At 71.7% G+C, this 115343-nt stretch carries 75 protein-coding genes (2 of these 75 running past the window's edge); 59 read left to right on the top strand and 16 right to left on the bottom strand.

All coding sequences use genetic code 11. The features are described from left to right. The 5 genes from AC067M_RS21125 to AC067M_RS21105 all read left to right on the top strand — a co-directional run. On the top strand, positions 1 to 1524 hold the 3' portion of the coding sequence (locus tag AC067M_RS21125; protein ID WP_478698541.1) for a hypothetical protein. Its footprint begins 366 nt before the window's first position; 1524 of the gene's 1890 nt are visible here — the last part of the coding sequence; the start codon falls outside the window, past its left edge; its stop codon occupies positions 1522 to 1524. A gap of 217 nt (positions 1525 to 1741) precedes the next feature. Then, positions 1742 to 3088, top strand: a complete 1347-nt coding sequence (locus tag AC067M_RS21120; protein WP_478698540.1) for a hypothetical protein — start codon at positions 1742 to 1744, stop codon at positions 3086 to 3088. Next, positions 3085 to 3738, top strand: a complete 654-nt coding sequence (locus AC067M_RS21115) for a hypothetical protein (RefSeq protein ID WP_478698539.1) — start codon at positions 3085 to 3087, stop codon at positions 3736 to 3738. The genes AC067M_RS21120 and AC067M_RS21115 overlap by 4 nt, the downstream gene beginning before the upstream one ends. Before the next feature lie 14 nt (positions 3739 to 3752). Next, a complete protein-coding gene (locus tag AC067M_RS21110) occupies positions 3753 to 3920 on the top strand; it encodes a hypothetical protein (protein ID WP_478698538.1) in 168 nt (55 codons plus the stop codon). Continuing rightward, positions 3917 to 4588 (top strand): hypothetical protein, encoded by a 672-nt coding sequence (locus AC067M_RS21105; RefSeq protein ID WP_478698537.1) that lies wholly within the window; start codon positions 3917 to 3919, stop codon positions 4586 to 4588. The genes AC067M_RS21110 and AC067M_RS21105 overlap by 4 nt, the downstream gene beginning before the upstream one ends. 17 nt (positions 4589 to 4605) lie before the next feature. Here AC067M_RS21105 and AC067M_RS21100 read toward each other — a convergent pair whose 3' ends face one another. Next, positions 4606 to 5163, bottom strand: a complete 558-nt coding sequence (locus AC067M_RS21100; RefSeq protein ID WP_478698536.1) for a glycoside hydrolase family 25 protein — start codon at positions 5161 to 5163, stop codon at positions 4606 to 4608. A gap of 251 nt (positions 5164 to 5414) precedes the next feature. Between AC067M_RS21100 and AC067M_RS21095 the strand changes: the two genes are divergently transcribed. Then, entirely contained in the window at positions 5415 to 6443 is a 1029-nt protein-coding gene (locus AC067M_RS21095) for a polyprenyl synthetase family protein (protein ID WP_478698535.1), read from the top strand. A 29-nt stretch (positions 6444 to 6472) separates the two neighbouring features. On the opposite strand, the gene AC067M_RS21090 is transcribed toward AC067M_RS21095, so the two are convergent. Continuing rightward, complete coding sequence (locus AC067M_RS21090; protein WP_478698534.1) at positions 6473 to 7144, bottom strand: FMN-dependent NADH-azoreductase; 672 nt, start codon at positions 7142 to 7144, stop codon at positions 6473 to 6475. Positions 7145 to 7273: 129 nt separating this feature from the next. Here AC067M_RS21090 and AC067M_RS21085 point away from each other — a divergent pair, with 129 nt between their 5' ends. Continuing rightward, positions 7274 to 8203 carry a LysR family transcriptional regulator gene (locus tag AC067M_RS21085; RefSeq protein WP_478698533.1) on the top strand — a complete coding sequence of 310 codons (930 nt, stop codon included), beginning with the start codon at positions 7274 to 7276 and terminating at the stop codon, positions 8201 to 8203. 3 nt (positions 8204 to 8206) lie between these two features. Here AC067M_RS21085 and AC067M_RS21080 read toward each other — a convergent pair whose 3' ends face one another. From AC067M_RS21080 to AC067M_RS21070, 3 genes are read right to left on the bottom strand one after another with little or no spacing between them, the layout of a single operon-like run. Continuing rightward, complete coding sequence (locus AC067M_RS21080; protein WP_478698532.1) at positions 8207 to 8614, bottom strand: nuclear transport factor 2 family protein; 408 nt, start codon at positions 8612 to 8614, stop codon at positions 8207 to 8209. Between the two features lie 10 nt (positions 8615 to 8624). Continuing rightward, a complete protein-coding gene (locus AC067M_RS21075) occupies positions 8625 to 9563 on the bottom strand; it encodes an NAD-dependent epimerase/dehydratase family protein (protein WP_478698531.1) in 939 nt (312 codons plus the stop codon). Then, on the bottom strand, positions 9557 to 12394 hold the full coding sequence (locus tag AC067M_RS21070) for an alpha/beta fold hydrolase (protein WP_478698530.1): 2838 nt from the start codon (positions 12392 to 12394) through the stop codon (positions 9557 to 9559). Before AC067M_RS21070 ends, AC067M_RS21075 begins: the two co-directional genes overlap by 7 nt. Before the next feature lie 630 nt (positions 12395 to 13024). Between AC067M_RS21070 and AC067M_RS21065 the strand changes: the two genes are divergently transcribed. The 6 genes from AC067M_RS21065 to AC067M_RS21040 all read left to right on the top strand — a co-directional run bounded on the left by AC067M_RS21065 (position 13025) and on the right by AC067M_RS21040 (position 18282). After that, positions 13025 to 13804: a helix-turn-helix transcriptional regulator gene (locus tag AC067M_RS21065; RefSeq protein WP_478698529.1), complete on the top strand. Its 780-nt coding sequence runs from the start codon at positions 13025 to 13027 to the stop codon at positions 13802 to 13804. 100 nt (positions 13805 to 13904) lie between these two features. Beyond that, on the top strand, positions 13905 to 14696 hold the full coding sequence (locus tag AC067M_RS21060; protein ID WP_478698528.1) for a LuxR family transcriptional regulator: 792 nt from the start codon (positions 13905 to 13907) through the stop codon (positions 14694 to 14696). A 191-nt stretch (positions 14697 to 14887) separates the two neighbouring features. Then, positions 14888 to 15832: an ACP S-malonyltransferase gene (locus tag AC067M_RS21055; protein ID WP_478698527.1), complete on the top strand. Its 945-nt coding sequence runs from the start codon at positions 14888 to 14890 to the stop codon at positions 15830 to 15832. After that, complete coding sequence (locus AC067M_RS21050) at positions 15829 to 16590, top strand: IclR family transcriptional regulator (protein ID WP_478698526.1); 762 nt, start codon at positions 15829 to 15831, stop codon at positions 16588 to 16590. The genes AC067M_RS21055 and AC067M_RS21050 overlap by 4 nt, the downstream gene beginning before the upstream one ends. A gap of 122 nt (positions 16591 to 16712) precedes the next feature. Beyond that, a complete protein-coding gene (locus AC067M_RS21045; RefSeq protein ID WP_478698525.1) occupies positions 16713 to 17873 on the top strand; it encodes a beta-ketoacyl synthase N-terminal-like domain-containing protein in 1161 nt (386 codons plus the stop codon). Positions 17874 to 17928: 55 nt separating this feature from the next. Further along, positions 17929 to 18282 carry a hypothetical protein gene (locus tag AC067M_RS21040; RefSeq protein WP_478698524.1) on the top strand — a complete coding sequence of 118 codons (354 nt, stop codon included), beginning with the start codon at positions 17929 to 17931 and terminating at the stop codon, positions 18280 to 18282. Positions 18283 to 18306: 24 nt separating this feature from the next. On the opposite strand, the gene AC067M_RS21035 is transcribed toward AC067M_RS21040, so the two are convergent. Continuing rightward, positions 18307 to 18984 (bottom strand): hypothetical protein, encoded by a 678-nt coding sequence (locus AC067M_RS21035; protein WP_478698523.1) that lies wholly within the window; start codon positions 18982 to 18984, stop codon positions 18307 to 18309. Positions 18985 to 19168: 184 nt separating this feature from the next. On the opposite strand from AC067M_RS21035, the gene AC067M_RS21030 reads away from it, so the two are divergent. From AC067M_RS21030 to AC067M_RS21015, 4 genes are all read left to right on the top strand, one after another. Continuing rightward, the gene (locus AC067M_RS21030; protein ID WP_478698522.1) at positions 19169 to 20155 is read left to right on the top strand and encodes a polyprenyl synthetase family protein; all 987 of its coding nucleotides are present in this window, start codon (positions 19169 to 19171) and stop codon (positions 20153 to 20155) included. 10 nt (positions 20156 to 20165) lie between these two features. Beyond that, complete coding sequence (locus AC067M_RS21025; RefSeq protein ID WP_478698521.1) at positions 20166 to 21713, top strand: acyl-CoA carboxylase subunit beta; 1548 nt, start codon at positions 20166 to 20168, stop codon at positions 21711 to 21713. A gap of 11 nt (positions 21714 to 21724) precedes the next feature. Next, complete coding sequence (locus AC067M_RS21020) at positions 21725 to 21961, top strand: acyl-CoA carboxylase subunit epsilon (protein WP_478698520.1); 237 nt, start codon at positions 21725 to 21727, stop codon at positions 21959 to 21961. A gap of 100 nt (positions 21962 to 22061) precedes the next feature. Continuing rightward, positions 22062 to 25064, top strand: a complete 3003-nt coding sequence (locus AC067M_RS21015) for an AfsR/SARP family transcriptional regulator (protein WP_478698519.1) — start codon at positions 22062 to 22064, stop codon at positions 25062 to 25064. A gap of 43 nt (positions 25065 to 25107) precedes the next feature. Here the strand turns inward: AC067M_RS21015 and AC067M_RS21010 are convergent, their stop codons facing one another. Further along, on the bottom strand, positions 25108 to 25338 hold the full coding sequence (locus tag AC067M_RS21010) for a hypothetical protein (RefSeq protein ID WP_478698518.1): 231 nt from the start codon (positions 25336 to 25338) through the stop codon (positions 25108 to 25110). 216 nt (positions 25339 to 25554) lie between these two features. Between AC067M_RS21010 and AC067M_RS21005 the strand changes: the two genes are divergently transcribed. After that, positions 25555 to 27489 (top strand): AfsR/SARP family transcriptional regulator, encoded by a 1935-nt coding sequence (locus AC067M_RS21005; protein WP_478698517.1) that lies wholly within the window; start codon positions 25555 to 25557, stop codon positions 27487 to 27489. A gap of 83 nt (positions 27490 to 27572) precedes the next feature. Here the strand turns inward: AC067M_RS21005 and AC067M_RS21000 are convergent, their stop codons facing one another. Beyond that, positions 27573 to 27812: a DUF6269 family protein gene (locus AC067M_RS21000; protein ID WP_478698516.1), complete on the bottom strand. Its 240-nt coding sequence runs from the start codon at positions 27810 to 27812 to the stop codon at positions 27573 to 27575. Positions 27813 to 27970: 158 nt separating this feature from the next. Here AC067M_RS21000 and AC067M_RS20995 point away from each other — a divergent pair, with 158 nt between their 5' ends. Next, entirely contained in the window at positions 27971 to 29524 is a 1554-nt protein-coding gene (locus tag AC067M_RS20995) for a tryptophan 7-halogenase (protein ID WP_478698515.1), read from the top strand. A gap of 72 nt (positions 29525 to 29596) precedes the next feature. Continuing rightward, on the top strand, positions 29597 to 31687 hold the full coding sequence (locus AC067M_RS20990; RefSeq protein WP_478698514.1) for an ABC1 kinase family protein: 2091 nt from the start codon (positions 29597 to 29599) through the stop codon (positions 31685 to 31687). 297 nt (positions 31688 to 31984) lie between these two features. Here AC067M_RS20990 and AC067M_RS20985 read toward each other — a convergent pair whose 3' ends face one another. Continuing rightward, positions 31985 to 33208 (bottom strand): cytochrome P450 family protein, encoded by a 1224-nt coding sequence (locus AC067M_RS20985; protein WP_478698513.1) that lies wholly within the window; start codon positions 33206 to 33208, stop codon positions 31985 to 31987. A gap of 257 nt (positions 33209 to 33465) precedes the next feature. On the opposite strand from AC067M_RS20985, the gene AC067M_RS20980 reads away from it, so the two are divergent. The 3 genes from AC067M_RS20980 to AC067M_RS20970 all read left to right on the top strand — a co-directional run bounded on the left by AC067M_RS20980 (position 33466) and on the right by AC067M_RS20970 (position 37260). Next, a complete protein-coding gene (locus tag AC067M_RS20980) occupies positions 33466 to 34236 on the top strand; it encodes an ABC transporter ATP-binding protein (RefSeq protein WP_393626787.1) in 771 nt (256 codons plus the stop codon). Beyond that, positions 34236 to 36779, top strand: a complete 2544-nt coding sequence (locus AC067M_RS20975; protein WP_478698512.1) for an ABC transporter permease — start codon at positions 34236 to 34238, stop codon at positions 36777 to 36779. Before AC067M_RS20980 ends, AC067M_RS20975 begins: the two co-directional genes overlap by 1 nt. Before the next feature lie 223 nt (positions 36780 to 37002). Next, on the top strand, positions 37003 to 37260 hold the full coding sequence (locus AC067M_RS20970; RefSeq protein WP_478698511.1) for a LysR family transcriptional regulator: 258 nt from the start codon (positions 37003 to 37005) through the stop codon (positions 37258 to 37260). A gap of 64 nt (positions 37261 to 37324) precedes the next feature. On the opposite strand, the gene AC067M_RS20965 is transcribed toward AC067M_RS20970, so the two are convergent. Continuing rightward, on the bottom strand, positions 37325 to 37975 hold the full coding sequence (locus AC067M_RS20965; RefSeq protein ID WP_478698510.1) for a response regulator: 651 nt from the start codon (positions 37973 to 37975) through the stop codon (positions 37325 to 37327). A 167-nt stretch (positions 37976 to 38142) separates the two neighbouring features. On the opposite strand from AC067M_RS20965, the gene AC067M_RS20960 reads away from it, so the two are divergent. From AC067M_RS20960 to AC067M_RS20925, 8 genes are all read left to right on the top strand, one after another. Beyond that, positions 38143 to 42165: a PA14 domain-containing protein gene (locus AC067M_RS20960; RefSeq protein ID WP_478698509.1), complete on the top strand. Its 4023-nt coding sequence runs from the start codon at positions 38143 to 38145 to the stop codon at positions 42163 to 42165. Further along, positions 42165 to 43139 carry a TauD/TfdA family dioxygenase gene (locus tag AC067M_RS20955; protein ID WP_478698508.1) on the top strand — a complete coding sequence of 325 codons (975 nt, stop codon included), beginning with the start codon at positions 42165 to 42167 and terminating at the stop codon, positions 43137 to 43139. The genes AC067M_RS20960 and AC067M_RS20955 overlap by 1 nt, the downstream gene beginning before the upstream one ends. Then, entirely contained in the window at positions 43136 to 44362 is a 1227-nt protein-coding gene (locus AC067M_RS20950; RefSeq protein WP_478698507.1) for a cytochrome P450, read from the top strand. The genes AC067M_RS20955 and AC067M_RS20950 overlap by 4 nt, the downstream gene beginning before the upstream one ends. A gap of 233 nt (positions 44363 to 44595) precedes the next feature. After that, the gene (locus AC067M_RS20945) at positions 44596 to 50880 is read left to right on the top strand and encodes an amino acid adenylation domain-containing protein (RefSeq protein WP_478698506.1); all 6285 of its coding nucleotides are present in this window, start codon (positions 44596 to 44598) and stop codon (positions 50878 to 50880) included. Beyond that, on the top strand, positions 50880 to 66464 hold the full coding sequence (locus AC067M_RS20940; protein ID WP_478698505.1) for an amino acid adenylation domain-containing protein: 15585 nt from the start codon (positions 50880 to 50882) through the stop codon (positions 66462 to 66464). Before AC067M_RS20945 ends, AC067M_RS20940 begins: the two co-directional genes overlap by 1 nt. Then, the gene (locus AC067M_RS20935; RefSeq protein ID WP_478698504.1) at positions 66464 to 81295 is read left to right on the top strand and encodes an amino acid adenylation domain-containing protein; all 14832 of its coding nucleotides are present in this window, start codon (positions 66464 to 66466) and stop codon (positions 81293 to 81295) included. Before AC067M_RS20940 ends, AC067M_RS20935 begins: the two co-directional genes overlap by 1 nt. 169 nt (positions 81296 to 81464) lie before the next feature. Next, positions 81465 to 82535, top strand: a complete 1071-nt coding sequence (locus AC067M_RS20930) for a hypothetical protein (RefSeq protein WP_478698503.1) — start codon at positions 81465 to 81467, stop codon at positions 82533 to 82535. Between the two features lie 150 nt (positions 82536 to 82685). Further along, positions 82686 to 82994 (top strand): hypothetical protein, encoded by a 309-nt coding sequence (locus tag AC067M_RS20925; protein ID WP_478698502.1) that lies wholly within the window; start codon positions 82686 to 82688, stop codon positions 82992 to 82994. Positions 82995 to 83070: 76 nt separating this feature from the next. Here the strand turns inward: AC067M_RS20925 and AC067M_RS20920 are convergent, their stop codons facing one another. The 3 genes from AC067M_RS20920 to AC067M_RS20910 all read right to left on the bottom strand — a co-directional run bounded on the left by AC067M_RS20920 (position 83071) and on the right by AC067M_RS20910 (position 86342). Further along, positions 83071 to 83910, bottom strand: a complete 840-nt coding sequence (locus AC067M_RS20920) for an ABC transporter permease (protein WP_478698501.1) — start codon at positions 83908 to 83910, stop codon at positions 83071 to 83073. Between the two features lie 49 nt (positions 83911 to 83959). Beyond that, on the bottom strand, positions 83960 to 84898 hold the full coding sequence (locus AC067M_RS20915) for an ATP-binding cassette domain-containing protein (protein WP_478698500.1): 939 nt from the start codon (positions 84896 to 84898) through the stop codon (positions 83960 to 83962). Between the two features lie 202 nt (positions 84899 to 85100). Next, on the bottom strand, positions 85101 to 86342 hold the full coding sequence (locus AC067M_RS20910; protein ID WP_478698499.1) for a sensor histidine kinase: 1242 nt from the start codon (positions 86340 to 86342) through the stop codon (positions 85101 to 85103). Positions 86343 to 86542: 200 nt separating this feature from the next. Between AC067M_RS20910 and AC067M_RS20905 the strand changes: the two genes are divergently transcribed. Further along, positions 86543 to 87079, top strand: a complete 537-nt coding sequence (locus AC067M_RS20905; protein WP_478698498.1) for a hypothetical protein — start codon at positions 86543 to 86545, stop codon at positions 87077 to 87079. On the opposite strand, the gene AC067M_RS20900 is transcribed toward AC067M_RS20905, so the two are convergent. Then, positions 87068 to 87847: a thioesterase II family protein gene (locus tag AC067M_RS20900; protein ID WP_478698497.1), complete on the bottom strand. Its 780-nt coding sequence runs from the start codon at positions 87845 to 87847 to the stop codon at positions 87068 to 87070. The two genes, AC067M_RS20905 and AC067M_RS20900, sit on opposite strands and share 12 nt — an antisense overlap. A 358-nt stretch (positions 87848 to 88205) precedes the next feature. On the opposite strand from AC067M_RS20900, the gene AC067M_RS20895 reads away from it, so the two are divergent. The 23 genes from AC067M_RS20895 (at position 88206) to AC067M_RS20785 (ending at position 110399) form a co-directional block, all read left to right on the top strand. Further along, positions 88206 to 88424 (top strand): MbtH family protein, encoded by a 219-nt coding sequence (locus AC067M_RS20895; RefSeq protein ID WP_478698496.1) that lies wholly within the window; start codon positions 88206 to 88208, stop codon positions 88422 to 88424. 49 nt (positions 88425 to 88473) lie between these two features. Further along, on the top strand, positions 88474 to 88725 hold the full coding sequence (locus AC067M_RS20890) for an acyl carrier protein (protein WP_393626755.1): 252 nt from the start codon (positions 88474 to 88476) through the stop codon (positions 88723 to 88725). Between the two features lie 55 nt (positions 88726 to 88780). Beyond that, positions 88781 to 90037: a beta-ketoacyl-[acyl-carrier-protein] synthase family protein gene (locus AC067M_RS20885; protein ID WP_478698495.1), complete on the top strand. Its 1257-nt coding sequence runs from the start codon at positions 88781 to 88783 to the stop codon at positions 90035 to 90037. Further along, on the top strand, positions 90034 to 91164 hold the full coding sequence (locus AC067M_RS20880) for a beta-ketoacyl-[acyl-carrier-protein] synthase family protein (RefSeq protein ID WP_478698494.1): 1131 nt from the start codon (positions 90034 to 90036) through the stop codon (positions 91162 to 91164). Before AC067M_RS20885 ends, AC067M_RS20880 begins: the two co-directional genes overlap by 4 nt. Continuing rightward, complete coding sequence (locus AC067M_RS20875; protein ID WP_478698493.1) at positions 91161 to 92057, top strand: beta-ketoacyl synthase N-terminal-like domain-containing protein; 897 nt, start codon at positions 91161 to 91163, stop codon at positions 92055 to 92057. Before AC067M_RS20880 ends, AC067M_RS20875 begins: the two co-directional genes overlap by 4 nt. Continuing rightward, complete coding sequence (locus AC067M_RS20870; RefSeq protein WP_478698492.1) at positions 92054 to 92809, top strand: alpha/beta fold hydrolase; 756 nt, start codon at positions 92054 to 92056, stop codon at positions 92807 to 92809. Before AC067M_RS20875 ends, AC067M_RS20870 begins: the two co-directional genes overlap by 4 nt. A gap of 60 nt (positions 92810 to 92869) precedes the next feature. Then, positions 92870 to 93877 (top strand): acyl-CoA thioesterase family protein, encoded by a 1008-nt coding sequence (locus tag AC067M_RS20865; protein WP_478698491.1) that lies wholly within the window; start codon positions 92870 to 92872, stop codon positions 93875 to 93877. Continuing rightward, the gene (locus AC067M_RS20860) at positions 93874 to 94980 is read left to right on the top strand and encodes a beta-ketoacyl synthase N-terminal-like domain-containing protein (RefSeq protein ID WP_478698490.1); all 1107 of its coding nucleotides are present in this window, start codon (positions 93874 to 93876) and stop codon (positions 94978 to 94980) included. The genes AC067M_RS20865 and AC067M_RS20860 overlap by 4 nt, the downstream gene beginning before the upstream one ends. Continuing rightward, a complete protein-coding gene (locus AC067M_RS20855) occupies positions 94977 to 95381 on the top strand; it encodes a 3-hydroxyacyl-ACP dehydratase FabZ family protein (RefSeq protein ID WP_478698489.1) in 405 nt (134 codons plus the stop codon). The genes AC067M_RS20860 and AC067M_RS20855 overlap by 4 nt, the downstream gene beginning before the upstream one ends. Beyond that, entirely contained in the window at positions 95378 to 95914 is a 537-nt protein-coding gene (locus AC067M_RS20850; protein WP_478698488.1) for a 3-hydroxyacyl-ACP dehydratase FabZ family protein, read from the top strand. The genes AC067M_RS20855 and AC067M_RS20850 overlap by 4 nt, the downstream gene beginning before the upstream one ends. Continuing rightward, a complete protein-coding gene (gene fabG, locus AC067M_RS20845; RefSeq protein ID WP_478698487.1) occupies positions 95911 to 96654 on the top strand; it encodes a 3-oxoacyl-[acyl-carrier-protein] reductase in 744 nt (247 codons plus the stop codon). The genes AC067M_RS20850 and fabG overlap by 4 nt, the downstream gene beginning before the upstream one ends. Then, positions 96651 to 97352: a DsbA family protein gene (locus AC067M_RS20840; protein WP_478698486.1), complete on the top strand. Its 702-nt coding sequence runs from the start codon at positions 96651 to 96653 to the stop codon at positions 97350 to 97352. Before fabG ends, AC067M_RS20840 begins: the two co-directional genes overlap by 4 nt. Before the next feature lie 12 nt (positions 97353 to 97364). Next, positions 97365 to 100838, top strand: coding sequence for an amino acid adenylation domain-containing protein (locus AC067M_RS20835; protein ID WP_478698485.1), 3474 nt, complete (start codon positions 97365 to 97367; stop codon positions 100836 to 100838). Positions 100839 to 100874: 36 nt separating this feature from the next. Next, positions 100875 to 101939: a 2,3-diaminopropionate biosynthesis protein SbnB gene (gene sbnB / locus AC067M_RS20830; RefSeq protein WP_478698484.1), complete on the top strand. Its 1065-nt coding sequence runs from the start codon at positions 100875 to 100877 to the stop codon at positions 101937 to 101939. A 4-nt stretch (positions 101940 to 101943) separates the two neighbouring features. Next, positions 101944 to 102957 carry a 2,3-diaminopropionate biosynthesis protein SbnA gene (gene sbnA / locus AC067M_RS20825; protein WP_478698483.1) on the top strand — a complete coding sequence of 338 codons (1014 nt, stop codon included), beginning with the start codon at positions 101944 to 101946 and terminating at the stop codon, positions 102955 to 102957. Between the two features lie 59 nt (positions 102958 to 103016). Next, complete coding sequence (gene serA, locus AC067M_RS20820) at positions 103017 to 104609, top strand: phosphoglycerate dehydrogenase (RefSeq protein WP_478698482.1); 1593 nt, start codon at positions 103017 to 103019, stop codon at positions 104607 to 104609. After that, positions 104606 to 105124, top strand: coding sequence for a YbaK/EbsC family protein (locus AC067M_RS20815; protein ID WP_478698481.1), 519 nt, complete (start codon positions 104606 to 104608; stop codon positions 105122 to 105124). Before serA ends, AC067M_RS20815 begins: the two co-directional genes overlap by 4 nt. Beyond that, positions 105121 to 105948: a thioesterase II family protein gene (locus AC067M_RS20810; RefSeq protein ID WP_478698480.1), complete on the top strand. Its 828-nt coding sequence runs from the start codon at positions 105121 to 105123 to the stop codon at positions 105946 to 105948. The genes AC067M_RS20815 and AC067M_RS20810 overlap by 4 nt, the downstream gene beginning before the upstream one ends. Before the next feature lie 697 nt (positions 105949 to 106645). Next, entirely contained in the window at positions 106646 to 106828 is a 183-nt protein-coding gene (locus AC067M_RS20805) for a hypothetical protein (RefSeq protein WP_478698479.1), read from the top strand. A gap of 247 nt (positions 106829 to 107075) precedes the next feature. Next, the gene (locus AC067M_RS20800) at positions 107076 to 108464 is read left to right on the top strand and encodes a tyrosinase family protein (RefSeq protein WP_478698478.1); all 1389 of its coding nucleotides are present in this window, start codon (positions 107076 to 107078) and stop codon (positions 108462 to 108464) included. An 18-nt stretch (positions 108465 to 108482) separates the two neighbouring features. Next, on the top strand, positions 108483 to 108917 hold the full coding sequence (locus tag AC067M_RS20795) for a hypothetical protein (RefSeq protein WP_478698477.1): 435 nt from the start codon (positions 108483 to 108485) through the stop codon (positions 108915 to 108917). Positions 108918 to 109080: 163 nt separating this feature from the next. Beyond that, positions 109081 to 110112 (top strand): M4 family metallopeptidase, encoded by a 1032-nt coding sequence (locus tag AC067M_RS20790; RefSeq protein WP_478698476.1) that lies wholly within the window; start codon positions 109081 to 109083, stop codon positions 110110 to 110112. 11 nt (positions 110113 to 110123) lie between these two features. Further along, a complete protein-coding gene (locus tag AC067M_RS20785) occupies positions 110124 to 110399 on the top strand; it encodes a protealysin inhibitor emfourin (RefSeq protein ID WP_478698475.1) in 276 nt (91 codons plus the stop codon). A 164-nt stretch (positions 110400 to 110563) separates the two neighbouring features. Here AC067M_RS20785 and AC067M_RS20780 read toward each other — a convergent pair whose 3' ends face one another. Then, positions 110564 to 110944, bottom strand: a complete 381-nt coding sequence (locus AC067M_RS20780; protein ID WP_478698581.1) for a LamG domain-containing protein — start codon at positions 110942 to 110944, stop codon at positions 110564 to 110566. 307 nt (positions 110945 to 111251) lie between these two features. Here AC067M_RS20780 and AC067M_RS20775 point away from each other — a divergent pair, with 307 nt between their 5' ends. The 4 genes from AC067M_RS20775 to AC067M_RS20760 all read left to right on the top strand — a co-directional run bounded on the left by AC067M_RS20775 (position 111252) and on the right by AC067M_RS20760 (position 115143). Next, positions 111252 to 111671 carry an acyltransferase family protein gene (locus AC067M_RS20775; RefSeq protein ID WP_478698474.1) on the top strand — a complete coding sequence of 140 codons (420 nt, stop codon included), beginning with the start codon at positions 111252 to 111254 and terminating at the stop codon, positions 111669 to 111671. After that, the gene (locus AC067M_RS20770; protein WP_478698473.1) at positions 111668 to 114322 is read left to right on the top strand and encodes a polymorphic toxin-type HINT domain-containing protein; all 2655 of its coding nucleotides are present in this window, start codon (positions 111668 to 111670) and stop codon (positions 114320 to 114322) included. Before AC067M_RS20775 ends, AC067M_RS20770 begins: the two co-directional genes overlap by 4 nt. A 2-nt stretch (positions 114323 to 114324) precedes the next feature. Then, on the top strand, positions 114325 to 114603 hold the full coding sequence (locus AC067M_RS20765; RefSeq protein WP_478698472.1) for a DUF6959 family protein: 279 nt from the start codon (positions 114325 to 114327) through the stop codon (positions 114601 to 114603). Positions 114604 to 114999: 396 nt separating this feature from the next. After that, on the top strand, positions 115000 to 115143 hold the full coding sequence (locus tag AC067M_RS20760) for a hypothetical protein (RefSeq protein ID WP_478698471.1): 144 nt from the start codon (positions 115000 to 115002) through the stop codon (positions 115141 to 115143). 17 nt (positions 115144 to 115160) lie between these two features. Here AC067M_RS20760 and AC067M_RS20755 read toward each other — a convergent pair whose 3' ends face one another. Then, positions 115161 to 115343, bottom strand: the 3' portion of a protein-coding gene (locus AC067M_RS20755) for an L-serine ammonia-lyase (RefSeq protein WP_478698470.1). It continues 1185 nt past the right edge of the window; only the last 183 of its 1368 coding nucleotides appear in the window; its start codon lies off the right edge, out of view — the gene reads right to left on this strand; its stop codon occupies positions 115161 to 115163.

Raw genomic sequence — 115343 nt, 5'->3', positions numbered from 1 at the left:
GGGGGCCTCGACGGGACGCAGAGTCACCTGCCGCCGGTGCCGCTGAACCGGCTGCGGCCCCATCTCGAGCCCGACGGCGCCGCGTTGGAGAAGGCGGCGGCCGAGGTGCCGGAGGCGCTGCTCGCCCCCGTCGCGGCCGCGGTGCTGTCCGCTCCCACCGATCCCGTGACGATCGTCGGGTCGCGGGTCCCGGGGGAGGTGGTGATCCAGGCGCTGAGCGGGGTGCTCGGCCTGCTGACGGCGGGCGAGTGGACCTTCGCTACCAGCGAGGAGAGCGACTCGGCCCCGGGGCTGCCGCGGTTCGTCTTCCTCGACCGGGAGCGCGGCCCCCTGCACCAGGGGAACTCCCGGCTGCTGGTGCGCGCCGACGTGGTGGAGGACATGGGCGGGGCGGACGCCTCGGTCGAGCGTGCCGCCCGGCTCGTGCGCTTGCACCGCAGGCGCGGCCCCGAGGCCATCGCCCGGCTGAGACCGAGAGAGCCGCTGCGCAGCGGGCAGGAGGCACGCGCCTGGCAGGACGAGCACCAGACCTCCACCGGCATGGTCAAGGACGTCGCCGGCATGCTGCTCGACGCGGTGCAGGGCCGTCTGGAGCCCGACGAGGTCGCCTTCCTGAGCCGACGGGCGAGCGCCCCCCAGGTGGAGACGCACCTGCGGCGGGTGAAGCCGCAGGAACTGGAGACGCTGGTACGGGACTGGTCGCCGCACCGCCAGGACCTGCGGGAACTGTCCATCGTCCGGGACACCCTGCACACCGAGGTACTGCGCCGTGTGCTGCGGGCCAGGACCGACCCGGGCTCCCACACGGCCGCCGAGACCAGCTCCGGCCTGGTGTCCGCCCTGAGGTCGGCGCTTCCCCGCGGGGATCTGCTGCGCGAGCGGCTCGACTTCGAGCTGGAGCTGGCCCGCCGCCGAGGCCTGCGGGTCGACATCCTCGGCGTCCTGCTGGTCGCCCGCAGTGCCGGGCTGCCCGAGACCGCCCTGGTCGAGGAGGTGCGCCGGTTCGCCCAGGCCGACCTGCCCGTCGAGGTCCTGCTGGCGCAGGTGGACCGCATCACGGCGACGGACCCTTCGCTGGGCCGGGAGCTCCTCCAGATCTGCTACCGGCGACGGGCCCGCCGCGCCGACAAGTACCGGATCGCGTCCGTCCTCGGCGACCACCGCTTCCTGGCGAGCGCCGTGCAGACCATGTCCGACGGACAGCCCGGCCTGGCCGTCAAGTACTACAAGTGGCTCCTGTACTGCCTCACCGGCGCTCAGACCGTCCAGCGCAGGGACGTCCAGGACGTCCTGGTCCTCGCCGGCCATCCGCCGCCGGCGGCGCTGCTCAAGGCGCTGCGGGAGAACGGGACCAAGTACGCCGTCCAGGCCGTCGACGCCATCGCGGCCAGCGAGTACTTCCGGCAGAACCTGTCTCCGCGACAGCGCCCCTCCGAACCACCGGACCACTCGACTCCCGCATTCCGGCCCGGCGAGCCGCGGGGCTCGTCGCACCATGACGAACCCGACCGGCGCCACGACTGACCGACGGCGTCACCACGCCGACCCGAGTCCCGAACCGGAACCACGACCAGACGCACGAACCGGAACCACGACCGGGCTCACGAATCCGGAACCACGACCGGGCTCACGAACCGGAATCACGACCGGGCTCACGAAACCGGACCCACGAACGGGCTCACGAAACCGGACTCGGGAAACCGGACTCAGGAACCGGAGTCACGAAAACGAAAGGCACACGGTGACCACGAACACAGTCCCGCCGCAGCCGCCCGGGGCGGCGGCCCCGCCGAGCGCGACACCGGAACTGCGCGCGGCGGGAGCGCAGTTGGCGAAGCTCGCCCTGCGATCCCCCAGCGTCACCGGTCGCGTGGTGCTGAAACGGGTGGCCGACGACGCCGTCGCCGGCGGCCGCGCCCTCATCGGCCTCGACCTCATCCGCGTCTACCCGCCGCACCTGCTGGTGCCCGACGCCCCGCAACCGGGCCGACAGATCCTGGGCTGGCTGGGCGTGATCCGGGACGTGTGCGTCTTCGCGCCGATCGTCGTGACCTGGCTCTCGCTGTACTCCGCGCTCAAGCAGTACAAGGAGGGCGCCAACTTCCTCACGCTGTGGGCCGACGACTTCGGCGGGACCGCCGTGCTGTTGGTCGTGGCGCTCATATTGGTGGTGGTGACCCTCACCGTCGCCCTGCACTGGCTGCGCCTGCAGGCCCAGCAGCGTTCCTCCCGCGCCGAGTTACGCCGGTCGGTGGGCGAACAACTGGCACTGATCACCTTCGAGCTGTCGACGACGACCGGCGCCCAGGCGGCGGCCGTACCCACCGGTCGACTCGTCCGCGCCGCCGGAGAGATCAGCGGCGCCACCGACCGGCTCACCCTGATCCTGCACGAGGCCACCGAGCGGTTGGGCAAGATCTTCGACCCCGGCCCGGAATCCGGCTTCACCAAGGCGCTGGAGGGCTGGACGTCGTCGGCCGGCGCCCTGGAACGGATGGGCAGGTCCCTGACCGTTCCGCACCAGCTCATCCAGGAGTTCGCCGCGATGCGCAAGTCCCTCAGCGCGGACGAGGAGGCCACCCGCCGTGCCCTCGCGGAGCTGCTCGCCGAACTGAACGAGGCGACCGAGACCTCCCGGGACTCCGACCAGGCGCATGTGCGGGTGGCCGAGGTGGTCCTGGAGGGGACCCGACAGGTCCGCGAGGCCATGCTGGTGTTCGTCGAGCGCACCCAGAAGCTGGACATGTACCTGGCCGCCATGGAGAACACGATCTACCGGCTCGACCCCAACTGGACGCCCCCACCGTCGGCGGGACCCACCTCGGGGCCCTCCGGGTTCTACGACCCGATGGGCGACGACGCCTTCGACCACCTGCACGAACACGACGAGGGCAGGACCGCGCCCGCGGCGGGCCGGGACCCCGCCGACGCCCGCATGACGGCCGAGGAGCCCGACCCGGAGCCCACGGAGTGGCCGGAGCGGGACCCGGCCCAGGACCCTGCCCCCGACCCCACGACAGGCGTCGGCCGAGGCGAACGGGGCTCCTCGGACACCGACCAGTGGTACGGCGACGGGAGCGGCCAGTGAGCGCTCCGGCCGGGCGCGCCTGGGAGGAGTCGTACGAGGACCACGAAGGCGGTCAGGGGGAGGGCGACGCGTGGCCGGAGCCCGAGGAACGCTCGGCGACCGCCCCCCGCCACCTCGCCGGCTGGCTCTTCGCGGACCTCTTCCTCGTGCTGTTCGTCCTGGTCCTGGGGCTGCTGCCGCCCGCACCCCCCGAGAAGAAGGAACCGCCGACGCGCCCCACCGGCTCCGCGCCCGCGTCGGACGCGCCGGGCGGGAAGGCGGTGGCCGGCGGCATCGATCCGAAGTACCACACGGTCGGTGTCGCCCTCTCCTCGCAGTCCACCGCCCGCGCCGGGCAGCGCAAGGCACTCACGTCCGCCGACGCCGCCAAGGTCACCGCCGCCGTGGCGAAGGAGGTCGCCCGCAGTGGCAAGGGCCGCAAGGTCGGCATGCTGATCACCTTCGGCGGCGCCCCCCACTTCGAGGAGAACGCCCGCATCCTGGCCCGCCACACCAACGCGGCCCTGCTGAAGAAGGCGCCGACGCTGTTCTGCGGCGGGAACGTCGGCACCCGCCCCTTCTGGGACGGCGACCCCCTGGGCGACAACAGCCGCCACTACGACGCGGTGCGAGTCGACGTGTACTACACCAACTCCTGCACAGAGGACTGAAGGGAAGGTCGCGCATGGCACCCGAGGAACAGCCGGAGGCGGGCAGCATCAGGCTCAACGCCGACAACGAGGTGGAGCGGTACGACGGCACCCGCTGGCAGCGGTACGAGCAACTCCCCGACGACGGCTCGGACCACCTGTTCCGGGGTGAGGACCCGGACGCGGAGCCGGAACGGACGTGAGCTCACCCGTCGCCGGTGAGCAGCCCCTCGACCAGCCCTACGACCAGCCGGTCTCCGGTGCCGCGCAGGCTGCCGTCGCCGACATGCGGGCCACGGCCCGCTGGTCCGTCGCGACCACCGGCGCCGTCGGCGGACTGCTCCTGGGCGGCTTCCCGCTGACGGCCGTCGGGAAGATCCACGGCACGGCCGACGTCCTGCTCGCCGTCGGCGGGCTCGTCGTGGCGGTGGCCGGGGTGGCCTGGGCGCTGTGGTCGACCGGCGAGGTCCTGACGCCCCGGTTCGCCACGCTGCGGTCGCTCGCCGGCCCCGCGCTGGCCGACCTCCGGGCGGAGATCGACGCGGCGCCCGAGACCTTCTTCGGCCCCTTCGGCCGTACCGTCGGCCAACTGGAGGCCGCCTGCCGCGAGCACACCGATGTCGCGGTGAGGCTCGCGGCCCTGCTCGCCCGGGAACGCGACGAGGAGCGACGCGCCGGACTCTCCCGGGGCCTGGCCGACGCCCGCGCCAACGCCGCCCACGCGACCGCGCGCCGCCGGGCCCTGCTGGAACTCGTCCACGCCTGGCAGGTGCGCCGGGCCCTGCGCAGGGCCCGGATCCACACCCTGCTCGCCTCGGTCGTCGTCGTCACGGGCGCGGTGCTCTTCCTCCTGGCGACGGACGGCGGCTGACGGACCCCGTACGACGGTCAGCTCACCTTTGCCCACGCACGCAGCGCCTCCTCGCTCGCGAAGTCGGCCACGTTCTTGTCGTGCGGCTCGTCGGTGTACTGGTGGAAGCGCCACTTCGCCTTGATACGGGGCTTGCCCGCGCCGACGTAGTCGGCGATCCACAGGCCGTCGCCCGCGTACGAGGTGTCGTCGACGTTCAGCCAGTAGTGCCGGTTGCAGTAGAGCACCACCCGGTTCCTCGGCCGCAGTTGCTTCAGCTTCCGGATGAAGCGGTCCTTCTCCGCGTTGCTCGCGTGCGTCCCCTCGCCGGTCGTCTCCCAGTCGACGGCGAGGATGTCGCCCGCACGCTCGGGGGCCTTGCCGACGAAGTACTCCGCCTGGGCCGTGATGTCGCCCGGCCACAGGAAGTGGTAGAAGCCGACGACCAGACCGGCGTCCCGGCCCGTCTTCGTCTGGGCGGCGAGTCTGGGGTTCACGTACGACCGCCCCTCCGTCGCCTTGATGAAGACGAAGGAGAGGCCGTCGGTGCCGTAGTGGGAGGACTGGTACGAACTGACGTCTATACCGCGCAACATGGGGGGCTCCCAAGCGTGAGGGGAGGGTCGGGAGTTGAAGCGGCTGCCCACCATCGCACGATCCCAGTGGTGGGCGGCTAGTACACGGCGACCGTCTGCGGGACCTCTCCTGCAGGTTGCTGCCACAGATGCGCTGCCCGTGTCCGATTGCGGACAAACGTGCGGGAATGCCTGTCGCCGTACGGGGACACGTTCCTACGCTCCGGTGTGGAAAGCCGTCGGCCGAGGGCCACGACTCGAAGGGGAAGTGGATGTCCGCGCTGACTGCGAGGGTGCGAGGCCGGTCGATCATCACGCGGCTCGCCGTACGGGACCGAGCCTGGGAACGTCGCATGCAGCGGGGTCTGGAGGAAGTGGAGACCCGGCTCCATGAGTGCGTGCGTGAGGCGGACGACCCGCGCCTGTCCGAGGTCGTCGGCCATCTGATCGCGGCCGGCGGCAAGCGTTTGCGGCCGCTGCTCACCCTGCTCGGCGCGGAGTTCGGCACTCCGAGGGCCGTGGGCGTCGTCGAGGCGGCCGTGGTCGCCGAACTCATCCACACCGCCTCGCTCCACCACGACGACGTCATGGACGAGGCCCTCATCCGCCACGGTGTGACCAGTGTCAACGCCCGCTGGGGCAACACCGTCGCGGTCAGGTCGGGCAACTGGCTGCTCGCCAAGGCCGCCCAGCTGTCGGCCGGACTGACCTCCGAGGCGGTCCCGGTCCAGGCAGAGGCCTCGGAACGTCTCGTCCAGGGCCAGTTGCGGGAACTCGTCGGCCCGGCTCTCCCCGAGGAGCGCCTGCCCCACTACTTCGATGTGATCGCCGACAAGTCGGCGTCCCTGCTCTCCCTCTCCCTGCGGCTCGGCGCGGCCCAGGCCGGCGCACCCGCCCACGTGGGTGAGGCGCTCGCGGAGTACGGCGAGCACCTCGGCGTGGCCTTCCAGATATCCGACGACCTGATCGACATCGCCTCGCCGTCCGCGGACCTCGGCAAGGAGCAGGGCAAAGACCTCGCGGTCGGAGTGGCCGGCCTTCCTGTCCTGCTGGTGCTCGACGACGCGTGGCCCGGCGACGACGAACTGCGCGCCCTGCTGTCCGACCCCGGTGGGTTACGGGGTGAGCGGCACCTCAGGGCGCTCGCCCTGCTCCAGCGGTCCGAAGCCATGGGACGGGCCGGCAGCATCATGGACGAGCGGCTCGCCAGGGCGCGTTCCGCGCTGGCCACGCTGCCGTCGGGCCCGCCGCGGCGGGCTCTCGACGCGCTCTGCGACTTCGTGGCCACCCGGACCGCATAGCTCCAGGGGCGGCCCAGGACGTCGACGGGTCAGCCGCGCGCGATCTCGCGGGCGCGCTCCACCGCCAGCTTGAGGGAGCCGACAGCGGTCTTCCGGTAGGAGGCCAGCTCGGGAACGAAGCCGGACTTCGTCATCTCGGCGTGCAGGAAGTGCAGTTCGTCGGCGAGTCCCACCATGCGGAACGCGGCCCGCAGATAGGGCTCCTGGAAATCGTCCCCGTGGCGCGGCGAACCCGGTCCGTAGCTCCCCCCGCGCGCCGTCGCCACCACGGTCCGCCGCCCGGACAGGGGGCCCTTGCCGGTCTGCGAGTCCACGATCAGCGGCGGGACGGCGACCCGGTCGAACCACGCCTTGAAGGTGGAGGGGACGGAGAAGTTGTACATCGGCAGCGAGATCAGCAGCACGTCACAGGCGAGGAGTTCGTCGATCAGCTCCCAGCTGTGCCGCCAGCTCTCGCGCTCCTTGGCGGTCCGAGCCGCCTGGCGCGCCTCGTCCAGATCGACCGTGCCCGCCGTCTCGAGCCGGGTGACCACCTCGATCTGCGCCGCGTCGACATGGCGTACGGGCGTGGCGGCCAGGTCACGATGGATGTGCCTGCCTTCCGGGTGGGCCGAGCGCCAGGCCACCGCGAACTCCGCCGAAATCTGCCGGGAGACGGATTCGGGGCGGGCACTGCAGTCGAGGTGGAGCAAAGTGGGCATGCCGGGCGACCTCTCTTCGACGGGACGGAGGTGTGCGGGTAGCTCATTCAATCGGTCAACTCGCCCAAGAGTCCCCTCGCTTGGCGTAAAAGTCGGTGACGGCCGACGTTAAGGGAACAGACGGTACGAATGGTGCTTGGCATACGGAAACTGGTGCTGCTGCGGGAGGTGCAGGCGCGCGGGTCGATCGCCGCGGCGGCCGAGGCCCTCAACTACACGCGCTCGGCGGTGTCGCAGCAGCTGTCCGCGCTGGAGGCGGAGACCGGTACCGCGTTGCTGGACCGGCGCAGCAGGCGAGCCGCTCTGACCGCGGCCGGGCGGCTCCTCGTCGAGCACACCGAGCGCATCCTCGCCGGTCTGGAGACGGCGGAGGCCGACCTGATCGCCGCGACCGGCCGGGTCCGCGGAGAGCTCCGGGTGGGCGTGCCGTTCCACGACGGCCCCGCCCTGCTGATCCCCGCGCTGACCCGGGTCCGCGAGGCACATCCCGAGCTCAGGATCACTCTGCGGGGTCTCCCCGCGGGCAACTGCCGGGAGGCGGTCCGGCTCGGACAGGTCGACCTGGTCCTCGCGGTCGGCTATGACCGGGTACCCGAACCACCGATCCCGGGGCTGTACGAGGAGCAGGTGATCGAGGACCAGGTACGTCTCGTCATCGCTCCCGAGGGAGCGGCCCCCGGCGACTGGAGCCGCGGGCCGCTGCCGGACACCCTCGCCGGCTACGCCGACTGCCCCTGGGCCCTCGATCCGGACTCCGGGCTCGGCAGACTCACCCTGCACGCCTGTGCCGCGGCGGGCTTCGCCCCCGACGTGGTGGCCCGGACTCCCGACCTGCAGGCCACCCTGGGCCTGGTCTCCCTGGGCTGGGGGGTCTCCCTGATGCCTGATCTGGTCCCCGACCGGCCCGGCTACCCGGTGCGCAGGGTCACCCTCGACGGCCCCCCGCTGACCCGGCACGTGTCCCTCGTCGTGCGCCGGGGCGCCCTGTCGAGTCCCGCCGTCTCGGCCGTCCTCTCGGAGGTCGGCCGACAGTCGAAGGACTCGCTCAGGCCGTCGTGACGGTCAGCTCTCGATGAGCCGGTGGAAGAGGACGGTGTCGAAGATGTCCTCCATGACGGCGGCCTTCCCCTCGCGCAGCGTCCATGAGTGGACGAACTTCAACCGCTCGGTGTGGCCGCGCACCGACGTCACGTGGCGTACGCCGAACACCACGACACGGTCGCCCGACTCGACGAACTCGTGCGGTTCGAGCCGCATCCCGTTCAGGACGGTGGGCACCCGGGCCAGGAACCCCCTGACACCGGCGTGGCCGTGCGCGGTCCCGCCCAGGTCGTAGGTGGACATGCCGTCGGGGTGGACCCAGCGCACGTCCGGCGCGAGGACGTCGAGGAGGGCGTCCGGGTCCCGGCGGTGGAAGGCGTCGTAAGCGGCCCGGACGAGTTCGAGGTTGGGCGAGTCGGACACGGACATCGGGGTCTCCTCAGGGGTGGGCGGGCCGGCGGACGTGCTGGGGGAAGTGGGTTTCGAGGGTGCGGCTGATGCCGTCCTGCCAGGAGACGGCGCAGGGGCCGGTCAGCGTACGGCGTCGCGTCGGGTCGAAGTGGTAGGTCTCCCGGGTGATCCCGCTCGGGAGCAACGTGGCTTCCACGCCCGTCAGCTCGGACATGAACCGCACGCAGTCGGTGATCCCGACCGCTTCGTCGCCGCCCCAGTTGACCAGCGTCGCCGGGGTCGCCGCCGCTCGCCACAAATGAGGAACCTGGGCGACGAGGTCGTCGGTGTACAGCAACGAGCACCAGTTCTGGCCGGTCAGCGGCACGGGAATCGCCTCGCCCGCGAGCATCCGCCTGAAGTACAGCGTCGGCACACCGCCGTAACCGCCGGGACCGTACGCGATGTTGAGCCGGGCGATCGTCGTGGGCAGGCCGAGCACCTGGCTGAAGGCGCGCACCGCACCCTCGGTCGCGATCTTTCCGACGGGGTAGGCGGGCAGCCAGTCGGCGACCCCGTCCACCGGGTCGTCCTCGGTGTACGCGTGGTCGAGGGACTGCCGCGCGTACAGGGCGCCGGTGGAGACGTACAGGAACGCCTCGGCGGTGCGGCAGTGTGTCATGAGGCGGCCGGTCGCCACCGCGTTGACCTCGGTGGTCGTGTTGAAGTCCCCGTCTTCGCCCCGGCGCACGGCTGAGTGGATGACGTGGGTGAAGTCCTCGGGCAGGCCCTTGAGCGTGTCGGGGGAGAGGTCCTCCATGTCCCAGTGCCATGTGGTGATGGACTTCTCGTTGAGCTCCTGTTCGACGCCGGGGGTGCCGAACCTGCCGAGACACCAGACGTCGTTGTGCTCGGCGAGTGCTTCCGCCACCGGCCGGGCGACCTGTCCGGTACCGCCGGTGACCAGGATCTTCTTTCCGGTCAGCATGATCTCTCCGTCGCTGTCGTGGTGTCGGCGGTGCGGCCGGCGGTGCGGTCGGCGTCGGCCAGGGCGCGGTCGAGCTCGCGGCGCAGGATCGCTTGGAAGGACGGCACGTGCTGGGGGCTCATCAGCGTGTAGTGCTCGCCGGGCACCTCGATGTAGCGGTTGGGCCCGGTGGTGTGCTCGTCCCAGCGGCGCAGCTCGTTGTTGAGCCAGTCCTCCTTGGTTCCGCGCAGGGGGATCGCGTAGAAGACGTTCATCGACGGCACCGTTCCGCTCGGCCGGTAGGAGCGACCCAGGTCGGTCAGTGAGTTGGCGAGCTCCGCCCAGTTCCCGAACTTCTCGTGGTCCAGGTCGAGTTCGGCCAGCCGTTCGCGCGGGGCGAGATCCATGAGGCGGGCGACCTGCTCCTCCGCGGGCAGATGGCGGAGCCGGCCGGGCAGTTCCAGGGCCTGCTCGCGGTCGATGAGGGCCAGGAAGAACGCCAGGTTGACCGCGGTCTCGGCGAAGTCGAGTTCGTCCATGCGGTACTTGATGTTCGGCGGCAGGTTGAAACTGCCGACGAAGTCGACGCGCTCGCCCTGGGCGCGCAGCGCCTTGGCCATTTCGAAGGCCACGGCGCCACCGTAGGAGTAGCCGGCGAGTGCGTAGGGGCCGTGCGGTTGCCGTGCGCGGACGGCGTCCACATAGCAGTCGACCATCTGCTCGAAGGTGACGAAGGGCTTCTCGCCCTCGTTGAATCCGCGAGCGCGCAGGGCGTAGAACGGCCGGTCGCCCACGAAGTACTTGGCCAGGTTGACGAAGACGAGGACCTCGCCGACGCCGGGGTGGACGCAGAACAGGGGAGTCTTGGTGCCGCTGGTCTGCATCGGCACGATCGGGTCGTAGGGGCGGGTGCCGGGCGCGGCCTGTTCGGTGAGCCGCGTGGCGAGTGCGCGAACCGTGGGAGCCCTGAGCACGGTGATGATCTCCAGGCCGGTGACGCCGAGACGCCCGGCCACCTTGCTGCGCAGGCGGAGGATGTCGAGCGAGGTACCGCCGAGATCGAAGAAGTTGGCGCGGGCGCTGACCGAGCCGGGATCGGTGTCGAGGATCTCGGCGAAGATCTCGCACAGCACCCGCTCGGTGTCGCTCTCGGGCGCGATGTAACCGCCCAGCATGCGCACCGTGAGGTCGGCGACGGCACGCTTCTGGGTGTCGTACGCGCCCGCTTCGAGGCGTCGGCGCATCAGAGCGCGCTGGATCTTGCCGAGGCTGGTCTTGGGGAAGGCGTCCTTCGGCAGGGGCAGGATGAGGGAGGGCCGGAAGCCCCAGTGCATCACGACGCTGCTGCGTACGGCGGAGAGCACCTGGTGCAGCGCGACCTCGTCGTCATCGGGGACCTCCGGGTGAAAGGCGATCACCAGTTCCTCGGTGTCGGCGCCCGCCGAGCGGGTCGGGAAGGCGGCCACGTAGGACCCGGTGACGCCGGGCAGTTGTTCTATGGAGGTCTCGATCTCATGGCTGAAGTAGTTGACGCCGTTGACGATGATGCTGTCCTTGCTGCGGCCGACCAGAGAGAGCCGTCCGGCGTCGATCCGGCCCAGGTCCCCGCTGCGGAACCAGCCGTCGGCGGTGAACGCGTCCGCGGTGGCCGTGGGGTTGTTGTAATAGCCGCGGGTGACCATGGGGCCGCTGAGCTGGAGTTCGCCCACCTCGCCCGCGGGCAGCTCACGGTCGTCGCTGTCGGCGACCCGGATGCGCAGGCCGCGCACCGGGGTGCCCAGGGAGGCGAACTCGCTGCCCCGGTCCACCTCCGGGAAGGCCTTGCGGGAGTACACGCTGCCGGCGCAGGTCTCGGTCATCCCGAAGGCGGGCCACAGCGCGTCGGGGGCCAGTCCGTAGGGTGCGAAGTGGTCGAGGAAGGCCTCGCCGGTGGTGCGGACCACGGCCTCGCCGCCGCTGATGATGTGCCGCAGCCGGGTCAGGTCGAGGTGCTCCCCGCTGTCGCGCAGCTGCTCCGCCGCCGAACTCAGCTGGCTCAGAAGGAAGTTGGGTGTGAAGGTCATGGTCACGCCGTGCCGGGAGGCGAGCCGTAGGAACTCCAGCGGCTCACCCAGGACCACCGGGGGTTCCACATGCAGCTGGCGGCTGCCGGTCGACAGTGGGAGCAGATGGCATTCGAGGAGGGCGGCCACATGGTCGAAGGAGACCCAGTTCAGGGTGGTGTCCTCGGCGGTGAGCCGGTGGTGGCCGTTCTTCCCCGCCATGGAGGCCAGCAGATTGGCGTGGCTGAGCACAACGGCCTTGGAGTTCCCGGTCGAGCCCGAGGTCAGCACGAGCAGCGCGGTGTCCGCGGGCGCGGCGGTGTACGGCTCGGCGCGTTCCTCGGTGTACAGACGGTCGAGCGGGGCGACCGCGAGCCCGTCCACCGGCGGCAGTTCCCTGCTCAGGGATTCGCTGGTGATCACCAGGGGGCGGTCGAGCAGGGTGTTGACGTGGGTCAGCTGGGCAGCCCATCGCTCGGGGTCGCCGCGCAGCGGCACCATGGGGCACGGCACGAAGCCGCCGAGCACCGAGGCCCAGAACGCGGTGAGGAACTCCCTGGGCCGCTCCAGGATCAGGACGACCTTGTCCTGTGGGCGCAGGCCCTGGGCGCGCAGTCCGGACAGCACCCGCAGGGCGTCGTCGAGGAGCTCCGGGTGGCTCTGGTCCTGGAATGCGGCGGCGGCGCCTCCGAGGCAGTAGCGGATGCCGGAGTCGGAGTGGTGCTGTGCGGCGTGCAGGAGAAGGTCGGTGATGCTCTGCTGAGGTGGGGTGTTCACGTTGGTCTCCATTCCTGATGGCGCGTCGGGCATGGGGGCCCGCGCGTCGACGAGGTGCGAACTGGGACGTGCCGTGAGCGGGGCGTGCGTGACGCGCCCCCGGGGAGCGCGACTGCGGGTACACGGGGATGGCCTGAGGCGACCGAAATTGCCCGGCTGTTCGACAGTAATTCCCACAGGCATTACGAAAAGGCCGGAATTTCGGGTGCTATGTGACGCGCGGCGCCGACCTGGGCAGGAATACGTTGTCTGCCCGGTATTTTCTGGTCGGTGGTGTGTGTGCACGAAGCGTGGTCACGCCGGAAACATAGGGGGGACTATGCCCGCCCTGTGGGACGACTGGCCGCTAGCGGCCAGTCGCATCACGTACAGTGAAAGTTACGCTGCGGTAACATCATGAAAAGGGAAGATGAGCTGCCGCTTCCGGGGTATGCGGGCAGTTTGCTGACAAGGCCCCTAACGGGAGTAACTGATGAGGCCCGGTTGACTGAATGTGATCACTCGAACTACTGTCGGAGAGAATCCGGTCGGCTCCTTATGGCTGTAAAGTTAATTGACCGATAAACAGTTGTAGCCATCAGATTTATGGGGCGAGCCTGTGACGCTCGTGACCGGCAAGAGCCGTGCGGGAGTGGGACCCGGTGCCGCTATAGGGGGAGCTTGATGTCGGATGGATTAGTTGCACCAGGGGGCACCGGCGGGGCCGAGGAGTCGCCCACAGCCGATTACTCCGCCGGGCTGGAAGAAGCGCTGCTGCAGGCGGGTGCGTTGATCGATTCCACCGTCCTGCTGCACCGGCAGCGCTCGGGGTTGCCGACTCCGGTGGCGCGAACGGGCGGGGTGCCGATCGGCCGCGCGCTCGAGTCGCTCATCGGCCGGACCCGGCACACGGTGTGCGTCGCGCTGACCGAGACCGGCGAATTCGCCGACGTCGTGGTGCGGTCGCTGACCAGGATCTCGGACCGGGCGGCCGTGCGGATCCTGTGCACGGCGGAGGCGACGCACTCCTCGCTGGCCCGACTGGCCCAGCTCGCCGACAGCCGGCTCGAGGTGCGGGTGTCGGAGAGCGAGCTGCGCGAGACGCTGGTGGTCGACGGCGTGGCCGCACTGGTGCGGGGAGCGGAGGGAGCTGGAGGCCAGGCCGCCATCGTGAACGACGCCGCCGCGGTGCGCGCCCTCGAACTGCTCTTCGCCGGTGCCTGGTCCCGCGGCCGGAGGCTCGCCGACCATCTCCAGCTGAGCCCCCGGCTCCGCACCGAACTCGCCAGGAACATCCTGGAGCGGCTGCGCGCGGGCAACACCGACGAGACGGCAGCGCGCGAACTCAATGTGTCCCTTCGGACGTATCGGCGTTACGTCGCGGAGATCATGCGCGAACTCGACGCGCACTCCCGCTTCCAGGCCGGAGTCCGGGCCGTGGAGTTCGGACTGCTTTCGGAGTAACGAGCGAGACCGACCAGGAGAGCCGTAGGAGCGGAGCCGTCCCGTACGAGGGCCCGCCCGTCGGCGCTCAACGCCAAGAGCCAAGGTGGTGGAACACTACGTGTCCAACGGGGGAGGCGACGAGCTGGAGCATGCCCTGCTCCAGGTCAGGGCGCTGATCGAGTCGACGGTCGCCCTGCACAGGGACCGAAGTCTCCAGGAAGGTCTGATCACCGGCATCGAGAGCGGCTACGACGCCGTGCTCGACGAGGCGGAGAAGCTCATTTCGGGCGCCTCCCGGAGCATCGACATCGTGCACGCACGCCGGCTCGGCGCCGACGAACGGTCCGCACGCACGGAGCGGGAACTGATCTACGGTGCGCGTGAGGGCGTGGGCGTTCGGCTGCTGTCCAGTCCCGCCCTCCTCGACGAGGACTACGTGCGCGAACAACTGGACAGGGAACGGCCCGTGGCCATCCGGATCGCTCGGGTCCCCCCGCTGCAGGCGATGATCGTGGACGGCAGTTCCGCGCTGGTGACGGCCGATTCGGCGGTCGGCCGCCGGGCGTCGGTGATCCGGGTGCCGGAAGTCCTCAACACGCTGCAGACGCTCTTCGAGAGCGTGTGGGTGCGTGCCGTGCCCGCAGGCGAGCGCACGGTCTTCGGGGACCACTACCGGGCGGAGCTCGCCCGGCAGATACTCGGTGCGCTCCAGGCCGGAGTCACGGACGAGGTGGCGGCACGTGAACTGACCGTCTCCGTCCGTACCTACCGGCGCCATGTCGCGGAGATCATGACCCTGCTCGGTGCGAATTCCCGCTTCCAGGCGGGGGTCCGCGCAGCCGAGCTGGGATTGCTGCCACCCGCGGCCGGACCGGGTACGGAACGCGGAGGCCCGCTGGCAATTTCCTGAAAGGTCCGTTGCCGCCCGCTCGCACGGCCCACTTGTATGAGGCGTCAGGAACGGGGGATCCGTCCGGATGGCGGGCCCCTTCCCCGACGGCCGGTACCCCCGTTGAGCCGTCGGTGCACGAGGCCGGTCACCTGAGCCCAGGTGGCCGGCCGCGCGTGCCCCTCGATGAGCGTCGTGCGGAAGGCGGGTTCATGAATCACGTACCGGTCGGCCTGGTGTTTCCCGGGCAGGGAACACAGAAACAGGGAATGGGCGAGCCCTGGCGAGACACCCCGTCCTGGGAGCTCACCGCGGAAGTCTCCGCCGCCACGGGGGAGGACCTCTCCGAACTGCTCCTGCACACTCCCGGCGAGTACCTTCGACGCACCGATCTCGCCCAGCTCAGTGTGTTCACCGTCTCGTTGATCGCCCACGCCGAAGCCGTGCGCGGCGACGCACTCGGCGGTCCCGTCGTGGCCTGCGCGGGACACAGCCTCGGCGAGTACGCGGCCCTCGTCGTGGCCGGCGCCCTCACGGTCGGCGGCGCCGCGGCCCTGGTCGCCGCCCGGGGACGTGCCATGCGCGAGGCGGCGCTGGCCCGCGAGGGCACGATGGGCGTGGTGGTGGCGGCGCCCCTGGCAGAGGTGGAGGCCCTCGTGCGCGAGATTCGTGCCGAGGGCGGCCAGGTGTGGGTCGCCAATGTCAACGCCCCTGGGCAGACGGTGGTTTCCGGGGCGCCCGACGCGCTCGCGGAGGTGGCGGGACGAGCCGCGTCGATCGGGGGAAGGATGCTCGACCTCCGGGTCGGTGGAGCCTTCCACAGCCCGTACATGGCCCCCGCCGCCGACGCGCTGACCCGTGCGCTGGGGGAGGCGTCCTTCGCCCCCGCGCATCTGCCGGTGGTGGCCAACGTCGACGCGGTGGCGTACTCGGCCGACGGCGACTGGCCGACGCTCTGCGTCCGGCAGCTCACCTCCCCGGTGCTGTGGGAGGAGAGCGTGCACACCCTGACCCGTCGGCTCGGCTGCCGCCGGCTCGTCGAACTGGGCCCGGGGCGGACCCTGGCCGGGCTGATCCGCCGCATCGACCGGGACGTCGAGGTCGTCTCCGTGGACAGCCCCGAAGCTGTTCCCGCCCGACCGGTGAGTGAACGGTGACAGTCGCGACCCGGCAGCCGAAAAGGGTCAGCGGGATCGGAGTGCTCGACAAGGCCTCGACCCTCCTCGACCTCGTGGAGAAGGGCCCGGCGTCTCTGGCGGAGCTGGTCGCCGGCAGCGGGTTCGCCCGTCCGACCGTGCACCGGATCGCACTCGGGATGGAGAGCCTCGGGCTGCTCGCCCGGGACTTCCGGGGACGTTTCGTCCTCGGCCCGAGGCTGGGGAACATGGCCGTCGAGGTGCAGCGCGACCACCTGGTCAAGGCGGCCTCGCCGGTACTGGCCGACCTGCAGACGCTGACCGGCCTCGACGCTCGGCTCTTCCGGCGCCGTGGTGCCCAGCAGATCTGTGTCGCCACCGCCGCCGACGCCACCGGGGGCAGAGAGGATGTGCCGGTCGGCACGGCACGCTCGCTCAAGGCCGGCCCGGTCGCCCAGATCCTGCTCGCCTGGGAGGAGCCCGAGGAACTCTACGAGGGGCTCCGCAGCGCCCGTTTCACCGCCGCGCAGCTCTCCCTCGTGCGGCGCCGCGGCTGGTCGCACGGCCCCGACGCGATGGTGCCCGGGGCCGTGTCGATCGCGGTGCCGGTACGCGCCAAGGGGAAACGGGTGGTGGCCGCCCTGGCCCTCACCGGAGCGCAGCCCCGTATGCCCGCGACACCGGGCCGGCTGCTGCTCGGCGCGGTGGTCGACGCGGCGGGCGAACTCGGGGACACGCTGGTGGAATCCGGCACCGCTCCATGGGCGCGAACGCGGTAGTTCCTGCCGTGGCTGGCAGCAACGTGTCCGCTTCGTTGTGGGGGTGCCGAGCCCCCCACAGCATGGAGTCCGAGCCGTCCGCCGGTCCGTCGGGGCCGACCGATCCGCAAAGGGGAACAGGCGTGTCCACTGCTGTGCGTGCCGAGCCGGTGAGCCGTCCCATCGTCGGGATGGGTGCTGTGGCGGCCACCGGGTCAGACGTCGACGAACTCTTCGAGAGCCTCTGTATGGGAGGGGGCGGCCAGGCGGAACTCCGGGGCTTCGACCGGTCCCCGTTCCCTGCCCCGTACGGCCACGCGGTGTACGACCGGCCGGCCCCGGGCGCGGACGTGGCGGGCCGTGCCACCCGGCTGCTGCTCGACGCGGTCGGCCAGGCCGCGGCGGACGCCGACCTCGGAGAGGATCTGAGCGGCGTTCCGGTCCTGGTCGGCACCGGAGTGCGGGAGCCGCGCCCCCTGGAGCTGTGGTGGCGGGACGGATCCCCCTTCGCCGACTCCGGCCTCGACTTCGGCACCGCGCTGCGCGAGCGCTTCGGCGTCGAGGTCACCCACACCTTCGCGAACGCCTGCTCGGCGTCGCTGTACGCGCTGGCGCTCGCCTTCGACCTGCTGGGCCAGGAGGGCGACGACGCTCTGGACACGGTGATCGTCGCCGGTGTCGACGTGGCGACCGAGTCCCTGCCGGACTCGCCGCTCGAACGGGCCCGCCCCTTGGGCGGGGACGGCCGGTGCGTCTCCCTGGGGGACGGCGCCGCCGCGATCGTGTTGCGCCGGGCAGACTGCCCGGCGGCCCGGGTCCACGGCCGTCTGCGGGGCGTGGCGTTCGACTGTGACGACCACGGGCCCACCGCGCTCTCGGCGGACGGAATCGCCGCGGTCATGCGCTCCGCACACCGACTCGCCGGAGTGAAGGCGTCCGATGTCGACCTCGTGATGCTGGACGGCAGGGGGCCCTCGGAGACGACGACGGCGGAGGCCTTCGCGCTCGCCACCGTCCTCGGCGACGCCGCGTCGGCCCCGCTGATGACCGCCGTGAAGTCGACGACCGGACAGCCCTCCGGAGCCTCCGGTCTGCTCAGCCTGATCGTGGGGATCCGCGCCCTGAACCAGGGACGGGTGCCGCCGACCGCCGTTGCGGGCGACCGGGCGGGCCAGGCCGTGCCGTTCCGCTTCGTCACCGGCCGGGCGAGCGACGGGCAGCGGCTGAACGTGGCGCAGCTCAACGCTTTCGGGCTCGGCGGTATCAACGCCGTCGCCATAGTGGAAGGAACCGAGCGCTCATGAACGCTTCCGGCATGGCGACGGGTGTGCCCCTCATCGAGGGCAAGGCCGTGGGGACGTGACGGCGGAACGGGAGCAGCCCCGAGGGGACGTTCCGTGGCTGCTCCTCGTCGAGAGCCGGGGGCACGACGGCGAGCCGGACGGTTTCCGGCAGGATGCCGTCACTCAGGTGCTCATGGGGAACCCGGTGGTGTTCCTCCTGGTGGAGGAGGGCGTGGTGCTGGCCGTCCCGGAGAGCGACGCCGATCTCGACCGGTTCCAGAAGGAGGGCGGGACCCTGGCCGCCGACCGTTTCTCGTTGGCGCAACGAGGCATGGACAAGGCCCCGCTGCGCGCGGGAACGCGGGTCACCGGCATGGACGAGGTGGCGGGCTGGATCCTCGACCCTTCCGTGCGCGTCGTCTGGCACTGACCCCGCCGGGCGTCCTCGGTCCGGTCACTCGCAGCCTCGCTGCCAGTTCCATCCGACGAAGGTGTGCTTGAGCTCGACGTCGAAGGTGCAGGTGGCGGTCGCGTCCGCGTTGAGCTTCACATGCGAGTGGTGGGCGTTGGCGTACCAGTCGCCGGTGGGGTCGAAGACGCCCTTGTACGTGAAGTCCGCGGCGGCCTCGTGGTTGACGACGGAACAGCCGGTGGCGCAGTCCTGCTTGTCGGTGGCGGACTTCAGCGACCAGCCGGCGTCCCAGGGCTCACGGTTCCACTCCTGGGTCGCGGTGGTGGTGGCCGTGCTGATCCGGCCGTTGGCGGCGCTCCAGTCGGCGGTCGAGTACAGGCCGGTCATCCGGATGTTGCAGCAGTCGTACATCTCGTTCCAGCTGCGGATCCGACGACTGGTCGAGGCGGCCGCGACGGCCGGCGCACCGGACTTGGCGGTGGCGGAGACCGGAACGTAGCGAACGGGCCCCGGTTGCGGCTCGCAGTCCTCACCGATGGTGACCGTCTGCTGTACGGACATTCCGGCCGGGGGCACCGGGAGCGACCCGGAGAGCTTGACGGTGCCGCACGACTGTGCGGTGTCCTGTCCGGTCGCGGGCGCGGCGGTCGCCGAACCGCCGAGGACGGAAACGAGACCGACTGCGGCGAGCGTGGCGGAGGCGAATCGCATGTATCGCATTTCTGAATTCTCTTTCTCGGGACGCGGTTCTTCGATCTGGAGAGTAATGGCCGCAATTTGACGGCGAGTCGAGGTGGCGAAGGGTTGGCACCTTCATGTCACCCCTGTTGGAGGAAAGTCGGGCGGGCTGCCAGAGTCGCCATGGATCGCCCCTATTCGGGCGAGGAAAAGGAGGCTCATTCACATGCGCGCGACCGCGATGTCCGGGCCGACCCGGCATCATTCCGGCCTCCTGGGACTGCTCGGCCTGGAATCACCCGAGTTCGAGTCGCGTGTGGGTGAGTCTTTGGACGTGGCCGAGGAACGACTGCGGGACTGCGTGCTCGGTGCTCCCGAGCCGGGCGTCGCCGCCGAACTGTCGGACCGTCTCGCCGGGGCGGACGAAGGGCGGCTGCGTCCCCTTCTCGTCCTGCTCGGCGCCGAGTTCGGTGAGTCGTGGCGGGAAGGGGTGACCGAGGCGGCCGTCATGGTCGAGCTGCTGCACCTCTCCTCGGCCGCCGACGCGCACCGCAGCGCGACGCCCGGCACCGACTGGCTGCTGGCCCGCTCCGCCCAGCTCGCCGCCGCTCTCGGCACGCACGCCCTGCAACTCAGCGCGCAGACCGTTGGCCGCCTCGCGGCGGGACAGCTGCGTCAACTCGCCGGGCCGGCCCCCGGGGAGGATCCCGTCGCCCACTACTTCGAGGTGACCGCGGGCCGGACCGCCGCGCTGCTCGCCCTGTCCCTGGGCATGGGAGCGCTGCAGGCCGGTGCCCCCGACCGGTGTGCCCGGGCCCTGATCGACTACGGGGAACACCTCGGTGTCGCCCTCCGGATCGCCGACGACCTGCTCGTTTCGACCCCGCCGGCCCCGGACACCGGCGACGCGCCCGACCACGACCCGTTCTCCGGGGCCCCCGGCCTGCCCGTGCTGATCGCCCGGTCCGACACCACCGCGCGCGGCGCGGAACTGCGCCGCCTGCTCACGGGCGGCGCGCCGGCCGGAGCGGACCGGAGGCGGGCCCGGGAGCTGTTGCGCACCGCCCCCGCCACCCGGCGGGCAGAGGCGGCCCTGCACGGGTGGCTGGCCGCGGCCGTCGCCGCGGTCGGCGTCCTGCCCTCGCTGCCCGCGCGCCGCGCGCTCTACGCGCTGTGCGACTTCGTCGCCGCACGAACCAGCCGGACCACATGAGGAGTTGGCCATGACGATGCACGACCGGGTGGGCGAGCTCGCGCTGATCCGCGACGAGGTACTCGAAGGCGTCGCCCGGGCCACGCAGGCCCAGCACGCCAAAGGGAAACTGACCGCGCGCGAGCGACTCGCGCTCCTCTTCGACGAGGGGTCCTTCACCGAGATCGAGCAGCTGCGCAGACACCGGGCCACGGGTTTCGGCCTGGAGGCCAAGAGGCCGCACACCGACGGGGTGGTGACCGGCTGGGGCACGGTCGAGGGGCGTACGGTCTTCGCCTTCGCCCACGACTTCCGGATCTTCGGCGGCGCGCTCGGCGAGGCCCACGCCACGAAGATCCACAAGGTGATGGACCTCGCGATCGCCGCCGGAGCCCCCCTGGTCTCCCTCAACGACGGCGCCGGCGCCCGTATCCAGGAAGGCGTCTCGGCCCTGGCGGGCTACGGCGGCATCTTCCAGCGCAACACCAGGGCCTCGGGCGTGATTCCGCAGATCAGCGTGATGCTCGGCCCGTGCGCGGGCGGCGCGGCCTACAGTCCGGCGCTGACCGACTTCGTGTTCATGGTCCGGGACACCTCGCAGATGTTCATCACCGGCCCCGACGTGGTGCGCGCGGTCACCGGGGAGGAGATCACCCAGAACGGCCTCGGTGGAGCCGACGTGCACGCCGAGACCTCTGGAGTGGCGCACTTCGCCTACGACGACGAGGAGACCTGCCTCGCCGAGGTCCGCTACCTGCTCTCCCTGCTGCCGGCCAACAACCGTGAGACGCCACCGGCCGCACGAGCGCAGGACCCGGCCGACCGGCGGTGCGAACGGCTGCTGGAGCTGGTGCCGCTCGACGGCAGCCGCCCGTACGACATGCACGAGGTGATCGCCGAACTCGTCGACGACGGCGAGTACATGGAGGTGCACGAGCGCTGGGCCACCAGTGTCATCACGGTCCTCGCCCGGCTCGACGGCCAGGTGGTCGGTGTCGTCGCCAACCAGCCGCAGTCCTTCGCGGGGGTGCTCGACATCCACTCCTCGGAGAAGGCCGCGCGCTTCGTCCAGATGTGCGACGCCTTCAACATCCCGCTGGTCACCCTGGTCGACGTGCCCGGCTTCCTCCCCGGGGTCGACCAGGAGCACGGCGGGATCATCCGGCACGGTGCCAAACTCCTGTACGCGTACTGCAACGCCACGGTCCCGCGGGTGCAGGTGATCCTGCGCAAGGCGTACGGCGGCGCGTACATCGTGATGGACTCCCGCTCCATCGGCACGGACATATCGCTGGCCTGGCCGACCAACGAGATCGCCGTGATGGGCGCCGAGGGCGCGGCCAACGTGGTCTTCCGGCGGCAGATCCAGGCGGCCGACGATCCGGAGGCCACCCGGGCGCAACTGGTCAAGGAGTACAAGTCCGAGCTGATGCACCCCTACTACGCGGCGGAACGCGGCCTCGTCGACGATGTGATCGACCCCGCCGACACCCGCTCCGCGCTGGTCCGCGCCCTGGCCATGCTCCGCGCCAAGCACGCCTCGCTGCCCTCCCGTAAGCACGGCAACCCCCCCATATAGAGGAGACCGCCATGCCGGCGTCAGCGTTCGACGGGCCGCTGGGCCCCACCCTGTTCAAGGTCATCAACGGCGCGCCCTCCGCGGAGGAGCTCGCCGCCGTCACCGCGGTCCTCACCGCTTTGGCGGTCACCGCCGGAGCCGAGACCGAAGCCGGCTCGCTCCCGGCGTCGGACATCGCGGAATGGAATCGTCCCGAACTCCTCCCACCGGCCTCCTGGATGGCGGCCCGGCGCTCGGCTGGCAGCTAGCTGCCAGCTTCGTTGAAGGCCCTGATCCTCTCTGTTAGTCAGTGCAAAAGCGGTACGAACGGGTCATTCAGAGACCGGCCGCAATATCGGGAGGCAGCTCGTGCTTCAGGTCGTGTTCCGGATCCTGGGGCCATTGGACATCAGTGCCGACGGACAGCCGGTGGTCCTCACCGGCGCCCGCCAGCGCACCATCATGTCGATGCTGCTGCTCGCCCCCGACCGGGTCGTCTCCGTCGACGCACTCGCCGACGCGGTCTGGCACGGTACCCCGCCCCCGACCGCCCGCAACCAGATCGCGATCTGCGTCTCGGCCCTGCGCAAGACGCTCAAGGCGGCGGCCGGGGCCGACGACATGCTCGTCACCAGCCACCCCGGCTACATGCTGTTCACCGGTGAACACCGCATCGACGCCGTCGAGTTCGACGAGTGCACCGCTCTGGGCCGGGAGGCCGCCCGCAGCGGCCGGCCCGAGGAGGCCTGCGCCCACTTCTCGGACGCCCTCGCCATGTGGCGCGGCCCCGCCCTGGACGGGATCCCGGCCGAACGCGTCGAGGCCGAGGCGGCCCGGCTGACCGAGATGCGGCTCGACGTGTACGAGGAGTACATGGGGCTGCGGCTGGAACTGGGCCAGCACCGCGAGGTGATCGGCGAACTCGCCGCCTTCGTGCGCGAACACCCGCTGCGGGAGCAGGCCACGGCCCACCTGATGCTCGCCCAGTACCGCTCGGGCCGGCGCGCCGAGGCGATGGAGACCTACCGCGAGGGCCGCAAGGTGCTCGCCGACGACCTCGGCATCGACCCCGGGCCCGCGCTCCGGGAACTGCACGAGCAGATCCTCGCCGACTCCCCGCGGCTCAGCCTCCCCGCGGAGCTGGTGATGCCGGTCCCGTCGGCGACCGTGCCCGCTCATCTGCCCTCCAGCGTCGCCTCGTTCACCGGACGCAACCCCGAACTCGCCACTCTGGACCGGCTGCTGGACCTTCTGGACGGACCGGCTCTGCCTGTCGGATCGATCACCGGCATCGGAGGCGTGGGCAAGACCGCCCTCGCCGTGCGCTGGGCGCACCAGGTCGCCGGCCGGTTCCCCGACGGCCAGCTCTTCGCCGACATGCGCGGCTACGACGAGGAGGCACCGCGCCTCCCCGGTGCCGTACTCGACCGGTTCCTGCGCGCCCTCGGTGTGCCCGGACCCCAGATCCCCTCCGACCCCAACGAGCGCACCGCGCTCTTCCGCAGCGTCCTCGACGGCCGACGTGTCCTGATCGTCCTCGACAACGCCCGCTCCTTCCGGCAGATACGCCCGCTGCTGCCCGGCTCCGGACGCTGCTGCGTCCTGGTCACCAGCCGTGACCCGATGGGCGGCGCGCTCGCCGGTGACTACGCCTTCGTACCGCTGAACCTCGAGGCGCTCGGACAGGACGAGTCGATCGCGCTGCTGTCCAAGGTCGCCGCGGACGGCAGGCTGAGCGCCGACCCGGTGGCCGCCGCCCGGCTCAGCGCCCTGTGCGACCGGCTGCCGCTCGCGCTGCGGATCGCGGCCGCCCGTCTCGCCGCCAAGCCCCACTGGTCGGTCCGGACCCTGGTCTCGCGACTGGAGGACCAGCACCGCAGGCTCGACGAACTCAGCCCGGACGAGCGCGGTGTGCGGGCCGGTCTCCGGCTCAGCTACCGCGACCTGCCGCCCGCCACCGCCCGCATGTTCCGGCTGCTCGGCCATCTGAACGTGCCCGACTTCGCCTCCTGGGCCGGGGCCGCGCTCCTCGACATCGATCCGCTCGACGCGGAGGACCTCATCGAGGAACTGGTCGACGCCCAGATGCTGGTGCCGCTCTCCTCCGCCACCGGCCATGTCCGCTACCGCTTCCAGGACCTTCCCCGGCTGTTCGCCCGTGAGCTGGCGCTCGCCGAGGACACGGAGGACGAGCGGCGCGCCGCCCTGCGGCGCGCCTGCGGGGCGTGGCTGGGGCTCGCCGCCGAAGCCCACCGCAAGGTGTACGGCGGCGACTACACCATCATCCACGGGCAGGCCCCTCTGCGGCCGCTGCCCGGCCATCTGACGGAGAGCCTGCTCGAGGACCCGATGGAGTGGTTCGAGAGCGAGCGCGCCTCGATCACCGGCCTGGTGGACCAGTCCGCCCGGGAGGGCGAGGCCGCGTACGCCTGGGACCTGGCGATCACCAGCGTCACGCTCTTCCAGAACCGCAACTACCTGGAGGACTGGCGTTTCTGCGGCGACCGGGCGTTGGCCGCCGCACGGGCGGTCGGCGACCGGCTCGGCGAGGCCGTGATGCTGCACTCGCTCGGCACGCTGGAGATCGTGCGCTGGGAGTACGAGGCAGCCTACGGTCATCTCGACGTGGCGCTGCGCCTGTTCGAGGCGCTGGAGGAGGAACAAGGGGAGAAACGGGCGAAGGGGCGGGCCCTGGTGCTCCGCAACCTGGTGCTGTGCGAACGCCATCGCGGGGACCTGGACGCGGCGCGGGAGCTGGGACACCGCTCGCTGGAGATCTTCCGCACGGTCGGAGACCACTACGCGGAGGCTCATGTGCTCGGTCTGCTGGCCCAGATCGAGCTGGAGCGCGGCCGGCCGCAGGCGAGCCTGGTGCTGTCCTCCGAGGCGGTCGCCAGAAGCCGCGGCCTGGGAAGCGTACGCGGGGAGGCACAGAGCACGGTCCGTCTCGCCGAGGCGCTGATCCACCAGGGGGAGGGCGAACGGGCGGAGGACGCCTGCCGTCGGGCGCTGGAACTCGTACGCAGCAGTGGTGACCGGCGCGGTGAGGCGCATGCCCTGCGGGCCCTGGGCGAGGCGTTGTGGCGCCAGGACAAGAACGAGGAGGCCGAAGCCGTGCTCGATCTGGCGCTGTCGGTCGCCGGCAAGGTGCCGGACCGTTTCCTGGAGGCACGGGCCGGGGTGCTCCTCGGCTGTGTGCGTGCCCTGCTCGGGGAACGGGCCGGGGCCGCGGCCTGCTTCAAGACGGCGGGTGACCTCTTCTCCGAGGTCGGGGCGCCGTCCTGGCGGGAGAGGACGACCCGGCTGCTGACGGCGCTCGGTGAGGAGGAGCGGGTCGAGCCGGCGGGGCTGTTCGAGTTGGTGCGGCCCTGAGGGGCCGGGAGCTCAGGATCGGGTCACGCCGGGGCAGGTCGGGTCACGTCCACGGGTCGTCGATGTCGGCTCCGGCCGGAGCGGCGGTCCAGGGGTCGTCGATGCCGGCTCCGGCCGGAGCGGCGGTCCACGGGTCGTCGATGGCGACTCCGGCGACCGTCCGGTCCGTCTGCGGGCCGGTGAGCTGAGCGGCACCGGCACCGGCCGCCGAGAGGAGCAGGACCAGGCCGGTGGTGACGACTGCCTTGGCCGAGGTGATGACGAAGCGCTGCATGACACTCTCCTGAGGGTTGCTCCACGATGCGGGCCCGCTCTGAGCGGTTGCCCTGCGGTATGCAGAAAAAGCTACGAGGACGGCTTTTTCCGGCGGTTTCGTCTCGCTTTCGCGGGCACGAAATCGCTCCGACATCGGTGAAAAAGACCAGCTCAGTAGCTTTTCGCGGCAGATGGCCCCGGGCGTGGAGCGGGCCCGCGCAGCGAGGAGGACGCCATGGACTTCAAGATCCTCGGCTCGGTGTCGGCCGAGTCCGGGGGACGCGCGGTCCCCCTCGACGGCAGCAAGCAGCGCACCGTGCTCGCCGCCCTGCTGCTGGCCCACGGCAAGGTCATGACGGACGAGCGGCTCACCACGCTGGTGTGGGGCTTCGACCCGCCGGCGACGAGCACCAACCAGCTCTACACCTATGTGTCGAGACTGCGCACCCGCCTGGCCCCCGGGATCGGCCTGCGACGCAGCGGTCCCGGCTATCGGATGGACATCGGCGACGCCACGTTCGACTGGGAGACCTTCCGGGCGCTGGCCGAGTCGGGCGGCGCGGACCTGCGGGCCGGGCGGTACGCCGACGCCGAGCGCCGGCTGGCGAGGGCCCTCGCCCTCTGGAACGGCCCCGCCCTCACGGGCGTCACCGAGCAGCTCGCCGAGGCCGAGGGCACCCGGATGGAAGAGGCCCGGCTCTCCGCCGTGGAGCACCACACGGAGGCCGCGCTCGCCCTGGGCCGCCACACCGAGACCGTGCCCGGCCTGACGCGCCAAGTGGCCCTGCACCCGGTGCGGGAGCGGCTGCGGGGCCAGCTGATGACCGCGCTGTACCGCTGCGGCCGACAGGCCGACGCGCTCGCGCTGTACGAGGAGGGACGCCGCGTCCTCGCCGAGGAGCTGGGCATCGACCCGGGCCCGGCACTGCGCACGCTGTACGAGGAGATCCTCAGGGGCACACTCGCCGCACCGGCCGCACCGGAGCGCGTGGCCGGCACTCCGGCCGGCCCGCCGCCGGGCGCGGACCACGGGGGTGGCTCCCACGAGAGCGAAGCCGCACGCGCCGACTGTGGCCCTCGCGGGAGCGGGAACCCCGGGGCCGTCCATGACGGGGCCGCCGCGCCGGCACGGCTCGGCGCCTCCACTGCGGACGGCGGACGGCAGGGCCTCGTGCCGACGCTTCTCCCCGCCGCCCCCCGCGACTTCACCGGCCGCGACGCCGAGGTGCAGTGGCTGCTCGACGCGCTGCGCGAAGGGCAGGACGTCGTGGTCACCGGCGCGCCGGGAACCGGTACATCGGCCCTGGCCCTGCACTGCGCCGAACGCTGCCGCGACGCCTTCCCCGAGGGCCAGCTCTATGCCGACCTGCGCACCGAGGGCGGCGCGCGCGAACCCGGCGAGGTCCTCGGCTGGTTCCTGCGCGCCCTGGGAGCCGACCCCGACCGGCTGCCCGCGACCCTCGACGAGCGCGCCCAGCTCTACCGGACGTTGCTGACCGGACGGCGGATGCTGATCGTCCTCGACAACGCGACCGACGACGCCCAGGTGCGCCCGCTGCTCCCGGGCTGCGGGGAGAGCCGCATCGTCGTCACGGGCGTGCGCGCCCCGCTGGCCTCGCTCGAAGGGACCCGCCTGATGCGGCTCGGTCCGCTGGAGCCGGGCGACGCCGTGCGGCTGCTCGCCGCTGTCGCCGGTCCCGGCCGCATCGGGGAGGACGCCGAGGCCGTCGTCCGCATCGCCGAGTGCTGTGACCGGCTGCCGCTCGCGCTGCGGATCGCCGGGGCCCGGCTCGCCGCCCGCCCGCAGTTGACCGCCACCCGGCTCGCCGCGCGCCTGGAGCGTCAGGAAAGACGGCTGGGCGAACTGCGGCTCGGCAGCCTGGACGTCGCGGCGGGACTGCGCCGCGTCCTCGACGAGCTGCCGCCCCGCGTCGCCGGCGCCTTCGTCGCCCTGGCCGCGTCCGGCCCGCCGCAGCTCAGCGCCCCCGACGCGGCCGCCGTCCTCGGGACCGCGACCGACGACGCCGAGGACCTCCTGGAACAGCTCGCCGACGCCCGTCTGATGGAGGGCTGGAGCGCCGAAGGGGACACCTGGCCGCGCTATCGCGTCCCGCCGCTCGTCCGGCTCTTCGCCCGCGAGCGGAGCGAGACGGCCCTCGTCGGCGTCTGACGTCGCGCGACTTCTCCCCGCTCCGGTCCTTCGGGGCCTTCCCCCGGCCTGGGGGGAGGCCCCGAAGTGGCGTCCGTGCGGGATCAGCCGCAGCCGCCCGCGTGACCCTCGTCCAGGGTGTATATCTCGGGAGGGCTGTTGAACTTGTGTCCCTGTGCGATGAGTTCGCTCAGTGCGTCGACGTATTCCGCGAGCAGTTCGGCCCACGGCTTGGGGCTGTCACGCAGCAGCTCCTCCCGCTCCCTTGCCGCCTGGTTCTCGATGTACTCGAGGAATTCCAGCGGATGCTGAACCTGGGCAGGGGCGTTCTGGTCTTCACGCATGCTTCCTCCTCTGTTGATGACCGGGCCCCTCGAGGTCCCGCACAAACAGAGTCGGCCGGTTCCCTACGGGAATCCCTGCCTCGTTCTCCACGCCCCTGTACAGGTTTTCGCGCGGCTCGATACAGGTTCCGTACAGACCGTCCGGAAAGCATTTCCATATGGAGAGCAGCATCAGGAGAATCGTCGTCGTCGGCGGCTCGGTCGTCGGCTGGACCGTCGCGGTCCGGCTGGCGCACGCCTTCGGTGGGACGGTCTCCGTCACCGTCCTTCAGACGCCGGCGGAGCTCGCGGACGGGATGGAGACAGAGCAGGTCACGGCTGTCCCGCCGGAGGTTCAGCGGGTGCTGTTCGACCAGTTGGGCGTCGCCGAGAGCGCCTGGATGAGGGCCTGTCAGGCCTCGTTCAGAACGGCCGTTCGCCATGTCAACTGGCGCACCACGGGCGCGGCGGAAGCGGTGGCGCACACTCTTCCGAACGGCGGTGTGGACCATTTCTACCGCCCCTACGCCGATATGCCGGAGTGCGAGAAAAACCCGCTCTCCGACTACTGGCAGACCCGGCGCTTTCACGGGGAGACCGTGGAGCCGTACGATTACGCGTGTTTTCGTGAGCCGCCGCTCATGGATGCGAGGAAATCACCGCGCTGGCTGGACGGACGGGCGGCCCTTCCCTATGGATGGCATGCCGACACCCGTCTGTTCGCCGAGTTCCTACGAGATCTCGCCGTACGGCGTCTCGGAGTGCGCGTCCTTTGTGATCGCCTGCGTGACACCTCGCGCGACGCGAACGGAATGCTCACCGCACTGCACACGGAACAGGGACGGACGGTCACCGGCGATTTCTTTCTGGACTGCACCGGAAAGCAAGCGTTGTTACTGACCGAGGCACTCGGGGAGCCGTTCGAGGACGCGCACGACCGGCTGCTGTGCGACAGCGCCGTCACCGTCACCGTCCCGCACGACGACGACACCCACGGCATCGAGCCGTTCGCCACCGCGACGGCGTCGCCGCACGGCTGGTCCTGGAAGCTGCCGCTGCCCGGCCGCTTCGTCGCCGGACACGTGTACGCCCGACACCTGACGGCCCCGGACGAGGCGGCCCGGGCGCTGTGCGAACTGTGGGGGATCGACCCGGACCGCGCCGAGGTCCGTCAGGTGCGCCACCGCTTCGGACGCAGCCGCCGCTCCTGGGTGGGCAACTGCGTCGCGGCGGGGGCGTCCGCCTTCTCCGTGGAACCGCTGGGGGGCGACGCGCTGACCGAAGCCCTGGACACCGTGGACCGGCTGATCCGTGACTTTCCCTCCCGGGACGCCAGGGACGTCCCCGCGGCCCGCTTCAACCGGGCCGTCGCGGCCCGACAGGCGCGCGCCCTCGACATGGCGCAGCTGCACTACGCGGCCGCGCCCCGCACCGACCCGGGCTTCTGGCGGGCCCAGCGCGAACTGCCCCTCTCCCGCGCGCTGGAGGAGTGCGTGCAGGCCTATCGCGCCGGACTGTCCTCGGACACCGGTGAGGCCGAGCACTACGGTCTGCTCGCGGCTCTGCAGGCGGGGTGTCCCGCGCCGCGTGCCTCGATCGGCCACCGCCTCGACGCACGGCGCGCGGCCGGCGAGTACTTCACCCGGGTGCGGCGCCAGCAGCGCATCCTGCTGGAGACGCTGCCGAGCGCACACGCCTACCTGCGCCGGCTGCACCGACGTGCGGTTGCATGAAGCTGCCACTTCTGTCCGAGTTCGGCCGAGCTGCGCCTAGGGTGGCCCGCGACCTACCGAGGGAGCGGTTTCATGGCATTACAGGCCAACGGAGTCATCGACGGCGTCCCCCTCACTCTCCTCATCGCCCTGACCGCGACCGTCCTGCTCGGCCTCCTCGCCCTGGGCGTCTCGACAGCCTCCCGCCGGCTCCTGGGCATCAGGGTCGGCCCGCTGCGCGCGCTCGGCGCCGGCCTGGTGGGGGTGGCCGCCGTGGCCGTCTACGGGCAGGCGATGCAGCACAGCGAAGAGGACCTGGGCGCGCTCTCCACCATGCAGATCCCTCTCGCGCTGTTCGCCGCGATGGTCACCCTGGCGATCGCGGAGGTCTTTCTCCCGTACGGCAGTTGGGCCAGGCCGCTGCAGGCGGTGCGAGGTCTCGGCGACCGGCTGCGCCGGGCCCGCCGCTACTCCCGGATCAGCAGGATCCTGGTACGGCACGGACTGGGCCGGCTGCTCAGGGGACGGACCGGCTGGCAGCGGGCGATGCGGCCCGGGCCGTACGGCGAGCAGTGCGCCAGGTCGGCGCGGCTGGCCCTGGAGGAGTGCGGGGGCGCGCTCATCAAGCTCGGCCAGGTGCTCTCCACCCGACGTGATCTGCTGCCGGCGCATTTCATCGACGAACTGAGCCGACTGCAGAGCGACGTACCACCGGCGCCCTGGCCGGAGGTGGAGGCGGTGCTCCACAAGGAGCTGGGCAAACCGGTCTCCGAGGTCTTCGAGTGGATCGAGCACGTGCCGCTGGCCGCCGCGTCCATCGCCCAGGTGCACCGGGCCCGGCTGCGCGGCGGCCCCACCGTGGTCGTGAAGGTCCAGCGCCCCGGCATCCGTGACACCGTCGAGCGGGACCTGGACATTGTGCTCACCGTCAGCCGCAGCCTGCAGAGCAGGCTCCGCTCCGCCCAGGCGCTCGGTCTGCGTGAACTGGGCGACGGGTTCGCCGAGTCCGTGCGGGAGGAACTCGACTTCCGTATCGAGGCGCGCAATGCGAGCGCCGTGGCGAAGGCCACCGGCGGGCTCGACTCCGACGCGCCCGTGCGCATTCCGCGGGTGTACTACGAGTTCACCTCGGCGCGGGTCCTGGTGCAGGAGTGGATGGAGGGCGTCACCTTCGACCGGGCCGGCGCGGCCGCCGACGGAGCCGGCCTGGACCGGGAGGCGCTGGCCCGCACTGCCGTCGGCGCGATGCTCCACCAGATCCTGCGGGTGGGCGTCTTCCACGCCGATCCCCACCCGGGCAACATGCTGCTCCTGGACGACGGGCGGATCGGCCTCATCGACTTCGGCTCGGTCGGCCGCATCGACCCGTCGGTGCAGATCGCCATCCAGGAACTGCTGGTGGCGGTGGACCGCGGTGACCCGGCCGGGCTGCACGACGCCCTGATCAGCCTGCTCGGCACCCGGGCCACCACGCACGAGGAGCTGGTGCCCGACCAACTGCTGCTGGAGCGGGAGTTGGGCCGCTTCATGGCCCGGCACCTGGGGATGGCCGCGCAGCCCGACACGGAGACGTTCACCGCGCTGTTCCGTATGTTCGCCCGGTTCGGCCTCGCCGTACCGCCCGAGGTCGCCGCGGTGTTCCGGGCCCTGGCCACCATCGAGGGGACCCTCACCCAGCTCGCCCCGGGCTTCAACCTGCTGGAGGAGGCGCGGGAGTTCGCCGTCGGCCTGCTCGCTGACCGGTTCGGGTACCGCAGGTCGAAGGGGCACGGCGAGAAGAACGCCCCCTCCGCCGGAGGTCTCGTCCCCCCGGCCTTCTCGGCCGTGACGCACGCGGCGGCCCAGGAACTGCTGTCGGTGCTGCCGATGCTGCGCAGGCTGCCCCGGCGGGCCGAGCGCATCAGCGCCTCGCTGGAGGAGGGCCGGCTGGGCGTACGGGTCAGATGGCTCGCGGACGAGCGGGAGCGGCGGTTCGTCTCCGGCCTGATCCACCAGGTGACGGTCACCCTGATGGCCGCGTGCAGCGGGCTGATGGGCGTCATGCTGGTGGTGTTCGGCACGGGCAAGGGCCCCAGGGTGTCGCGGCAGCTGGAGCTGTACCCGCTGCTCGGCTACCACGTGCTCGCGCTCAGTGCGATCCTCATGCTGAGGGCCCTCTACACCGCGATGCGCCGGACCACATGACCGCGGGGTGCACGGCGTCGCCCCGCAGGGACTGTGGGCCGGTCCGGCGGATCATGCCGGAGACGCGGGGGCCGGCACGCACATCTACGGCGTAGTCGTCGGTTGCCGGCTCCCCCACGCTCGGCCTCGCTCGCGCGGGAAGGGCCCCATCGCGTCGACGCCCTCCTTTGTCGTGCAACTGCACACTCCGCCACGCTCGGCTTCGCTCGCGCCGGCGGCTCCATGACCCCGCTCACCCGCGCCGATGAGGCGCCGTCGGCCTTCCACCGACGTGATCCGCCGGACCGGCCCCGGCCCTCACCGGCGCAGCAGAACCGGCAGGGCCTCCAGCGGCCGTACGACCACGCTGCGCTGGTAACGCAGCTCCGCCGGATCCACCGCCAGGCGGGCGGCGGGGTAGCGCTCGAAGAGCCGGCGCGCCGCGACCTCCGTGATGACCTTCGCCAGGTGCGCGCCCGAGCAGTAGTGGATGCCGAACCCGAAGCTGAGGTGGGCCGGCTTGTGCCGGTTCAGGTCCAGCACGTCGGGGTGGGCGGGGAACTGGTCCGTGTCCCGGTTGGTCGACATCACGCAGACGACGACGACCTCGCCTGCCGGGATGGTCACTCCGCCCAGCTCGACCGGCTCGGTGGTGACGCGCTGCAGCGCGTTGCTGATCGGGCTCACGTAACGGATCAGCTCGTCCATCGACTTGCCCCAGCGGCCGGGCTCCGCCAGGAGCTGCGCCCGCTCCGCGGGATGGGTCAGCAGAGCGGCGATCACCCCGCCGACCAGGCTCGCGGTGGTGTCGTTGCCGCCGGTCATCAGGGCGAAGCCGGTGGAGAGGATCTCGGTGCTGGTGAGCCGGTTCTCCGGGGCGGCGTGGATCAGCGCGGAGAGCAGGTCCTCGCCGGGCTCGCGTTCCTTGCGCGCGATCAGGTCGGCCATGTAGGCGGACAGTTCCTGGATGTTGCGGTCGAGGACCCCGGAGCCGTCCGTGGGGGAGTAGGTGCGCAGCGCGGTCGACCAGCGCAGGAAGTCGGGCCAGGCCTCGGCCGGTACGCCCATCAGCTCGGCGATGGTGATGACGGGCAGCGGGTCGGCGTACCCGGCGATCAGCTCGGCCTCGGACCGCTCGCCGAGGCCGTCGAGGAGATCGTCGGCTATCTGCTCCACCTTCGGACGCAGCGCCTCGGCCCGGCGCGGGGTGAAGGCGAAGCTGATGGCCCTGCGCAGCGGGGTGTGCCGCGGCGGCTCCAGGTTGGCGAGGTGGTTCGCCTCCTCCGGCGGGGGCGTCATGGCGCGTCCGGTGCGCTCGGACATCAGGCGGTAGTGGACGTGGATGTCACGGCTGAGACGCGGGTCGGCGAGCGCGGCCTTGGCGTCCTCGTAGCGGGTCACCACCCAGGCCCGTCCGCCGTCCGGGAACGACAGTTCGCGCACCGGGCTCTCGCGCCGTACGTGTTCGAGCACCGGATAGGGGTTCTGGGTGAATTCGTTGGTGAGCATCCAGTACTTGGAGAGAGTCCGTGTGCCGGTCATGTCCGTCCTCCGTGCTGTCACGCCGGGAGAGCCCCATTCGGTCGGCACGTTAGGCGCGCTCTGCCGTTCGGCGCAGGCCTGGTTTCAAGAGTTCTATCTGCGCTCGGATCCCGGGGCCAGGGGGGAGGAACATCTATGCCGTTTGGGAGATGTGGCCGCCCACGGTCGGCTTTTAGGCTCCATTGCATCCGCCGGACACGGTGCACAGTGCTCCGGTCATGGACTGTTCGAACCAACCCGTGTGGGGAGTGTGAGTCATGACCGCGACCATTCCGACGTCGACAAAGCGTCAGGTCGTTGCCCGTGCTGTCGGTGTGACAAAGCTGTACGGCAAGGGGGAGGCGCAAGTTGCGGCACTGCGGGGCGTGGACGTGGAATTCACCGCCGGTGAGTTCACCGCCATCATGGGGCCGTCCGGCTCGGGGAAGTCGACGCTCATGCACACGCTGGCCGGCCTGGACACCCTCACGGACGGTGAGGTGTTCATCGGCGACGCCCGTGTGAGCGACATGTCCGACAAGGAGCTGACCCAGCTGCGCCGCGACCGGATCGGGTTCATCTTCCAGCAGTTCAACCTGCTCCCGACGCTGACGGCGGAGGAGAACATCCTGCTGCCGCTGTCGATCGCGGGACGCAAGCCGTCCAAGGACTGGTTCGACCGCGTGGTCGACACCGTGGGCCTGGCGCAGCGGCTGGGGCACCGGCCCACCGAGCTCTCCGGCGGTCAGCAGCAGCGGGTGGCCTGCGCCCGCGCGCTGGTCTCCCAGCCGGAGGTCATCTTCGCCGACGAGCCGACCGGCAACCTGGACTCCGTCTCCGGGACCGAAGTGCTGGAGTTCCTGCGGGACTCGGTGCGCACCCTCGGGCAGACGATCGTCATGGTCACGCACGACCCGCGTGCAGCGTCCTACGCCGACCGCGTCATCTTCCTGGCCGACGGCCGGATCGTGACCGAGCTGAGGGAGCCGACCGCGGACGCCGTCATCGACACGATGCGCTCCCTCGACAGCAGTGCGCGGGTGTCGTGATGCTGAAGTTCACCCTCAAGAGTCTGCTGTCCCGCAAGCTCCGACTGGTCCTGTCGGGCCTCGCGGTCGTCCTCGCGGTGATGTTCGTCTCCGGTGCCATGGTCATCAAGGACACCCTGAACCGGTCCATCGACGCCCAGTTCGCCGGTGCCTACGCCGACATCGACCTGCATGTGGCGCTCAAGCCCAAGGTGAAGTCCGCAGCCGACGGCGACGCGGCGGTGGTCCCCCCGGTGGACCGGGCGGCCGTCGACCGGGCGGCCCAGGTCGCCGGTGTCGCCGAGGCGAGCGGGATGGTCCTCGCTGAGGGCGCCCGGGCCATCGGCAAGGACGGCAAGGTGGTGCCCGGCACCGGCGGCCCCCGCTACGGCGAGAGCTGGCGCGAGGAGAGCGAGCTGATCTCGCTGCGGTCGGGCCACGAGCCGCGCCGGGACAACGAGGTGGTCATCAACGCCGGCCTCGCCGAGAAGGCCGGGCTCAAGGTGGGCGACCCGGTCGGTGTGCTGACGAACGAGCCCAGGCAGGACTTCGTCGTGGCCGGCGTCTTCGGCTACTCGGAAGACCGGGACTCCATCGGCGGCGAGCAGACGGTGGCCTTCACCGAACCGGTCGCGCAGCGGCTGATGCTCGGTCGGGCCGACGGCTGGTCCGGGATCAGGGTCACCCTCGCCGACGGCGCCTCCGCCGACACCGTCCGCTCCGCGCTCACCAAGGAACTCGGCCCCGGCTACGACGTACTGACGGGCGAGGAGCTGGCCCGCAAGGCCTCCGACAAGTCGCGCGGCATCCTGGACATGATGGGCACGCTGCTCCTCGGCTTCGCGGGGGTCGCGGTGTTCGTCGGCGTCTTCCTGATCATCAACACGTTCTCGATCATCATCGCCCAGCGGATGCGTGAACTCGCCCTGCTGCGGGCCCTGGGCGCCAGTCGCAAGCAGATGATCGGCTCCGTGCTCGTGGAGTCGTTCGTGGTGGGCCTTGTCTCCTCGACCCTGGGCCTGGCTGCCGGGTGCGGCATCGGGGCGCTCGGCGCCGACATGCTGGCCTCGTCGACCGACGGGCTCCAGGTCGCCGCGCTCCACGTGCCGGCGGGCGCGGTGGTCACCTCGTTCGCGGTGGGCATCCTGGTGACGATGCTGGCCGCCCTCGTCCCTGCCGTACGGGCCTCCAAGGTGGCCCCCGTCGCGGTGATCCGTGCGACCGCCACCCAGCAGGGCCGGCACCGGGGGCAGACCTGGACCGGAACCGCCCTGCTCGGCCTGGGCGTCGTGCTCCTCGGCCTCGGGCTCTTCGGGTCCGGCGGCGCCTCGACGATCATCAGCGGCGTCCTGCTGGCGTTCGTCGGCGTCTCCCTGCTCACCCCGCTGATCAGCAAGCCGTCGGTGGAGGTGCTCGGGGCGGTGTTCGCCCGGTCGACGCCCGGAGCCCTCGGCCGCCGCAACTCGGCCCGCAACCCCCGTCGTACGGCCATCACCGCCTCGGCGATGATGATCGGGGTGGCGCTGGTCACCGCCATCAGCACGGTGGCCGCCTCCGCCGAGGACAGCGTCAGCCGGGACATCAGGCGCGACCTGAAGGCCGACCTGGTGGCCATGGGGGAGGCGGGATCGGCGTCGTCCGCGGCCATCGACCCGGCCGCGCTGGCCAGGATCGCCGAGGTGCCGGGAGTCGAGCGGGTCGCGGCCGCCACCATGGACGTGGCCACGGTCGGCAAGGCGGACCAGTCGGTCGCCTCCTGGCAGGACTGGACGAAGGCCCGCGAGGTGCTCGGTCTCAAGGCGGCGAAGGGGAGCATCGACACGCTGGCCCCGGGGACCGTGATCATGAACGAGGGCACCGCCAAGAGCCGTGGGGTGAAGGTCGGCGACCGGATCGCCCTCCAGTTCCAGCGCGGCGACGCGCACACCTACCGGGTGTCCGGCGTCTTCGCGGACTCCACCCTCTCGAACGGCATCGTCGTGCCCTGGACCGACGCCGAGGCCGGCTTCCGTTCCAAGCAGCCCTCGCAGGCCTACTTCCAGCTGGCGTCGGGCGCGGACGAGTCCCGGGCCCGGGCGCAGATCGAGACGCTGCTCAAGAGCAGCCCCGAGGTGACCGTGCAGACCCGCGACGACGTGATCGAGATGTTCAGCGGCGGGTTCGCCATGATGCTCATGGTCGTCCAGGCGCTCCTCGCCGTGGCGATGCTCATCGCGGTCCTCGGCATCGTGAACACCCTCGCCCTGTCGATCCTGGAACGGACCAGGGAGATGGGCACGCTGCGGGCGATCGGCCTCAGCCGGGGCCAGACCGTGCGCATGATCATGACCGAGTCGGTGGTGATCTCGCTCTTCGGCGCGGTGCTCGGGATCGTGGTCGGCGGTGCGCTCGGCCTCGCGGTCGCACGGGCGATGGAGGACCAGGGCGTCAGCCAACTCTCGCTCCCCTGGGGGCAGATGCTCGCCTATCTGATGGGCGCCGCGGTCGTCGGGGTCATCGCCTCGATCGCCCCCGCCCGGCGCGGGTCCCGTCTCAACGTCCTCGCGGCCATCAGCCACGGCTGACCCGGCATCGCCGCACAACGGCCGAAAGGCGCCTTCGAGAGCTTCTCGAAGGCGCCTTCGGCGTGTCCGGGCGGCGACAGCACCGCGGGTGTGCAGGTTCCTGCACCTTCCATTGCCGTCCCAGTCCAGGTGAGTTGCTATGGAGTGGAATTCAAACGGTTGCGGCGGTAGGGAGCCGGAATCGTCTGAACTCGTTGGTGTTCCACCGAGGACAGGGGGAGTGATGCACGAGCGTGAGTTCCGGGCATTTGTGTCCGTGGCCGAGATCGGGCGCATGGATCAGGCCGCGAAAGAACTCGGATATTCGCAGCCCGCCATCAGCTATCAGATCAAGTGTCTGGAACAGATGCTGGGCGCCAAACTCTTCACCCGCGACTCCACCGGGGCGAGACTCACCCGGGAGGGACGCATGATATTGCCGTCCGCCCGTGCCGTACTCGCCCTGATCGACAGTATGAAAGGTGTCTGCACACCGGTGTGACCCGACTGGCTCCGGGCCCGAGTCCCACCCGGTCCGGAGCCGGGGCCCGGTACCGGTCCCCTGCTCACCGTGCCAGGCCGCTGCCCCACACCCACGCCGCGATGCCGACCCTGTTGCGGACGTCCAGCTTGCGTTGGACGTTGGCGACGTGCGTCTTGGCGGTGCCGGCCGAGATGAAGAGTTCGGCCCCGATCTCCGCGTTGGTCAGCCCCCTGGCGACCAGTTGGGCGATCTCCGTCTCACGCTCCGTCAGCGCTTCCACGGGCTGCGCGGCCTTGGGTTTGTCGGCGTCGCGCAGGTGCTGCAGCAGGCTGACGGTGAGCGAGGGGCTGATCAGGGTGTCGCCGGCCATCGCGGCACGCACGGCCTCCACCAGCAACGTGGGGCCCGAGCGCTTCAGCAGGAAGCCGCAGGCCCCGTTGTGCAGCGCCGTATGGACGTACTCGTCGAGTCCGAACGTCGTCACGACCACCACCCGCACCGGATTCTCGGCCTCGGGTCCGGCGAGCCGCCGGGTGACTTCGAGGCCGTCCATGCGCGGCATGCGGATGTCGGCGAGAACGACGTCCGGCTCGAGTCGCGCGGCCAGTTCGACGGCCTGAAGACCGTCGGTGGCCTCACCGACGACTTCCATGTCCGGCTGGGAATCCAGGATGAGGCGGAATCCGACGCGCACGGATTCCTGGTCGTCGGCGAGAAGTATACGAGTGGTCACGTCAGCACCGTAGTTGGCGGCCGTCTCCTTCAGCCACCGGATCCGTATTCAAAGATTCTCTGCGGACTTCGGTCGGGATTCGGCCGCTGGCAGCATCTAGCCCGTCGGACCTTCGGCGCCGCCGGGCGGTGCGTTCTCCCCAATTCCCTTTGGAGCGGTGACTGGGCATGGCTCACACCAGAAGACTCAGAGCGCTGGCCGCGGTCGCGGCCACGGCGGCGCTGTCCTTCACGCTGCTCGGAGCGCAGGCGCCGACGGCGGCCCGGGCCGCGGCGCGGGGTGATGCCACGCATGTGCCGCTGCTGCCCACCGCGGCCGGGGCCGCGAACCGGCCGACCTGGCCGGTCGGGGAGTTCGGCCAGGCCACGACCCCTGCCGGGGGCGCCGCGAACGCGCCGTCCGTATCCCGGCCCGCCGACGGCGCGACCCTGACCGGCACTCGGCCGGAACTGGTCGCGGAGCGCCAACGGGGCGCGGTCGCCCATGAGTTCGTGATCGCCTCCGGCGACACCCCGCGGACGGGGCAGGTCACTTCCTCGGGCTGGGTCAAGTCGCCCCGCTGGCAGGTTCCTGCGGGACTTCTGAAGGACGGCGGTCGGTACACCTGGACCGTGCGGACCAAGGACCGCTCCGGCCGGGTCGGCAAGGACGCCGCCGCCCGCACCTTCACGGTGGGCCAGCGGCTGGGAGCGCAGCAGGACGGCGGCCCGGTCCCCACGGACACCCTGGGCCCCGTCACCGTCAACCTGGCGACCGGCAACGCGACCGCCTCCGTCAACACCGCCCAGGTGCAGACCGGTTCGGGTCCCCTGGGTGCCACGTTCACCTACAACTCCCAGGCCGTGGGCACGGAGGCCGGGCTGACCGGCTCGTACTACGCCGGTGACGCCGACTCCGGGATCGCCGCGGCCGAGAAGGCCAAGACCGTACGGACCGACGCACGCGTCGACTTCCGCTGGGCCGGGCAGCCCTACCCGGACGCGAAGCCCGACGCGGCCTTCCGTGTCGCATGGACCGGGCAGCTGGCCGTGCCCGCCGACGGGACCTACCGCCTCGGCGGCAGCTATGACGGCGGGCTGCGGATCCTGATCGACGGCAAACCGGTCCTCGACGACTGGCAGGGCACCGACGCCACCGGCGACCGCCCGGTGTACGGCGGCGGACTCAAGCTGAAGGCAGGCCGCGCCTACGCCATCGAGGTCCAGTACCGCCGACAGGCGGGGGACGGGCAGGTCGCGCTGTGGGCCGCGGGCGCCGGGCACGCCACGCCCGTTCCGGCGTCCTGGCTGCGGCCGACCGGCGCGGTGCTCCCGCCCGGCTGGACGGTCACCCCCGCCGCCGTCGGACCTGACACCGTCGGCGCGGCCAACGCGGCACCGAAGCAGGGCTCGACGCCGTCCTCCCTGGCCGCCGTGGGCTCCTCGAAGACGTCCGCCTCCGAGGCACTCACGGGTACGGGAGCGGTCGCATCCGGCGCCGAGGCGCGGCGGAAGGGCGCGGCCGCGGCGGGCCCGGGCGAGCGCGAGGCCGCCGCCACCCCCGAGGACCCGGCCGCCGGCATCGAGGCCGCCGAGGACGAAGGACTCAGGTTCTTCTACGCCGGCAGTGAGGAGTGCGCCGACAGCGCGGCACCGGCGGGCCATGTATGCGCCGTCCGCGTGCCCGGCGCCGGCGTCACCCAACTGCTCTACCGCAACGGCAAGCTCAGCCGCGTCGTCAACCCCGGCGCGGAGACGACCGACTTCGGCTACACGGCCGACCACCGCCTCACCACCGTACGGCCGCCCCTCGTCATGGACTGGATCGCCGCGGGCGCCGGGCGCGACACCGAGGCCGCCCAGTACCGCGTCGACTACCGGCCGGACTCCGCCTCCGTGGCCCGGGTGACCGGACCGGACCCGGCCGGCTCCCCGTCCCGGACCGACCGGCGGCCGCAGCGCACCTACACCCGCGGTTCGGGAGCGACGCAGGTCGAGGTCGCCGGGGTGAGCACCGGGCAGGGCTGGACGCGCAGGGTCACCTACGACACCGCGGGCCGCCTGGAAACCGACACCGACGGCACCCGACGCACCACCCGGTTCACCTGGACGGCGGCCGACCAGCCGCTCACAAGCACGGACCCGGCGGGCCGGATGACCACGACGGTCTACGACACGTCCGGGATGACCTCCGGTGCGTACGGACCGGGCCCCCGCGAGTGCTTCGGCACGGATCTGCGGCCGCTCACTCCCGCCCCCGAAGGCTGCGCCAGGATCCCGGCCCGGACGACCGTGCTCGGTCCGGCCGGCATGACGACCGAGCGCGCGGACTCCGACGGAGTGCCGCCGCTGTCCACCCAGACCCGCTTCGACGAACTGGGGCTTCCGGCCGCACTGGTGACCGACCCCGAGGGCCTCGCCCTGACCACGCGTTACGAGTTCGACGAGTTCTTCCGCCCGGCCGCCGAGATCCTCGCGAACGGCACCCGCAAGACCTACCGGTACTACGGGGCGACGGAGAGCGCCGACAACCCGTGCACCGAGGGGAACGACCCGGCCCCCCAGCGCGGACTGCTCAAGGCCATCGCGCTGCCCGCCTCGGCCGACGGGTCCGCACGGGTCGAGAAGTACGTCTTCAACGCACGCGGACTGCCGGTCGCGGTGAACTTCGGCGGGCCCGACTGGACCTGCGTCGCCTACGACGCACGGGGCCGGATCAGCCGGATGTCCATGCCGGGCAACTCCACCCTTCCCGCGTGGAGCGTCGCCTACGACAGCGCCTACGGCGGCGACCCGCTCACCATGAAGGCCACCCAGCACGACCACTCCATGACCAACACCGTCGATCTGCTGGGCCGCACCGTGAGCTACACCGACGGCCAGGGCACCCGCACGCAGACCGGCTACGACCGGGCGGGCCGGGCCGTGCTCCAGCGGGTCACACCGCCGTCCGCCGCCGACGCCCCGCAGGTCGAGCGGACGCGGTACGACGCCGCGGGCCGGGTCCTGTCGGTCGTCCTCGACGGCAGGCAGCTGGCCACGGCCGACCACGACGCCGCCGGAGCCGTGCGGACCGTGCGCTACGCCAACGGCATCCGGCTCTCCGTACACCGCGACGCGGCCGGGCGGATCGCCGCCAAGAACTGGGTCCTCGCCGACGGGACCGAGCGGCCCACCCGGGTCACCCGGTCGCAGTCGGGAACCATCGTGGACGAGTCGGTGGCCGGCCAGGACGCCCGGCCCGACGGACCGAACTTCCGCTACGACGCGGCGGGCCGGCTCGTGCGGGCCTGGGTCACCGGCCACGAGTACGGCCGTGACTTCACCGCACAGGCACCGGCCGACTGCCCGAGCGGCGCCCGGGCCGACGCCGGCGCCAACGGCAACCTCGTCCGCCTGACCGACCGCACGGCCCGGGGAACCACCGTCACCGGCTACTGCTACGACGACGCCGACCGGCTGCTCGCGACCACCGGCGAGAACGCCGTCACCGGAGCGAGGTACGCCCTCAACGGCCACCTGCTCGGATACGACGTCGGCGCCACCCGGCAGACGCAGCGTCAGGACGCCGTCGAACGCCACCTCGGCTCCGCCGTGACCGGCCCCGACGCGGCGGACGTCACGTACACCAAGGACATCGCCGACCACCTCATGGCGCGCGACGCCACCACAGCGCGGGGCACCGAGCAGCTCCGCTACAGCCACACCGACATGGCGGACTCGGTCCCCGACCTGGTGATGGGCGCGGACAAGCGGCTGCTGTCCCGGGTGATCGGACTGCCGGGCGGTGTCGTCCTGTCCGTCAAGGCCGAGGCGTACCACGGCGGGCGGACGACGTGGAGCCTTCCGACGGTCCGCGGCGACCTGTTCCTCGTCGCCGGGGACACCGGCCGGCAACAGGGTGACCTCTACCAGTACGGCCTGTACGGCGAGTCGCTGAGGTCGGACGGCACGGTCGACGCCCGCCACCTGCCGGACAACATGCCCGGCGACTTCGACTACGGATGGCTCGGCCAGTACCAGGTGGGCACCGAGCACCAGGGACCGCTGTACAGCGTGGTGCTCGACACCCGCGTGCTGAACCCCGCCCTCGGCCGGTTCTCCGCCCCGGTCGCGGCCGGTCCCTTCCTCAACCCCTACGAATACGCGGCCGGTGACCCGATCAACCACACAAGCATCAACGGCTACGACCTGGACGTGGAGAAGGAATGATGAAGACGCCCTTTACCGACGCCGACACCGAGATCCTGGAACACCACGGAACCCGTCTGGTGCGGGTGCGGCCCTCCGCGGGCGGCGACCACCGCGCCTGGTTCTCGGTCAACCGGGAGGCGCTGCGCTCGGCGATGTACGAGCACGCGGCGGTCATGGTCGAGGAGAGCGGCATCGTCCAGCACGCCGAACTCGCCGAACTCGCCGAGGAGATCGGCGGCCGCACCCTGGAGTACAACGAGCGCTCCACACCGCGCAGCCGCGTCACCGGCAAGGTCTACACCTCCACCGAGTACCCGCAGGACCAGAGCATCCCGCAGCACAACGAGAGCGCCTACTCCGAGAACTGGCCGCACAACGTCTTCTTCTTCTGCGCACTCGCCGCGCGAAGCGGCGGAGAGACCCCGGTCGCCGACAGCACCGCCGTGCTCGGCCGGCTCCCGGGCGACCTGGTCCGCCGGTTCGAGGAGAAGGGCGTGCTCTACACCCGTACGTACCGCACCGGGATGGGCCTGTCCTGGCAGGAGGGCTTCCAGAGCGACGACAAGGGCCACGTCGAGAGCTACTGCGCCGACCACGGCATCGAGACGGACTGGGACGGCGACGTACTGCGCACCCGGCAGCGCCGTCCCGCGGTGGCGACGCACCCGGTCACCGGGCAGAAGGTCTGGTTCAACCAGGCGCACCTGTTCCACGTGAACGCGTTGCCGGAGGCGGTCCGCGAGGGCCTGCTGGAGATCTGCGGCGAGGACGGGCTGCCGCGCAACGCCTACTACGGCGACGGCACGCCCATCACCGCCGACGAGATCGCGACCATCCTCGGTGTGTACGACGAGACCACGCTGGCCCATCCCTGGCGCACCGGTGACCTGTTGATGATCGACAACCTGCTCACCTCCCACGGCCGCCGTCCCTTCACCGGCGACCGCAAGGTCCTGGTGGCCATGACCACGCGCGAGGCGGACGGGGCATGACCACGGCCACGACGACGCTGAGCGCCATCGACCTCACCGAACCACGGACCTTCCTGGACCGCGGGGACGAACTGATCGCCATGTGGCGGCGGTTCAGATCCGAGAGCCCGGTCCACTGGCATCCGGTCGAGGGCCGTCAGGTGCCCGGCTTCTGGGTCCTCTCGCGCTACCAGGACGTCATGGAGGTCTACCGGGACAACAAGCGGTTCACCTCCGAGCGGGGCAACGTCCTCGCCACCCTCCTGGAGGGCGGCGACTCGGCCGCCGGGCAGATGCTCGCCGTCACGGACGGCCGGCGCCACCGGGAGCTGCGCAACCTGCTGCTCAAGGCCTTCGCGCCGCGCGTCCTCGAATCCGTCGTCGACGGGGTGCGCCGCAGGGCCGACCGACTGGTACGGGAGGCCGTCGCCCGCGGCGCGTGCGACTTCGCGCAGGACGTCGCCGAGCACATCCCGATGGCGACCATCGCCGACCTGCTCGGCGTCCCCGCCGCGGACCGGGACTATCTGCTCTCCCTGACCAAGCAGGCCCTCAGCGCCGAGGAGGCCGAGCAGTCGGACGAGGAGGCCCTGGTCGCCCGCAACGAACTCCTCCTCTACTTCTCCGACTTGGCGGAGGAACGCCGGGGGGATCCGCGCGACGACGTGGTGAGCGTGCTGGCCACGGCCACCATCGACGGCGAACCGCTCACCGAGCAGGAGATCGTCTTCAACTGCTACAGCGTCATCATCGGCGGCGACGAGACCAGCCGACTCTCGATGATCAGCGCGGTGAACGAGCTGATCGCGCACCCCGAGCAGTGGCGCCGGCTCAAGTCGGGCGAGGTCGCGGTCGAGAGCGCGGTCGAGGAGGTGCTGCGCTGGGTCACCCCGGCCATGCACTTCGGCCGCAGGGCGGTGACCGACGTGGAGATCGGCGGCCGGACGCTCCGCGGGGGAGACGTGGTCACCCTCTGGAACAGCTCGGCCAATTACGACGAAGAGGTGTTCCACCGGCCCGAGGTCTTCGATCTGGCCAGGACGCCCAACAAACACGTGTCGTTCGGCTACGGCCCGCACTTCTGCCTCGGCGCCCATCTGGGCCGGGCGGAGATCCACGCCCTGCTGACGGCACTGCGCACCCATGTGGCGGAGGTGGTGCCGACCGCCCCGGCCCGCCCCATCCACTCCAACTTCCTGCACGGGTACAGCAGTCTGCCCGTCTCCCTGCGTCCGGCTCCGTAGGAAACCCCCGTCCTGCGAGCCGTGCGAAACGAGTGCCCCGCTCTCCCCTGGAGCGGGGCACTCGTCATGTTCCCGCGGATCGCCGGGACCCGCCAAAAGTCCCTTCCGTAAAGGGCGATGAGCATTCTTCGATACACGGATCACGGTGCATCGAAGTTTTCCATGAGTCGATGGCCCACCTGCTTTTGATTCATAGGGTGGGCCGGGTCGACGCGTCTACTCAATCGGAGTGAATGGCAATGGCCGATCGGAATGGACTCCAATTGCCGCTGACGGCCGCTCAGTACGGAATGTGGCTGGCGCAGCAGGTGAATCCGGAAAACCCGATGTACAGCATCGCCGAGTGCGTCGAGATATCGGGCGAGGTCGACGTCGCCTCCTTCGAGGCCGCGCTGCGCCGGGTGGTCCACGAGGTCGAGGCCCTGCGCGTCCGGTTCCGGCGCGGCCCCGAAGGGCCCGCGCAGACGGTGGTGCCGGACCTGGAATGGCGGTTGCACACCGTCGATGTCAGCGACGCCGTCGACCCGTTCGCCGCCGCCGAGGAGTGGATGCTCGCCCGGGTGAGGACTCCGGTGGACCCCGACACCGGAGAGCTGTTCACCTTCGGGCTGCTCAAGCTGGCCACCGACCGGTACACCTGGTTCAGCCGGGTTCACCACACCATCGTCGACGGATACAGCTGGTCCCTGATCGTCTCCCGGGTCGCCGCCGTCTACTCGGCCCTGGTGGCCGGCGAGGAACCGAAGCCGACCCCGTTCGGGACACTCAAGGAACTCGTCGAACTGGACGCCGACTACCGGCGGTCCGAGCAGTTCACCGCCGATGCCGCGCACTGGTCCGAGCGCCTCGCCGGAGCCGCCGAACCGGTCACCCTGGCCGGGCGCCCGACCCGTGTGCCCACCGACCACGTCCGCCAGGCGAGCCGGGTCACACCGCAGTACGCCGAAGCACTGCGCGACCTCGCCCGGGAGGCCCGGGTCGGCTGGCCCGCCGTGGTCTTCGCGGGCATCGCCGCCTATCTGCACCGTCTGACCGGCGCCGACGACCTCGTGCTCGGTCTGGCCGTGGCAGCCCGGCCGACCACCGCCGCCAAGCGCACCCCGGGCATGGTCTCCAACGCCCTCCCCGTCCGCGTCCGTCCCCGGCCGGCCGACACCGTGGCGGACTTCCTGCGTTCGGTCAGCGACGAACTCCACCACGCGCTGCGCCACCAGCGCTACCGCTACGAGGACATCCACCGCGACCTCGGCCGCGTCGGCGACCGGAAACGGCTGTGGGGCCCCGAGATCAACCTCATCATGTACGGCGAACAGCTCACCTTCGCGGGGCACGGCGCGGCCGTACGCGGGTTCTCCGTCGGCCCCGAGGAAGACCTCTCACTGATCGTCGACAACCGGACGCCGGACGCCGGTTTCCTCATCGACTTCCACGCCAACGCCGACCTCTACACCGAGGAGACGCTGACCGGCCACCGCACGGCGCTCACCGGCTTCCTCGCCGCGCTGGCCGCCGCGGGACCTAACGCCCGCCTCGACTCCCTCGAACTCGCCGTGCCCGCCGGCTGGGTCCCGCCGGCGGTCCTGGACGCCCAGGACACCGGAGCCCCGGCTGCCTACCGCGCCCCGGCCACGCCGAGGGAGGAAGCGCTGTGCGCCCTGGTCGCCCAGGTCCTCAAGGTCGACCGGGTGGGCGTCGACGACGACTTCTTCCAGCTCGGCGGACACTCGCTGGCCGTGATCCGGCTCCTCGGCCGGATCCGTGAGACCTTCGGGGCGGAACTCTCCATCCGGACCGTCTTCGAGACGCCGACCGTCGCCGCCCTCGCCGGCCACCTCGACGGCGCCGTCGGCCACCGCCGCGCCCTGGAGCCGATGGCCCGCCCCGCCGAACTCCCGCTCTCCCTCACCCAGCAGCGGCTCTGGCTGGTGAACCGGCTCCAGGGCCCCAGCGGCGCGTACAACATGGGCCTCGCCCTCAGACTCACCGGCAGGCTGGACCGCAGCGCGCTCGCCGAGGCCTTCCACGACGTCCTGGCCCGCCACGAGAGCCTGCGCACCACCTTCCCGGAGACGGACGGAAAGCCGCGCCAGCGCGTCCTGTCCCCGGCCGAGGCCGCCCTGGAGGTGACGCTCACCGAGCGGACGGCCGACGCCGCCACCGTGGACGCGACCGTCGCCGAGGTGGTCGCCGAGGGCTTCGACCTCACCGAGGGACTCGCCGTACGGCCCCGGCTGCTCCTTCTCGGGCCCGAGGACCACGTGCTGCTCGTCGTGCTGCACCACATCGTCGCCGACGGCCTCTCGCTCGCGCCCCTCGCCCGTGACCTGGGCCTCGCCTACACCGCCCGCACAGCCGCCGAACCCCCGGCCTTCGCACCGCTGCCGGTGCAGTACGCCGACTACACCCTGTGGCAGCATTCGGTGCTCGGCGACGAGAACGACCCGGACAGCCCGCTGGCCCGGCAGCTCGCCCACTGGACGAAGACCCTGGCCGGGCTCCCCGAGGAACTGGACCTGCCCACCGACCGGCCGCGGCCCGGCGAGCTGAGCCAGCGCGGCGACATCGTGCGCTTCGAGGTCGAGGCGGCCCTGCACCGGCGCCTGATCGAACTGGGCAGGACCCACCGGGCCAGCCTTTTCATGGTGCTGCAGAGCGCGGTCGCGGTGCTCCTGAGCAAACTCGGCGCGGGAGAGGACATCCCGCTGGGCAGCGCCGTGGCCGGGCGCGGCGACGCCCGGCTCGACGACCTCGTGGGCTGCTTCGTGAACACCCTGGTGTTCCGCAACGACGTCTCCGGCAACCCGAGCGTCAGTCAGCTCATCGAGCGCACACGGGAGATGTCGCTGTCCGCCCACGCCCACCAGGACGTGCCCTTCGAGCGCCTGGTCGAGGCGCTCAACCCGGAGCGCTCGCTCGCCAGGAACCCGCTGTTCCAGGTGATGATGGACGTGCAGACACCCGTCGAGTCGAACCTCGAGCTGCCGGGCCTGCTCACCACCCCGCAGCAGGTCGATCCCGGGGTCACCAAGATCGACCTGCTCTTCGGGCTCGACGAGCGCTCGGCGGGCCACGAGGCCGCCGCCGGGATCAGCGGCCGGCTCGAATACAGCACCGACCTGTTCGACCGCGCCACCGTCGAGGCCATGAGCGTCCGCCTCCTGCGGGTCCTCGACGCCTTCACGGCCGACCCCGGGCAGCGCATCGCCGATATCGACATCCTCACCGAGCGCGAACGGCACCTGGTCCTGGGCGAGTTCGGCCAGTCGCCGGTGGTCGAGCCGGAGCTGCTGCTGCCCGCGCTCTTCGAGCGCCAGGCCGCCCGCACCCCGGAGGCGCCGGCCCTGACCGAGCACGACCGCACCTACACGTACGCCGAACTCAACGCCCGGGCCAACCGGCTGGCGAGCACCCTGATCGCCGCCGGCGCCGGTCCCGAGCAGCGGATCGCGGTACTACTCCCCCGCTCGGCGGAGTTGGTGATCGCGCTCCTCGCGGTCCTCAAGTCCGGTGCCGCCTACGTCCCGGTCGACCCGGAGTACCCCGACGAGCGGATCGCCTACATGCTCCAGGACGCGGCCCCCGCCCTCGTCCTGGCCGGCCCGCAGACCCGGGACGCGCTGCCGCCCACCGATGTGCCGGTCCTCGACGTCACCGAGGAGCACCACGGGCCGTCGGCGGACCCGGGCGACCCGACCGACGCCGACCGCGCGCGGCCGCTGGACCCCGCCCACCCCGCCTACGTCATCTACACCTCCGGCTCCACCGGCCGCCCCAAGGGCGTCGCCGTGACCCACCGGTCCGTGGCGGTCTACCTGGAGTACGCACGTGAGTACTACCCCTCCGTCGCCGACGGCACCCTGCTGCACTCGCCGGTCTCCTTCGACCTGACCGTCACCTCGCTGTACGCCCCGCTGATCTCCGGTGGTCCGGTGCGCGTCACCGCCCTCGAAGGCCCCGGCGACGGCTCCCCGCGCCCGGCCTTCCTGAAGGCGACCCCCGCCCATCTGGCCCTGCTCGGTGTGCTGCCCGAGGAGTTCTCGCCCACCCGCGAACTGGTCGTGGGCGGCGAGATGCTGCTCGGTGAGACCGTCGACGAACTGCGCCGCCACCGGCCGGGGATCACGGTCGTCAACGAGTACGGGCCGACCGAGGCCACCGTCGGCTGTGTGGGGTTCAGGATCGGCCCGGACGACAGCGTTCCCGGTGGCCCCGTGCCGATCGGCCGGCCGATGTGGAACTCGGTGATCCGCGTCCTCGACCCCGTCCTCAACCCCGTACCGCCCGGCGCCTCGGGCGAGATCTACATCGGCGGCGGACAGCTCGCCCGCGGCTACCTGAACCGGCCGGGTCTGACCGCGGAGCGGTTCGTCGCCGACCCGTACGGACCGGCGGGCGCCCGCATGTACCGCACCGGCGACGTGGGCCGCTGGCGTGCCGACGGCCACCTCGACTACCTCGGGCGCGTCGACGACCAGATCAAGCTGAACGGCTTCCGCATCGAACTGGGCGAGATCGAGGCCGCGCTGGCCCGGCACCCGCGGGTCGCGCGGTCCGCCGCCACGGTGCGCGAGGACACCCCGGGGCACCGTCAGCTCGTCGGCTACGTCGTCCCCGCGGCGGACGAGACCGTGGACCCTGCCGAGATCCTCAACTGGGCGGCGGGGCCGCTGCCCGCCTACATGGTGCCGGCCGCCGTCGTCGTCCTCGACACCCTGCCCCTCACCCCGAACGGCAAGCTCGACCGCAAGGCCCTGCCCGCACCGCGGCCGGCCGTCGACAGCGGCACCGACGTGCCGCGCACCCCGCGGGAGGAGACCCTCGCCGGGCTCTTCGCCGAGGTGCTCGGCCGCGAGAGCGTCGGGCTGCACCAGAGCTTCTTCGAGCTGGGCGGCGACAGCATCGTCTCCATCCAGCTGGTGGCCCGCGCCCGCCGCAAGGGCCTCATGTTCTCCCCGAAGGAGGTGTTCGAGCTCAAGACGGTGGCGGCGCTCGCCGCCCAGACCACCCAGGCGGCCGCCCCCGCGGAGGCCGACGAGAACGCCGGTGTCGGCGCGCTCCCCGCGACCCCGATCATGCGATGGCTGGAGGAGCGCGGCGGTCCCGTCGACGCCTTCCACCAGAGCGCTCTCGTCCAGGTGCCGGCCGGGCTCGGCGAGAGCGAACTGGCCACCGCGCTGCAGGCGGTGATCGACCGGCACGACGCCCTGCGCACCCGGCAGGACCGGACCGGCTCCGACGGCCGCTGGACGTACGAGATCACCGGGCGCGGCAGCGTCGCGGCGGCCGGACTGGTCCGCCGGGTCGACACCGCCGGGCTCCTGGGTGAGGCGTTGCGCACGACGATCGGGCGGGAGGCGCGCGCGGCCTGGGACCGACTGGCCCCCCAGTCCGGCGTGATGGTCCAGCTGGTCTGGTTCGACGCCGGGCCCGACGAGCCGGGACGGTTGCTCTTCGCCGCACACCACCTGGTGGTGGACGGCGTCTCCTGGGCCGTCCTGCTGCCCGATCTGCGGGCCGCGTGGGAGGCCGTGGCCGTCGGTAAGAAGCCCGAACTCGCCCCGGTGGGAACGCCGTTGCGCCGCTGGGCCGAGCTGCTCGGAGCGCAGACCGCCGCCCGGGCCGCCGAGGAGGACCACTGGGCGCGCACGCTCGCGCTGCCCGCGCCCGCTCTGACCGACCGGCCGCTCGACCCGGCAAGGGACACCGCGGGAGCCGCCCGGAAGCTCACCCGGACACTCGCCGCCGACACCACCACCGCCCTGCTCGACCGGGTGCCCGGGGCGCTGAACGCGAGCGTGCACGAGGTGCTGATCACCGCGCTCACCGTGGCGGTGGAGCACTGGCGCCGCCACCGAGACCTCGGCGGGGGCACCGGGGCCCTCATCGACGTGGAGGGCCACGGCCGGCAGGAGATCGCCGACGGGCTCGACCTGTCCCGTACGGTCGGCTGGTTCACGACCATCCGCCCGGCCCGCCTCGACCCCGGCGTCGAGGACTGGGACGACCTGTGGGCGGGCGGCCCCGAGGCGGGCCGCGTGCTGCGCACGGTCAAGGAACAGCTCAGGGACGTACCCGGCGAAGGCATCGGATACGGGCTGCTGCGCCACCTCGACCCGGACGCGGGGCCCCGGCTCGCCGGGCTGGCCACCGCACCCCTGCTCTTCAACTACCTGGGGCGTGCCGAGGCCCCCGGCGGCGACTGGAGCCCGGCGGCCGAGTCCGACGTGGTCCTGGCCGAAGGCGCCGACCTGCCGCTGTCCCATCAGCTGGAGGTCGACGCGGTCGTCCGGCAGGAGCCGGACGGGCCTCGCCTGACGGCTGTCTGGACCTGGCCGGGCCGGCTGCTGTCCGACGCCGACGTCCGTGAACTCACGGACACCTGGTTCCGCGCGGTGCGCGCGCTGACGGAGTACGCCGAGCGCCCCGACGCGGGCGGCCACACCCCATCGGACCTGGCGCTGGTGGAGCTATCCCAAGACGAGATCGACGGGCTCGAAGCCGAGTGGAGGACGCTGTAATGAAGAAGTCGGGTCCTGAGGACATCCTTCCGCTGTCCCCGCTTCAGGAGGGGCTTCTCTTCCACGCGCTGTACGACGAGTCGGGGAACGACGTCTACACCGTGCAGGTGGTGCTCGACCTGGGCGGCTCCCTGGACGCCGCGACGCTCAGGGCCGCCGCGCAGGCGCTGCTGGACCGGCACGCCAACCTGCGGGTGGGCTTCCTCCACCCCAAGCAGAGCCGTCCGGTGCAGGTCGTCTCGCGCACCGTCGAGGTCCCCTGGTCCGAGAGCGACCTCAGACACCTCGGCGAGACGGAGAAGGCCGCGCAGCTGCGGCGGATCCAGGCCGAGGAGAAGGCCCACTCCTTCGACCTCGCCCGGCCGCCGCTGATGCGGTACCGCCTGGTGCGGCTCGCCGACGACGCGTACCGCCTGCTGTGCACCTTCCACCACATCCTGCTCGACGGCTGGTCGACGTCCGTGCTCCTCGGTGAGCTGCTCGCGGTGTATGCCAGTGGGGGTGACGCCTCCGCACTGCCGCGGGTCACTCCGTTCCGCGACCACCTCGCCCACCTGGCCCGGCAGGACCAGCAGGCCTCCGAGGAGGCCTGGCGCCGGGCGCTCGCCGGCATCGACGCACCCACCCGCCTCGTCCCCTCGGACCCGGCCCGCGAGGTCGTCCACCCCGAGCAGTTGGTCCTCGAACTGTCGGCCGACGCCACCGAGGCCCTCTCGGCCCGGCTGCGCGCGAACGGCCTCACCTTCTCCAGTGCCGTGCACGGTTCCTGGGCGCTGCTGCTGTCGGTGCTCACCGGCCGCCAGGACGTGGTGTTCGGCACGGTCGTCTCCGGCCGGCCGCCCGAGGTGCCCGGCGTCGAGCGCATGGTCGGCATGCTCATCAACACCCTGCCGGTCCGGGTCCGCCTGGGCGGCGGCGACTCACTCGGCACCGTCCTCGCCGGGCTCCAGGGCGAGCACCTGGAGATGATGGCCCACCAGTACACCGGGATGCGGGACATCCACCGGCTCTCCGGGCACGCCGAACTCTTCGACACCTACGTGGCGTTCGAGAACTTCCCCTTCGACCTGCAGGCCCTGCGCGACCTCGTCGACGACCTGACCATCGACGGCTTCGACGTCCTGGACGCCAACCACTACCCGCTCTGCCTGGTCTCGCACGTGTACGAGGGCAAGCTGCGGCTGCTGCTCAACTACCGGCCCGACCTCTTCCGACCCGAGCAGGTCGAGGTCATCGGCGGGCGGCTGGTGCGGATCCTTCAGGCCCTGACCGACGACCTCGCCCAGACCGTGGCCGGGCTCGACCTGCTGGCCGACGGTGAGCGGGAGCGGCTGGTCGGGGCCGAGAGCGCCGCCGGGCACACGGTCGCGCAGGCCACCTTCCCCGAGTTGTTCGCGGCCCAGGCCGCGCGCACCCCGGACGCCGTCGCCGTGGAGTCCGCGGCGCTCTCCCTGACCTACGCCGAACTGGACGCGCGTACCGACGCGCTCGCCGAGCGCCTCGCGGCCGACGGCGTCGGGCCCGAACAGGTCGTGGCCCTCGTCCTCGGCCGCTCCGTGGAGTCCGTGGTCGGGTCCCTCGCCGTGATGAAGGCGGGAGCCGCCTATCTTCCGGTGGATCCCGACTACCCGGCCGAGCGCATCACCTTCATGTTCGACGACGCGCGACCGGCGGCGGTGCTCACCAGCACGGTGTACGAGAACGCGGTGCCCCGCTCTGGCCGGACCCCCGTCGTCGTCCTCGACGCGCTCCAAGAGGCAGACCTGCACCGGGACGGTGCCGGCCGCCGGTCCGCGGGACCCGTCCCGGTCGCCTCGCCCGCGTACGTGATCTACACCTCGGGCTCGACCGGCACGCCCAAGGGCGTCGTCGTCAGCCATGCCGGTCTCGCCGCCTTCGCCGCGACCGAGCGGGAACGGTTCGCGGTGGACGGCACCAGCCGCGTCCTGCAGTTCTCCTCGCCCAGCTTCGACGCCTCGGTGCTGGAACTGTGCATGACGCTGACGTCCGGCGCCGCCCTCGTGGTACCCGACCCGGGCCCGCTCGCCGGCGAGCCGCTGGCCGAGGTGATCGCCGGACGGCGGGTCACCCACGCCCTGATCCCGCCGGCCGCGCTGGCCAGCGTCCCCGCCGTGGACCTCCCCGGCTTCGCCTGCCTGGTCGTCGGCGGAGACGCCTGCTCGCCCGAGCTCGTGGCGCGCTGGGCACCCGGCCGGCGCATGGTCAACGCCTACGGCCCCACCGAGTCGACCGTGGCGGTGTCGATGAGCGCTCCCCTGGAGGCCACCGGCGCCGTCCCGCCGATCGGCACACCGGTGCGCGACACCCGCGCCTACGTCCTCGACGCCGCCCTGCGCCGGGTGCCCCAGGGCACCGAGGGCGAGCTGTACGTGGCGGGCGCCGGTCTCGCCCGCGGCTACCTGCGGCGTCCCGGGCTGACCTCGGAGCGCTTCGTCGCCGACCCCTTCGGCGCCCCCGGTGAGCGGATGTACCGCACCGGCGACGTCGTACGACTGAGCGAGGACGGCCAGTTGGAGTTCGTGGGGCGCGCGGACGACCAGGTGAAGGTGCGCGGGTTCCGCATCGAGCTCGGCGAGATCGAGAGCGTCCTGTCCCGCCACGAGAGCGTGGACCGGGCCGCCGTAGTGGTGCACGAGGCCCAGCCGGGGGTGAAGCAGCTCGTCGCCCATGTGGTCCCGGCCGGTCCGGACCCCGTCGACGCCGAGGCCCTGCGGACCCATGTCGCGGGGCTGCTGCCGGAGTACATGGTGCCCGCGCTCGTCGTCGCCCTCGACACCCTGCCGCTGATGGTCAACGGCAAGCTGGACCGCAAGGCCCTGCCCGCCCCGGCGTTCACCCCCGCCGAGGGCCGCGCCCCCGCCACCGCACGCGAGGAGCTGCTCTGCACGCTCTACGCCGAGGTGCTCGGCGTGGAGAAGGTGGGGGTGGACCAGAGCTTCTTCGAGCTCGGCGGCGACAGCATCGGCTCCATCCAGCTGATCAGCCGCGCCCGCAAGGCCGGGCTGCGCTTCACTCCGCGCGACGTGTTCACCCACAAGACCGTCGAGGCGCTCGCCGCCGTGGCCACCGAGGGCACCGCGCCCGCGCGCCGCCGCGCCGCGTCCGACGGCGTGGGCGGCGTCCCGTTGACCCCGATCATCCACTGGTTCAGCGAACACAGCGGTCCCGTCGACCCGTTCAACCAGGCGATGCCGCTGCCGGTGCCCGCCGGACTGAACACCGACCGGTTCACCGGAGTGCTGCAGACCTTCCTCGACCACCACGACGCGCTGCGGCTCAAGCTCACCCGTATCGAGGACATCGGCGAGTGGACCCTGGAGGTCACCCCGCCCGGCACCGTCGCGGCCTCCGAGTCGCTGTACCGGGTCGATGTCGCGGGCCTCGACGCGGACGCTCTGCGCGCCGCCACCGAGCGGGAGTTCGCCGCCGCCCAGGCCCGTCTCGCCCCCGAGCGGGGACGCATGGTCCAGGCCGTCTGGTTCGACGCCGGAGCCGACCGGCCCGGCCGGCTGCTGCTGGTGATCCACCACCTCTCGGTGGACGGGGTGTCCTGGCGCATCCTGCTGCCCGAGATCTCCGCCGCACTCGAGGCGGCCGCCCAGGGCACCGCCTTCACCCCCGAACCGGTGGGTACCTCCTTCCGCCGCTGGGCCCAGCAGCTGACCGCGGCAGCCGGCGAACCCGACCGCATCCGCGAACTCCCCCTGTGGCGCTCGATCCTCTCCGGACCCGACCCGCTGCTCACCGACCGCCCGCTCGACCCGACGACGGACACCCTCGCCACCGCGGGGCACCTCACCCTGCGGCTGCCCGCCGACCTCACCGAGCCGTTGCTCGGCCGGGTACCGGCCGCCTTCAACGCACAGATCAACGACGTACTCCTCACCGCGCTCTCCGTCGCCGTGGCCGACTGGCGCCGCCGCCAGGGCCGCGGCGACACCTCCTCCGTCCTGGTGGGCCTGGAGGGCCACGGCCGCGAGGAGATCGTCGAAGGGGCCGATCTCTCCCGCACGGTCGGCTGGTTCACCAGCCTCTACCCCGTACGGCTCGACCCGGGCGCGGCCGGGACCGACGCGCTCGCCTCGGGCGGCACGGCCCTCGTCACCGCGCTCAAGGCCGTCAAGGAACAACTGAGGGCCATCCCCGACAACGGCATCGGCTTCGGGCTGCTGCGCTACCTCAACCCACGGACCGCCGTGACCCTGGCCAGGTTCGCCGAGCCGCAGATCGGCTTCAACTACCTGGGACGCATCGGTGGTTCGTCCGACACCGATGCCGCCGGGGGAGGGGAGACGGACGGCCTGGGTGGCGGCGCGGACGCCGCCACCCCGCTGCCGTACACCCTCACCGCCAACGCGGTCACCGAGACCCACAGCGACGGGCCGCGCCTCACCGCGACCTGGACCTGGCCGGGCGAACTGTTCGCGGAGGACGACGTACGGTTGCTTGCCGAGGCGTGGTTCGACGCCCTGCGCGCCCTGGTGGAGTGCGCCGACCGGCCCGAGGGCGCCGGCGGGCTCGTCCCGTCCGACCTGACCCTCGTCGACCTGACCCAGGACGAGATCGCCCGTCTGGAACAGGCCCAGCCCCGCCTCACCGACGTGCTGCCGCTCTCACCCCTCCAGGAGGGGCTGCTCTTCCACACCGAGTACGACCAGCAGGCCGAGGACGTCTACATCACCCGGCTCGCCCTGGACGTGCGCGGGGAGCTCGACACCCAGGCGCTGCGCGCCGCCGTCGCCGGACTGCTCGCCCGGCACGCCAGCCTGCGCGCCTCCTTCCACCGCACCGCGCAGGGCGTGCCCGTTCAGCTGATCCCGGGTGAGGTCGAACCGCCCTGGAACGAGATCGACCTGAGTGCCCTCGGCGAGCCGGAGCAGCGTGCCGAACTGGACCGGCTGCTGGTCCAGGAGCGGTCCCGGCGCTTCGACCCGGAGCGTCCGCCCCTGCTGCGCTTCACCCTGATCAGGCTCGGACCGGACCTCCACCGGCTGCTGTTCGCCGCCCACCACCTGCTGCTCGACGGCTGGTCGGCGCCGGTCCTCGCCGGTGAGCTCTTCGCGCTGTACGGGCAGCGCGGCGACGCCTCGGCGCTGCCGCCCGTCGTCCCGTACAAGGAGTACCTGACCTGGCTCGCCGCCCAGGACCGCGACTCGGCCGAGGCCGCCTGGCGCACGGCGCTCGCCGGGATCGACGAGCCGACGCTGGTCGCCCCGGGGGCGGCCGGTCACGCCGCCGCCCTGCCGGGCCGGATCGTGGACGAGCTCCCGGCCGACCTGACCGCCGCGCTCACCGCGGCGGCCCGGGCCCACGGCCTCACCATGAACGCCGTGGTGCAGGGCGCCTGGGGCCTGGTGCTCGCCGGTCTCACCGGCCGCGACGACGTGCTGTTCGGTGAGACGGTCTCCGGCCGGCCGCCGGAGCTGCCGGGCGTCGAGTCGATGGTCGGCCTGTTCAGCAACACCGTGCCGGTACGCGTCCGGGTCGACCCGGACGTCTCCCTCATCGACACGCTCTCCCGGGTCCAGGCGCGGCGCGTCGAACTCCTCGCCCACCACTACCTGGGCCTCGCCGACCTCCAACGACTGACCGGCCTGGGCACGTTGTTCGACACCGCCGTCGTCTTCGAGAACTTCCCCGCGGACCCCGGCGCCCAGGAGACCGTGCACGGCCTCACGCTGAGCGAGGTCGACACCAAGGGCGACAACCACTACCCCCTCGGCATGGTCGTGATGCAGGACGACCGCCGGATGGTGCTCAACTGGTACTACCGCTCCGACCTCCTCGACGAGGGGCTGGTGACGTCCGCGACCCGGCAGCTGCGCAGGGTTCTCGAAGCCGTCGCGTCGGCACCCGACACCCCCGTGGGCCGGCTCGGACTCCTCGACGAGGAGGAGACCCGGCAGCTGACCACGGGCGCCGCCGGCCCCGCAGTACCGCTGTCCGAGGCCGTGGTCGGTGAGCTGATCGAGGCTCAGGCCGCCCGCACCCCGGACGCGATCGCGCTGATCGACGGCGGTACGGAGCTCACGTACACCGAGCTCGACGAGCGGGCCAACCGCCTCGCACACGCCCTGATCGCCCGGGGCGCCGGTCCCGAGCAGCTGGTCGCGGTCGCCATGGAACGCTCGGCCGAACTGGTCGTGGCGCTGCTCGCGGTACTCAAGTCCGGTGCCGCGTACGTGCCGGTCGACCCGGCCCACCCGGCCGGACGCATCACCCACCTGCTCGACGACGCCCGACCGCGGATCCTCCTCACCACCCGGGCCACGGCCACCGCGCTGCCCGAGCACGCCGTCGAGGCCGTGGTCGTCGACGACGCGGAGACGGCCGCCGAGATCGCCGGACACCCGTCCCACGACCCGTCGGACGCCGACCGGACGGCGCCGCTGACCCCCGGCCACCCGGCGTACGTGATCTACACCTCCGGCTCCACGGGACGTCCCAAGGGCGTGGTGGTCGAGCACCGCTCGGTCGTCGACTACCTCGGCTGGACCGGACTCGCCTACCCGGGCGCCACGGGGCTCGCGCTGCTGCACTCGCCGGTCTCCTTCGACCTGACGGTCACGGCACTGTTCACCCCGCTGACCGTCGGCGGCACCGTGCTGATCACCGCCCTGGCGGAGAACCCCGAGGTCTCCGCACGGCTGGCCGCGACCCCGGTCACCTTCATGAAGGCGACCCCCAGCCACCTTCCGCTCCTCGGCGCCCTGCCCGCCGCGTACTCACCCGCCACCGAACTCCTCCTCGGCGGCGAGGCCCTGCTCGGCGAGGCGCTCACCGCGTGGCGGGAGCGCCACCCGGATGCCGTCGTCCGCAACGTGTACGGACCCACCGAGGCGACCGTGAACGTCACCGAGTTCCAAATCGAGCCGGGTGCCGAACTCCCCGCCGGACCGGTCCCGATGGGCCGACCGCAGGCCAACGTCCGGGCGTACGTCCTGGACTCGGCGCTGCGTCCGGTCCCGGCCGGCGTGGCGGGCGAGCTGTACCTGGCGGGCCCCTGCCTCGCCCGCGGCTACCTCGGCCGGCCCGCGCTGACCTCGGAGCGGTTCACCGCCGACCCGTACGGCCCGGTCGGCTCCCGGATGTACCGCACCGGCGACGTGGCGCGCCGGCTCGCCGACGGGAACCTGGTGTTCGTCGGCCGCGCGGACGACCAGGTGAAGATCCGCGGTCACCGCGTCGAACTGGGCGAGGTCTCCGCGGCGGTCGCCGCCCTGACCGGCGTGGCGGCCCAGGCAGTGGTGGTCAGGGACGGCGCGGACGGCGGCCGACTGGTCGCGTACGCCGTGCCCGCGGCCGCGCACGCCCTCACGGGCCCGGACCTGCGCGAGCGGCTCGCGGCCGCCCTGCCCGACTACATGGTCCCGGAGGCCGTCGTCGTCCTCGACGAGCTGCCGGTCACCATCAACGGCAAGCTGGACCGCAAGGCGCTGCCCGAGCCCGAGTTCACCGCGGTTGCCACCGTACGGGCCCCGCGCACCCCGCAGGAGGAGATCCTGTGCGGTCTCTTCGGCCAGGTGCTCGACCTGCCCGAGGTGGGCGTGGACGACGACTTCTTCGAGCTCGGCGGCAACTCGCTGAGCGCGGTCCGCCTGCTCAGCCGGGTCCGCTCGGCCTTCGGGGCCGAGGTCGACGTCCGGGCGGTCTTCGAGGCACGCACTCCGGCACGGCTCGCCACCCGGGTCGCCCCCGGCGGCTCCGCGCGCCCCGAGCTCGCGGTACGCCGGCGACCCGAGGAGATCCCGCTGTCGTTCGCGCAGCGCCGGCTGTGGTTCCTCAACCGGCTCGAGGGCCCGTCGGGGGCGTACAACATCCCGATCGGTGTCCGGCTCCGGGGCGCCCTCGACATGGACGCCCTGCGCGCGGCCGTCGCCGACGTCGTGGCCCGCCACGAGAGTCTGCGGACCGTGTTCCCGGACACCGGAGGCAGGCCCCGGCAGGCCGTTCTCGCTCCCGCCGACGCCCACGTGCCCATCGAGATCGTCGAGGCCGCACCGGAGACGATCGGGCGGGCACTGCGCGACGCCGCCGCCCACGGCTTCGACCTGGCGGCCGAACTCCCGCTGCGCGTCAACCTGTTCCGCATCTCCGACACCGAGCACGTCCTGCTCCTGAACGTCCATCACATCGCCTCCGACGGCTGGTCCAACGCCCCGCTGGCCGGCGATCTGTCCACCGCCTACGCGGCCCGGCACAGTGGGCGGGCGCCCGACTTCGCGCCGCTGCCCGTGCAGTACACCGACTACACCCTCTGGCAGCGGGAGCTCCTCGGCGACGAGAACGACCCGGCCGGCCTGGCCGCGCGCCAGCTGGCCTTCTGGGAGAAGACCCTGGCCGGTGCCCCGGCGGAGCTCGCGCTGCCCACCGACCGGCCCCGCCCGGCCGAGATGACCGGTGACGGCGCCACCGTCGAGTTCTCCTGCGACGCCGAGTTGCACACCCGCCTCATCGCCCTCGCCCGCGCCCACCAGGTGAGCCTCTTCATGGTGGCCCAGGCGGGGCTCGCGGCCCTGCTCACCCGGCTCGGCTCCGGTACCGACATCCCCCTCGGCACCGCGACCGCCGGCCGCCCGGACGAAGCCCTCGAAGACCTCGTCGGCTTCTTCGTCAACACCCTGGTGCTGCGCACCGACACCTCGGGCGACCCGTCCTTCGGCGAACTGCTGAGCCGGGTCCGGGCCGCGGACCTGGCCGCCTACGCCCATCAGGACCTGCCCTTCGAACGGCTGGTCGACCACCTCGGCCCCGACGCGCGGTCGCTGGCCCACACCCCGCTGTTCCAGGTGTTCCTCGCCTTCCAGAACAACGCGGCGGCACGCCTGGAACTGCCCGGCCTCACGGTCGAGCCCGAGGACATCGAGCTGACGTCGGCCAAGACCGACCTGGGCATGGAGCTGCGGGAGACCTTCGGTGGCGATGGCAGCCCCACCGGCCTGCGGGGCCTGATCAGCTACCGCACCGATCTGTTCGACCGGGCCACGGCCGAGTCGGTCGCGGCCCGGTTCACCGCCCTGCTCGACGCGGTCGCCGACGACCCGCGGCTGCCGGTCAGCCGGATCGGCCTGCTGTCCGGGACGGAGCGCGAGCAGGTCCTCACCACCTGGAACGACACCGCCCGCGCGGTGGCGGCGGCGACCTTCCCCACCCTGTTCGAGCAGCGGGCGGCGGCCACTCCCGGCCACCCGGCGGTGATCGCCGGCCCCACACGGCTGACCTACGGCGAACTGAACGCCCGGGCCAACCAGTGGGCGCACTACCTCATCGGACAGGGAGTCGGCCCCGAGCAGCGCGTGGCGGTCGTCGTGCCACGCTCGACGGACTGGCTCGCGATCACCCTCGGCGTCCTCAAGGCGGGCGCCGCCCATCTGCCGGTCGACCCCGGCTATCCGGCCGAGCGCATCGCCTACATCGTCGAGGACGCGCGCCCCGCGCTGGTGGTCGCCACCGGCGAGACGGCCGGGAGCCCGGCCCTGTCCGGCGCCGCCGTGCACCGCGCCGACGCCGAGGACGTGCGGGCCGCCGTGGCCGCCGCCCCCGCCACCGACCCCACCGACACCGACCGTGTTCACCCGCTCGGCCTGCACCACCCCGCGTACGTCATCTACACCTCGGGGTCGACCGGCCGGCCCAAGGGCGTCCTGGTCACCCACCGGGGCATCGCGGGCATGGCGGGAGCGCACGCGGAGAACTTCGCGATCGACGCGGACAGCCGCGTCCTGCAAGCCGTGTCGCCGAGCTTCGACGTCTCGATGGCGGACCTGTCGATGACGCTGCTCAGCGGCGCCACGCTGGTGCTGCCGGAGGGACACCAGTCGCCGGCCGGCCAGGAACTGGCCACGCTCGTCGACGACCACGGCGTCACCCACCTGCAGGTCACCGCCGGTGTGCTCGCCACCGTGCCGCACATCCCGCTGCCCAGCCTGCGCACCCTCGCGGTCGGCGGCGAGGCCTGCCCGCCCGACCAGGTGGCGTACTGGTCCGCGGGCCGGCGCCTGCTCAACGTGTACGGACCCAGCGAGGCGACCGTCTGCTCCACCATGAGCCGCCCGCAGTCCGGCGCGGTGCACCCGCCGATCGGCGCCCCGCTGTGGAACACCCGGGTGTACGTGCTCGACGCCTCCCTGATGCCGGTGCCCGTCGGCGGCACCGGGGAGCTCTACATCGCCGGCGACGGCCTCGCCCGCGGCTACCTGGGCCGGCCCGCGCTGACCTCGGAGCGTTTCGTCGCCAACCCCTTCGGGGCGCCGGGCGAGCGGTTCTACCGCACGGGTGACCTGGTGCGCTGGAACGCCGACGGGCAGCTGGAGTTCGCAGGACGTGCCGACGACCAGGTGAAGATACGCGGCTTCCGCGTCGAACTCGGCGAGATCGAAGCGGCGCTCACGGCCCACCCCGGCATCGCCCGCGCGGCCGTGCTGCTCCACCAGGGGCACGACGACCGCCGGCAGTTGGTCGCCTACACGGTTCCGGCCGCCGGAGCCGAGGTCACCGCCGAGGCGCTGCGCCGGCATCTCGCCGAGCTGCTGCCGGAGTACATGGTGCCCGCCGCGTACACCGCGGTGGACGCGCTGCCGCTGAACGCCAACGGCAAGGTCGACCGCAAGGCGCTGCCGGAACCGGACTTCGGCTCGCAGGACGGGGGCCGGGCTCCGCGCGACGCCAAGGAGACACTGCTCTGCGAGCTGATCCGCGACCTCCTCGGAGTCGAGCGGGTGAGCATCGACGACAGCTTCTTCGCCCTCGGCGGGGACAGCATCGTCTCGATCCAACTGGTCAGCCGGGCCCTCGAAGCGGGCCTGGAGTTCACCGCCGCGGACGTGCTGCGCCACGCCACGGTCGAGGAGCTGGCCGCCGCGGCCACGGGAGCCGACGAGCCGGACAGCGCGTCCGCCGCCTCCGCCCCCACCTCCGCCGACGACAGTGGCATCGGCGAGATCCCGCTGAGCCCGGCCGTGCACGTGCTGCGCGAACGCGGCGGGCCGGTCGCCCACTCGGTGGCCACCGCCGTCCTGGCGCTGCCCGGCGACACGGACGAGCGCCGGCTGCACGCCGTGCTCCAGGCGCTGCTCGACCACCACGACACCCTGCGGCTGCGGCTCAACCGCCGGGCCGGAAACCTGGTATGGAGCCTTGAGGCCCGGCCGCGCGAGGAGGCCGGGGCCGCGGAGCTGCTCACCCGGATCGATGTGACGGGGGCGGACACCGCCGCGCTGGCCGCCGAGGTGGCACGACAGACGGACGCCGTCCGCTCCACCCTGGCGCCGGAGGACGGCGTCGTGTTCCGGGCCGTCTGGTTCGACGGCGGGCCGGCGGGGGAGCACCGGCTGCTGCTCGCGGTGCACACCCTCGCCGCCGACCCGGCCGCCTGGCGGATCCTCGTCGCCGACCTGCGCACGGCCTGGGAGGCGGTGACGGCCGGAACGGAGGCGCAACTGCCGGCCGTGGCCACCCCCTACAAGGCATGGGCCGAGGGAAGGGCCGCCGCGGCCGCCGCCCCGGAACTCGTCGACGAACTCCAGGTCTGGTCCGACCTCCTCGGCACCGGGACCGCGTCGCCGCCGGCGGGACCGCTGGACCCGTCCCGCGACACCGCGGCCACCGTCCGGCACCTGGAACTGACCCTGTCCGCCACCGAGTCGGCGGCCCTGCTCACGGACGTACCGGAGAGCTTCGCCACCGGCACCGAGGAGGTACTGCTCGGCACGATCGCCGCCGCCGTCGAGGAGTGGCGTGCCCGCAAGAGCCTGCCCGCGGACACCGGATTCCTGGTCGCCGTGGAGCGGGACGGCCGGACCGGCGAGGCCGGTCTCACCCGCACCCTGGGCCGGTTCACCCACACCCACCCGGTGCGCCTCGGCGCCGACGGAGCAGCGGACCGACACCCCGCCGACCACGTGAAGCGGGTCAAGGAGCTGCTGACGGCGGTCCCTGGCGACGGCAGTGGCTATGGACTGCTCCGATACCTCAACCCCCAGACCGTGCCCCTGCTCGCCGCCGCCGCGACCCCCCGGCTGAGGTTCGCCCACCGGGGCGTGTTCCAGGCGCCGCTCGCCGACGGCTCGGTGCCGCTCGGCTCGGCGGGCGCCGTACGGGCGACCCCGGCGGAGGACCCGGACATGCCGGTGACGTCCGCGCTCGACATGGAGACCTGGGCGTACGACGGGCCCGACGGTGTGCGGCTGACGGCCCGCTGGGCATGGCCCGAGGCGCTGTTCGGGGAGGCCGACCTGGCGGAGCTCGCCGCGTGCTGGCAGCGCGCGGTGCGCACGCTCCTCGTCGACGCCGCGCGCTCCGGTGGACGCACCCCGTCGGACTTCCCGCTGGTCCGCCTGGAACAGCGGGACATCGACCTCCTCGAACAGGGCGGGCGGAGGCTGGCCGACGTGCTGCCGCTGGCGCCGCTGCAGGAGGGACTGCTCTTCCACTCCCTCTACGACCAGCGTGACATCGACGTGTACACCGTCCAGTTCGGACTCGACCTGGACGGCGACCCGCAGACCCCGGTGCTGCGCGCCGCGGTTCGGGCGCTGCTGGAGCGGCACGAGAACCTGCGCGCCGGATTCGCCCATGAGGGGCTGTCCCGGCCGGTGCAGTTCATCCCGGCGGACACCGAACTCCCCTGGACGGAGACGGACCTGAGCCATCTCGACGACGCCGGGCGCGCCGCCGCGGTCGAGCGGGTGATGCGGGAGGCGCGGGCGGAGCGGTTCGACGTCGACCGGCCCCCGCTGCTGCGCTGCACGCTGCTTCGCCTAGGCGGCGGGCACGCCCGGCTGGTACTGACGCTCCATCACCTCCTGATGGACGGCTGGTCCGCGCCGGTCCTGCTCGACGAGCTCATGCGCCTGTACGCGGCCGGCGGCGACCCCGCCGGACTGCCCGAGGTCCGTCCGTACCGCACCTATCTGTCCTGGCTGGGCCGCCAGGACTGGGCGGCCTCAGAGCGCGCCTGGCTGGAGGTGCTCGACGCCTCGGTCGAGCCCACCCTGCTGGCGCCCGCCGATCCGGACCGGATGTCCGTCGAGACCGAGAAGCTCTCGGTCACCTTCGGCGGCGACCTGGTCGCCGGGCTCGCCGCGCTGGCCGGCCGGCACGGCACCACGATGAACACGGTCGTCCAGGCCGCCTGGGGACTGCTGCTGGCCCGGCTCACCGGACGCGACGACGTGGTGTTCGGAGCGACCCTCTCGGGGCGTCCTCCCGAGGTCCCCGGCATCGAGCGGATGGTCGGTCTCTTCATCAACGCCCTGCCCGTGCGCGCGAGTTTCCGCCCCGGTGAGCCGATCGGCGCCGCGCTGTCCCGGCTCTGGGAACAGCAGCTCCGGCTGACGGCACACCAGCACATCCGCCTCGTCGACCTGCAACGCCGGACCGGCAAGGGCGAGCTGTTCGACACCCTCCTGGTGTTCCAGAACATCCCCGCCGACGGCGCCGGCTTCGGCGGTGACGGCGACCGGGTCCGGGCGGTCGACCTGGAGATGAACTCCGCCGCCCACTATCCGGTCACCCTCGACGCCGGGCTCTCCGGGGACCAGCTGCACTGTCGGTTCGGATACCGCCCCGACCTGTTCACCAAGGCCGAGGTCGAGACGATCGCCGACGGGCTGCGGGAGGTGCTGGAGACCTTCGCGGCGCAGACGGAGCGGCCGGTCGAGCGGCCGGCCGACGACCCGCTGACCGAGTGGTGGAGCGAGGCTCGCGCCCGGCTCGGGCAGCGGCTGGACCAGTCGGCCGCCGCCCCGGCCGTCGGCGGCGACGGGCCGCCTGCCACGGCCGACGGCGGGGGAGCGGCGGACCCCGTCGAGGAGCCGGCCGCCCTGTCACGGGAGGCCGTGCTCGCCGGGCTCTTCACCGAGCTGCTCGGCGTCGCCGAGGTCGGTCCCGACGACGACTTCTTCGAGCGCGGTGGGGACAGCATCGTCTCCATACAGCTGGCCGGCCGGGCCCGCAAGGCGGGACTGCTGATCGGCGTGCGGGACGTCTTCAAGTACAAGACGGTCCGGGCGCTGGCCAGGATCGCCCAGGAGGACGGGGGCCCGGCGGCGGGCGAGGTGCCCGAGGACGCCATCGGTGAACTGCCGCTCACTCCGGTCATGCTCGACCTGTACGAGCGGGGCGGGCCGACGGACGCCGTCCACCAGGCGGCCCTCCTCCAGGTCCCGGCGGACGCGGACGAACGGCGTCTCACGGCGACCCTGCAAGCCGTACTCGACCACCACGACATCCTGCGTTCGCGGATCGTGACAGGCCCCGCGGGCGTGCGGCTGGAGGTCGCCCCGCGTGGCTCCGTCGATGCCGTCGCGCTGCTCGGCCGGACCGACGTCTCGGCCGTACCGCAGAGCGAGCTGATCGGTGCCGTCACCGAGGCGCAGAGCCGGGCGCAGGCCGAGCTGTCGCCCACCGAGGGCGAGATGGTCCGTGCCGTCTGGTTCGACGCCGGCCCCGGCCGGCCGGGACGGCTGCTGATCCTGGTCCACCACCTGGCCGTGGACGGCGTGTCCTGGCGGGTGCTGCGGGAGGACCTCGAACAGGCCTGGACGGCGGTCACCGAAGGCAGGCGGCCCGAGCTCGAAGCCGTCGGAACCTCGTTCAGGCGCTGGTCCTCGCACCTCACCGAGCAGGCGACCGGACCGGCCAGGGCGGGGGAGCTCGACCTGTGGCGCTCGGTGCTCACGACAGCCGACCCGCTGCTCTCGCACCGGCCCCTCGACCCCGCCGTCGACGTGGCCCGCACGGCACGCCGGCTGACGGTCACCCTGCCGGACGCCGTGGCCGCGCCGCTCCTCGGCACGGTGCCCGCAGTGTTCAACGCGGCGGTCGACGAGGTGCTGCTCACCGGTCTCGCGCTCGCGGTGGCCCGCTGGCGACGCGAGCGCGGCCGGGGTGAGGGCAGCGCGGTGCTGGTGGGCCTGGAGGGCCACGGCCGTGAGGAGATCGTGGACGGGGCCGACCTGTCCCGTACCGTCGGCTGGTTCACCAGCCTGTACCCCGCCGCCGTCGACCCGGGCACCCCTGCCGGGCCCGGGTTCGGCTCGGACGGCCCGGCGCTCGGCACCGCGCTGAAGCTGGTCAAGGAACAGCTGCGGGCCATCCCCGACAAGGGTATCGGCTACGGAATGCTGCGCCATCTCAACCCCGTCACGGGCCCGGAGCTGGCCGGTCACCCCGAGCCGCAGATCGGCTTCAACTACCTGGGCCGCTTCGCCGCCGTCGACGAGGCCGCCACCCGGTCCGAGGACTGGGCGACCCCGCCCGAGGCGACCGAGACGCTGGGCGCCGGCGGTGCCGAGGCCGCACCGCCGGCCCACGCCCTCGGGCTCAGCGCGGTGGCGCAGGACCGGCCCGACGGGGTCCGGCTGGTGGCCGTCTGGTCCTGGCCCGAGGCGCTCTTCGACGAGCGGGAGGTCCAAGAGCTCGCGGGCCTGTGGTTCGAGGCGCTTCAGGCCCTGGCCGCGTTCGCGGCCCGGCCCGAGGCCGGTGGCCTCACCCCGTCCGACGTGTCCCTGCTGCAGCTCTCACAGGACGAGATCGACGAATTCGAGAGGGATCTGAGCTGATGGAAGGAAACAGCAAAGTGTCGAAGCCTGGATTCGTCGACATCTGGCCGTTGTCACCGCTCCAGAAGGGCATGCTCTTCCACGCCCTGTACGACGAGCAGGGTGCGGATGTGTACGTCATCCAGTTGGCCGTCGACCTGCGGCGTGAGCTGGACGTGGCCGCCCTGCGCGACGCCGTGGCAGGTGTGCTCGGCCGCCACGAGAACCTGCGGGCGTCGTTCCGCAACCGCAAGTCCGGCGAGCCGGTCCAGGCCATTCTGCGCGAGGTCGAGCCGGACTGGTCCGAGACCGACATCAGCGGCGTCGCCGCGGCGGACCGCGAAGCCGAACTGCGGCGGCTGCTCGAGCAGGACCGCACCCGCCGGTTCGACCTGACCCGCCCGCCGCTGCGGTTCTCCCTGATCAAGCTGGCCGACCAGGAGTACCGGTTCGTCTTCACCGCTCACCACATCCTGCTCGACGGCTGGTCCATGCCGCTCGTGCTCGGCGAGCTGTTGGCCCTCTACAACAACGGCGGTGACACCGCGGCGCTGCCGCCGGTCGCCCCCTACAAGGACTACCTGGGCTGGCTCGCCCGGCAGGACCGGTCCGAGGCCGAACTCGCCTGGAAGCGCGCGCTCGTGGGGGTCGAGCCCACCCTGGTGGCCGGTCCCGGCACGGGTGCCTCGCTGCCCACGACCCTGGTCGAGGACGTCGACCCGCAGCTGTCGGCCGCGCTGGTCGAACGGGCCCGCTCGCTCGGTCTGACCCTCAACAGCGTCGTCCAGACCGCCTGGGGAATGGTCCTCGGCGCACTCACCGGCCGGGACGACGTCGTCTTCGGTGAGACCGTCTCGGGCCGGCCGCCGGAGCTTCCCGGCGTCGAGCGCATGGTCGGCCTGTTCATCAACACCCTGCCGGTACGGCTGCGCCTGGACGCCGCGCTCTCCCTCGGCGACCAGGTCCGGCGCCTGCAGGAGGCACAGGCCGACCTCCTCGCCCACAAGCACCTCGGGCTCGCCGAGATCCAGCAACTGCACGGCGGCGGACAGCTCTTCGACGCCATCACGATCTTCGCCAACTACCCGATCGACACCGACACCCTCCAGGACTCCGCCGAGGACATCGGCGCGGTCTCGGCCTCCGCCGTGGACGCCACGCACTACGCTCTCAACCTGGAGGGCACCGTCCGCGGCGAGCGTATGACGGTCCGCCTCGACCACCGTCCGGACCTGTTCGCCAAGGGCGCCGGCCGCGAGATACTCGACCGGCTGCTCGCGGTCCTGGCGGCCTTCGCCGCCGACCCGGACCGACCCGTCGGCTCCGTACCGCTGTTCACCGCCTCCGACCGGGGCCGCCTGTCGCTGCCTCGGTCCGGCGCGGTGGACGCCGCACCCGCGAGCGCGGTGCCGGTCCAGGCCCAGGGCACGGAGCCCGGGGACGATCGTGAGGCCCTGCTGTGCCGGCTCTTCGCCGAGGTGCTCGGGGTCGACTCGGTCTCCGTCCACGACAGTTTCTTCGAGCGGGGCGGCGACTCGATCAGCTCCATCCAGCTGGCCCACCGCGCGCGCAAGGAGGGCGTCGCGCTGAGCCTGCGGGAGATCTTCGAGCACCGGACGGTGGCCCGGCTCGCCGCGCTCGCCGGCGCGGCCGAGGCGGAGCGGCCGGCGCCGGCCGCCACCGACGACGGGGTCGGCCCGGTGCCGCTCACCCCGGTCATGCACTGGCAGCAGAGCCAGGGCGGCCGGATCGACGCCTTCAACCAGACGTTGACTGTGCCCGTTCCGCCCGGCCTCGACGAGGACCAGGTCCACGCGGCCCTGCAGGCGCTGCTCGACCACCACGACGCGCTGCGCCTGCGCCTCGGCCACACCCCGCAGGGCGACTGGACGCTGGAGGTCACGGCCCGCGGCACCGTGCGTGCCGAGGACTGCGTACGCCGCCACGAGGTCACCGAGGAACAGACACACGAAGAGCAGGCACAGCAGGCGTACGCCGAGCAGGTGCTCGCGGCCGTGGAGCGGCTCGCCCCCGCCGACGGCCGGATGTTCCAGGCCGTCTGGTTCGACGCGGGGCCGGACACCGAGGGCCGACTGGCCCTGGTCGTCCATCACCTGGCCGTCGACGGTGTGTCCTGGCGCATCCTGGTGCCGGACCTGGAGGCCGCGTTCACCGCGCTGCGGTCCGGCGCCGAGATCCGCCTCGATCCGGTGGGCACGTCACTGCGCCGGTGGTCGCAGGAGCTGGTCAAGGAGGCCCTGACCGACCGTCGCGTCGCGGAACTGGATGTGTGGAGCTCGGTGCTCGCCACCCCCGATCCGCTGCTCGCCGACCGTCGCACGGACCCGGCACGCGACGTGGTCGCGGTGGCCCGGCGGCTGACGGTGACGCTGCCCGCCGCGGTGACCGAGCCGCTCCTCGGCGCGGTGCCCGCCCTCTTCCACGCCGGCCCCGACGAGGCGATGCTCACCGCTCTCGCGCTCGCGGTGGCCCGCTGGCGGCGGGAGCGTGGCCGCGGTGCGGGGAGCGCGGTCCTGGTGGGCCTGGAGGGCCACGGCCGCGAGGACATCGTGGACGGTGCCGACCTGTCCCGTACCGTCGGCTGGTTCACCAGCTTGTACCCGGTCGCCGTCGACCCGGGCGCCGCCCCGGCGGACGAACTGTGGTCCGGCGGGCCCGCCCTCGGCACCGCGTTCAAGACGGTCAAGGAGCAGTTGCGGGCCATCCCCGACAAGGGCATCGGCTACGGAATGCTGCGCCACCTCAACCCCGTCACGGGCCCGGAGCTGGCCGCTCACCCCGAACCGCAGATCGGCTTCAACTACCTGGGCCGGCTGGGCACCGCCGACCCCGGGACGGACCCCGACACGGTACGGGTGCGTGATCTCACGGGTGCCGGCGACGCGACCATGCCGCTCGCGTACACCCTGGAGCTCGACGCGGCGACCGTGGACCACCCCGACGGACAGCGCCTGGTGGCGTCCTGGACCTGGTCCCGCGAGCTGCTCGCCGAGGAAGAGGTCAGGGAGATCGCCCGGCTGTGGTTCGAGGCGCTGGGCGCTCTGGTCACGCACGCCGAGCGCCCGGAGGCCGGCGGCTTCACCCCCTCGGACCTGCCCCTGGTGACCGTCTCCCAGTCCGAGATCGACACACTGGAGAGGACCCCCGGCGGGCTCGCCGACGTGCTGCCGCTCTCGCCGCTCCAGCAGGGCCTGCACTTCCACGGGCTGTACGACGAGTCCGAGTCCGACGTCTACACCATCCAGTCGGTCCTCGAACTACGGGGCCCGGTGGAGGCCGCCGTCCTGCACGAGGCCGCCCGAGCCCTGCTGCGCCGCCACGACAACCTGCGCGCCTTCTTCGTCACCGGGGCCGCGGGCAACCCGCTCCAGGCCATCCCCCGGCACGCCGAAGTCCCGTGGGCCGAGCACGACGTGAGCCACCTCTCCCGGGCCGACCGGGAGGCGGAGCTGGAGCGGCTGCTCACGGCCGACCGCGGGCTGCGGTTCGACCTGACGCGGCCGCCCCTGGTGCGCTGCACACTGATCCGGCTGGGGGAGCGGGAGCACCGCTTCGTCCTGACCGTCCATCACATCGCGATCGACGGCTGGTCGATGCCGCTGCTCGTGCGGGACCTCTTCGAGCTGTACGGGCACCACCGGCGCGGCGGCGACGAGTCGGCGCTGCCGCCCGCCGCACCGTACAAGCGGTACCTCGGCTGGCTGGCCGCCCAGGACCGCACCGCCTCCGAGGCGGCCTGGCGCGAGGCGCTCGACGGCATCGACGAGGTGACCCACATCGCCCCGGCCGGCGCGGGCGGCACCCCGGCCGTCCCCGAACGCTGGAGCACCGCCGTCCCGGACGAGCTGACCGTCGGGCTGACGGCCGCGGCCAGGGAGCACGGGCTGACGGTCAACACCCTGGTGCAGGGCGCCTGGGGCCTGGTGCTCTCCACGCTGACCGGCCGTGACGACGTCGTGTTCGGCGCCACGGTCTCCGGCCGCCCGCCGGAGCTCGCCGGAGTCGAAGACATGATCGGCCTGTTCATCAACACGCTGCCGGTCCGCATGGACATCGACCACGGTCTCTCGCTCGCCGGGCTGTTCCAGCGGCTCCAGCAGCGGCAGTCGGGGCTGATGGCGCACCAGTACCTCGGCCTGGCCGACGTACAGCGGCTGGCCGGGACCGGCGAACTCTTCGACACCCTGGTGGTGTTCGAGAACTACCCCGTGCAGGCGGAGCCGCTGCGCGAGTCGGCCCAGGAACTCGGTGTGGTCGACGCCGAGGTCCGGGACGCCGTCCACTATCCGCTGGCCCTGCTGGCGGCCCAGCGCGGCGACCGGCTCACCGTGGACTGGTCCTACCGGCCCGACCTGCTCGACCAGGACCGGCTCCGTGACATCGCCGAGCGCTTCCTGTCCGTCCTGCACGCCTTCGTGGCGGACCCGGCCCGCCCGGTCGCCGGACTGGACCTGCTCACCCCCGCCGAGCGGCGCCGGGTGCTCGTCGAGTGGAACGACACCGCCGCCGCGGTCACCGCGGATTCGGTGACGGAGCGCTTCGAGGCACGGGCGGCCGCGACACCGCGGGCCACCGCCCTGATCGCCGAGGACCAGGAGCTGTCGTACGCCGAACTCAACGCCCGCGCCAACCGGCTGGCCCACTGGCTGCGCGAACGCGGCGCGGGCCCCGAGCGGTTCGTGGCCGTCCGGCTGCCCCGCACCGCCGACCTGGTGGTGGCGCTGCTCGCGGTCCTCAAGACCGGTGCGGCCTACGTGCCGGTCGACCCCACGCTCCCGGCGGACCGGATCGCGTACGTCCTGCGGGACGCCGACCCCGTGCTCACCCTCACCGAGGAGGAGACGGCCGCCGCGGAACGGTCCGCCCACCCGGCCACCGACCTGGGCTTGACCCGGCTGCCCGGGCAGGCCGCCTACGTCATCTACACCTCGGGCTCCACGGGCCGGCCCAAGGGCGTCGTCGTACCCGGCGGCGGGATGGTGAACCTGCTGGAGGCGGTCCAGGCGCGACTGCGGCTCACCCCGGACGACCGGCTGGCCGCCGTGGCCACGGTCGGCTTCGACGTCTCCGTCATGGAGATCTTCCTGCCGCTGATCAGCGGCGCCACCCTCGTGCTCGCCGGCTCGGACACCGTCAAGGACCCGGACCGGCTCGCCGCACTGCTCTCCCGGACCGGGACGACCGTGATGGAGGCGGCACCGAGCCTGTGGCACGTCCTGGAGGAGGCGGTGCCCGAGGCGCTGCGCGGGCTGCACAAGGTGACCGCCGGTGAGGCGCTGGCCGCCGACCTCGCCCAGCGGCTCGTCGCGCTCGGCGGCACCCTGACCAACCTGTACGGGCCCACCGAGACCACCGTCTACTCCACCGGCACCGACATCGACGGCGTCGCGCCGGTCACCATCGGCTCTCCCGTCGCGGGCACCCAGGTGTACGTCCTCGACTCGGCCCTGCGCCCGGTGCTGCCCGGCGTGCCCGGTGAGCTCTACATCGCCGGCGCCGGTGTCACCCGTGGCTACCACCGCCGCCCCGCGCTGTCCGCCGAGCGCTTCGTGGCCGACCCCTACGGACCGGCCGGGTCCCGGATGTACCGCACCGGCGACCTGGTGCGCTGGACCGACGAAGGACGCGTCGACTACCTCGGCCGCACCGACTTCCAGGTGAAGCTGCGCGGGTTCCGCATCGAACTCGGCGAGATCGAGGAGGTGCTGAACGGCCACGCCGACGTCGGCCGCGCCGTCGTGGGCGTCCACGAGGGCCGCCCGGGTGACCGGCGCCTCGTCGCCCACGTGATGCCGGCCGACGGCCGCACCCCCGACCCGGCCGGCCTGCGCGAGCACGTCGCCACGGCGCTGCCCGGCTACATGGTGCCGTCCGCGTACGTGATCCTCGGCAAGCTGCCGCTGACCCCGAGCGGCAAGGTGGACCGCAAGGCGCTGCCCGAGCCGGAGTTCGACGGCGGCGAGCCGTCCAGGGCGCCGGGCAACCCCACCGAGGCACTGCTGTGCGAGCTGTTCGCCGAGGTCCTCGGCACCGAGCGGGTCGACGTGGCGGAGAGCTTCTTCGCCGCCGGCGGCGACAGCATCAGCTCGATCCAGCTGGTGAGCCGGGCCCGCCGCGCCGGGCTGCGGTTCAGCCCGCGCGACGTGTTCGCGCACCGGACGCCGGAGGCGCTCGCGGCGGCCGTCCGGGCCGACCAGGAGGCTCCCGCCGCCGCCCCGGCCGCGGCGCGGACCGACGGGGTCGGCGACGTGCCGCTGACGCCGATCGTGCACTGGGTGCGCGAACGCGGGGGCAGCATCGACCACTTCAACCAGACGATGTCGCTGCCGGTCCCGGCCGGCGCGGACCTCGGCGTGGTGACGGCGGCCCTGCAGGCCGTGCTCGACCATCACGACGCGCTGCGGATGACCCTCGCCCGGCTGGGGGAGGACTTCGGCTGGTCGCTGGAGACCGCCGCGCCCGGCGCGGTGCGCGCCGAGGACTGTGTCCACCGCGTCGACGCCGCGGCCCTGATCGCCGCGGGCCTGACCGAGGCGGACCTCGACGCCCGCGCGGCCGACGAGGTCGCCGCCGCCCAGTCGCGCCTGGACCCGGCGTCCGGGGCGATGGTGCGCTGCGTCTGGTTCGACGCGGGGCCGAAGGCCCCGGGTCGGCTCACCGTCGTCGCCCACCACCTTGTCGTGGACGGCGTGTCCTGGCGCATCCTGCTGCCCGACCTGCAGTCCGCCCTCGAGACGCTCATGGCCGGCCGGTCCGTCGCCCTCGAACCGGTGGGCACCTCCTTCCGCGGCTGGGCCCGGCGGCTGACCGACCTCGCCGCCGCACCGGAGCGGATGCGGGAACTCCCGCTCTGGCGGGACATCCTCGACGGCCCCGACCTGCCGCTGACCTCTCGCCCGCTGGACACGAGGAGAGACACCTTCGGCACGGCCGCCCAGCTGAGCGTGCGGCTTCCCACGGAACTCACCCAGCCCCTGCTCGGACGCATCCCCGCCCTGTTCAACGCAGGGATCAACGACGTGCTGCTGACCGCCCTCGCGCTCGCCGTCATCGACTGGCGGGAGCGCACCGGGCGGGGCACCGGGCCGGACGTCCTCATCGACCTCGAGGGCCACGGCCGCGAGGAGATCGCCGACGGCGTGGACCTCTCCCGCACCGTCGGCTGGTTCACCAGCCTGTACCCGTTGCGCCTCGCCCCGGGCGAGACGCCGTCCGAGGACCTGTGGGCGGGCGGGCCGGAGATCGGCCGCGCGGTCAAGCGGATCAAGGAGCAGCTGCGGGCCCTGCCCGACAACGGAATCGGCTTCGGCCTGCTGCGTCACCTCAACCCGCAGACCGCCCAGGTCCTCGGCCGGTACCCGCAGCCCCAGATCGGCTTCAACTACCTCGGCCGGCTCGGCGAGGCCGACGACAGCGCCGACACCGCCCAGCCGGAGGTCAACCGCGACCTCTCGGGCCTGGCCGAGGCAGGCATGGCCCTGCCGCACGCCCTGGACCTCACCGCCACGGCCGTCACCTACCCCGACGGACCGCGTCTGGTCGCCCACTGGATCTGGGCCGGCGAGCTGTTCTCGGACGACGACGTCCGCGACCTCGCGCAGAGCTGGTTCCGGGCCCTGGAGGCGCTGGTCCGGCACGCCGAACGGCCGGAGGGCGCGGGCGGACTGAGCCCCTCCGACCTCACGCTGGTCACGCTCGGGCAGGACGAGATCGACCGCCTCGAAGCCGGCCGGCAGGGAGTCGCCGACGTACTGCCCCTCTCCCCGCTCCAGGAAGGCCTGCTCTTCCACGCCCTGTACGACGAGCGTGGCGCCGACGTCTACACCACGCTCCTCGCCTTCGACCTGCGCGGCGCACTGGACGCCCCCGCGCTGCGGGAGGCGGCCGCCGCGCTGCTGCGCCGTCACCCGAACCTGCGGGCGGCCTTCCGGCCCGGCGCCGCCGGGCAGTCGCTCCAGGTGATCCCGCGCACGGTCGACGTGCCGTGGCGCGAGGTGGACCTGAGCGGCCTCGACGAGGAGCGGCGCGCGCGGGAAATCGACCGGCTGACGGCCGAGGCACTGGCCGAGCGGTTCGATCCGCGCCAGGCGCCGCTGCTGCGCTTCACCCTGGTGAAGGTGGGCGCCGAGGCACACCGGCTGATGCTGGCCAGCCACCACATCCTCTTCGACGGCTGGTCGGGACCGGTCCTGTCCACCGAGCTGTTCGAGCTCTACCGGACCGGCGGCGACGACTCGGCGCTGCCGCAGGTGACCCCGTACAAGGACTACCTGGCCTGGCTCGCGGGCCAGGACCGCCCCGCTGCCGAGGAGGCCTGGCGTCAGGCGCTGGACGGCGTGGACGAGCCGACCCTGGTCGCGCCCGCCGACCCCGCCCGTGAGCCGCTGCGGCCCCGCGTCCACCGGCTGGAGCTGTCCGCGCAGGCCACGGCCGCCCTCACCGAGCGGGCGCGCCGGCACGGCGTCACCAAGAACACCGTGGTGCAGGCCGCTTGGGGGCTCGTGCTGTGCGGGCTCACCGGCCGCGACGACGTGACCTTCGGCGAGACGGTCAACGGCCGCCCCGCCGAACTCCCGGGCGTCGAGACCATGGTGGGCCTGTTCATCAACACCCTGCCGGTACGGGTGCGCACCGCGCGCGGCGACTCACTGCTCGACGTGGCGACCCGGTTGCAGGAGCAGCAGTTCGCCCTCCTGCCGCACAAGTACCTCGGTCTGACCGACATCCAGCGGATCACCGGGACCGGAGCGCTGTTCGACACCTCCACCGAGTTCAGCAACTACCCGGTCGACTCGGAGAGCCTGGAGCAGACGGCCGAGGGGATCGGGATCGTCGACGCCCAGCTGCAGGACGGCACCCACTACCCGCTGGCCCTGGGGGCCTCGGACGGCGGGCAGACCCTCTCGCTCAAGATCGACTACCGGCCCGACCTGTTCGACGACGAGACGGTGCGCGCCATCGGCGGACGGCTCAGGACGGTCCTGGAGGAGTTCGCCGCCGACCCGGACCGCCGTGCCGACTCCCTGGACCTGCTGTCCGCCGCCGAGCGGCACACCCTGCTGGCCGAGTGGAACGACACGGCCGCCGAGGTGCCGTCGGCCTCCGTGCCCGAGCTGTTCCGGGCGCAGGCCCGGCGGACCCCCGACGCCCCGGCCGTCGTCTTCGCCGGCGTCACGCTCGACTACCGGGAACTCGACGAGCGCTCGGACCGTGTCGCCGGCCGGCTGGCCGGGCTCGGGGTCGGCCCGGAGACTCCGGTGGCCGTCCTGATGGAGCGCTCCGCCGACCTCCCCGTGGCGCTCCTCGCCGTCCTGAAGGCGGGCGGCGCGTACGTGCCGCTGCGGGACACCGACCCCGTCGCCCGGCTGCGGCACGTCCTGGACGACACGGGCGCCCCGGTCGTGGTCACCGACCCGGAACTGGCCGACCGCGCCCGGGAGCTGGGCGTCACGGTGCTCGACGCGCACGAGGACTCCCCGGCCGCGGCACCGGACGTCACGGTCCTCCCGGACCAGCTCGCCTACGTGATGTACACCTCCGGTTCCACCGGGCTGCCCAAGGGCGTGGAGATCACCCAACGGGACATCGTCGAGCTGGCCTCGGACCGGCGCTGGCGGGGCGACGCGCACCAGCGGGTGCTGCTGCACTCGCCGACCGCCTTCGACGCCTCCACCTACGAGCTCTGGGTGCCGCTCCTCAAGGGAGGAACGGTCGTCGTCGCGCCACCGCGGGAGCTTTCCGTGGCGGTTCTCGAACGGGAGCTCGCCGAACACGCCATCACCGGACTCTGGCTCACCGCCGGTCTCTTCCGGCTGGTGGCCGAGGAGGCGCCGGGGGCCCTGGCGGGCGTGCGCGAGGTCTGGACGGGCGGCGACGTGGTCCCGGCCGCCGCGGTGCGCCGGGTCCTGGAGGCCTGCCCCGGCACCGTCGTGGCCGACGGCTACGGGCCCACCGAGACGACCACGTTCGCCCTCAGCCACGCGATGAGGGCCGACGAGCCGGTACCCGCCCGGGTGCCGATCGGCCGGCCGCTCGACAACATGCGCGTGTACGTCCTGGACGGCGGCCTGCGCCCGGCACCGGTCGGTGTCGCGGGTGAGCTGTACATCGCGGGCGCCGGCCTCGCCCGCGGTTACGCCCGGCAGCCGGCGCCGACCGCCGGACGTTTCGTGGCGGACCCCTTCGGCCCGTCGGGAACCAGGATGTACCGCACCGGTGACCTGGCCCGGTGGACCGCGGACGGCGTGGTGGAGTTCGTCGGCCGGGCCGACGAACAGGTCAAGCTCCGGGGCTTCCGGATCGAACTCGGCGAGATAGAGGACCGGCTGGCCCGCCACCCGGCGGTGGCCCAGGCCGCGGTGATCGTGCGCGAGGACCGGCCCGGCGACAAACGCCTGGCCGGCTACGTGGTCGCGGCCGGGCCCGTCGGGACGGCGGAGCTCAGGGAGTACCTGAGCGGCGAACTGCCGGACTACATGGTGCCCTCGGCACTGCTCACCGTCGACGCCCTGCCGCTGACCGCGAACGGCAAGCTCGACCGCAGGGCCCTGCCCGTGCCCGAGTACGGCAGCGCCGCCGAGCGGCGTGCCCCGCGCGACGAACAGGAGAAGACCCTGTGCGCCCTGTACACCGAGATCCTCGGCGTACCTGAGGTCGGCATCGACGACAGCTTCTTCGACCTGGGCGGCCACTCCCTGCTCGCGACCCGCCTGGTCAACCGGATCCGCGGCGCGTTCGGGGCCGAGGTGCCGGTGCGTGCCGTCTTCGAGGCGCCCTCGGTCGCCGCCCTCAAGGACCGGCTGACCGACGCGGAGAGGGCCCGGCAGCGGCTCGCCCCGGTCGAACGGCCGACGGTGATCCCGCTCTCGCACGCCCAGCGCAGGCTGTGGTTCATCGACTCGGTGGAGGACACCACGGGTTCGTACAACATCCAGCTGGCCGTGCGGCTGCTCGGCGAAGCGGACCCCGCGGCGCTGGAGTCGGCGCTCGCGGACGTGGTGGACCGCCACGAGAGCCTGCGCACCGTCTTCCCCGCCGAAGGCGGCGCCCCGCGCCAGCGGATCCTCGGCGCGGGCGAGTACGCCTTCTCGCTCCCCGTCCGCGCGGTGACCGAGGACGAACTGGACGGTGTCCTCGGCGCGCTGGCCGCCACCGACTTCGACCTGGCGGCGGACATCCCGCTGCGGGCCGAGCTGCTGCGGCTGGCCCCGCGCGAGCACGTGCTGGTCCTCGTGCTGCACCACATCGCGGGCGACGGCTCCTCGCTGGCGCCGCTCGCCCGGGATCTCGGCACCGCCTACGCGGCCCGGGTGGCCGGCCGGGCGCCCGAGTTCCCGCCGCTGCCCGTGCAGTACGCGGACTACGTCCTGTGGCAGCGGCGCACCCTCGGGGACGAACACGACCCGGACAGCCCCTTCGGGCGGCAACTGGAGTACTGGCGCACCGCGCTGGCCGGGCTGCCGGAGGAACTGGACCTGCCGACCGACCGGCCGCGCTCGGCCGAGACCGGCCACCGGGGCGGACAGGTCGAGCTGAGCCTCCCCGACGAGATCGCGCGGGGTGTGCACCGGCTGGCCGAGGAGAGCGGCGCGAGCCTCTTCATGGTGCTGCACGCCGCGGTCGCGGCACTGCTGCACCGCCTCGGCGGCGGTACGGACATCCCGCTGGGGACGGCGGTCGCCGGCCGCGGTGACGAGGCGCTCGACGAACTGGTGGGCTTCTTCGTCAACACCCTGGTGCTGCGCACGGACCTCTCCGGCACCCCGGGCTTCCGCGAACTGGTCGACCGCGTACGGACCGTGGACCTGGAGGCCTTCACCCACCAGGACGTTCCGTTCGAGCGGCTGGTCGAGGAGCTCAACCCGGTCCGGGCCCTCTCGCGCAACCCCCTCTTCCAGGTGGCGATCAGCCTGGAGAACAACGAGGAGGCGGACCTGGAGCTGCCAGGCCTCACCCTGGCCCCGCAGCCGACCACGACGGACGTCGCCAAGTTCGACCTCTCGTTCCACTTCGGTGAGGCACGCCAGGACGGCGCACCGACGACCACGACGACCACGACGACAACGACGACGAGTATCGGCGGCCAACTGGAGTACAACACCGGCCTGTTCGACCACGCCACGGTCGAAGCGCTCGCCGAGCGGCTGGTGCGGCTGCTCGGGGCGGCCGTGGCCGATCCCGACCGACCCGTCGCGGACATCGATCTGCTCTCACCGCACGAACACGTGCTGCTGCACGAGAGCAACGACACCGCGCGGGACATCCCGGCGGGCACGGTCGCCTCGCTGTTCGCGGCGCGGGCGGCCGCCACGCCCGGGGCACCGGCCGTCACCGGCGGGGGCGTGACGCTCAGCTACGCCGAGCTGGACGCCCGGGCCAACCGGCTGGCCCGTAGGCTCGCCGGGGCGGGAGTCGTCCCCGGCGACCGGGTGGCGATCCTCCAGGAACGCTCGGTCGACCTGATCGTCTCCACGCTCGCCGTCCTGAAGGCCGGCGCGGTGTACGTCCCGCTCGACGTCCGCTACCCGGCACCCCGCCTCGAACTCATCGTCGCGGACACGGGATGCGGGGTGCTCCTGGCCGACCGTGCCCTGGCCGGGGTGGAGTTCGGCCACACCGCCGAGGTCATCGTGGTCGACGCGGAGCGGGACGCGGCGGATGTCGCCGCCCACGATCCCGGTCCGCTCGAACTCGACACGCACCCGGACCAGTTGGCGTACATCATGTACACCTCCGGATCGACCGGTAAGCCGAAGGGCATCGGCATCACGCACACCAATGTCGTCGCGCTCGCGACGGACGCCCGATGGCGGTCCGGGCACGAGCGGGTGCTGCTGCACTCGCCGCACGCCTTCGACGCGTCGACGTACGAGATCTGGGCCACTCTGCTGGGCGGCGGACTCCTCGTGGTGGCACCGCCCGGCCAGCTGGACGCGGGCGGCCTGCGGCGGCTCACCGACGAGGAGGGACTCACCGCGGTCTTCATGACCACGGCCCTGTTCAACCTCCTCGCCGAGGAGGACCCCGGCTGCTTCGCCGGGCTCAGCGAGATCTGGACCGGCGGCGAACAGGTCTCCCCGGCCGCCTTCCAGCGCGTGCTCGACGCCTGCGCGGACACCACGGTGGTCCATGTCTACGGGCCGACCGAGACCACGGTGTACGCCACCTGCGTCCCGCTGCGCGCTCCGTACCGCACCGGCCGCAACGTCCCGATCGGGCACCCGATGGACAACACGCGGGCCTACGTCCTGGACGACCGGCTGCGGCCCGTTCCCCCCGGGGTGGCGGGCGAGCTGTACCTGGCGGGTGCCGGCACGGCCCGCGGCTACGTCCGGCTGCCGGGCATGACCGCTGAGCGGTTCGTCGCCGACCCGTTCGCGGCGGCGGGGGAGCGGATGTACCGGACCGGCGACGTGGTGCGCCGGGACGCCGACGGGCGGATCGAGTTCGTCGGACGGGCGGACCACCAGGTCAAGATCCGCGGCCTGCGGATCGAGCTCGGCGAGATCGAGACCGCGCTCCAGGACCAGCCACAGGTCTCCCGGACCCTGGTGACCGTCCGAGAGGACCGGCCCGGCGACAAGAGACTCGTGGCGTACGTCGTCCCGCTGCCCGGAGCGGACACCACGGGCCTGCGGGACCAGGTGGCACGACGGCTCCCGGACTACATGGTCCCCGCCGCGTTCGTGTTCCTGCCCGACCTGCCCGTCAACCAGAACGGGAAGGTCGACCGAGGCGCCCTGCCCGCCCCGGACTTCGGCCCCGCCGACGGCGGGCGCGGGCCGCGCGACCCGCGCGAGGAACTCCTCTGCAAGCTCCTGGCCGAACTCCTCAAGCTGGACCGGGTGGGCATCGACGACAACTTCTTCGAACTCGGCGGCGACAGCATCATCTCCATCCAGCTCACCAGCAGGATCCGCTCCGTCTTCGGGGTCGAGCTGTCCAACCGGGCGGTCTTCCAGGCCCCCACGGTGGCGGCGCTGATGGAGCTCATGGGCGCCGGCGGCCAGCGCGAGGACTCCTTCGACGTGGTCCTCCCGCTGCGCGCGGGCGGAGCAGCGCCCCCGTTGTTCTGTCTGCACCCCGTCGGCGGTGTCAGCTGGATGTACTCCGGTCTGATGCGGTACATCGACGGCGACCGTCCGATCTACGGCATCCAGGCCAGGGGCCTCGCCAGGAAGGAGCGACTGCCCCGCTCCATGGCGGAGATGGTGGACGACTACGTCGAGCGGATCCGTGAGGTCCAGCCCTCCGGCCCGTACCACCTGCTCGGCTGGTCCATGGGCTCGATCCTCGCCCACGAGGTGGCGGTCCGGCTCCAGCGCCTGGGGGAGGAGGTCGGCCTGCTCGTCAACCTCGACCAGGTGCCCATCAGGGCCGAGGAACTCGACGGTGAGTACGTCGCCGCCGACGACCAGAACGTGCTCGCCGCCCTCCTCGACTTCGTGGGGCGCGACCCCGCGATGTTCGGGGACGCTCCACTGGAGCACGACAAGGTGATGGACGTGCTGCGCGAGGAGGGCAGCGCGCTCGCCACCTTCGACGACGAGCAGATCCTGCGGGTGGGCGAGGTCAACAACAACAACTGGTCCCTGACGATCGGTCATGAACCGGACACGTTCGACGGAGACGTCCTGCTGTTCGTCGCCACCCGGGACGAGGACGGCCCCGAGGGGAAGACCGAGCGCTCGGTCGCCACACTCCAGCGCTACGTCACCGGGAACGTGCGGGTCCAGGAGATCGACTGCGCGCACCGGCAACTGCTCCAGGCCGGACCGGTCGCCGAGGTCGGCCGCGTCCTTCAGGACAGGCTCCGCGGCGACCACGACTGACCGGGGCGGTCCGAGGAGCATCACCCGGGCCCGGCGCCGTCCGTCATCCGCGGACGGCGTCGGGCCGTCGCGCTGCCCGGGCCGGCCGCGCGAGATCTGCCGTTCGGCAGATGTGCCGCAGGGCGCGGCCAGGAATGCTGAACACCAGAACATCCAAGGAGGAAGCGCGATGACACAGGTGACCGAGAACGCGTCATTACGGCGGGCGGACCGCGCAGCGGGTCCGGTGCGCCGCCGCTTCAACTGGCCGGACCGGATCGGCTACGCGGCCTTCCTGGCGCTGCTTCTCTACGGGCTCGCCCACACCTACTGGGCCTTCGGCGGAGACAACTTCCCCTTCGGCGCCGACGACGCCAACCCGGAGTACTCCGCCTTCGAGCACGTCGGGCGCGCCCAGCTGGCACCGTGGCTCGCGGCCGGCTTCCTGCTCAGCGCCGGAGTGGCCCTGCTGCTCGCGCTGCCCGGCCGCCGCCGGATCCCCACCCCGGTCCTGCTCGGCGCCACGGGCCTGTCCGCCGCCGCGGTGTTCTGCACACTCGCCGACTTCCGCATCCTCGGCAACCTCGCCTACGTCTTCATGCTGCGGTTCGGCGCCATCAACTGGACGGTGATCAACCAGCTGTTCGCGGTGGTCTCGGTGGGCCTGCTGGTCACGTCCGCGATCGCCTACCAGCGCCGTACCTCCGGCGCCTGCACGAGCTGCGGACGCACGGACTCGGGCGCCGGGTGGACCTCGCCGGAGGCCGCCGCCCGCTGGGGCAGGAAGGCCGTGTACACGGCGGTCGTCGTCCCCCTGCTGTACGCCAGCACCCGCTGGGCCTGGGCCCTGGGCTACCCGCTCGGCATCTCCGACGAGCTCTGGGAGGAGGGCAAGGAGGACCACCTCTGGATCTTCGGTGCCGCCCTCGCCACCATGGGCGCCCTCGGCTCGCTGCTCACCCTGGGCCTGGTGCAGCGCTGGGGCGAGGTCTTCCCGCGCTGGATGGTGGGCCTCAGGGGCAAGCGGGTGCCGCCGGCCCTGGCCATCGTCCCGGCCACGCTCGTCTCCGTCATGGTGACCATCGCCGGCGTCATGTACATCCGCCTGCAGTTCCAGGGATCCTTCGACAACCCGAAGGACGACTGGGGCGCCACGGTCCCGGAAATGGTCTGGCCGGTGTGGGGCGTCGCCCTGGCGGCCGCGACTCTCGCCTACTACTTCCGCCGGCGGGGCGTGTGCAAGCGCTGCGCCAGGGGATGAGCGCGGGGCGAAGGGGCCGGGACCGAGAAATCGGTTCCGGCCCCTTTTCTGTCGGTGGTCGGATTCCTTGTTTCGAAGCTGTCGATATGGCGTTGAGGCGCCAGGACCGGACTTTATTGAATGGGATTCCACCCAACAGGAGGTATTCATATGAGGAAGTTCGCCCACGCGATCGGAGCCGGCGTGGCCGGGCTCGCGCTGATCGGCGCCGCGCAGAGCAGTGCGCAGGCGGCGGATGCCGTGCCCAGCTGTGTGGTGGGCAAGCCGATCTACATGGTCACGGTCGGCGCCTCCATCACCAACAACTGCACCACCACCCAGCAGGTCAAGGTCAAGTACACCAAGGGCGGGGTGCCGTACATCCCCGCCAAGTGCCACACGGTCGAGCCGGGCAGCACGGTCAACACCATGGAACCCGTCTGGTACGCCGACCGCTATGTGGGGCTCATCCCCTGCTGATCCACACCGCGAACGCGTCTCGGCCCGGAACCAGTCACCTGGTTCCGGGCCGAGAGGCGTTGTCGGTGCGGGAGGTTCAGGTCGCCCGGCGGAAGCTGCGGATCGCCAGGGGAGCGGTGACGGCCACGAGCACCACACAGGCGCCCAGCGTCGCCAGGACCGTGCTGAGCCGGGGTTCTCCGAGCGCCAGGTCACGGGCGGCCGTGATCGCGTAGGACATGGGGTTGACCTCGGCGAATCCCTTCAACCAGCCGGGGAGGCCTTCGGCGGGCACGAAGGCGTTCGAGGCGAAGAGCAGCACCATGTTGACCATGCCGCCGATGGGCTGCAGTGCTTCCGGACGGCGCACCCAGGCGGAGAGCGCCATGAACAGCCAGCCCAGGGACCAGCCGAGCACCACCGCGACCAGCGCCGCGCCGAGCGAGCCGAGCACCCCGCCGTCCGGGCCGAACCCGAACACCAGGGTGGCCGCCACCAGCATGACGAGCATGTTGACGACGTTGAGCACGGTGTCCGCGATGCTCCGCCCGATCAGGACCGAACCGGTGTGGATCGGCATCGCCTTGAAGCGGGCGACGATCCCGTTGTTCATCTCCGTCGTCAGCGCCACCCCGGACTTGAGCCCCGCGCTGATCGAGCCGGTGACGAGGAACGCCGGCAACAGGTAGTCGATGTAGCTGACGCCCGCGGGGAACGCCGAGGTCTGCGAGACGCTCTTGAACACCTGGCTGAACACGGTCAGCATCAGGATGGGTTCGAGAACGCCCGGCAGGACCATGGCGGGTTCGCGCAGCACCCGCAGCGACCGGCCGGACAGGACGGAGATCTGCCGGAGCACGCCGGTCCCGCCGAACCGCGGGGGCGGTAGGAGGCCGCGGGAAACGGGCCGGGCCTCGGGGTGGGTGGTGATGGTCATCGAACATCCCTGCCTAGGGTCTGTCCGCCGGGACACGGTCCAGCACGTCCTAGCGGCCGGTGGAGTGGTTCAGGGCCAGGTACACGTCGTCCAGTGAGGGCTCGGAGAACGCGAGTCCCGCGAGGTCCACGCCTGCTTCGTCGGCTGCCCGGACGACGCGGGCCAGCGCGGTGGAGTCCCTGGCGGGCATCGTGAGCACCAGACCGTCCTCCTCGTGCCCGGGAGTGAGGCCGGCCGCCCGCAGCGCCTCCATGGCCCGGGGGCGGTCGTCCGCGCCGCGCAGGGTGACGGAGACGGAGCGGTGTCCGATCCTGTTCTTCAGCTCGTCCGTGGTGCCCGCTGCGATGACCCGGCCGGCCGCGAGCACCGTGATCGAGTCCGCCAGGAAGTCGGCCTCGTCCAGGTACTGGGTGGTCAGCAGAACCGTGGTGCCCTCCCGCACGAGACGCTGGACCACCGCCCACAGGGCCCGGCGGGCCGACGGGTCGAGCCCGGTCGTGGGCTCGTCGAGGAAGATCACCTCGGGCTGCCCGACCAGGCTGGCCGCCAGGTCCAGACGCCTGCGCATGCCGCCCGAGTACTCCTTCGCCTTGCGGCCCGCCGCGTCCGTGAGGGAGAAGAGATCGAGCAGTTCCTCGGCGCGGGCCGCCGCCTCGGCGCGCGAGGCGCCGAGCAGCCGTGCGATGAGCACCAGGTTGGCGCGCCCGGAGAGCGTCTCGTCCACGGCCGCGTACTGACCGGTGAGGCCGATGCGGCGGCGGACCTCCTCGGCGTCCTTGGTGACGTCGAGTCCCGCCACCCGGGCCCGCCCCGCCGTCGGGAGCGAGAGGGTGCTCAGAATGCCGACGAGCGTCGTCTTGCCGGCGCCGTTGTGCCCGAGCAGCCCCAGGACCGTGCCCTGGGGCACCGTGAGGCTCACACCGTCGAGCGCTTTCGTCGACCCGAACGACTTCGTCACGTCGGAGACTTCGATCATCATCGTGTCCATGGGATGCCCCTCGCTCGATTCCGGAAGCCCACCACCGGTCGTCGGGCGTTTTCAGGGATGACCGAAAGGGACCACGTGGGCCGTCACCTACAGACGTACGGTATCCGTGGCACCGGGAATTCCCGAGGGTCGATCAGAACTCTTGAACTGGCATTGCGGAATTCCGAGAACCCCGGAGAGTGCGAGAAGAGGGGAATCCCGTTCAGTCGACGGGCAGGACGGCGGTGACCCGCCAGCCGCCTTCCCTGTGACCGCCGAAGTCGAGGCTTCCCCCGAGCGCCTTGACGCGTTCGGCGAGTCCTTCCAGGCCCGTCCCGCCGCGACGGCCGCGCTCGCCGAGATACCCCGTGCCCGCCTCGCTGATGGACGGAGCACCGTTGGTCACGGACACGGCGAGGACCGGCACCCGGCCGGACAGGTCGGGCAGCACGGACACGCGCACCCAGGGGGTGGTCGCGGCATGCCGCCGGACATTGGTCAGGGCCTCCACCACCACCCGGTGGGAGGTGCTCGCCACCTCGCGCGGGACCCGGGAGACCTGCTCCGGCGACAGGTCGATGTCCAGGCTCACCTCGGCCCGTCCGGCATCGCGGAACCGGCCGATGACGTCCACGATGTCAAGGAGCCCGTAGGCCTGTGACTGCCCTTCGCCCGCGGTGCCTTGAGGGTCCGAGGCCGTCTCGTCGGAGGTGTCGAGCATGTGGACGGTACGGTCCATGGAGCCGAGGGCCTGGAGACCGGAGGCCTCGATCTGCTTCAGGATCGGCAGGACCTTCTCCGGTTGCTCCGCGCCGACGACCTGCGCCGCCTGTGCGAGCACCACGATGCCCGACACGTCGTGGGCCACGAAGTCGTGCAGGTCGCGGGCCAGTTGGAGCCGCTGGTTGCGGCGGGCCTCGTGCACGGACCTGACCCTGCGCGACTCCAGGGCGCGCAGACAACCCCCCACGGCGGCCGCGGCTATGGCGCCGAGTGCGAAGAACGCGCTCTGCGCGGCGGCCTCCAGAGCGGTCGGGGGGACCTGAAGCCGCAGGAGCAGGGTCGACGCCAGGACCCCGAGCACGGTGCACAGCGTGACGGCCTGCCGGGTCTCGGCGTACCGGGCGACGAGACAGATCAGCAGCAGGATGGCCGCGATCTCCACCAGAGTGACCACGCCGGTCGCCTGTTCCCGCGCCGGCGGGTCGCCGAGGAGGGTGCCGAGCGTGGAACTCACGGCCACCACGACGGCGGCGGTCGGGAGGACGCGGCCTTTGGCGTGCAGGCCGATCACGGTGAGCGTGCCGAGGACCGCGACCGTCATGGGGAGGGCCGCTCGCCAGCTTGCCGACGGGCCGACGAGAAGCCCGGCCGCCACGGCGCCGGCCGCCAGGACCGCGCAGACCGGCCTGACGACATGGCTCCGGAGACGGCTGTGGACCTGGTTCCTGGTGTTGGTGACCATTCCGGCGATCCTATCGATGGGATCAACTTCCTCTGGCAGCTTCCTGATGACCGGTGCGGTGATCGAGGGCGGGCGGATGTCTCCCGATCTCCGTCCTGTCATTTAGCTGCCATCGGGGAAAGTGGTACGAGGTCGCTTCGAAATCCTCTCTAGGATGCCGGGTGGAACGGGGTCGGTGAGAGGCCGGTGAGGAGGCCGAGTTGCCTGACGAGAGCGAGTCCGCACTCGAACGGATGTTACCGGAATGGCATTTCAGAGAGGTGCATCGCATTCGGGTGCCCGGCACCGCCGCGGAGGTGATGCGCGCCGTGCACGCGACGACCTGGTCCGAGGCGCCGATTGCCCGCGCACTCGTCGCGATCACCGGGGCCGACATCTCGGCGGAACGGCGTATCGTCTCCGACTTCCTGCGGGAGATGGGAGAAGTGATCCCCACCGGGGGCGACGAGTTCCTGCTTGCCGCGGTGCAGGGAACCGGTGACGTTCCCCGGCCCCCGGGCACTATTTCCGAGATCGTGACCGGATGCGACGAGCCGGGAATTCTGAAGATCGGGATGAATGTCCGTCACGCGGGCGGCATGCTCACCACGGAGACCCGTGTCCTCGCCACGGACGAGCGGACCCGCCGTAGGTTCGCGCCCTACTGGTTCTGTGTCAGATTCGGCAGCGGACTGACCCGTACGTCCATGCTCCGCGCGATCCGCGCCCGAGTGCTGCGCGAGATGTCACCGGCCTGACCCGCTGCGTTCGATGCTCCGCCCGGCCCGGTCTGGGCGGAGGGCCGTCATGTGTGCGGGCAGTCCCTGCCACACCCGCGGCGTGTAGAAGTGCCCGCCGGGGAGCCGCGTCGACTCGAACCGGCCCGTGGTCAGCGGGCGCCAACGCTCCAGGGCCTCCTCGTCCAGGTCGTCGTCCTCGCCGTAGAGCAGGTGGAGCGGTGCGCGCACCCGGTCACCCGGGTGGTACCGGTAGGTGTCCGTGACCCGCAGGTCGGCGCGCAGCACCTCCACGGCCATCTGCCGCAGTTCGGGCTCGGCCCGTACCGCCTCGGGCATCTGGCCGACCGTGAACATCCAGTCGAGGAGTTCCTCGTCGGTGTTCCCCACGCGGGGCGGCGCGTCCGGATCGGTCCGCCGGCGGTCGGGGGCGTGCGCGGCGGAGACGACCAGCGCCTGCGGCGGGGCGACTTCGACCCGTTCGGCGCGCAGCGCGAGATCGAAGGCGACCCAGGCGCCCATGCTGTGGCCCACCAGGACGTAGGGGCGCGTCGCGATGCCCCGCAGCGCCGTCAGCGCCCCGCCGAGCAGTTCCTCCCAGTCGCGGGCGAACGGGGAGCTGTAGCGCCCTTCCCGGCCCGGATAGCAGTACAGCACCAGTTCGGTGTCCTCGGGCAGGGCGGCGGCCCAGGGCCGGAAGGACGCCGTGCCGCCCCCGCAGAAGCTGAGACAGAACAGCGTCCGCTCGGCGTGCGGCCGGGGCAGCGGCCGAAGCAGTGGCCCGGACATGCGAACTCCTTTCGAGCACCGGCGGTGACACGGGGAACGTACCGGCGACGGCAGGACCGCGCCGTCGGGGCCAACAAAGTCTTCGATGCCTCGAAGTGACCCTCGGCGACCACTCGCACCGGAAGAGTGACCATCGGTGGCGGAATCCTGCCGTCGAGGCATCACATGCCCCCGTCTCCCGGCAGTTCCGGCCTGACGGGGGAGTGGCCGAAAGGCACGCAACACATTATTCAATTCTTCTCATTGAAAACTCTCTAACGCCGGGTCGAAGTGGTTGCCGGAAGGGCTTGTTGGCGCGATTCCCCGCAGCTTAGGGTCGAGCCGAATTCGGTGACAGTGTCAGGAAGGGGAGAGCCCGATGGCCAATCCGTTCGAGGATGACAACGCCGAGTACTACGTGCTCGTGAACGACGAGAACCAGCATTCGATCTGGCCCGTTTTCGCCGAGATTCCGGAGGGCTGGAAAGCGGTGCACGGTGCGGCCGCCCGGCAGGACTGCCTCGACTATGTGAACGAGCACTGGACCGATATGCGTCCGCGCAGCCTCGCCGACGCCATGGCCGCCCACGCGTCCTGAAAAATAATCCGCCACATCACGACCGAACCATCGAGGGGAAAAGAAAAAAATGCCGACCATCACCAGCGACCGCCGCTCGGCGATCAAGGAAATCGTCTGCGACATCCTTGAACTCGAGGAGGACGAGGTGACGGACACCAGCCTCTTCATCGACGACCACGGCGCCGACTCGCTGCGCGCCATCGAGATCCTGGCCTCCCTGGAGAAGGAGTTCGGTATCACGATCGACCAGTCCGAACTGGCCCAGATGATCAACCTCGAGGCCGTCTACAAGGTGGTCGCCGAAGCGCCCACCCGCTGACCCTGCCCAGCAGCTCTGCCGATCCCAAGGTCTGAAGATCTGAAGGGGAAACAGCATGTCCTCAGCAAGCCCCGGCGCCGGAACCGGGAAACGCCGGGTGGTTCTCACCGGCTTCGGAGTGATCTCCAGTATTGGTATCGGGGCCGAGGAGTTCACCGGTAGTCTGCGGGCGGGCCGTAGCGGTGTCAGCCCGATCTCAGTGTTCGACGTCGAAGGCTTCGCGCATGTCAACGGCTGCGAGGTCAAGGGCTTCGATCCCGAGCAGTGGATCTCCCGCACCCCCGTGCGGGAGCTGGGGCGTGCCAGCAGCTTCGCCGTCGCGGCGGCGCGGATGGCGGTGCAGGACGCCGGTCTGGACCTCGTGGAACTCGCCGGCCGACGGGGACTGATCTCCGTCGGCACCACGGACGGCGAGTCCTACGAGCTGGACCAGCTGGTGGCCGCCGAACTCGCCGACGGTCCTCAGAACATGGACCCCGAGGTCGTCCGGCGAGTCTCGGCGGCCAGACTCTCCACCGCCATCGCGCAGGAGCTGGAACTCACCGACGTCGAGGCCCCCACCATCGCGACCGCCTGTTCCGCGGGCAACTACGCCATCGGGTACGGCTTCGACGCGGTGAGTTCGGGAGAGGTGGAGTTCGCGCTGTGCGGCGGCGCCGACGCGATGTGCCGCAAGACCTTCACCGGCTTCTACCGCCTCGGCACCATCGCCCCCGAGCACTGCCAGCCCTTCGACGCCGACCGCAAGGGGATCCTCACCGGCGAGGGAGCCGGCGTCCTGGTCCTGGAGAGCCTGGACTCCGCACTGGCCCGCGGTGCCACCATCTACGCCGAGGTGCTCGGCTACGGCCTCAACTGCGACGCGTACCACCAGGTCGCGCCCAACGGCGACAGCGTCGCGCAGTGCATGAGCATCGCCCTGAAGAACGCCGGGGTGAAGCCGGAGGAGGTCGACCTGATCTCGGCCCACGGCACCGGCACCAAGGCCAACGACATCACGGAGGCCAAGGCCATCCGCAGCGTGTTCGGCGCCGCGACCCCGCGCACGATCTCCCTGAAGTCGATGCTCGGCCACACCATGGGCGCCGCGAGCGCGCTCGGTGCGATCGCCTGCGGACTCGCCCTCACCCACGGCTTCATCCCGCCCACCATCAACCACCGGCGGACCGACCCGGAGTGCGAGATCGACTGCGTGCCCAACCACGCCGTCGACGCCGACCTGCGGATCGTCCAGAACAACGGGCTCGCCTTCGGCGGCAACAACGCCATCGTGATCCTGGGCAAGTACGACCGGGACGGTGACCTCCGATGACGTACCCGATCATCGGAACCGGGGCGGTCGCGAGCATCGGCTCCGATCCGGACGCCATCTTCGACAGCCTCTGCGCCGGCCGCAGCGGACTCGCGCCGCTGCGCGCCTTCGACCGCGCCCGTTTCAACGCCCAGCAGCTCTTCGAGATCGACGACCGGCAGACCGACGGCATCGACGAGCCGGGCCGTGCCACCCGCTTCCTCGTCGAAGCGATCCGGCAGGCGGCCGAGGACGCGGGACTGCCCGAGGACCTCGCGGGAATCCCGGTGCTCGTCGGCACCGGTCTGCGCGAACTCCGCTCCCTCGAACTGTGGTGGCGCGACGGTATCCCCTTCGACGCCGACGGACTGCACTTCGAGAACGCACTGAGGCGCCGCTTCGGCGCCGTCGACACCCACACCTTCGCGGGCGCCTGCTCGGCCTCCCTGTACGCACTCGCGCTCGCCTGGGACCTGCTGGAACTCGGGGAGGCGGAGACGGTCGTCGTGGCCGGCTGCGACGTGGTGACGGAGAGCATGTTCGGGCAGGCCGACCGGGTCCAGTTCGATCCGCCGCCCTCGGTACGCCCCTTCGACCAGGACCGCCAGGGCACGATCCTCGGTGAGGGCGCGGCCGCCGTCGTCCTGAGCCGTTCCGCCACCCCGGGCCGACGCCCCCGTGGCCGACTGCGCTCGGTGGCCGTCAACTGCGACGCCCACCACCAGACCGCCCCGGACGCGGCCGGCGTCGAGGGCGCCGTCCGCCTGGCACACGAACAGGCCGACGTCACCCCCGCCGAGATCGACCTGGTGATGCTCCACGCCACCGGCACGCCGCTCAACGACCGCACGGAAGCCACCGTGACCGCCCAGATCTTCGGCGGCCACGGCCCCGCCCTCACCGGCATCAAGTCGCTGACCGGACACACCTCCGGCTCGGCCGGCCTGCTCGGTCTGATCGTGGCCCTGCGCTCGCTGGAGAGCGGCGTGGTCCCGCCCATCGCGGGCCTGACCGACCCCCTGCCCGAGGGCGCGGAGCTGCGGCTGGTGGCCGGCGAACCCCTGGTCGCGCCGCTGCGGCTGGCCCAGGTCAACAGCTTCGGATTCGGCGGCGTCAACGCCGTCGCCGTCGTGGGAGGCGCCGCATGACCCTCGCCACCCTCGCCGTCATCGGGACCGCCGTGGCCCTGCCCGGCGCCGCCGACGCACACGCGCTGCTGCGCCCCGCACCCCCCGCAGCGGAACCGGTCGACCCCACGGCCCTGATCGGCAGGAAGGGCCTGCGCTTCAAGGACCGCGCCACCCAGCTGGGACTGCACCTCGCCCACGCGGCGCTCACCGACGCCGGGCTCCTCCAGGACGGCGAACCGACCGTACCCGCGGACCGGTTGGGCACCGTGGTCAGCTCCAACCTCGGCAACGCGGACACCGTGTGCCGAGCGGTGGAGACCATAGCCAAGGAGTCCACCGGCGCCCTCAGCCCGATGGACACCCCCAACGCCTCCAGCAACATCATCGCCTCCGAGACGGCGATCCGGTACGGCTTGCGAGGCCCCAACCTGACGGTGTGCAACGGGCGTTCCTCCGGTCTGGACGCCATCCGCTGGGCCGCCCTGATGCTTCGCAGCGGCCGTGCCGACCACATCCTGGTCACCGGGGTCGAACCGGACAACGAGGTGACCCGCCGGCTCGTCGACGGACCGGTGGCCGACGGCGGCGCCGCCGTGGTCCTCAGCCGCACCACCACCCGTGCCAGGGCACTGCTCGGTCCGGTGCTGCGCACCGCCCGGTCCGCCGACACCGCCGACGAGCTGACCTGGCACGCACCCGGCGGCGAGCTCTGGCTCAGCGCCGAGGACCACGTCGTGCCGGCGCACGCACGACGGATCGCGCTCACCGGCTGGGGCGAACTCTCCGGTGCCCTCGGCGTCGCGCAGTGCGCCGCCGCGGCCGGCTGGTTCGCACAGGGGTACGAGGGTCCGGCCTACGCCCTGGCCGGCACGGCCGGAGCGGTCCTGCTCCCCCCGGAGCGCACCCCATGACGAACGTCGTACTGCTCCACGGGCTCGCCAACAACGAGGCCATCTGGTCGGCGCTCGACGGGCACTGGCCGGCGGATCTCGAGGTCCACGCGCCCCGACTGCCCTGGCACAGCGGCGGAATCGCCGACTGGCGCCACGAGACGGACTCGGCGGCCCGGCTCCAGGACGTGCTCGACGCGGTCCCCGGAGGCCCCGGTGTGGTGGTCGCCCACTCGTTCAGCTCGGTGGTGCTCCTCGAACTGCTCAGCCGCCGGGCGGCCGCCGCCGACCCGCTGGACGTACCGGCCGTCGTCCTCGTCAACCCCTTCTACCGGAGCGACGCGGACGCCTTCCACTGGAACATGATCGCCCCGATCCTGGACGACTTCCCGCGCACCATGGCCGAGTCCATCAGGCTGCGGACGTCCGGCCACCCCATCGAGGAGGAACGCCTCGCGGACATGGCCCGGCGCATGACCGAGTGGATCGGCCCCTACGGCTGGCTCCGGTTCTTCGACACCTATCTGCGCACCCCGCTGTTCCGGGTGGACCTCGTCGAGACCCCCGCCCTGGTGATCGGCTGCGCGGCCGACCGGTCCGCGCCCGCGGAGCAGGCCCGCCACCTCGCGGCCCGGCTGCCCGCGGGTCAGGCGCTGACCGTGCCCGGCTGCGGTCACTTCCCGATGCTCGAACGCCCCGCCTGGTTCACCGGCACCGTACACACCTTCCTCGAGCAGATCCCGGACCGCGCCCGGCCCCTGGCGGGCGCCTGACCCCGGCACGCCGGTTCCGTCCGACCCGACCCGACACGTCCCGACACGAAGGAGTCCGTGATGGGCCCGACGCCCCATCCTGCTGTCACGGCGCTGCTGGAGACCCCGACGACGGGGCGGCTGCGCCCCCTCTTCGAAGGCAACAACATCAGCTTCGCCATCGGCTTCAAGCACATCAACTACGTTGCCGAGGCAGCGGTCCTGAACCACTTCAGGGAGGCGGGGCTGCCCGTCGGCGACCTCTACCGCCGCTACGGGCTCGGGTTCGACGTGGTCGACATCCACTCCCGGCTCGGCGCTCTGCTCGCCGTGGACGACGAGGTGGAGGCGGTGGTCACCCCGGCCACCAAGGACGGCGCGGACCGGCTCCGCTTCAAGGTCGACCTGTTCGTCGAGCGCGACGGCAAGCGGGTCAAGTGCGCGGGCTCCACGATCCTGGTGGCGCTGCGCGTCGACGACCACATCAAGGCCGAGGAGCCCTGGCCGGCCGGCCTCGAACGGTTCACCACCGCCCGCCTGGGCACCGGGGACCGCGTGGAGATCGCCGCCACCCCGCGGCCGTACGGCGAGTTCACCGCGGGCCGCGGCACCACCGCCGACCCGGTCCTGACCGAACTCATCGGTGAGACCAACGCGTTCGGCTGGCGCTGGCGGATGGGCTACTTCTACTGCCACTTCAACGAGCGCGTCCAGATGTCCGGATTCCTGCGGGTGATGGAAGAGGTGGAGGACCTCTTCCTCGCCGACCGGGGCCTGGCCATCAAGGAGGTCCTCGACACCCGCGGCTGGATTCCCGTCGTCACCCAGTCCCGCATCGAACTCCTCGACGAGACCGTCATGGAGGAGGAGCTCTACACCGTCTACACCGTCGAGAACGTCTTCAAGACCCTGCTCTACACGACCCGCATGGACTGCTACGTCCTGCGCGACGGGCAGCTGGTGAAGACCGCCACCGGCACCATCACCCACGGCTACCTCCACGAAGTGGAGCCCAACCAGTGGGAGATGGCCGAGTTCGACGAGTCCACCGTCACCGCCCTCACCACGCCCCGCAAGGCGGCGGCATGAGTACCGCGGTGACCGCCCGGCCGGTGATCACCGGCTGGTCGGCGGTGTCCCCGCACGGCATCGGCGCCGAGGCCCTCGCCGAGGGCCTGCGCACCCAGCGGCCCACGGTCGCGCCGGTCGACACCGCACGCTGGAAGGTGCCCGCCTCCCGGGCCCACCTGGTCCCCGGCTTCGAGACCCGCGAGGTGCTCGGCAAGAAGGGCACCCGCTCCATGGACCGGGTCACCGGCCTCGCCGTGGCCGCCGTGGGCTCCCTGCTCGACCAGCCCGGATCGGTACGGGAGTCGGAGACCGGCGAACGCGCCGCCCTGGTGCTCGCCACCACCACGGGCAGCGCCGCCAGCATGATGGACTTCACCCGCAGCTCGCTCGAGGGCGCCCGGCCCTACGACGTCGACCCGGCCGTGATGCCCAACGCCGTCATGAACTGCGCGGCCGGCCAGTGCGCCATCTGGTACGGCATCAAGGGCCCCAACACCACACTCGCCGGCGGCCGCGCGGCCGGCCTGCTCTCCCTCAACTACGCGACACGGCTGCTGGCCTCGGGCCGCGCGGACACCGTGCTGTGCGCCGCCGCCGAGGAGTACTCGGCCGCCCGCTACTGGCTGGAACGGCACAGCAGGGGCCCCGAGGCCCCCGGGGTCGCGCTCGGCGAGGGCGCGACCGTGCTCCTGGTCCAGCCCGCCGCCGCGGTCACCCCCGAACGCCCCGCGCTCGCCGAGGTGCTCGCGGTCCGCACCCGGGTGGCCACCGGCAACCGGGCGCGCCCGGCCCTGGAGGCCTGCGTACGCTCCGCCCTGGAGGCCGCCGGGGTGACCGGCGACGACGTGTGGGCGGCCAGCCCGTCGGACGCGCCGGGCCTCCTCGGCCACCTGGAGCGCGAGGTCCTCGGCGAGATCTGCGGCACCGAGGCACTGGAGCGGGTGCCGGCGGTCGGCCGGCTCGGTGACGTCTCCGCCGCCTCCGGCTCGTTCCAGATCGCCATGGTCCTGGCCACCGCCGCCGGTACGCCCTCGACGGCCGAGCGGGTCGCCCTGGTGACCTCCGCCGATCGCGACGGCTCCCTCGCCTGCGCGGTGCTGAAGCTGCTGGATCGCCGATGACCGCCGCGCCGCGTGTCCACGTGAGTCCCGTCGCCGCCGAGGTACGGGTGGAGGCCCGCACCGAGGAGGGCCTGACGGCCGCCGCCCGTGCCGACATCCGTCACAGCGAGCCGGTGTTCGCCGGCCACTACCCCGACTTCCCGATCTTCCCCGGGGTCTGCGTGCTGGAGTGTGTGCAGCGCGCGGCCACCGACGGGGACGCCGCTCCGGACCCCACCGAGCTCGCCGCCGTGGAGTCGGCGCGGTTCGCCGGAGCCGTCTACCCCGGGGACACCCTCCGTCTGACGCTCAAGTGGCGCCGCACCGGGACCGGTCTGCGCTGCGACGCCACCGCCGCCACCGAGCGGGGCAGGGCCGCCACCGTACGGCTGCGCTACGCCCCCGCGGGAGGTGCGCGATGACCGCACCCGCGCCGGTCCTGCCCCGGGTCACCGACCTGCTGCCGCACCGCTATCCGATGCTGCTCGTGGACCGGGTGACCGAGCTCGTCCCCGGTGAGCGCATCCGCACAGTCAAGGCGATCACCCTCAACGAGCCCTGGTACGCGGGGATCTCACCCGACACCGCGCTCGACTACCCGCCGTCCCTGCTCGTCGAGTCCTGGGGCCAGTCGGCGGGACTCCTCGCCTCGGCGATCGCGGAGGCTCCCACACCGGGCCAGGTGATGCTGTTCGGCTCGGTGGCCGACGCCGCGTTCCACCTGCCCGTACTCCCCGGCGACCTGATCGAGCACCGGGTCCGCATCTCCCGGGCCCTCACCGACTCGGTGGTCTTCGAGGGCAGCAGCCATCGCGGCGAAGAGACCGTGATGACCGTGACCCGGATGGTGATGGCCTTCCGCCCGGCGGACCGGCTCCGCCCCGACGACACCGCCGGCCCGACCCCACCGTCCGCATCACCGTCCGCATCACCCGGAAGAGAGGCCATCCGATGACCGACACCAGGCCCGTGGCCCTGATCAGCGGGGGTTCCCGGGGCATCGGCCGGGCCGCCGTGCTCAAGCTCGCGGCGGACGGCTACGACATCAGCTTCTGCTTCCACTCGCAGGCGGAGGCCGCGCAGATCCTCGCCAAGGAGGCCGAGGCGCTCGGCGCCCGTGTGCTGCACCACCGCGTGGACGTGAGCGACGCGGCCGCGGTGCGCGACTGGGTCAACGCGACCGAGAAGGACCTCGGCCCCGTCGAGACCGCCATCACCTCGGCCGGCATCACCCGCGACAAGGCGCTGGTGATGATGTCCGACGACGAGTGGACGTCCGTCCTGTCCACCAACCTCGACGGTGTCTTCCACGTCTGCCGGGCGGTCACCTTCGCCATGATGAAGCGCCGTCGCGGCAGCATCGTCAACATCTCCTCGGTGGCGGGGGTCCACGGCAACGCCACCCAGACGAACTACGCCGCCTCCAAGGCCGGGATCATCGGCTTCTCGCGCTCCCTCGCCAAGGAGGTCGGCCGCTACGGCATCCGTGTCAACACGGTGGCCCCCGGCTTCGTCGACACCGACATGGTGGCCGCCGTCGCCGAGCGGGTCCGCGACGAGGCACTCGCCGCCGTCGCGCTCGGCCGGATGGGCACCCCCGACGAGGTCGCCGAACTCGTCGCCTTCCTCGCCTCCGAGCGCGCGAGCTACGTCACCGGATCCGTGTTCCAGATCGACGGGGGGATCGCCCTGTGAGCACCGCCCACCGCAGGAAGAAGCATCCCAGGTGGTACTTCTCGCTGCGCAGCCCGTACTCGTGGTTCGCCTACCGCGACCTCAGTGAGAAATACCCGGACGTACTCGACCGGATCGAGTGGATCCCCTACTGGGAGCCGGACGACGAGTCCACCCGGCTGATCGAGGACGCCGGCGTCACCCTGCCGGTGATGCCCATGCACCGCACCAAGAACTTCTACATCCTGCGGGACGCGCGCCGCTGGGCGCATGCCCGCGGCTGGCAGGTGACCTGGCCGGTCGACCGTGCTCCGCACTGGGAGGTCTCCCACCTCGCCTACCTCGCGGCCGAGGAGCAGGGCCTGGGCCGGCAGTTCGTCGACCGTGCCTACCGTGCCCGCTGGAACCAGGGCCTGGACCTCGCGCAGCGCGAGACCATCGTCGGCATCGCGGGCGAGCTCGGCCTCGACCCGGCGATCGCCGACTCGGTCGACGACCCGGATCTGCGGATCAAGGGCGCGGAGTGCCTGATCGCGGCCTATCACGACGACGCCTTCGGGGTCCCGTTCTTCATGCACGGCCGCGAGGCGTTCTGGGGTGCCGAGCGGGTCGGGGCGTTCGTCGCCGCCGTGCGCGGCGAGGCGTGGGACGGCGTCAGTGATGCCCCGTTCGACGCGCCCCCGTTCACCGCCGCCTCGGACAGCAGCCACCCGGCCTGACAGGAGACAGCGATGACGACCAACGGAACACCCCAGCGGACCGTCCCGCGCTGGGTACCCCCGCCTCCCGCAGGGCAGTCACCACGCATCGGACGGGCGGAGCTGATCCGCCCGCTTCCGCTCCGCCTCGCCGCCCGGGCCCGGCTGCTGGCCCGGCGCTCGGGCACGGGCTGGGAGGCGGTGCTGCTCGCCGCCCACACCGCCGTCCTCACCGCGCTCAGCGGTGAACGCGCGGTGGTGAGCGGCTACCTCGCACCCGGCAGCGCCGGGGCCCGGCCCGTGGCACTCGCACTCGACGACGAGACCTGGCGCGACCTGTTGGCCGCCGCCGGACGGGCCACCACCGCACCCGCCGAGGTCGCCCACGAGACCGTACTGGACCTCGCACACACCGCGGGCGACCTCGCCGAGCCACACCCGGAGACCGTCCTCACCACCACGCTGCGGTACGGTCCGAAGGGACCCGCCCTGCTGATCGGTCACCGCACCGACGTGCTGGACGCCGACGCGGCCGACCGGATCGCCGGGTACTACCTGGCGGCTCTCGAACAGCTGACCGGGGAGCCGGACGCGCCGGCCCGCGGCAAGAGCCTGCTGTCCGCCGCCGAGTACCACCACCAGATCACCGGACTGTGCGGACCGCACCGGCCGTTGCCGGACCGGCGCTTCCACGAGCTGTTCGAGGAGCAGGCCGCCCGACGGCCCGCGGACATCGCCGTCGTGCACGGCGCTCGCACCTGGACGTACGAGGAACTCAACACCCGGGCCAACCGGATCGCCCACGCGCTCCTCGCCCGGACCCTGGGAGCCGAGGCCGTGGTGGCCGTCGTCACCGAGCGCAACCCGGACTGGCTCGCCTCGGTCATCGGCATCCTCAAGGCCGGCGCCGCCTACCTGCCCATCGAGCCGCACGCCCCCGCGGACCGCATGGCCCGCACCCTGGTCCGCAGCGGCTGCCGCCTGGTGCTCACCGAGGACGGCGGCCCCGGCCATCTGGAGCGGGCCGCGCCCTCCGGTGTGGAGCTCCTCAAGGTCGGTGCCGCGTACGCCGAAGGGCACCCCGGTAACGATCCGCGTGTGCCCGTCGCCCCCGACCAGCTCGCCTACCTGTACTTCACCTCCGGCTCCACCGGTGAGCCCAAGGGCGCGATGTGCGAGCACGCCGGGTTCCTCAACCACCTGTACGCCAAGATCGACGACCAGGGGATCGGCGAGGGCCAGGTGGTCGCCCAGACCGCGCCGCAGTCCTTCGACATCTCCCTGTGGCAGCTGGTCGCGGCCCTGATCGTGGGCGGGCGCACGCTGATCGTCGAACAGGAGGCGATCCTCGACGTCGACCGCTACCTCGACACCGTCGAGCGCGGCGAGGTCTCCGTGCTCCAGGCCGTCCCCTCCTACCTGGAGGTGGTGCTCAGCCGCCTGGAGGAGAGCCCCCGGGAGCTGCCGGCCCTGCGCTGTGTCTCGGTCACCGGTGAGGCGCTCAAGAAGGAGCTCACCGTCCGCTGGTTCGCGCGCTTCCCGCACATCGCCCTGATGAACGCCTACGGCCTGACGGAGACCTCGGACGACACCAACCACGAGGTCATGACCGCGGTCCCGGTGTGGGACTCGGTCCCGCTGGGGCGCGCGGTCGCCAATGTCTCCGTTTACGTCGTCGACGAGCACCTGAGGCCGGTGCCGCTCGGTGCTCCCGGCGAGATCGTCTTCTCCGGCGTCTGCGTGGGACGCGGATACGTCAACGACCCCGAGCGCACCGCACAGGCCTTCGTCGACGACCCGCACCGGCCGGGACAACGGCTCTACCGCTCGGGTGACTTCGGACGCCGGCTGCCCGGCGGCTCCCTGGAGTTCCTGGGCCGTCGCGACGCCCAGATCAAGATCCGCGGCTTCCGGATCGAGATCGGTGAGATCGAGAACCAGTTGCTGCGGCTGCCCGGGGTCCGCGACGGCGCCGTGGTCGTCGTCGAGTCCCCCGACCGGGGACGCCATCTGGTCGCCTTCCAGACCGGCTCGCCCGAACCGACCGACGTCCTGCGCGATCGCCTGAGGCAGGCCCTGCCCGCGTACATGGTTCCGGACCGGATCGAACGCCTCGACACGCTGCCCCTCACCCCCAACGGCAAGACGGACAAGCGTGCCCTGCGCGCGCTCGCCGCCGAACTCGCCGAGCAGGAGGGCACCGAGGAGCACGAGGCTCCCCGCACCGACACCGAGCGGCGGCTCGCCGAGGCCTGGGCCGCCGTCCTGAAACTGCCGCTCGAACGGGTCGGCCGCACCGCCGACTTCTTCGACCTGGGCGGCACGTCCCTCTCCGCGGTGCGGCTCGTCGTACGGATGGAACGTGCCTTCACCCTGCGCGACGTGGTGCTGCGCCCGAGGCTCGACGCACTCGCCGCGTTCCTCGACGATCCGCGGGGCCACGCCGAGGGCGGCACCGCTCCCGGGGACCCGGGCAACACCACCGCGTCCGCGGCGCCCGCCGAGGCCCCTGTCACGGCGCCCCGCACCGCGTGGGACGCCACCCCGTTCGAGGTGATCAGGACCGAGGGCCGGCCCGCCGTGCTCACCCTCGACGGCCCCGCCCCCGACGACCCGGCTGCATGGGCCGCGGAGCACGTCGGCCGTGTGCGGGCCACCGTCGCGGAGCACGGCGCGCTGCTCGTACGAGGCCTCGGCCTGCGGGACGCGGACACCGTCGCCCGGGTCGGCCGCGAGCTCCTGCACCAGGTGATGACCGAACGCGAGGGCTTCGCGCCGCGCAGGCGGCTCGCGGACGGCGTCCACTCCTCCTCGGAGTGGCCCGTCGACCAGCCCATGTGCATGCACCACGAGCTGAGTTACGCCCGCGAGGTGCCCGGCACGCTGCTCTTCGCGTGCCTCACCGCACCCGCGTCGGGCGGGATCACCGGTGTCTCCGACTCCTCCGAGGTGCTGCGGGCCCTCCCCGCCGACCTGGTCGCTCGCTTCGAGTCCGAGGGCTGGCTCGTCGACCGCAACTACACCAACACCGTGGGCGTCGGCCTCGCCGACGCCTTCGGCACCACCGACCGCGCGGCCATCGAGGCCTACTGCGCGGCCCGCGCCATCCAGTGCCGCTGGGAGCCCAACGGCGATCTGCGCACCCGGCAGCGCGCCGCCGCCGTACTCACCCACCCGGTCACCGGCCGGCGCGGCTGGTTCAACCAGATCGCCTTCCTCAACGAATGGACCCTGGACCCCGTCGTCCGGGAGTACCTGAAGTTCGAGTTCGGCGAGACCGGGCTGCCCTTCAACAGCCGCTATGGCAGCGGCGCCGCCCTCGACGAGGAAACGGTGCTCACGATCAACGCGGTGTACGAGAAGCACACCCTGCGCGAGCCGTGGCGGTCCGGCGACCTGCTGATCGTGGACAACCTCCGGATGGCACACAGCCGGGAGCCCTACGAGGGAGACCGGCGGATCGCGGTCGTCCTCGGCGACCCGGTCACCGTTCCCACCCACCCCTGACCAGTCCCTCCCCCCAAGCCCATGGACGGAGCAACCATGTCCCGCCAGCCGCTCGTGCCGCCCTTCGCCGTCATCACCGGCGCGCAGGTGGCACAGGTTCTCACCGGCAGCGAGAAGCAGGTCGTGAACCTGGTCGAAGACATCTACCGGACGCACGGCCGGGGCGACTCGGTCAACCCGCCGTCGTACTTCCTGCGCTTCCCCGACCGCCCGAGTTCCAGGATCATCGCGCTGCCCGCCTCGGTCGGCGGCGCCCACCCCACCGACGGCCTGAAGTGGATCTCCAGCTTCCCCGAGAACGTCGCGGCCGGCATTCCGCGAGCCTCCGCGGTCCTCATCCTCAACGACCACGAGACGGGCTATCCGTTCGCCTGCCTCGAGAGTTCCATCATCAGCGCCTCCAGGACCGCCGCGTCGGCCGCCCTTGCCGCCGACCGCCTCAGCAGGGGCGAGCGCCCCCGCCGCATCGGCTTCATCGGCACCGGCCTCATCGCCCGCTACATCCACCACTACCTGGAGGCCACCGGCTGGACCTTCGACGCGGTCGGTGTGCACGACCTGTCCCAGGAGCACGCCACGGCGTTCGCCGAGTATCTCGGAGGCCGTCCCGGCGACCGCACCGTCGTGGTGCACGACAGCTCCGAGGAGCTGATCCGGGAGAGCGACCTGGTGGTCCTCGCCACCGTCGCGGGCAGCCCGCATGTCCACGATCCGGCCTGGTTCGCCCACAATCCGCTGGTCCTCAACGTGTCCCTGCGGGACCTCGCGCCGGAGATCCTGCTCGCGTCCGCCAACATCCTCGACGACGTCGAGCACTGCCTCAAGGCGGACACCTCACCCCATCTCACCGAGCAGCTCACCGGCAGCCGCGACTTCATCGACGGCACCCTCTTCGACGTGCTCGAGGGCCGGGTCGAACTCCCCGAGGACCGCCCCGTCGTCTTCTCTCCCTTCGGCCTCGGAGTCCTGGACATCGCCCTCGGCCGCTACGTCCACGACCAACTGCGCGACACGGGCCGACTCGGCGTCGTCGACGGCTTCTTCCACGAGCTCGACCGCTACGGCCGCGACAGCGCCGAGGCGGCACCCGAACGAAGGTGATGAAGTGACGGTCATATCCGCCCCGTACGAGATCAACGTCGACGACGTCTTCGTGGATCTGGAGCCTGTCTTCGACGTCCCCCTCTTCCTCAAGTACGAGGGGATCAACCTCGCGGGCTCCGTCAAACTCAAGGCGGCCCTGGAAATGGTGCTCGCCGCCGAGCGTGACGGCAACCTGACCCCGGGCGATGTGCTCGTGGAGTCCTCGTCCGGCAATCTCGGTGTGGCGCTCAGCATGATCGCCGCCCACCGGGGATACGGCTTCGTCTGCGTCACCGACTCGCGCTGCAATCCGGCGAGCCGTCGGCTCATGGAGTCCTTCGGGGCCCGGGTCCTGGTCATCTCGCGTCCCGACAAGGAGCGCGGTCTGCTGGGCGCCCGGATCGACTACGTGCAGCGGCTGGTCGACTTCGACCCCAACTACGTCTGGCTCAACCAGTACGTGAACCCGCACAACTGGCTGGCCCACTACCGCTCCACCGGCCCCGCCGTCGCCGCCCAGTTCCCCGAGCTGGACGTGCTCTTCGTCGGCGCGGGAACCACCGGCAGCCTGATGGGCTGCGCCCGCTACTTCAAGGAGCAGCGGCGGCCCGTGCGGATCGTGGCCGTGGACAGCGTGGGCTCCGTGACCTTCGGCGGCCCCGCCCGCACCCGGCACATCCCCGGCCTGGGCGCGGGCGTACGACCCCAGCTGCTCGACGAGGGGCTCGTCGACGAGGTCGTGATGGTGCCCGAGAGGGACACCCTGGAGAGCTGCCACGCCCTGGCCCAGCGGGGCTTCCTGTTCGGCGGCTCCACCGGCACCGTCGTCAGCGGCGCGCTGCGCTGGCTGGCCGGACGCCCCCGGGGAGAACGGCTCACAGCGGTCGCGCTCTCCCCGGACCAGGGCGACCGCTATCTCGACACGGTGTACGACCCCGAGTGGGTGGAGCGGCACTTCGGCGCCCCGCACACCTGGGACACGGCGGTCCCGGAGGCCTCGGCCGAACTGCCCCAACTGGTCACGAGCGTCGGCTGAGCCGGCCACGCCCGACCTCCAGCCCCTCACGCAGCCCTCACGAGACAAGGAATCGCGTCGTGGACAAGCCAGTCGTACTGATCGCCGAGGAACTCTCTCCCGCCACCGTCGACGCCCTGGGACCGGACTTCGAGGTCCGGCACTGTGCGGGCGCCGACCGCGCCGCGCTCCTCGGCGCGCTGCCCGGGGCCGACGCGGTACTCGTACGCAGCGCCACCCGCATGGACGCGGAAGCCATCGAGGCGGCCCCCCGGCTCAAGGTGATCGGCCGGGCCGGGGTCGGCCTGGACAACGTGGACGTGACCGCCGCCTCCCGGGCCGGTGTCATGGTGGTCAACGCCCCCACCTCCAACATCGTCAGCGCGGCCGAGCACACCGTCGGGCTGCTGCTCGCGGTGGCCAGGAACGTCCCGCAGGCCGACGCGGCGCTCAAAGCCGGCCACTGGCAGCGCAGCCGGTTCACCGGCGTCGAACTGGCCGACAAGACACTCGGCATCATCGGGCTGGGCCGGATCGGCTCCCTGGTGGCCCGCCGCATGGCGGCCTTCGGGATGAAACTGCTCGCGTACGACCCGTACGTCCAGGCCGGATACGCCGAGCGGACGGGGGTACGGGCGGTCGCGCTCGACACCCTCCTCGACGAGGCCGACTTCCTGACCGTCCATCTGCCGAGGACTCCGGAGACCGCCGGCCTGATCGGCTTCGACGCGCTGCACCGGGTCAAGCCCGGCGTACGGATCGTCAACGCGTCCCGGGGCGGGATCGTCGACGAGGCGGAGCTGTACGCGGCGCTGAAGGAGGGCCGGGTCGCGGGCGCGGCCATCGACGTGTTCGCCACCGAACCCTGCACCGGCTCCCCGCTGTTCGAGCTCGACAACGTGGTCGTCACCCCCCATCTGGGCGCGAGCACCGCCGAGGCACAGGAGCGGGCCGGCGTATCGGTCGCCGGGTCGGTCCGCGAGGCGCTGTCCGGGCGGTTCGTACCGGAGGCGGTCAACGTGCGGATGGGCGAGGTCGACGCCGAGCTCGACCCGTGGCTGCCCCTGGCCGAGCGCCTCGGCCGGCTGTTCACGGCGACCGCCGGGGGACTGTCCGGGCAGTTGCGGGTGACCGTGTCCGGAGAGATCGCGCGCCATGACGTCGTGGCCCTCGAACTGGCCACCCTCAAGGGCGTGTTGGGACAGGTCGTCGACGGCGGCGTCAGCTACGTCAACGCCCCGCTGATCGCCCAGGAGCGCGGCCTGGGCATCGAAGTGCACTCCGGCCCCGACAGCCCCGTCCACCGCAGTGTGGTGCGGGTCGACGGGACACTGCCGTCCGGTGAACCGGTCTCGGTGACCGGCACCCTGTCCGGGCTCCGCTCCGGCGCACGACTCGTGGAGATCTGCGGCTACGAGGTCGATGTCGCGCTCGACGGTGACCTGGCCTTCTTCCTCGCCCCCGACGGACCCGGAGTGATCGGCGCGGTCAGTGAGGTCCTCGGGCAGGCAGGGACCCCCGTCGAGTCCCTGCGGATCGCCCGGGGCGCCGGAGCGGAGGAGGCGGCCCTGGTCGCGGTCGGACTGGGCGGGCGGGTGGCCCAGACGGTTCTCGACGACGCGTCCGCCGCGGTCGACGCCACCCGTGGCTGGAGCCTGGAGCGGACGGGATGAACACCTATGAATGGCTGATGGGCCAACTGGAGCGCAGGCGGGCGCGCTTCCGCCTCATCGACCACGCCCCGGAGGGCCGCACGGAGCCTGCGAGCATCCTGCGCGACCACGCCCTCGCGCAGGCGGCCAAGTGCCTGGTGGTACGCGTCGCCACCGGCCGCCGCTCCCGGCGGTACGTCCTCGCTGTCGTGCCCGGCGACCGCAAGGTCGACCTCGACGAGCTCAGAGCCATGTACGCGGGAACGGAGGCATCGTTCGCGGCACGTGACGTGGCCGAGCGGCTGGCGGGCAGCGTCAGTGGTTCGGTGGTGCCCTTCGCACGCCACCCCGAGCTCGACCTGGTGGTCGACCCGGAGATGCTCGTCCACGACGAGATCTTCTTCAACGCGGCCCGACTCGACCGGTCGGTGGCCCTGGCCACGGACGACTATGTGGCGATGGCCCTGCCTCGAGTGGCGCCCATCGCCCGACACCCGCTCGCCCAACGGACGACATCCCGGAGGATGACAGGATGAGCACGAGCGTCGGCGCCCACGGCACCGTACCCTCAGCAGCCGTCGGCACCGACAGGTGGTTCCGCCGGTACACGGCGACGGCACGCCCGCGCCGCAGGCTGCTCGTCCTGCCGCACGCGGGCGGCTCGGCCAGCTTCTTCCACTCCTGGGGCAGCGCCTTCGACAGCCGCACCGAGGTACTGGTCGCACGCTACCCCGGCCGGCACGATCGGCTGACCGACCCCTGCATCGAGACCATGGAGGAGCTCGCCGACCAGGTGACCGCGGCGCTCCTGCCCTTCCTCGACGTACCGGTGACGCTCTTCGGGCACAGCATGGGGGCGTCACTCGCCCACGAGGTGGCGCTGCGCCTGCACCGCAGGCAGGGGGTCGACCCGGCGGCGCTCCATGTGTCGAGCCGCAAGCCCCCGCACCGGCTGATCCCACGCGAGCTGCACACCCAGGGCGACGAAGCACTGATCGAGGAGGTCCGACGGCTCGGCGGCACCGATGAGTCGCTGCTCACCGACCCGGATCTCCGGGAGATCGTCCTGCCGGCGATCCGCGCCGACTTCACGATCGTCGGCACCTACGGCCCCCGCGACGCCGCCCCGGTCGGCTGCCCCGTGTACGCGTACATCGGAGACCAGGACCCGGCCACCTCGGCAGCGGAGATGTGCGACTGGTCCGCCGTCGCCCCCGAAGGGTTCCACCTGGACGTGCTGCCCGGCGGCCACTTCTACCTGGTCGACCAGCACGACGACCTGGTCCGCACGATCGCGGACCGCCTGCTGTCCCAGCACTCGGTGAGGGAGATCCCGCCGTCGCGTGGGTCGGCGAACTGATCACGAGCGACACCTTCACACCGACGGCCCAGGGAGCGGGCCCGGACACATGCGGCCGGGCGGGAGCTGTGGAAGCGTCATGAGCATCCGATCTCATTCCCCGCTGCTCATGAAGGGCCAACGGTGTTTGCCGCGGTCGCCGAGAAGGGGGATCGATTCGCGCTGGCCTGAGAGGAATTCAGCCTCGGCCAGTATCTGGGGCTGACCCTGATCGCGGTGGGGACGCTGGTCGGCGCCTGGCTGGGGCGCCGGTGGTCGCACCGCTCCACGATGATGCTCGGCGCCGCGCCCGGAGTGCTGCTGGCGGTGGCCGGTGCCGACATGGTGCCGCACGCCCTGCACGAGGCGGAGGAGGAGGGACTGGCGGGCTGGATCGTGCCGATCGTCGTCGCCGCCTTCGCCCTCGCCTCGACCGGGCACATCCTGCGCAGATGGGGTGATACAGGGCGGCTTCTGGGTGCCGGGACGGCCGTCGCCCTCGTGCTGCACCGGCTGGTCGAGGGCATGACGGTGGCCCTGCTGGCCTCGGTTCCCGTGGTGGCGGCGTTGACCCACTCCGTCAGCGAGGGACTCGCGTTGACGGCGCTCCTCGACGCCCGCGGCCGAAGCGCCCTGACGCCGTGGCTGGTCGCCGTCTGCGTGAGCCCGCTCGTGGGCGGCTGGATCACCGCGGTGGCCCCTGCCGGGGTGGACGCACGTGCTGCTGCTCTGCGCGGTCGCGGGCGTGCTGTTGCGGAACGCGGCCACGGCCCTGGCACTGGCCCGGCGCCGACACCTGACCGGAGAACTGGCGGGGGCACCCGTGCTGCTGGCGCTCGGGTCCGCTGCCGTCGTCACCACGGCCGCCGTGCTGGTCCTGCGCTGGGACCCGGCCCACTGAGTTGCGTGTCCGTCACCCGATGCGATGCTGGATGTGGTTACCCCAGTCGGGGTACGCGCGGCATGTCCGTCACCCACCGCCGCGCCTTCGCGCCGCGCATCGTCACCCCGAGGGGCGCGCGGCAGCACCATCACCTCACCGGAAGGGCAGAACCATGGCCCAAGCGGCTCGAGTGCGTCGTGACACGACGAAAATGACAGATCCCTGGGACCCTCAGCTTCTCTGGTACGCCCGAGCGGTACGGAGGATGCAGAGCAGGCCGGAATCAAATCCGGCCAGCTGGCTCTGGCAGGCCAACATCCACGGTGAGAAGGCGGAAACCCCCGGCCCCAATCCGGAATGGAACAACTGTCCGCACGGTGGCTGGTTCTTCCTGCCCTGGCACCGCGCCTACATCCTCTGCTTCGAGGAGATCGTGCGCGACGTCATTCGCAACGAGCTGGACGGACCCGACGACTGGGCGCTGCCGTACTGGAACTACACCCGGGTGACGAACGGCGACCCGGACAGCCCGGAATCCCTGGAATGCCGTCGCCTGCCGCGCGCGTTCCGCAGCCCGACCTGGCCCGACGACGACGGCGACAATCCGCTGTACCTGGCGGAGCCCGATCGCAGCCCGGGTGCCGCCCTGGGAGCTCCCATCGGGTGGACCGAGGTCAACCCGCACAAGGCCATGCAGGCACCGCGCTTCACCGGCGTGCCCCAGTTCGGCAGCGAGTACACCGGCAGCCATCTGCTCCACAGCAACGGGCAGTCCGGTCTGCTGGAAATGCAGCCGCACAACCTCATCCACGGTTACGTGGGCGGGGTGATGTCCCAGTTCTTCTCACCCCGGGACCCCATTTTCTGGCTTCACCACGCCAACATCGACCGTCTCTGGGCCGCCTGGATCGCGAGCGACTCCGGGCACACGAACCCGACGGACCCGGACTGGCTCGGATTCACCCACACCTTCCGCAACGCGCAGGGCGACAAGGTGGGTTTCACCTCCGAGGAACTGCAGTCCGAGGAGGCGCTCGGATACGTCTACGAGTCAGTGGCGGAGGGAGTCGGACTGAAGCCGCCCGAGCGCCTGGTAGCCCTGGTGGCAGCCGGGGGCGATCCGCCGGCGGAGCAGGTCGCGTCGACCACGGGTCCGACCGAGCTGGGCCCGGACACCCTCACCGTCCCTCTGACCCCAGAGCCCAACGCCCGCGCCGGGGCTCTGCCGGAGGCGGCCTCGCCGGACACCGAGGCCCGCGCCATCCTCACCGTGGACGACGTACGCGCCGACGCGCCGCCCCAGACGAACTACCGTGTCTTCGTCGGCGCCCGCCCGGACCACGAGGAGGACCTCGACCCGGAAGGTCCGTACTTCATCGGCCACCTCCACTTCTTCGGCGCGGTCGGAGCCAACACCCACCACCACGGTGGTGAGGGGCTCACCTTCACGTTCGACATCACCCAGCACCTGACCGAGCTGCGCCAGCTGGGCATGTGGGACGGCGAGGGCGTTCCCCCCGTCGTCGTGACGCCGGCCCCGCTCGGCCCGCCGCCGCCCGGCGCCGAGGCGGAAGCAGCCTTCCGCGCGGCTGCCCCGACGCCACCGCCCGAGTCGCGTCCCCGCATCGGCAGCATCACCCTCACCACCACCTGACGAGGCACGGAGGCCGGAATGGACACAGCAGACCTGGCCGGAACCTACACCTACCGAAGCTTCCTCAACCGTCCCGAGCCGGTGGACGACTTCAACCGGCTGCGGTTCGCCCAGCTGGAGCTGAGGTTGTCGGTGGAGTCCGGCGGGGCGATCAGCGGGGCGCTGGTCTTCTCCGACGCACCCGACGACTTCCTCGCGATGGACATCACCGGGAAGGTCACGAACGGGTCCCTCGTGCACTTCACCCTGACCGGCAAAGGACAGCCGGACACGTCCATCTCGGACTTCCACTACGAGTACGACGGCATCATCCTCCCGCACTGGCCGGCGGGGGTGAACCAACGGCAGACCCTGGCCGGCACCGTGCTGCGCGCGGCGGACCACGGCAGCGGTCCCGACCTGGCCCCGGCCGGCCAGACGGCCGGCTTCCTCGCGGTCAAGCGGGACGGCTGATCCCGCACGCGCGGGCGCCGTGGCGCAACTCCGCCCACTGGCGCAGAATAAGAAGCACGGGACTTGTTCGGCCCGCGTGAGCACGCGGGCCCCCACTCCGAGTCCCCGGCGCAGGGGACTCGTGACTCTCCTCGAAACAGCCCTCTACCAAGGAGGGACACCCATGCGCCCCGTCTGCGGCATCCTCCCGCCGTACATCCTCGAAAAGCTGTCCGAGGCGGACCATCCCGACGTCCGCCAGGCCGCCCAGGACACGCTCGCCGTCGGCGCCGACTTCCGGCAGAACCGGATCAACACGCCGAGCCTGGCGGCACCCGCCGCGCCCACGGAGTTCGTCCTGACGCGGACGCTCTACGACACCAACCACAGTATGGCGTTGCCCGGCAACCAGATCCGGGCAGAAGGCGACCCGCCCACCCTGGACGGCACTGTCAACCGCGCCTATGACAGCCTCGGTCTCACCTTCACGTTCTTCCGGAACGTCTACGGGCGTCACTCCATCGACGACGCCAACCTGCCCCTGGACGCGACGGTCCACTATCGTCGCCGGTTCAACAACGCCCTCTGGGACAGCAGCCAAATGATTTTCGGAGATGGTGACGGTCTCGTTTTCAACGACTTCACCCTCTCCCACGACATCATCGCCCACGAACTCTCGCACGGGGTCACGCAGTACACCGCCGGCCTCGTCTACCAGAACGAGTCCGGCGCTCTCAACGAGTCGGTCTCGGATGTCTTCGGCTCGCTCGTGAAGCAGTACGACCGGCACCAGACCGCCGATCAGGCCGACTGGCTGATCGGGGCGGGCCTGTTCACCCCGGCGGTGCGCGGCCAGGCCCTGCGGTCCATGAGGGACCCGGGTTCGGCGTTCGACGACCCGAAGATGGACGGCAAGGACCCACAGCCGAAGCACATGACCCACTACGTCCACACCAGCCTCGACAACGGCGGTGTGCACTACAACTCGGGCATCCCCAACCATGCCTTCTACCTGGCCGCGATCGCCATCGGCGGCTTCGCCTGGGAGAAGGCGGGACGCATCTGGTACGAGACGATGACCTCCGGGCAGCTCTCCCAGAACTGCACCTTCAAGGAATTCGCGGAGGCCACGACGAACACCGCGAAGCGGCTCTACAACTCGGCGAGCGAGCTGGCCGCGGTGGAAAACGCGTGGCGGGCCGTCGGCGTCCTGTGAGCCCCCCCACCATGCGCATCCGGCTGATCAGGAGCGGGGGCCTGCTCGGCATGCCCCGCCGGGCCGACGTGGACACCTCCGGCCGGCCCGACGGGGCGGTGCTGGAACGGCTCGCGCATCAGGCCCTCGCCGAGCCGGACAACCGGCCCCCGGCCGGGACGGGCGTGCCCGACGCCTACCACTACACGCTGACCGTGGACGACCAGCCCCCGGTCGAGTTCACCGACCCGGGACTGACCGAGCCCCAGCTCCAGCTGGTCGAGCGGGTCCTCGGCGAGGGCTTCTGAGCCGAGCAGCCCATCACCTCGCTGGTCGGGACTCGGGACCAACTGGCTCAGCATTCACGTCCCGGCAGGCCCCGGATTCGGGGCCTGCGAAGCCGGCTGAGGCGTTCTGGCTGCCTTCGTTTCTAGTGCTTCCGAGCTTTCAGTGCTTCCGAGCTTTCCGGAGGTCAGCCGAGCTGGGTGAGGGCCGGGCTGCCGCCGATCGCGGTCGCGTCCGCCGGGGGGAGGGCCGTCGAGTACAGGCGGACGTCGCTGAGGCGGCCGTCGGCGTATTCGCCGTACGTGCCCTGGAAGAGGCGGCGGCCGAACTGGACAGGGCCGGCGGCGTTCCAGTCGGTTCCGGTGTAGGCCTTGGTGGCGGACAGGCGGCCGTTGACGTACAGGAGCAGCCGTCCGGCTCCTGCGTCGTGGACACCGACGAGGTGGGCCCACTTGCCCGCCGCGGGCTTGGCGCCGTAGGCCGCGGTGAAGGCCGGGAGTTCAACGTGTTGACCGCTCCGACGCCAAACGGCGCGTTCTGGTCGATCGGGGTGGAAGCCGAACTGTATCTCCTCTTCCCCTCTTCTGCTTTGTGCGGCGGCGGTGGAGCGCAGTGGTCCTGGTCGTGTGCGTGGCTCTTCCGGTGATCGCTCGTGGACTGATGGCGGTTGACGCGTCTCCTGTGGAGGGTGACAACAGGCTGGCTCCGCATCTCGCTCCCGTGTTCGTGGCCGGGATGGTGGGTGCGGGAGTCGTCGTTGCGTCGGACAGAGTGCAGCGCTGCCTTGGGGATGGTTCGCCGTTCTAGCCGCAGTGCCTGTTCTGGCTCTCGGCGTCGTCCAGCGGTCTGTCTGGACGGTGCGTCACTACTTCTGGGTGGATCTCGCCGTCGCTCCCGCCATGACGATGCTGATTGCCGCGGTTGCCACCGGCCGTCCCGCCGTTCTGGTGCGTCTCCTGACCGCGCGGCCCATTCGAGGGCTCGGTGGTTTCTCCTACAGCCTCTACCTGATCCATCTGCCGATCGTCGTGGCGGTGATTCGCCGAGTGGCCCCGCATTTCGTGTCGTCCGGTCTGCCCACCTTCGGGTTCACGCTGATCGTCGCGCTGCCGGTTTCGGTGTCCAGTGCGTGGCTTTTTGCCCGGATCTTCGAGATTCCCTTCAAGGGGAACAGATCCTGGAAGTCCATGATCGCGCTGGGCCGTTCCCACCGGGCCGGGAGGGGAGCACTCAGGAGTACAAGTCGAGCGTCGTCTCCTACGACCGGCTGTACCGGCCACTGCGCACCCAGGTGACGATCCCCTCCTCCGAAGGCGCGCTTGCCGGCACCTACGTGTCGACGACCAGCTACAACGCCTCGGGCACGGTGCAGGGCGTCGGTTACCCCAAGGCTGGTGACCTGGCCGCCAACACCGTGGCCTACACCTACGAGGACGGCACGCTGCGGCCCATCGGGCTCAGCGGCCCGCAGAACCTGATCGGGAGCTCCTCCTACAGCCTCACCGGCAAGCCGCTGCAGTACTCCATGGCCGCCAACAGCGGCAAGGCAGTGCTCGAGACCAACACCTACCAGTGGGGTACCCAGCGGCTGGCCACCTCACGGGTGGACCGCCAGGACATCAGCGGCGTCGACCAGTTCAACACCTACTCCTATGACGAGGCGGGCAACGTCCTGTCCGTCTCCGACACCTCCCGCGCCGGTACCGACAACCAGTGCTTCAGCTACGACTACCTCGGCCGGCTGACCGAGGCCTGGGCCCAGTCGACCACCGGCTGTGCCACCACACCCAGCACCGCCGTGCCGGGCGGCCCGGCCCCCTACTGGTCCTCCTACACCTACGACAAGGTCGGCAACCGGACCAGTGAGACCCGGCACGCCACCACGACCGGCGCCTCGGACACCAAGCGGAGCTACCACCATCCGAATCCGGGCGCGGTCCGGCCGCACACGGTGGGCTCGGTGGACACCACCACCGGCACGGTCAAGTCCACCGACAGCTTCGGCTATGACGTCGCGGGTTACACCCACACCCGGCTGCTGGGCGACGGCACCTCCCAGACCCTGGACTGGGACGCTGAGGGCCATCTGGCCAAGGTCACTCAGCCGGTGGAGGGCGGCAGCGACAACGTCACGGAGTACCTGTATGACGCGGACGGCAACCGCCTGATCGGCCGCACCCCGACCGAGACCACGCTCTACCTGGGGGCCACGGAGATCACGCTGGCCAAGGGCGCGAGCGCGGCCAAGGGCACCCGTTACTTCGACCTCGGCGGCGGCCACCAGGCCGTCCAGGCCAATGACGGAACCATCTCCTTCACCCTGGCCGACCACCACGGCACTGCCCAGCTGTCTGTCAACGCCACGAGCCAGGCGCTGACCCAGCGCCGCACCCTGCCCTTCGGCGGGCTGCGCGGCACCCAGCCGAAGACCTGGGGCGGCACCAAGGGCTTCGTCGGCGGCACCACCGACACAGCTACGGGCCTGACCCACCTCGGTGCGCGCGAGTACGACCCGGCGACGGGCCGCTTCCTGTCTGTCGACCCGGTCTTCACGGCCGGCGACCCGCAGCAGATGCACGGCTACACCTACGCCAAAAACAACCCCACCACTTACAGCGACCCCTCCGGGCTGTGCGCAGGCCCCGACTGCCCAACCCGCAACTGCCCCTCCTGCCTCAACCACACCCCAGGCGACAAAGCCGGCGCCGAGGCGGCGATGCACGACTACGCTGGCTCGGGCAGCACTCCCACCAACACACCCGGCCAAGTCCACCGGCGCTCCCAGGCTGCGAAGAAGCACTGGGTGTCAGTCAATACCCCGGTTACGAAGGACATCGACAAGCTGGCCGACCAGTACTGGTCCCCCCGGATGAACGGGGAGTTCACGGACGACTTCTGGTACAACCCGGTCTACGAGTCGTCCACGGAGGGCTCCGCCTGCTTCGGGCGCGAGGGATGCCGTCAGGCCTACCTGTACGTGCTGCACGGCGGCAAGGACGTCGACAAGGCCAAGGAGATCGCGGCCACCTACTGCGTCTACAACGCCGAGGAGTGCAACGAGAAGGCGGCGGCCGTCGCTCGCGGCAATGTCATCCGTGACGTCGTCGCGACCGCTCTGCTGGCATACCTCGGCGGGGCCAGTAGCAGCGAATTGAAAACCTGCAACAGCTTCGTCCCCGGTACCGAAGTCCTCATGGCCGACGGCACCACCAAGCCCATCGAAGATGTGAGGACCGGCGACAAGGTTCTCGCCACGGACCCCAAGACCGGCCGCACCACGGTCAAGACGGTCACCGCCGAGATCACCGGCAAGGGCCTGAAGAACCTGGTCAGGATCACCCTGTCCATCGAGGTCGACGGCAAGAAGACGACCACGTCGATCACCGCGACTGACGGACACCCGTTCTGGGTCCCGGAACTCGGCGCATGGGTCGACGCCACGGACCTGGCCGTCGGCGAACAGCTCAGCACCTCCACGGGGACCGATGTACGGATCACCGCGGTCCAGCGGTGGACCCAGCAGGCCACGGTGCACAACCTCACCATCGCCGACCTGCACACGTACTATGTGCTGGCGGACTCGACCCCGGTTCTCGTGCACAATTCGACTCCCTGCGGTCCCTCCGTCGGAGCGGGCGCGGACCTGGCGAATCTGACGGGATCGGAAAGGGCTCGAATCCAGAACGCCGCGAACCGTATCGGTAAGCCGATATCGGTTGTCGGCAGCCGGACACTGGGTTCGAAATCGGCGTCGAACCCGGATGGAGTGCACGCCTTGTCCGACTGGGACTACGTGATCACGGGTATCAACAGTCGCACCAAGCACTCCGTGTCCAGCTCGCTGCCGAAGGCCGACATTACGGTGGGCGTCGGGCGCCAGCAGGACATCTTCACCGGTCCGCTGGACATTACGAGGCCCTACATCACTTTCTATCCGCAGGGGTAACAATGACCGAACAGGAAACCTCGGCCACGGTCCTGGCTGTTTCGGGAAACTACGCGGTGGTCCGTCTGGCGGGCCGCCGGTATCCGGCCCTGGCCGTGCAGGGAGACTCGCTGAAGGTCCTCCAGGAGGTTGTCGAGGAGCTGGCTGAAAACCTGAGTTCGGGAGATCTGGAAGAGGCAGGTTGCTCACTCGCGGAAATCCAGTCGACGGTCTCGGCGATGCTGTCGACGTATGAGTCGGCTCTGGGTGAGACGGGATTGGACCTTCCCTACGTTCGCTAAAGCGAGAACCGCCTGACGCGGATGCCTTGTCAGAGATCATCTGGCGAGGCATCCGGGCTATCTGCGCCAGAGGGCGCAACGTGCAGTACGGCGACGGTCTGCGGAACCGGCAGCAGAGCGGTACTGCACGAGGTTGTTCGCTACGCCATGCAGGCCCACGCAACAGTGAACGATGCGCGTGAGGGGCTCCTGCGATCGCGACGAAGGGAAACGGAGTGCCGAGGATCGTCAGTCCATTCTGCTGCCCCCCCGGCGCCCGCGGTCTGCGCGGTGGTCATGACGTATCTGGCCGACGGCATGGCCGTGCTGCAGGAGGAGAGATCCTGAGGCTGCTTCTGGGGTTCGTCGCGGGCGAGGTGGACGGCGACTCGGTCGCGGACACTCTCCAGGCGCTGCGTGGAGACCGTCCGCGACGGGCTCTGGCTCGTCTACCGGGCGTTTCTCGGCGCCCAGACGCCTGAGGCCAAGGGGTACGCCGATGATGTCCTGGACGTCGTCGAGTGGGACCCGGTGCCGCTGCGGCACTACCGGACCCGGTGACACGATGTCTGCCCTGCTCAGCACTCGATGATGTTCACCGCCAGCCCGCCCCGCGCCGTCTCCTTGTACTTGACGGACATGTCCGCGCCCGTGTCCTTCATGGTCTTGATGACCTTGTCGAGGGACACCTTGTGGGAGCCGTCGCCGCGCATCGCCATGCGGGCGGCTGTGACCGCCTTCACCGCGGCCATGCCGTTGCG

This window comes from Streptomyces sp. NPDC043427, assembly GCF_056436655.1.
The sequence above is the reverse complement of the archived record's forward strand: the minus strand, read 5'-3'. Positions and strand labels throughout refer to the sequence as shown.

What these genes read in the sequence shown, in the direction of transcription:
- AC067M_RS21065 (WP_478698529.1), top strand. Translation starts at nt 13,025, where the DNA reads ATGTCGGATGGATTAGTTGCACCAGGGGGCACCGGCGGGGCCGAGGAG.
- AC067M_RS21005 (WP_478698517.1), top strand. Translation starts at nt 25,555, where the DNA reads ATGGACTTCAAGATCCTCGGCTCGGTGTCGGCCGAGTCCGGGGGACGC.
- AC067M_RS20885 (WP_478698495.1), top strand. Translation starts at nt 88,781, where the DNA reads ATGTCCTCAGCAAGCCCCGGCGCCGGAACCGGGAAACGCCGGGTGGTT.
- AC067M_RS20940 (WP_478698505.1), top strand. Translation starts at nt 50,880, where the DNA reads ATGAAGAAGTCGGGTCCTGAGGACATCCTTCCGCTGTCCCCGCTTCAG.
- AC067M_RS21100 (WP_478698536.1), bottom strand. Translation starts at nt 5,163, where the DNA reads ATGTTGCGCGGTATAGACGTCAGTTCGTACCAGTCCTCCCACTACGGC.
- AC067M_RS20795 (WP_478698477.1), top strand. Translation starts at nt 108,483, where the DNA reads ATGGACACAGCAGACCTGGCCGGAACCTACACCTACCGAAGCTTCCTC.
- fabG (WP_478698487.1), top strand. Translation starts at nt 95,911, where the DNA reads ATGACCGACACCAGGCCCGTGGCCCTGATCAGCGGGGGTTCCCGGGGC.
- AC067M_RS21010 (WP_478698518.1), bottom strand. Translation starts at nt 25,338, where the DNA reads ATGCAGCGCTTCGTCATCACCTCGGCCAAGGCAGTCGTCACCACCGGC.
- AC067M_RS21080 (WP_478698532.1), bottom strand. Translation starts at nt 8,614, where the DNA reads ATGTCCGTGTCCGACTCGCCCAACCTCGAACTCGTCCGGGCCGCTTAC.
- AC067M_RS20870 (WP_478698492.1), top strand. Translation starts at nt 92,054, where the DNA reads ATGACGAACGTCGTACTGCTCCACGGGCTCGCCAACAACGAGGCCATC.
- AC067M_RS20950 (WP_478698507.1), top strand. Translation starts at nt 43,136, where the DNA reads ATGACCACGGCCACGACGACGCTGAGCGCCATCGACCTCACCGAACCA.
- AC067M_RS20975 (WP_478698512.1), top strand. Translation starts at nt 34,236, where the DNA reads ATGCTGAAGTTCACCCTCAAGAGTCTGCTGTCCCGCAAGCTCCGACTG.
- AC067M_RS20860 (WP_478698490.1), top strand. Translation starts at nt 93,874, where the DNA reads ATGAGTACCGCGGTGACCGCCCGGCCGGTGATCACCGGCTGGTCGGCG.
- AC067M_RS20790 (WP_478698476.1), top strand. Translation starts at nt 109,081, where the DNA reads ATGCGCCCCGTCTGCGGCATCCTCCCGCCGTACATCCTCGAAAAGCTG.
- AC067M_RS20970 (WP_478698511.1), top strand. Translation starts at nt 37,003, where the DNA reads ATGCACGAGCGTGAGTTCCGGGCATTTGTGTCCGTGGCCGAGATCGGG.
- AC067M_RS20960 (WP_478698509.1), top strand. Translation starts at nt 38,143, where the DNA reads ATGGCTCACACCAGAAGACTCAGAGCGCTGGCCGCGGTCGCGGCCACG.
- AC067M_RS21095 (WP_478698535.1), top strand. Translation starts at nt 5,415, where the DNA reads ATGTCCGCGCTGACTGCGAGGGTGCGAGGCCGGTCGATCATCACGCGG.
- AC067M_RS21085 (WP_478698533.1), top strand. Translation starts at nt 7,274, where the DNA reads ATGGTGCTTGGCATACGGAAACTGGTGCTGCTGCGGGAGGTGCAGGCG.
- AC067M_RS21020 (WP_478698520.1), top strand. Translation starts at nt 21,725, where the DNA reads ATGCCGGCGTCAGCGTTCGACGGGCCGCTGGGCCCCACCCTGTTCAAG.
- AC067M_RS21000 (WP_478698516.1), bottom strand. Translation starts at nt 27,812, where the DNA reads ATGCGTGAAGACCAGAACGCCCCTGCCCAGGTTCAGCATCCGCTGGAA.
- AC067M_RS20910 (WP_478698499.1), bottom strand. Translation starts at nt 86,342, where the DNA reads ATGGTCACCAACACCAGGAACCAGGTCCACAGCCGTCTCCGGAGCCAT.
- AC067M_RS20865 (WP_478698491.1), top strand. Translation starts at nt 92,870, where the DNA reads ATGGGCCCGACGCCCCATCCTGCTGTCACGGCGCTGCTGGAGACCCCG.
- AC067M_RS20925 (WP_478698502.1), top strand. Translation starts at nt 82,686, where the DNA reads ATGAGGAAGTTCGCCCACGCGATCGGAGCCGGCGTGGCCGGGCTCGCG.
- AC067M_RS21055 (WP_478698527.1), top strand. Translation starts at nt 14,888, where the DNA reads ATGAATCACGTACCGGTCGGCCTGGTGTTTCCCGGGCAGGGAACACAG.
- AC067M_RS20880 (WP_478698494.1), top strand. Translation starts at nt 90,034, where the DNA reads ATGACGTACCCGATCATCGGAACCGGGGCGGTCGCGAGCATCGGCTCC.
- AC067M_RS20995 (WP_478698515.1), top strand. Translation starts at nt 27,971, where the DNA reads ATGGAGAGCAGCATCAGGAGAATCGTCGTCGTCGGCGGCTCGGTCGTC.
- sbnB (WP_478698484.1), top strand. Translation starts at nt 100,875, where the DNA reads ATGTCCCGCCAGCCGCTCGTGCCGCCCTTCGCCGTCATCACCGGCGCG.
- AC067M_RS20765 (WP_478698472.1), top strand. Translation starts at nt 114,325, where the DNA reads ATGACCGAACAGGAAACCTCGGCCACGGTCCTGGCTGTTTCGGGAAAC.
- AC067M_RS20985 (WP_478698513.1), bottom strand. Translation starts at nt 33,208, where the DNA reads ATGACCGGCACACGGACTCTCTCCAAGTACTGGATGCTCACCAACGAA.
- AC067M_RS20890 (WP_393626755.1), top strand. Translation starts at nt 88,474, where the DNA reads ATGCCGACCATCACCAGCGACCGCCGCTCGGCGATCAAGGAAATCGTC.
- AC067M_RS20835 (WP_478698485.1), top strand. Translation starts at nt 97,365, where the DNA reads ATGACGACCAACGGAACACCCCAGCGGACCGTCCCGCGCTGGGTACCC.
- AC067M_RS20875 (WP_478698493.1), top strand. Translation starts at nt 91,161, where the DNA reads ATGACCCTCGCCACCCTCGCCGTCATCGGGACCGCCGTGGCCCTGCCC.
- AC067M_RS20945 (WP_478698506.1), top strand. Translation starts at nt 44,596, where the DNA reads ATGGCAATGGCCGATCGGAATGGACTCCAATTGCCGCTGACGGCCGCT.
- AC067M_RS20800 (WP_478698478.1), top strand. Translation starts at nt 107,076, where the DNA reads ATGCAGAGCAGGCCGGAATCAAATCCGGCCAGCTGGCTCTGGCAGGCC.
- AC067M_RS21110 (WP_478698538.1), top strand. Translation starts at nt 3,753, where the DNA reads ATGGCACCCGAGGAACAGCCGGAGGCGGGCAGCATCAGGCTCAACGCC.
- AC067M_RS21075 (WP_478698531.1), bottom strand. Translation starts at nt 9,563, where the DNA reads ATGCTGACCGGAAAGAAGATCCTGGTCACCGGCGGTACCGGACAGGTC.
- AC067M_RS20900 (WP_478698497.1), bottom strand. Translation starts at nt 87,847, where the DNA reads ATGTCCGGGCCACTGCTTCGGCCGCTGCCCCGGCCGCACGCCGAGCGG.
- AC067M_RS20990 (WP_478698514.1), top strand. Translation starts at nt 29,597, where the DNA reads ATGGCATTACAGGCCAACGGAGTCATCGACGGCGTCCCCCTCACTCTC.
- AC067M_RS20930 (WP_478698503.1), top strand. Translation starts at nt 81,465, where the DNA reads ATGACACAGGTGACCGAGAACGCGTCATTACGGCGGGCGGACCGCGCA.
- AC067M_RS21070 (WP_478698530.1), bottom strand. Translation starts at nt 12,394, where the DNA reads ATGCCCGACGCGCCATCAGGAATGGAGACCAACGTGAACACCCCACCT.
- AC067M_RS20810 (WP_478698480.1), top strand. Translation starts at nt 105,121, where the DNA reads ATGAGCACGAGCGTCGGCGCCCACGGCACCGTACCCTCAGCAGCCGTC.
- AC067M_RS20895 (WP_478698496.1), top strand. Translation starts at nt 88,206, where the DNA reads ATGGCCAATCCGTTCGAGGATGACAACGCCGAGTACTACGTGCTCGTG.
- AC067M_RS20850 (WP_478698488.1), top strand. Translation starts at nt 95,378, where the DNA reads ATGACCGCACCCGCGCCGGTCCTGCCCCGGGTCACCGACCTGCTGCCG.
- AC067M_RS21025 (WP_478698521.1), top strand. Translation starts at nt 20,166, where the DNA reads ATGACGATGCACGACCGGGTGGGCGAGCTCGCGCTGATCCGCGACGAG.
- AC067M_RS20785 (WP_478698475.1), top strand. Translation starts at nt 110,124, where the DNA reads ATGCGCATCCGGCTGATCAGGAGCGGGGGCCTGCTCGGCATGCCCCGC.
- AC067M_RS20920 (WP_478698501.1), bottom strand. Translation starts at nt 83,910, where the DNA reads ATGACCATCACCACCCACCCCGAGGCCCGGCCCGTTTCCCGCGGCCTC.
- AC067M_RS20980 (WP_393626787.1), top strand. Translation starts at nt 33,466, where the DNA reads ATGACCGCGACCATTCCGACGTCGACAAAGCGTCAGGTCGTTGCCCGT.
- AC067M_RS20915 (WP_478698500.1), bottom strand. Translation starts at nt 84,898, where the DNA reads ATGGACACGATGATGATCGAAGTCTCCGACGTGACGAAGTCGTTCGGG.
- AC067M_RS20855 (WP_478698489.1), top strand. Translation starts at nt 94,977, where the DNA reads ATGACCGCCGCGCCGCGTGTCCACGTGAGTCCCGTCGCCGCCGAGGTA.
- AC067M_RS20935 (WP_478698504.1), top strand. Translation starts at nt 66,464, where the DNA reads ATGGAAGGAAACAGCAAAGTGTCGAAGCCTGGATTCGTCGACATCTGG.
- AC067M_RS20815 (WP_478698481.1), top strand. Translation starts at nt 104,606, where the DNA reads ATGAACACCTATGAATGGCTGATGGGCCAACTGGAGCGCAGGCGGGCG.
- AC067M_RS21035 (WP_478698523.1), bottom strand. Translation starts at nt 18,984, where the DNA reads ATGCGATACATGCGATTCGCCTCCGCCACGCTCGCCGCAGTCGGTCTC.
- AC067M_RS21090 (WP_478698534.1), bottom strand. Translation starts at nt 7,144, where the DNA reads ATGCCCACTTTGCTCCACCTCGACTGCAGTGCCCGCCCCGAATCCGTC.
- AC067M_RS20955 (WP_478698508.1), top strand. Translation starts at nt 42,165, where the DNA reads ATGAAGACGCCCTTTACCGACGCCGACACCGAGATCCTGGAACACCAC.
- AC067M_RS21030 (WP_478698522.1), top strand. Translation starts at nt 19,169, where the DNA reads ATGCGCGCGACCGCGATGTCCGGGCCGACCCGGCATCATTCCGGCCTC.